Below are 109,212 nucleotides of genomic sequence, written 5' to 3'. Positions count from 1 at the left end.
TGAGGCTCGCCACCGGCAAGGAGCGCGAGCGCACGACGCATGCCATGCGCTCCGCCTACGAGCAGGCGACGCATGAGATGCAGGCGCTGTTCCGCGAGGCTGCCGAGCGTTTCGAGACTCTGACGACGGGCATGAAGGCGATGAGTTCGGAGATCCAGCGCGAACTCGCCGAAACCCGCGACCAGCTGTCGCGCGGCATGGTCGAGATCCCGAAGGAGACCCAGGAGAACGCAGCGGCCATGCGCCGTGTCGTCGCCGAGCAGATCAAGGCGCTCGCCGAACTGAACGACATCGTCGCCAAGTCGGGCCGCGCCTTCGACGTGACGGAGCCCTCCCCCGCGGTCACCCGCCGGCCAGCCCGCGAGGAGCCGCCGGTGCCGCTGCGCAGCGCCGTCGCCGAACTGCCGCGGGCCGAGGCAAGGCCCGAGCCGGTGCGCGAGGCGCCGCCCCGTCCGCGCGCACCCGAGCCGCGCGCCGCGGAACCGCGTCAAGCGGAACCGCGGGCCGTCGAACCGCGCCGCGAAGCGCCCACCCGGGCCGAAGGGCCGAAGACTGCCGACCGCTCCGGCGGCTGGCTGTCGGACCTTCTCGCCCGCGCCTCCACAGAAGAGCAGACCGGCCAGCCGCTGCGTCCGGCCCAGCGCCGCGCCCCGGCGCCGGCTGCGCTCGACAATCTCGATGCGCTGTCCTCGGACATCGCCCGGATGGTCGATCACGAGGCCGTGGCCGACCTGTGGGACCGCTGGCGCCGCGGCGAGCGCAACGTCTTCTCGCGCCGCCTCTACACCGCCCAGGGCCAGCAGACCTTCGACGAACTGCGTCGCCGCTACCGCCGCGACACGGAGTTCCGCGACACCGTCGACCGCTATGTCGACGAGTTCCAGCGGCTGCTGGCCGATGTCGATCGGAACGATCGCGACGGATCGCTGTCGAGGTCCTACCTCACCTCGGAAACCGGCAAGGTCTTCACCCTGCTCGCGCATGCGAGCGGCCGGTTCGACTGACCTGGTTCACGAGGCAAAACATGACAAAGGGCGCCGCGAGGCGCCCTTTTCTTTCGGCCGGACCCAGGGAGACCCGCGGGCTTCGCCGCCCCTAGACCTGGGCGGTGGCCCAGAGCACGATCTCGCGCAGCATCGCCTGCACGGCCGTGTTGAAGGCGACAGCGACATTGGCCGCGTCGATGCCCGCGACCGGCGCGCGCGCGGAAAAGATCCGGCCGGCGAGGATACGGCCCGACCGGTCGTTGACCAGCTTGACCGACATGTCCACCACCACCTCGGTGGTCCCGGTCGCGACAACCTCGAAGGCGCGGATGTCGGCCAGCAACTGCCAGTCCGAGGCGAGACGGTCACCGGGTCGGCCCACGGACCGCAGCCGGCTGGCGTTCTCGAAGGCCTGGATGATGCGGGCCTGCAGCAGCTTCGGCAGGCGGTCGGCCCAGGCGCCGTCGGACAGATAGGAATAGGCGCCGCCCTGCCCGCGCACAGCGATGCGCTCGGTGTCGAGGCTGGCGATGGCCTTCGGCTCGACCACCAGCAACTGGCCGCGCACCGCGCCTGCCCGCACCGGGAAGGTCGAGGGCGCGACGATGTCATAGGCGCGCGGCGTGCTGCTCGTCGAGGCGCAGCCGGCCAGGGTCAGCGACGCTCCCAGAATCGCGAACGTCGCCTGACGCCTCGTCTGTGCCGATCGCGATCCCGAATGATTGTCCTGCACGCCCGAACCTTCACTTCCGCCCTAGCGGCGATTGTATTCGGGCACGCCCGATCCGCCGAAGATGAACCTCTGCGGATTGCGTTCCAGTGAACGCAACGTCCGTTCCAGTTCCGACAGCGTACGCCGGCCGTCGGCCGACAGGGACTGAATATCGCGGATCGTCCGATCCGTGAAGCCGGAGATGGAGGTCGTCAGTTGCGCCGTGCGGGTGTCGAGCCGCTCGGCGAGAGTCCGCACGGACCGCGCCGTCGCAGTAAACTCGGCGAACATGTTGTTCGTTCCGTCGCCGGCAAAGCCCTTCAGGAGATTGTCGAGACGGTCCGCCATGGTGTTCAGCTTGCCGGAGACCTCGCTGGCGTTCTTCAGCAGCAGGTCGACATTGGCGGAATTCTCACCCAGCGCCTGAGTGAAGCGGTCGATGTTGGCCATGGCCCGGCCGATCCGCTCGCTGTCGAGCGCCTGGATCACCCGATCGGCGCCGGCCAGAGTTCGGTTGAGGGCGCGCACGTCGAAGGTCGTCGCCACTTCGTTGACCGTTCCCAGCGTCTGGGTCAGCGAGGTCGCAGCCTGACGCGCGTCTCGAATGAGGTCGGCGAAGTTCTGGTTCTGAGCGTTCAGGCCGCCGCTCAGTTCGTCGATATTTTTCAGGATGGAGCTGATCCGGCCCGGCTGGGATCCCTCCATCATCGATTCGACCTGGGTGGTGACGCGATCGAGACGCTGCGCCAGGGCGGCGATCTGTTTGGCCGCCTCGCCGGTCTCGCTGAGGAAGCTGCGCACGTTGTCGGTGTTGTCGCCGAGAGCGGCGGTGAACTTCTCGACGTTCTCGAGGCTGCGCTGGAACGAGCCGGAGCCGTTGGCGATGACCTCGTCGAGGCGCTGCACGAGCCCATTCAGCGTGTTCATGGTCTGCTGCGCGCCGGACATGATGTCGGAGCCGCCGGGCACGTCGGGCCCGATCTGCGGCGGCGGCGCTCCGGCCGAGCGGGTCAGCGGCTGGGCCGGATCGGGGCCGTTGACGAGACCGACCGAGGCGATGCCGGAGAGAAGCTGGACGTTCAGATTGGCGCGGGTGGCGCTCGACACCGGCGTACCCTGCTGCAGGGAGACGACGGCGACCACCTTGCGCGGATCGGCCGGATCGATGCCGATATTGCGGACCTCGCCCTTGCGGATACCGTTGAAGAAAACGGCCGAGCCGGTGCGAAGCCCGCCGACCGGGCCGGTGAAGACGATGCGGTAGTCCTCGCGGTTGGTGCTGTCGCCGACGCGCAGGAACCACCACAGGAACAGGCCGAACGCCGCCAGGACCCCCAGCGTGAACAGACCGATCAGCGTGGTATTGGCTTTGGTCTCCATGCGCTTCGGCTCACATCCTCACGCTTTGACCCCGGCGGCGCGAGCGCGCTCGCCTCCGAAATATTTCCGCAGCCAGGGATGCGGATGACGGAGCATGTCCGCCATCGTTCCCGACGCGATGACCTTGCCGTCGGCGAGCGCTGCGATTCGATCGCAGATTCGCGCCAGACTATCGAGGTCGTGGGTGACCATATACACGGTCAACCCCAGCGTGTCGCGCAGGGTGCGGATCAGCGTGTCGAACTCCTCGGCGCCGATCGGATCGAGCCCGGAGGTCGGCTCGTCGAGGAAGACGATTTCCGGATCGAGCGCCAGCGCCCGGGCCAGCGCCGCGCGCTTGATCATGCCGCCCGACAGTTCGGACGGGTACTTTTCGGCGGCATCCGGCGACAGTCCCACCATAGCGATCTTCAGCCGGGCGATCTCTTCCATCAGCGGTTCCGACAGGCCCAGGTATTCGCGCAGAGGCACCTGGATGTTCTGCTTCACCGTCAGCGAGGAGAACAGCGCGCCGTGCTGGAACAGGACGCCCCAGCGGCGCTCGATCGCCTTGTGCTCGGCCGGCGAGATGGCGTCGAGATCCTGGTCGAAGACGATGATCTTGCCGCGGCGTTTCGGCACCAGGCCGAGGATGCAGCGGGTCAGAACCGACTTGCCGGTGCCCGAGCCGCCGACGACGCCGAGGATCTCGCCGGCATGGACGTCGAGGTCGAGCCCGTCGATGACGAGACGTTCGCCGAAACCGATGGCGACGTCCCGCACGCTGATGATCACCTCGCCCGCCGCATAGCCCGCCACGCCCGTCTCCCCGCCGTCAGTAGCCCAGAGACGCGAAGAAGATGGCGAAAAGGCCATCGACCACGATCACGAGGAAGATCGCCTTGACCACGGAGGCCGTGGTCTGCTGGCCGAGGCTTTCCGCCGAACCCTTCACCCGCATGCCCTCGATGCAGGCGACGAGACCGATGATCAGCGCCATGAAGGGCGCCTTGGCGAGGCCAACCCAGATGTGGCGCTGGGAGACCTCTTCCTGCATGCGGGTGAAGAAGATGTCGATGGGGATCTGGCCGTAGAACTGCGCCACCATCGCGCCACCCGTGATCGCCGCAATGTCGCCGACGAAGGTGAGCAGAGGCAGGCCGATGATCAGCGCGATGAGGCGCGGCAGGACCAGCACCTCGACCGGGTTGAGCCCCATCACCTTCAGCGCGTCGATCTCCTCGCGCATCTTCATCGATCCGATCTCGGCCGTGAAGGCCGAGCCCGTGCGCCCCGCCACCATGATGGAGACGATCAGCACGCCGATCTCGCGCAGGGTCAGGATCGAGACGAGGTCGACGACATAGGTGTCGGCGCCGAAATCGCGGAAGAAGAAGATGCCCTGCTGGGCGATGATGCCGCCGATCAGGAAGGTGATGAGCGCCATGATCGGCACCGCGCGGAAGGCGACGTGATCGAGCTGGTTCACGATGGCGGCGAGGCGAAGGCGGCCACGGCCGCTGAAGACCAATCCGGCCGCCGCCACGACCTCGCCGAAGAAGGAGACGAGAGCCACCAGGTCGCGCCAGGCCTCCAGCGCCTGACTGCCGACCGCGTCGAGGCCCTGGATGATGGCAGGCTTCGCCTTCGGCGGCGGCGGAGCGGGCGCCGCGAGCCCTTCGACGATCTCCGCGTAGATGGCGGCGGATACGGGCGACAGTCCGGCGCGCTCGACCGGCACCCCGCGCGCGCCAAAGGCCATCTCGATGCCGCGCACCAGCGTGCCGCCGAGGGTGTCGAGGCGCTCGACGCGCGAGAAATCGAGAAGGACCGCCGCCGGAGAACCGCCTTCGGCAATCAGGCGCGCGACCTCGGGCTCGATGGCGCCTGCGGTCTCCGCCGTCCAGTTGCCGGCAAGCGCGACCGTCAGCCGGCTGCCGTCCACTCTGCTCGCCAACTGGGCTTCAGGCACGAGGCTCTTCCCGCTCACGGCGCGAATTTCGATAAGACGCATGCGCCGGCCCGGCTTGGCACGCGCGCTCGCTCTCTCCATAAAGGAGCCGCCCGGCGCCGTCGAGGTCGCCGCACCTCTTCCCTTTCCGATACAGGCCGTCACATGGAACTCGCCAAGCCCTATCTCCTCTTCCTCGGGGACGTCCACGACCAGCTCGCCGCCAAGACGGCGCAGGGCATCGTCGACTGGCGCCGCGACTGGTGCGTCGGGCAGGTGCGCCTGGACGGCTGCAAGGCCGATACCGGCCTGAAGGACCTGTCGATCGCCCAGGGCGCCAAAGCCGGTGCGAAGACGCTGGTGGTCGGCGTCGTCAACGCCGGCGGCGTGCTGCCGGACCACTGGATCACCAGCATCGTCGAGGCGATCGAGGCCGGCATGGACATCGCGACCGGCCTGCACGCGAAACTGTCGGACATTCCGAAGATCGCGGCCGCCGCCAAGAAGCACGGGTGCCAGCTCCACGACGTGCGCCACCCGACGCAGACCTTCGCCACCGGCAAGGGCGGCCTGAGGTCCGGCAAGCGCCTGCTGATGGTCGGCACCGACTGCTCCGTGGGCAAGAAATACACGGCGCTGGCCATGGAAAAGGGCATGCGCGATCGCGGCTTCGACGCCGATTTCCGGGCCACCGGCCAGACCGGCATCTTCATCTCCGGCCGCGGCGTCGCCGTCGACGCGGTGGTCGCCGACTTCATCGCGGGTGCCGCCGAATGGCTCACCCCGGCTGCCGATCCGCTGCACTGGGACGTGGTGGAGGGCCAGGGCTCGCTGTTCCACCCCTCCTTCGCCGGCGTGACGCTCGGCCTCCTGCACGGCGCCCAGCCGGACGCCTTCATCGTCTGCCACGAGCCGACGCGGCGCACGATGCGTGGCGTGCACACGCCCCTGCCGTCCATCGACGAGGTGATCGAGCAGACGGTCAATCTCGGCCGCCTGACCAACCCGGCGATCATCTGCACCGGCCTGTCGATCAACACCGAGCACCTCTCCGAGGACCAGGCCTTCACCTATCTCGACCGCCTGTCGCGGGAATACGAGCTGCCGGCGACCGATCCCGTGCGCTTCGGCGTCGAGCCTCTGGTGGACGCTCTCGCCGAGCTCTACGGCGAGCCGGAGCCGAAGCCGAAGAAGGCCAAGGCCTCCCGGAAAGTGAACTGAGGACGCCCGAACCATGCCGTCGCGCGAGCTCACCGTCCGCACCGAACGCTGGCCCATCGCCGGCACCTTCACCATCTCCCGGGGTTCACGGACCGAGGCGGTGGTGGTGGTGTGCGAAATCCGCGAGGGGGCGGCGATCGGCCGTGCCGAATGCGTGCCCTACCCGCGCTACGGCGAATCTGTCGATGGAGTCGCCGCCGACATCGAGGCCATGGTGGAGGCGCTCGGCACCGGCCTCGACCGCCAGGGCCTGCTGACCGCCATGAAGGCGGGCGCGGCGCGCAACGCGGTCGACTGCGCGCTGTGGGACCTCGAGGCGAAGCGTACCGGCAAGCGGGCGTGGGAACTCGCCGGTCTGCCGGCGCCGAAGCCGCTCACGACGGTCTATACGATCTCGCTGTCCTCGCCGGAGGAGATGGCGGAACAGGCGAAGAGCTGCGGCCGTCCGCACCTCAAGATCAAGCTCGGCGGCGACGGCGACGCCGACCGGCTTGCGGCGATTCGCGCCGCGGTTCCCGAGGCGACGCTGGTGATCGACGCCAACGAGGGCTGGACGCCGGCCAATCTCGAGGCGAACCTCGCGGTCTGCGAGCGGTTCCGCATCGCCCTGGTCGAGCAGCCCCTGCCTGCCTCTGACGACGAGGCCCTGCGCCGTGTGCGCCGGCCGATCCCGATCTGCGCCGACGAGAGCGTCCACGACCGCCCCTCGCTGGCGAAGCTGGCCGGCAAGTACGACGCGATCAACGTCAAGCTCGACAAGACCGGCGGCCTGACCGAGGCGTTCCTTCTCGTCGCCGAGGCGGAGAAGCTCGGCCTGAAGATCATGACCGGCTGCATGCTCGGCACGTCGCTGTCGATGGCGCCGGCCACCCTGATCGCGCAGAAGGCCTTCCTCGTCGATCTCGACGGACCGCTGCTTCTGCGCGAGGACCGGCCCGAGGGCCTGCGCTACGACGGGGCCACCGTCTATCCGCCGACGCCCTCGCTCTGGGGCTGAGCGGGGACGGCGGGGCGTCAGGTGTTATGAAGACCATGGCCTCCACCAGGACGCCGGTACAGCGTTCTGGTGAAAGGGCTGGGCCACAGCCGAAACAGAGATCAGTCCTCCATCCTGATAAGCAACAAAGAGAACTGTGGTTAGGTCACCTTCGCCAATCTGAGAAACGGCTCCTTCCAGCGAACAACTCAACTGATCGGTCTTCGACGCCACGAGATACCATGGAAGGGCTGTGCCCCAAAGGACCTCTGATTGCTGCATCATATTGGCGATATCATCGATGCTTGCAGGCTCTGGCGCATCGACCCCGGATACAGATTGCCGCCAGACCTTGAGATTCTGGGCACCAAGGGCGCTGCAAATTGCCGAGAAATCGCGGTGGTAATAGACGAAGGTCATCCACTCCTCCACAATCTGCTATGGCCGCAGTCATCGCTCGCCGAGGCGCCACCGTCTATCCGCCGACGCCCTCGCTCTGGGGCTGAGCAGGGACGGCCGGCCGCGGCACCGGCATGGAGCGCGCCACCGCGGTGACGACGAGCCCGGCGCCGCAGAGCGCCGCCATGGCAAGGAAGGCGGAGACACCGACGCGGGCATAGAGATAGCCGGCGATCAGCGTCGACAGCGCCATGGCGCCGCCGATGGCGACAGACACCGTGCCCTGGCCGCTGGCGCGCTGGTGGGCGGGAAGTCGCGCGGCGAGATAGGACATGGTGCCGAGGTGGACGAGGCCGAAGCCTGCGGCATGGAGAAGCTGCAGCGGTCCGTTGATCCACAGCGGCGGATCGAGCGCCATCAGAAGCCAGCGCAGGAGGCCACCCGCGCCGCCGATCAGCAGGAAGGTCGTCGGCCGCCAGTCGCGGGTGAAGCGGGTCGCGACCCAGAACATGACGATCTCGGCCAGCACCGCGATGGCCCAGAGCATGCCGACCGTGAAGCCGGAATAGCCGATCGCCTTCCAGTGGATGGAGGCGAAGCCGTAATAGACCGCGTGGCTCGCCTGCAGCAGCGCCGCGGCGATCATGATCAGCACGAAGCGCCTGTTGAAGAAGCCCGGCCCCGAGGGGGCGACCGATCTGTCGGCGCGGTCGTGGACGAGCATGACCGAGGCGATGGCAAGCGGAACGAGGCTCGCCCAGATCATCCAGACGATGTAGTCGGGCGCGATGACGGTGAGGACGATGCCGCCGACGATGTTGGCGGCCATGAAGGCCACCGAGCCCCAGACCCGGATGCGCCCGTAGTCGAGGGTGCGCCTGGCGACCCCTGCGAGCCCGTAGGCATCGACCAGCGGCACCAGCGGGCTCCATACGAGGCCGGTGATGACGACGCCGATGAGGATCATCGTGAAGCTGTTCGCGAGCCCGACGCCGATGAAGGCGATGGCCGTGGCGAAGCAGCAGATGACGATGGCGTAGGACAGGATGCCGGCCCGGTCGGCGAGATAGGTCACCACTGGTGTCGCCACGAGGCGGATCAACTGGCCACCCGCCAGGATCGCGCCGACCTGACCGTCGCTGAGCCCCTTGGCCTTCAGCCAGACCGGAAAGAATGGCTGATGCAGCCCGAAACCGATGAACAGGGCCGCGTAGAACAGCGCGAGCCGTGTTGCGAACAGCTTGGAATCATCCGATTTGGTGGAAGGGTGACGAACCATTAAGATTTCGGGGGAGAATCGCCTGCCGCTCCTTCTTCTAGACGGTGGCGATCCATCCTGCGAGAGCGGACTGACGGATGACCGACGACATCACGCCCCCGTCACGGCTGACGCCCGTGTCCCTCGCCGATGCCGACTATGGCGCCATCGAGCAGGCCGTGATGGAAACGGCGCGCGGGCGCTGGTTCCTGGCGGAATATGCGCGGCGCAACCGCCACGCCGACACCGTGACGGTGCTCGACGCGATCGGGCGTCTGGAAAGCGCGGTCGCCGCGCCGCGCACCTCTCCGGACATCGAGCGCGTGCGGATGGACATCCGCGAGATGGCGCTGGCCATCGCCCGGACGAAGGCGGAGATCGCCGCGATCAAGCCGGAAGGCGCCGATGCGGGGTCAGGCCATTTCGAGGATGCCTCCGTCGAGCTCGACGCCATCGTGCAGGCCACCGCGACGGCGACCGGCGACATCCTGAGCGCGGCGGAGACCATCCAGGAGATCGCCTGGACGCTGCGCGAGATGGGCGCCGAGGGCGAGGTCTGCGACCTCATCGACACCAAGACAACCGACATCTACACGGCCTGCTCGTTCCAGGACATTACCGGCCAGCGGACGCGCAAGGTCATCGGCGTGCTGCGCTTCCTCGAGGACCGCATCGATTCGATGATGGCGATCTGGGGCGAGTCCGGCGTCGCTGCGGCCCCGCCGCCGGTCGCCGAGAAGCCCGAGGCCTCGCTGCTCAACGGTCCGGCGAAGCCCGGCGAGGGGCTGGTGCAGGACGACGTCGACATGATGCTGGACGATGGCCTCTTCGCCGATGCCGCGCCGGCGGCGGTTGAGGACGAGGCCGTCCTGGTGGAGCCCGAGCCGCTGCCGCCGGTCATCCACAGGTTGGTCGAAGACGTGCCGGTCACCGCCCGGGCGACCGCCGCGGCCGCGCTGTCGACAGCCGAGACGCCGCTCGCAGAGACGCCGCGCCGGCCGCGGGATGCGGGCGCGCCGCTTGCCCCCACCCATCCCGGAATCGAGGATATCGAGAAGCTGAGCTTCGTGGAGAAGGTGGCGCTGACGAGTTGAGCGTCAGCGCCTCCTGAAGGCCGCTCTGTCTGGCGTTCAGGCGATCAGTTCGGCGAAGAGCGCCGGATCGACATTGCCGCCCGAGATCAGCGCCGCCACGACCTGCCCTTTCACGTCGAGCTTGCCGGCCAGCAGCGCGGCCAGCGGCACCGCCCCCGACGGCTCGACCACCAGCTTGAGCTCGCGGAAGGCGAAGGCCACCGCCCGCTTAACCTCGTCCTCGGTGACCACCAGTCCACCGGCGACATGCGGCTTGTTCACCGCGAAGGTCAGTTCGCCGGGCATGGCGGCCAGCAGCCCGTCGCAGAGCGAGCCGGCGCGGCGGTCGTTGGCAACCCGCTCGCCGGTGGCGAAGGACCGGGCGTGATCGTCGAAACCCTCCGGCTCCACCGAATAGATCTTCGCCGCGGGCGCCTTCTCGTGGACGGCCAGCGCGACGCCGGCGAGGAGCCCGCCACCCGAGCAGCAGACGAGGACGGTGTCGGGGGCAAGCCCCTTCGCGCCGAGGTCTTCCATGATCTCGCGGCCGGCCGTGCCCTGCCCCGCCATGATGTGGAAATCGTCATAGGGCGGCACGACGATGGCCCCGCGCTCCTCGGCAATGGACTTCGCCATGGCCTCGCGGTCGTCCTTCTCGCGGTCGAACAGCACCAGCTCGGCGCCGGCGGCCGCCGTGCGCTCGCGCTTCAGCACGGGGGAGTCCTTCGGCATCAGGATGGTGGCGCGGATGCCGAGCAACTGGGCGGCGGTGGCGACGCCCTGCGCATGGTTGCCCGACGACATCGCCACGACGCCGATGGCCTTGCGGTCCTCGGGGATTCGCGCCAGCCGGTTGTAGGCGCCGCGGAACTTGAACGAGCCGGTCCGCTGCAGCGATTCCGCCTTCAGGAAGACGCGGGCCCCGGTCAGCGCGTCGAGCTCGTGCGAGGTGAGCAGCGGCGTACGGCGCGCAACCCCCGCGATCAGGCTTGCGGCATCGGCGACGTCGGCGGCGGTCGGCAGCACGGGCATGGGGGTCTCCTCGCGGGATCGGGTCGTCCCGTCTTATGCGTGACGGCGGGGCGGCCGGGCAAGACAGGCTTTGTCAGCCCAGCGATCACGCGGGTTGATGGGTGTTGTCGGCAGGAGCGGCAATCCGTCCGCCTCGCCATCGGCGCTGCGGCAGGCTAGACAGCCGGGTGGAGACCGCAAGATTGACCGCATCAGCGCAGAGCACCAGCCCCTCGTCGCATACCGCCTCCGCCCCGCCGCTGCACGTTCTCGTCCTGATGAGCCGCACCGGCGGCGGGCATCTGGCGAGCGCCCGGGCGCTGGAGGCGGAGTTTCAGGCGCAGCGGCCGGGATGCCGCGTCACCATCGTCGACCTGCTCACCGATCACATCGCCTTCCCGTTTTCGCGCATGCCGCACGGCTACGACGCCCTCGTGGGGCGAACCCCCCGGCTCTGGCACGCCATGTGGCGCGTGACCACGTTCGCGCCGGTCGCGCGCTCGTCCGCGGCGATCGTCCGGCGCCTGTCGCGCTCAAAGATCGAGGCGCTTCTCAGGGCAACCCGGCCCGATCTGGTCGTGTCGGTCCATCCGCTGGTCAACCACCTCGTGATCCCCGTGCTCGAACGGGTGGCTCCGCGCACCCGCTATGTCACGGTGGTCACCGATCTCGGCGGCATCCATCCCCTCTGGCTGCACCCGCGCAACGCGGCGATCTACCTGCCGACGGAGCGGGCGGTGGAACTCGCCGCGGCGCGTGGCCTGCCGCGCCAGCGTCTTCATGCCCATGGCCTGCCGATCCGTGCCGATTTCGCCCGCGCGGCGGCCGGGCGCGACGACACCCGCCGGACCTTCGGTCTCGACCCGGACCTGCCCGCCGTTCTCGTCATGGGCGGCGGCGGCGGGATCGGCCCAATGGAGGCGATCGTCTCGGCGACGGCGACAGCGCTCGCCGCGGCCTCGCCCGGCCGACCCGCCGCGCAGATCGTGGCGGTCTGCGCCAGCAACGCGAGGCTGAAGGCGCGGCTCGAGGCGGCGTCCTGGCCGATCCCAGTGACGGCGCTCGGCTATGTCGACCGCATGAGCGACCTCATGCAGGCCAGCGACCTGCTGGTGACCAAGGCCGGCCCGGGCACGATCGCCGAAGCCAGCGTCCGCGGTCTGCCGATGCTGCTCTACGGGTTCATTCCCGGGCAGGAGGGCGCCAACGTCGATCACGTGGTGGATGCCGGCGCGGGCCTGTTCGAGCCGCGGGTCGAGGCTCTGGCAACCGCGGTCGCCGGGTTGCTAACAAGCGACCGCGACCGGCTCGCCGCCATGGCGGACAAGGCGCGAAGCCTCGGCCGGGCCCGCGCCACCCACGACATCGTCGCCTCGATCCTTGCCGACGAGACCGGTCGCTAGCGGCGAAGCGCCGGGCCAAGCCCCGTTCGGGGAAACAGCGTCACGGACGCCCGTCCATCACGGCCGGCTCAGCGTGCCGGGCCGAGCCCCTCGATGCGTGAGCGGCGTTTCGCGATCTCCGTGCCGACGTGGTCCATGAAGACCCGCACGCGGGCCGTGGAGCGCAGGTCCGGGTGGGTGAGAATCCACAGGGCTCCCGGAATGTCCGGGATCGGCCCCGACAGCGGCACGAGATTGGGGAATGTCTGGGCGATGAAGCACGGCAGCAGGCCGACCCCCGCCCCTTCCGCGACCGCCTCGGCCAGCCCCAGGACCGTGTTGATGCGCCAGCCGATCCTGTCCTCGCCGACATGCTGGATCAGCCAGCGTCCGGGCTTCAGGGTGGCCAGATTGTCACCGAGCCCGATCCAGGCATAGGCACGGTAGTCGACCGGGTCGAGAGAGGTCAGGCCTAGGCTCTCGGCAGCATAGATCGCCCAGGGAATGACGGCGAGGCGCCGGCCCACAAGGGTCTCCGGCGGGTCAGCGGTGGCGCGGATGGCGACGTCGGCGTCGCGCTTCGACAGGTTGAGCGACTGGTTGCCAACGACCACGTCCAGGGTGATCTCCGGATAGGCCTTGCGGAAGGAGGCGAAGATCGGGGTCAGGAGGTGGACGACGAGCGTGTCGTTGGTGGTCACGCGCACCTCCCCCTGGGGGCGCAGGTCCTGCCCGGTCAGTCGCCGCTCGAAGTCGACGATGTCCTCGGCCATGCGCTCGGCGAGCCTGACCATCTCCTCGCCCGCAGCGGTCAGGGAATAGCCGGTGCGGCTGCGCTCGAAGAGCCGCGCGCCGAGGCGCTCCTCCATCGCCCCGAGGCGCCGGAAGACGGTCGACTGGTTGACGGCGAGCAGCTCGGCGGCCCCCGCCAGGGACCGCGCCGACGAGACGGCGAGAACCGTGCGGTAGTCGTCCCAGGAAACGAGGGGCGGGGTCATGAGCGTCTGGCCTCCGTTGATTGCGATCATGCAAGCAAATCATTGCGCCGACGTCAATTTACTTGCGTTCAATGAGCGCCCATCTTCCGGACCGACGGCGATGCCGCCCCGACATCGCCCGCCCGGATCCCTCCCCCGCTTTCATGAGATGTCCCCCATGTCCCACACCGACACGTCCCCCTATGGCCTCTTCGCCCTGCGCGCCGCTCTCGGCGCCATGTGGATCGCCCACGGCCTGCTCAAGGTCCTCGTCTTTGGCGTCGCCGGATTTTCCGGCTTCCTCGGCTCCCTCGGCCTGCCGACCGCCCTTGCCCTGCCCATCATCGCGGCGGAGATCGGCGGTGGCGTCCTCATCCTGCTCGGCATCTACGGGCGGCAGGTCTCGCTGCTCCTCGTCCCGGTCATGGCCGGCGCGCTGATGGTCCACCTGCCGAACGGCTGGCTCTTCTCGGCGCCGAACGGCGGCTGGGAATATCCGGCCTTCCTTATCGTCGCCTCCATCGCCCATGCCCTGGCCGGCGACGGCGCTCTCGCGCTGCGCTCGGCGCCGCTCGCCTTCTGGCGCCCGGCCGAGACCGCCCGTCCCCGCCTCGCCTGACGATCGCCTCGCGCGCCGGTCACACCGGCGCGCGTCCTCCCCCGAAACATTCGGAGCCACACCATGGCCAAAGTGCTGTTCATCGAGGCGAGCCCCCGCAAGGGCCGTTCCTATTCGACCCAGGCCGCCGCCCATTTCATCAAGGCCTACAAGACCGCCCATCCCGGCGATACCATTGAGGTCCTCGACCTGTGGAAGGCCGATCTCCCCGCCTTCGACGGCGCGACGCTGGACGCGAAATATGCCGTCATGGGCGGCAAGGACTTCACCGCCGAGCAGGCCCAGGCCTGGGCGAAGGTCGTCGCGGCCGCCGATCACTTCAAGGCGGCCGACAAGATCGTCATCGCGACGCCGATGTGGAATTTCTCGGTGCCTTACGTGCTGAAGCACTACATCGACGTGATCGCCCAGCCGGGCCAGACCTTCGGCTGGTCGCCGGACCAGGGGTATTTCGGCCTCGTGAAGGGAAAGCCGGCGCTCGTCATCACGGCATCCATGGGTGCCTACGGCCCAGGCAGCGGCGCCGAGGCCATCGACTTCCAGAAGCCCTATGTGGAGTGGATGCTGAAGTTCTTCGGCTTTGAGACCATCCATTCGCTGCAGGTCGTCAACACCGGCATGCCGGAGTCCGCCGAGGCCTCTCTCGCTGAGGCGAAGGCAGCCGCCGAGGCGCTGGCGAAAACGTTCTGATCCGGCGGGACCGGTTCCATGACCCGACGGGCGCCCGTGCGGCGCCCGTTTCTATTGCGCCCGGCCTGTTGAGCCGCGCACCACCAGCGTCGGCGGGATGATGATGCGGGCTGGCGGCAAGGCCGGATTGACAGTGCGGACCAGCACACGCTCGCAGGCCCTGCGTCCCTGCTCGCTCGGATGGGTGGAGACGCTGGTCAGGCCCGGCGCCCACATGGCGGCTTCGCGCACGTCGTCGGCGCCGACCACCGAGAAATCGCGCCCGGCCTCGCGTCCGCGATGGCGCAGCCCCATCATCACGCCAAAGGCGATGAGGTCGTTCATGCAGACCGCCGCCGTCGGCGGCTCGGCGAGGTCGAGCAGCGCCTGGATACCGGTGAAGCCCGTGTCGCGTGTGCCGAGCCCGGTCACCATCAGCGCCGGATCGAAGGGAAGGCCCTTTTCGGAGAGCCAGGTACGGTAGGTGGTGCGCCGGTTGCGGCCTGTCGACATGGTGTCATTGCCGCCGACGACAGCGATGCGGCGATGGCCAAGATCATGCAGGTGATCGAGTGCGAGGCGCGCGGCCACACCGTCATCGGAGGCGACGACGTCGAGGCCGACCCCCTCGATCTCGCGGGTGATCTGCACCACCGGGATGCCTGCCGCCGCGATCATCGTCAGGGCCTCGCCCGTGGAGCCATTGGCGGGACAGAGGATCATGCCGTCGGGCCGGTATTCCTTCAGCGTCTCCAGAACGCGATCCTGCTTGGCCGGATCGTCCGAATAGGTACCAAGGAGAACCGTGTGGCCGGACCCCGCCAGGGTTTCCTCGATGGCCGCGAGAATCTCGCCGAAATAGGGGTTCACCACGTCGTTGACGCCGACCGCGATCATGTTGGTGCGGGCGGTGCGCAGGCTCGCGGCGGAACGGTTGTAGACATAGCCGAGGGCGCGGGCGAGATCCTGTACCTTCTGCCGCGTCGCCTCGGCCACCAGCGGGCTCGACCGAAGCGCCAGCGAGACGGTGGCCGTCGACACGCCGAGACGCTCGGCGATCTGCTGCAGCGTGACCCGGCCGGGCCGCGCCAGTTCGCTCGTCATGTCGTTCATCCCAGCCTCCGCAAAACCCAAGACTAAATATTCATTTCAAGTTTTGAAAGCGCAATTCAATCGTTTTACCCCTCGTCCATCCGAGGGAGTGAGGTTAGGCTCCCGTCCAAACAAGCATGATCGGGAGGATCACATGACCAAGGCACGGATCGGGTTCGTCGGCGTCGGGCTGATGGGCCACGGCATGGCGAAGAACATCGTCGAGAAGGGCTACCCGCTCACCATCGTCGCCAATCGCAATCGCGAACCGGTCGAGGACCTGGTCAAGCGCGGCGCGGCTGAAGCGCAGAGCATCCGCGCCGTCGCCGAGGCCAGCGACGTCGTCTTCATCTGCGTGACCGGTTCGACGCAGGTGGACGCCGTCGTGAACGGACCCGACGGCTTGCGCGCGGGCGCCCGCAAGGGCCTGACGATCGTCGACTGCTCCACCTCCGAACCCACCCTCACCCGCCGCCTTGCCGCGGAGCTCGCGGAGATCGGCGTGACCTTCCTCGACGCGCCGCTGTCGCGCACACCGAAGGAAGCCTGGGAGGGCAAGCTCGACGTCATGACGGGAGGCGCCGCGGCCGACCTCGCCAGGGTCCACGACGTCATCACCTGCTTCGCCGGTCGCATCGTCCATGTCGGCCCGGTCGGGGCCGGCCACACCATGAAGATCGTCAACAACTTCGTCTCGATGGGCTATGCGGCGCTCTATGCCGAGGCTCTCTCGGTCGCCAGGGCGAACGGGGTGGCGCCGAAGGCGATGAACGCTGTGCTGTCGGGCGGCCGCATGGATTGCGGCTTCTACCAGACCTTCTTTAAGTATGTCATTGAACGCGATGAAAACGCTCATAAATTCACGCTTGCCAATGCCCACAAGGACATGCGCTACTGCGCCGCCATGGCGGAGGCCTCCGGCATCGCCAACCCGATGGGCAATGCGGTGAAGAACTACTTCGCGATGGCGGAAGCCCAGGGCAACGGCGGGAAATACGTGCCGATGCTCTCCGACGAGGTGGCGCGCTGGAACGGCGTGAACCTTCTCGACTGACGGTGCGACGAAGGGAGCCCGCGCCGACGGCACGGCCTCCTTCACCCCCCGTCCGAGCGTTCGTTCCGACCATGACAAGAGCCGTCGCCCGCCTCGCCCTCGGCAAGACCCGCCCGCTCCGCAACGTGGAGAAGCACCTGAGGGCCGTCGATGACTGGGCGGCGGAGTTCGCCGGCTTCTTTCCGCCGCTGGGCGACGCGTTCAGGCCGTGTGCCCACTGGCACGTGCCGGTGGACCAGAGGCTCGTCGATCCGCCAGACGCCCGCCCCGAGCACCAGCGCCGCGTCCTGCAGGCGATGATCGATGCGGCAGCGCATCTGGCTGCGGCACGGCCGGCGGAACGCGCCGGGGACAAGGTCTATGTCCTGACGCACTGGCCAGCCCCGTTCATGGCGGAGGTCGGCGTCTTCCTCGATCCCGCCTATGGCCGCGACTTCGAACGCCGAACCCATCGCTCCCAGACATGGGCGCTGATGGATCCGCGGGAGCGAAGCCTGGTCCGTGATCTCGGCCTCGTTCTTCCTGACGGCCTGGTCGAGCGAGGCTATCGCGAGCGGCAGGAGCATCCGGACGACGAGGCGCCGGGCGGCGTCAGGGTCTTCGAGAGCGAGGTGTGGATGCTCCGCGAGCCGATCGGCGGGAATTGACCGTCGATCGCTCCCCGGCGTCGGCGCAAGACTTGCCCCGCAGGCTCAAATTCCCTATCTCGGACGAAACTCAGGGATTTGCCAGTGGTCACCTATATCGAGGCCAGTTCGGCGCAGATGCGCAAGAATGGCCAGATCAAGCTCTATGGCGAGGACGCCTTCGCCGGCATGCGCAAGGCCGGCCGCCTCGTCGCGGAATGCCTCGACATGCTGGTCGACGAAGTCAGAGAAGGCGTGCCGACCGAGCACATCGACCACCTCGTCTTCGAGTTCGGCATGGATCACGGCGCCTATCCCGCGACGCTGATGTATCGCGGCTACGAGCATTCCTGCTGCACCTCGATCAACCATGTCGTCTGCCACGGCATTCCCAACGAGAAGCCATTCCGCGCCGGCGACATCGTCAATGTCGACGTCACCTTCGTGCTTGACGGCTGGCATGGCGACGCCTCGCGCATGTACGCGGTCGGCGACATCCCGCGCCGCGCCGAGCGGCTGATCGACGTCACCTATGAGTCGCTGCTGCGCGGGGTCGCGGCAGTGAAGCCGGGCAATACCGTCGGCGACATCGGCCACGCTATCCAGAGCTATGTCGAGCCGCAGCACATGAGCGTGGTGCGCGACTTCTGCGGCCATGGCGTGGGCAAGCTGTTCCACGACGAGCCGAACATCGTCCACCTCGGCAAGCCGGGCGAAGGAAGCCTGCTGAAACCGGGCATGATCTTCACCATCGAGCCGATGGTGAATCTCGGCCGCCCGCATGTGAAGGTGCTCTCCGACGGCTGGACCGCGGTGACGCGCGACCGCTCCCTCTCCGCCCAGTTCGAGCACACCGTGGGCGTCACGAAGGACGGCGTCGAGGTGTTCACGCTCTCGCCGAAAGGCCTCGACAAGCCGCCGGTCGTGCGCGCCGAGTGAAGCAGCGTCGCGCCGCGCCTACAGGCGACGCTCCGGCAGCGGATTCTGCTCGCTCTCGCGAATCATGCCGCGCAGCCGCCGCCAGATGCGCTCGGCCAGGCTCAGGGCGCGGTCGACCTCGGCATCGCTCGGCAGGTTGAGGCTCGGATCGCCGCCGGGCTGGGCCGGACGGGCGGCCAGCGCGCCGGAGCGCTTCAGCGTGTCGAGTTCCGCTTTCAGCCGCTCGATCTCCTGTTCCAGCGCCACCTTGTCGTCCGGCACGAGGCGGCAGGTGAAGCTCCCCGAGGCCCGTGAGCACAGCGACATGTGGCCGGTGCGGGTGTCCATGCGCAGCAGTCCGTCGGGCGTCTCGCGCAGGACGAAACGGCCGAGGGTGTCTCCGCCGGGGGCGGCGGGAATGGCCCCTGGCGTCTGGGCGAGGGCCGGCAGCGCTCCGGTGAGAGGAGCAAGGACGACGGCGAGCAGTGCGAGGCGGGCGCGCATGGCGGAAACTCCCTGAGCTTGAACCTCCCATCCTAGCGACCATCATGTCGTGACGATGGCCCGCAGATGAACGCCGACCGAACGGTCAGCCGACACGATGGTCATGGGCCGCGTGATCATGACGGCCGTCGCCATGATCGTGGCCATGGCCCATGAGGGCGCCCAGATCCTCGCCGCTGCGCCACTCGCGTACCGCCTGATGCAGGATGAGGAAGGCCGAATGGAGGAAGAGCCCGGCCATGATGAAGGCGACGACGAGATCCGGCCAGGGGCTCGCCAGCCACCAGACGAGGCCGGCGGCGATCATCACCACCACATTGCCGATGGCATCGTTGCGCGAGCAGAGCCAGACGGAGCGGACATTGGCGTCGCCGTCCTTGTAGCGCGCCAGGAGGATCACGCTCGCGAGGTTGGCCGCCAACGCCAGCAGACCGATGGCCCCCATGAACTCGGCCCGCGGCAGGCCGAAGACGAGCACCTGCCAGACGGTGGAGCCGAAGACCCAAAGGCCCATCAGGAGAAGGCTGACGCCCTTGAACAGGGCTGCGGAAGACCGGACGCGCAGGCTGCGGCCGATCACCGCCAGCGACAGGCCGTAGGTGAGGGTGTCGCCGAGGAAGTCGAGCGCGTCGGCCTGAAGCGCCTGCGACCCGGCGAGGCGGCCGGCGAGCGTCTCGATGAGGAACATCGCCGCGTTGATGGCGATGACGATCCACAGGACGCGGCGATAGCGCGGATCGGTGCCGTCGAAGCCGGCGGCGCCAGGCTCCGCGTTTCCACTACTCGATGACATCGCTGCGTCCTTTCAGGCCTCACGCATGCCCAACGGGTTGCATGCTTCGGCATCGGACCTACATCCTCTAGCGACTAGAGGATCAAGAGGTCTTTTCAATGCCCGCCAAGTCCACCGCGACGGCCGAACGCCCCGGCCTTCCCATCGGCGTTCTCGCGCGCCGCGCCGGGGTCAAGGTGCCCACCATCCGCTACTACGAGCAGATCGGGCTGATGCCCCCCGCCCCGCGCTCGGGTTCGAATCGGCGTCTCTATGGCCCGGAGGATGTGCAGCGGCTCGCCTTCATCCGGCATGGCCGCGACCTCGGCTTCGAGATCGAGGAAATTCGCCAGCTCATCGCGCTCGCTGGCGAGCCGGGCCAGCCCTGCGACGGGGCTGACGCGATCGCCCGGCGGCACCTGGCCGACATCGACGCCAAGATCGCCCGCCTGACCGCGATGCGCGGCGAGATCGCGCGCATGGTCGACCACGGCTCGCACGGCGCCATCGGCACGTGCCGGGTCATCGAAGTGCTGGCCGACCACGACCAGTGCCTGCAGGAGCGGCACTGAACGGCCACTGTCTGGAGAACCTACCGGAACGTTGCACGAAGCCGCAGCAGCGCGTCGCCGGCAAGGGCGCGAGCCTGCCGCGCCCAGAGCACGAAGGGCAGCAGCACCAGCTTCACGGGATCGGTGTCCGGAATGCCGTCGCGCTCGGCGCCCATCGGCTCGGCACAGCTGTCGTGCCGGTAGTAGGTTCCGAACATCAGGTCGAAAAGCGGAATCATGTTCGCGAGGTTCTTGCCATAGGCCTCGGGCGCATCGGCATGATGCCAGCGATGGAAGCGCGGCGAGGCGATCAGCCAGTTGAGCGGACCATGGTCGATGTCGAGTTCGAGATGGACATAGGCCGTGTGCAGCGAGGCAACGACATAGGCCGCGACGATCAGGCCCGTCGGGATGCCGATCCAGGTCAGCAGAACGATGTAGAAGACCTTCATCGTCACGACCTCGAGCAGATGCACCCGGAAGGCGGTGAAGCCGTTCACATGGGTGTCCGAGTGATGGACCGCGTGAATGGGCCAGCCGATGCGCGTGTGGAGGGCGCGGTGGCACCAGTAGTCGGCGAAATCCTTGGCGACGATGCCGACGACGGCAACGACCAGCCAGGGCATGCTCTGCCAGAAACTCTGAGGAATCGCCGGGATGCCGAACTGACCGTAGATCCGCGCTACGAGGTCGGACAGGACATAGACCACCGGCGCCATGATGATGTTGAAGGCGAGAACCGCGAGCGAGGCGAGGCTGTTGCGCACGGCGGACGGCGACAGCACCCGCGACGTCATTCCCGCAACGACGCCGACGGCGATGAAGGCTGTCACGAACCCCAGGACCCACAGCATGCCGGGGCTCAGCAGGTACGAGCGGTAGATCATCAGCAGTGTGGTGGTCGCGTCGGCGCCCATGGACGGCTCCCAGGCGCGCGGCGCCATCCTGTTCTTCTAGACCCCCATGCTTGCCGAATGATTGATGGCGGAGGTCCCTCGAACGGCCGGCATGCGGCCTCTTGATGGCCCGGCCCGGATCGGGTGCAGTTGCGGTCCGGCGGGCTCCTGCGGGTCCGCTTCCTTTCTCCCCCGGGCCAGACATGCCATCGTCCGACCACACCGACCGCAGCGTTGCCCAACCCGTGCCGCATGCGGAGCTGTCGACGCACCGTCCTTCGTGGACCGCGACCCTGGGCACACGCCTCCGGCGCGAGCCCCACTATGGCGACCGGGTCGTCGCCTGCTTTGCCGAGCGCCCGGCAAGCCTCCCGGCCCTCCTCGACGAAGCCGTGGCCTGCAACAGCGACGGCGAGGCGCTCGTCTGCGGCGACACGCGCCTGACCTATGCCGGGCTTGACCGCGCCGTTCGCCGGCTGGCGGCCGCGCTGTCTGCGGAAGGCGTTGCGGCCGGCGACCGCGTCGCCATGCTGATCGGCAACCGACCGGAGTTCGTGACCGTCCTCTTCGCCCTCGCCCGCATCGGTGCCGTGGCGGTTCCGATGGGCCTCAGGCTCCAGGCGCCGGAGATCGCCCATGTGCTGAACGACTGCGGCGCCCACCTGCTGATCCACGAGGCAGAGCTTGCCGACCGCATCCCGGTCGCCGCCGAGACCCCCGCCCTGTCGCAGCGCTGGACGGTCGGCGGAGCTGCCGCCGGAACACGCGCCCTCGCGGATGTCCTCGCCGCCCATGCCGCGGCGCCAGAGCCAACCTGCGCCGCCGTGGCAGAGGAGGATACCGCCGTCATCCTCTATACCTCCGGCACGACCGGCCTGCCGAAAGGCGCCATGCTGACCCATCTCGGCATCGTCCATTCCTCGATGGTCTTCGAGCAATGCATGGGCCTGACGGCCGCGGACAGGTCCCTCGCCGCCGTGCCGCTGAGCCATGTCACCGGCCTGATTGCCAACATCACCACCATCGTGCGCGCGGCCGGCACGCTCATCATCATGCCGGCGTTCCGCGCCGCGGACTTTCTCGCCCTTGCGGCCCGGGAGCGGATGACGCAGTCCGTACTGGTGCCGGCCATGTACAATCTCTGCCTGCTGCAGCCGGATTTCGACACCTACGACCTCTCGGCCTGGCGGATCGGCGGCTACGGCGGCGCGCCCATGCCGACGCCGACCATCGAGGCGCTCGCGGCCCGCTGTCCGGGCCTTGCGCTGGTCAACGCCTATGGCGCCACCGAGACCTCCTCGCCGACGACGATCATGCCGCCGCGCTTCACCACCACCCATGGGCACAGCGTCGGCATCGCCGTGCCAGGCGCCGAGATCATGATCGTCGACGATGCCGGCCGCGAACTGCCGCCCGGCGACGTCGGCGAAATCTGGATCGGCGGGCCGCACGTCGTGAAGGGCTACTGGAACAACCCGAAGGCGACGGCCGAGGGATTCACCGCCGGCTTCTGGCGCTCCGGCGACATCGGCAGCGTCGACGCGGACGGCTTCGTGCAGGTGCTCGACCGCAAGAAGGACATGATCAACCGCGGCGGCTACAAGATCTTCACCGCCGAGGTCGAGACCGTGCTGGTGGCCTGTCCCGGCATCGTCGAATGCGCCGTGGTGGCGGCGCCCTGCCCGGTTCTCGGCGAGCGCGTGCATGCGGTCGTGGTGACCGATGCGAGCGAACCTCCAGAGGAAGCGATCCGCGCCTGGTGCGCCGAGAGGCTCTCCGACTACAAGGTGCCCGAGACGCTGACGATCCAGACGGAACCGCTGCCGCGCAACGCCAACGGCAAGGTCATGAAGCGCATCCTGCGCCAGAAGCTGGGACGCCCCATCACCACCTGACCAGCACGCAGGGATGATCGCGGCGCACGGATCGCACGACCAAACCTTCTCGCCGGCCCACCTTAGATCGCCATTTTATCCCGCGTAACTTGACTTGGCAGAACGCATTTTTTCTTTGATCGCCCGATATTGCCATTTGAGAGAATTTATTTTCATATCGGGCATCATTTCTGCGCACGCGCTCGTCCGACCGCTCGCCGCACTGCGACAAAGGGCCCCCATCCATGTCCACCCTCCTTCCCCGCCGTACTGTTCTCGCGGCGGCCGCCGCGGCGCTCGCCGCACCGGCGCTGACGCCCTCGCCTGCGCGCGCGCAGGCTGTAGCCGCCCGTGTCGGCGTCATCCCGATCATCGGCGCCTCGCCGATCTTCGTCGTCGACAAGGAGGGCTGGGCCCGCGATGCGGGGTTGAACCTCGCCTTCACCACCTTCGAGTCCGGTCCGAACATGATCCAGGCCCTGGCTTCGGGCACCATCGACATCTACGTCGCAGGCGTCGCGCCGCTCGGAGTCGCGCGCGCCCGCGGCGTCGACGTGAAGGTCGTCGCCTCGACGGCGACCGGCGAGAATGTCTTCGTCGCCACGCCGCGGCTCGCCGCCTTCTTCAAGCCGGGCGTGTCGCACGCCGATGCGCTCAAGGCCTACCGCGCCCAGACCGGCAAGGCGGCGCGCCTTGCCACCCAACCGCCCGGCTCGGTGCCGAACACGACGCTGCAATTCTGGCTCTGGGAGCAGATCAAGGCCGACCGCGCCGACGTCGAGATCGTCGCCATGGGCATCGATGCGACGCAGCAGGCGATCCTCGCCGACGCCGTGGAAGGCGCGACCATCCGCGAGCCGGCGCTGACCATCGTGCAGAAGCGCAATCCGGCCATCAAGCTGATCGCGGTCGGCGACGAGTTGTTCCCGGGACAGCCGGGTACGGTCGTCGCCGTCTCGGGCGCCTTCCTGGCCAGGAACGAGGACAAGGTGCAGGGCCTCGTCAACGGTCTCGTGAAGGCCGGCCACCTGCTGACGCGCGACCCCGACAAGGCCGCCCCGCATGTCGCCGCCAATCTCGCCAAGGGCATCGTCGACCTCGCCACCATCCAGGCGGCGCTGAAATCGCCGGCGAGCAAGTTCAGCATCGACCCGCGGGCCATCATCGAGCCGACCAAGGCCATGCAGGCCTATCAGGTGAAGCTCGGCTCGCTGCGCGAGGCAGTCTCGCTCGACGGCCTGTTCGATACCCGCTTCTTCGAGAAGGCGCCCTCGGCAAGCTGAGGCCGGTCCGCATCATGTCGCAGCCGCCGATCGTGACCGACGCGTCCGTCCCCGCCGCCACGCCTGCGATGCCCGCAGGGTCTTCCTTCAGCCCGTCGCTCGACGGGCTGAGGAGCCTCGGGCTTGCGGCGGCCGGTCTCGTAATCTTCATCCTGATCTGGGAGGCGCTGCCGCGTCTTGGCCTGTTCAACCCGATGCTCCTGCCGGGCCCGAGTGCGATCCCCGCCGCCTTCTGGAGCGAACTCACGTCGGGCGCCTGGACCTCTGCGGTCAAGGCGAGCCTCGGCCACTATACGATCGGCCTCGTCGTCGGATCGGTTCTCGGCCTTGTCTGCGGCGTCGCCACCGGTATGTCGCGCCTCGCCGAGGACATGACGTCCTGGGTGGTGCGCGTGCTGCGGCCGATACCGGGGCTCGCCTGGGTTCCCTTCGCCATCATCTGGTTCGGGGTAAGCCAGTCCTCGGCGGTCTTCATCATCGCCATCGGCGTGTTCTGGATCGTCTTCTTCGCCGCCCACGGCGCGATCCGCGGCGTCGACCGCGACCTCATCGAGGTGGCGGATGCCTTCGGCTTCCGCTCCGCCCATGAACGCCTGTTCAAGATCCTGCTGCCCGCCGCCATGCCCGGCATCCTCGTCGGCATGAGGACGGCCCTCGGGCAGGCGTGGATGGCGGTGGTGGCGGCCGAGATCTTCGGCGTACCGGGCCTCGGACAGCGCATGATCCAGGCCTCGAGCCTTCTGGCGACGGAAATCGTCGTCGTCTACATGCTGACCATGGCCGCCCTCTATGGCGTGCTCGATACCCTCTTCGTCGCGGTTCAGGGACGGGTGTTGCGATGGAAAGCGTGATCGATATTTCCGGCCTGTCGCTCACCTTCGAGCGCGACGGCCAGAGGAACGAGGTCCTGCGCGGCCTCGACCTGTCGGTGCCGCGCGGCGCCTTCATCGCCATCGTCGGTTCGTCCGGGGTCGGAAAGTCGACGCTGCTGCGCGTGCTGATCGGGCTCGCCACCGCCAGTTCCGGGACGGTGGAGATCGCCACGCGCTCCGGCCAGCGCCAGCCGCTCGCCCTCGTCTTCCAGGATTCACGCCTGCTGCCCTGGCGCTCGGTGGTCGACAATGTCGCCTTCGGCCTCGAGGGCAGCGATCTTGGCAAGGCGGCGCGGCGCCAGAAGGCCCGCGCGGCGCTGGAAATCGTCGGGCTCGCCCACCTCGCCGAACGCTGGCCGCACCAGCTCTCCGGAGGCCAGCGCCAGCGGGTGTCGCTTGCCCGGGCGCTGGCGGTCGAGCCGGAAGTGCTGCTGATGGACGAGCCCTTCTCGGCGCTCGACGCGATCACCCGGGAGGGTCTGCAGGACGAACTCGTCCGCATCTGGCAGGTGACCGGCAAGACCATCCTGTTCGTCACCCATGACATCGAGGAGGCGACCTATCTCGCCGATCGTGTCGTGGTGCTGGCCGGGTCGCCGGGCCGGGTGGTGGCCGACCAGACCATCGACGCGCCAAGGCCGCGCCAGCGCAGCCAGTCGCGCGAGCCCGCGCTGGTGGCCGGCATCCGCCAGCACATCGGCGGCGAGGCCCTCATCGACGGGACGGGGATCTAGCAAGGCCCGGGCACGGCGGAGCGCCCGGCGCGGCGCGCCCTAGTCGTGGCCCTCGTCGATCAACCGGTCGAGCAGGGCGAGTTCGGCCAGCGCGGCCGGCGTGGAGCAGGTGATGGCGCGGCCGACCACCTTCACCCCGTAACGCTCGAGCGCCAGAAAGCTGCGCGACAGGGTTTCCGGCGTCATGCCGAGATAGCTCGCCAGTTTCGATTTCTCGCAGGGAATATGCGCGATGAGCGCGCCGCCCTGCTCCCGGCCGTTCCGCAGGACCCAGGCGGCGAGCCGCTCGCCGCCGGTCCTTACCTTCTGGTCCTTGAGCTGCCGGACGATGCCGCGGTAGCGCTCCGCCATCTCCCTGACGACGGCGCTGGCGAAGGAGACGTCGCGTTCGAAGACTTCACGGATCGCGGCAGCCGGAATCATCAGGATGCGGGAGGCCTCCAGCGTGCGCGCCGACTGGAGATAGACCTTGTCGACGAGCACCGCCGCCAGGATGAAGGTGGTCACGGGTGCCAGGAAGCCGATGGTGCTCTCGCGGCCGTCGTGGCTGGCGAACATCTCCACCAGTCCCTCCACGACGATGTGGAGGAAATCGGCATGGTCGCCCTCGTGGATGAGCTGGGTCTGCGACGGAAAGCGCTGCAGGAATGCCGCCTTCATCAGCGCATCGAACTCGCCGTCGCCCATTCCGGCGAACAGGGGCAGTTCGCGGACCGTCTGGATGTCTGAAGCGCGCACCGGATGGACCCTCCGCAGGTCATCCTGATTGCATTTTGACAAATGTCAATTCCTCGGCCTCACTACAGCAATTCAACATCTTACTTTCCGCCGCGCAGCATTCAATAATAGTCAATTATTTAAAGAATGCTGCGCCGCATGATCTACCTTTGATTTCAATCAATACATTTTGTGCCGTTCCGGACTTTTGTTGCGACGTTCCTTGCGGCCTCTTCGCCGTATTCGCCAGCCAAGGCCACTGCCATGACGCCCGACGATGCTGCTGCGACAATCGTGACGGTTATCTCCTTCACTCCGCCACTTCTCACTGACGCGACTTCTCCCGGAAGGATGGCGCTGGCGCAGGACACGTGCCTGCAGCGGGAACAGCGCGGCCGCCATCACTGAGATCTTGACCAGGGGCTGGACAGCTGATGGGCCGCGCGTCTCGTCAGAGAACCGATCCAGCCGCATCGCTCCGGCGCCGCCAGAGAGGGGACACCACTCATGCACATTATGCTGGCCTACGATCACTCCCGAAACGCGCGCATCGCTCTCGATACGATGATGCGCCTGTTCGCTGACACCAAGGCCGAGGTCACGCTGATCAGCGTGATCGAGGACCCGGGTAGCGCCACCGCCGCATCCGATGACATGTTTCAGGAGCAGTTCTCCGAGCAGAAGGCGGCAGCCGATGCCGCCGCTGCGGAACTGATTGCCGCGGGCTTTGCCGCCAAGGTCCTGCTGGCAGAAGGCGATGCGCGCAAGATGATCCTGCGCGCCACCGAAGAGCGGAAGCCTGACCTCCTGATCCTGGCCCGCCACAGCCACAAGCCGGATCGTGGCTTCATCGGCCGGCGGATCGACGCCCTGGTCGAGGAATTCGACCACATGACCTTCGGCTCGGTGAGCGCCTTCCTCGCACGCCGCGCGCAGGTTCCCCTCCTGATCGTTCCCGCGCCGTGACCATCCACGTAAGGCCCTCAGCTCGCGGACCCCGGGTCCCGGCGCAACTTCGAGCCTCACCATGAAAACCAGCGATCTCTTCATCATCAAGAACCGCGAGATCAGAGCGCTCCACCTGACGTGGATCGCCTTCTTCATCTGCTTCTACGTCTGGTTCAACATGGCGCCGCTGGCGTCGTCCATGCTCCGCGCCGCCAACTGGCTGACGCGAGACGACTTGCGGCTGTTCGCCATCGCCAACGTTGCCCTGACCATCCCGGCCCGCATTCTGGTCGGCATGGCCCTCGACAAATGGGGTCCGAGGCGGGTGTTTTCCCTCCTCATGGTCGTGATGGCGATCCCGGGCCTTGTCTTCGCCTTTGGCGAGACCCGCGAGCAACTGTTCATCTCGCGCCTCGTGCTCAGCTCGGTCGGTGCAAGCTTCGTCGTCGGCATCCACATGACGGCCATGTGGTTCAAGCCCCGCGACATCGGCTTCGCCGAAGGCTTCTATGCCGGATGGGGCAATTTCGGCTCCGCCGCCGCGGCCATGACCCTGCCGACGATCGCCCTGACGATATTCGGCGGAGAACATGGCTGGCGCTATTCGCTGGCGATCTCGGCCATCGTCATGGGGGCCTACGGGGTCTTCTACTGGTTCGCTATCACCGACGGCCCGACCGGCACCGTCCATCGCAAGCCGCGCAAGGCGGCCGCCCTCGAGGTGAGCAGTTGGGGCGATCTCGTCCTGCTGATGATCTTCACGGTGCCGATGGTCGGCATTCTGTCGATCCTCGTCTGGCGCATGCAGAACATGAACTACCTCGACGCGATGACGGCGGGATTCATCTACTTCGCCCTCGTTGTGATCGTCCTTTACCAGCTCTGGCAGGCCTGGCGGGTCAACGCGCCGATCCTGCGGGAGGGAATCCCCGAGGACGACCGCTACCCGTTCACGAGCGTCGCCGCACTGAATACGACCTACTTCGCCAACTTCGGCGCCGAACTGGCCGTCGTCTCGATGCTGCCGATGTTCTTCGAGGAGACCTGGGGACTCAACGCGGCGATGGCCGGCCTGATCGCCTCGTCCTTCGCCTTTGTCAACCTCTTCGCCCGTCCCATGGGCGGCCTCGTTTCGGACCGGTTCGGCAATCGCCGCTTCGTGATGATGGCCTACATGTTCGGCATCGGCGTCGGCTTCCTGCTCATGGGGCTGATGGACTCGCGCTGGCCTCTCGTCATCGCCGTGGCCATCACCATCGGCTGCTCTTTCTTCGTGCAGGGGGCCGAGGGAGCCACCTTCGGCATCATTCCCTCGATCAAGCGGCGCGTGACCGGGCAGATCTCGGGCATGGCCGGCGCCTACGGCAATGTCGGCGCGGTCTTCTATCTCTTCATCCTGACCTATGTCACCGCGTCGCAGTTCTTCCTGATCATCTCGGCCGGTGCCTTCATCAGCTGGCTGGTCTGCTACATCTGGCTGAAGGAGCCCGAGGGCGGCTTTGGTGATGAATACATCATCAGCTCCGTCGACGAAGCGATCGCCGCCGAGGGCGCGCACAAGCGCGAGGCCGAGGCAGAACTCGCCAGGCTGCTCGGCAGCAAGGTCGATCTGATCGACAAGGGCGCCGGCCTGCAACTGACCGCCCGGTTCAACAGCCTCGAGGACCTGCGCAGCGTACTGCGCAAGCTCAACCCGCAAAGCCAATCACAACCGTGAACCAGGCGAGGCACCCGTCATCACGACGGGTGGCCGCACCTTCGAGAAGGGACATGCCATGACGGCCCAGAACAGCCAAGCCGCTTCCGCCCCCGGCGGAACCTGGCTCCAGAAATGGGAACCGGAAAACCAGGCCTTCTGGGACGGCGGCGGCAGCCGCCTGGCCTGGCGGACGCTCTGGATCACCACCGCAAACCTGATGATGGCCTTCATCGTCTGGTTCCTGGTCTCCGCACTCGTGGTCCGGCTGCCGCAGATCGGTTTCAAGTTCACGCCGACCCAGCTCTTCTGGCTGGCGGCCATGCCAGGGCTTGCCGGCGGCTCGCTGCGACTGATTCACATGTTCCTGACGCCGATGTACGGGACCCGGCACGTGGTCAGCCTGTCGACCCTATCACTGCTGATCCCGCTCGTCGGCTGGTTCTATGCGGTCCAGGATCCGACCACGCCCTACTGGTGGTTGATGGTGCTGGCCTTCCTCGCCGGCCTCGGCGGAGGCAACTTCTCGTCCTTCATGCCCTCCACCAGCATGTTCTTCCCGAAGCGCCTGCAGGGCACCGCGCTCGCCATCCAGGCAGGCATCGGCAATTTCGGCGTCTCCGTCGTGCAGTTCATCACGCCATGGGTCATCGGTTTCGCCCTGATCGGCGGCATGGGCTTCATGGGCGAGTCCCAGACCATGACGCGCGCCGGTGTGCAGAGCCAGATCTGGCTGCAGAACGCGCCCGCCGTCATGATCCCCTTCGTCGCCGTCTTCGGCATCAGCGGATGGCTGCTGCTCAAGTCCGTGCCGATCAAGGCGAACTTCCGTGAGCAGTTCGACATCTTCAAGTCGAAGCACACCTGGTCCATGACCTCGCTCTACATCATGACCTTCGGTGGCTTCTCGGGACTGTCGGCGACCTTTCCGCTACTCATCCGCCAAGTCTATGGCAGCTTCGAGGGCGCTCCCGATCCACTGACCTATGCCTTCTACGGCCCGCTGGTCGGCTCGGCCTCGCGCGTTCTCGCCGGCCCGCTCTGCGACAAGATCGGCGGCGCCAAGATCACGCACTGGGCCGGCATCGGCATGGTCGTGTGCGCCATTCTCGTTGCCATCAACACCCAGCCGACCGCGCTTTCGAGCTTCCCCGTTTTCGTGGCGGCCATGCTGGCGCTGTTCTTCTTCGCAGGCGTCGGCAACGCCTCGACCTTCAAGCAGATGCCGATGCTGTTCGAACCACGCCAGGGCGGCGGCGTCATCGGCTTCACCGCGGCGATCGCGGCCTACGGTCCCTTCATCTTCGGCATGCTGTTCGCCTGGTCGTTCGCGACCTTCAAGGTCGCCACGCCGGTCTTCTACGGGCTCGCCGTGTTCTTCGCCCTCAACGTCGCGATGAACTGGTGGATGTACGCCCGTCGTGGCGCCGCCAATCCCTGCTGACACCCGCAATCCCGTCCTCACCGGAGCGACAAGACGATGAGCCATTTTCTCGATCGCCTGACCTTCTTCAACCGGACCACGGGCGACTTCGCCGACGGTCACGGGATCACCACCACCGAGGACCGCAGCTGGGAGGACAGCTACCGGAGGCGCTGGCAGTCGGACAAGATCGTCCGCTCCACGCACGGCGCCAACTGCACCGGCTCCTGCTCCTGGAAGATCTACGTCAAGGGCGGGATCGTCACCTGGGAGACGCAGCAGACAGATTATCCGCGCACGCGGCCGGACCTGCCGAACCACGAGCCCCGCGGCTGCTCCCGCGGCGCCTCCTATTCCTGGTACCTCTATTCCGGCAACCGGGTGAAGTACCCGATGGTCCGCTCGCGGCTGGCCAAGCTCTGGCGCGAGGCACGCGCCACCATGACGCCGGTGGCGGCCTGGGCCTCGATCGTCGAGAACCCCGAGAAGCGGGCGAGCTACACCTCCAAGCGCGGCCACGGCGGCTTCGTGCGCTCGAGCTGGGACGAGACCAACGAGATCGTCGCCGCGGCCAACGCCTACACGGCCAAGACCTACGGCCCGGACCGCATCTACGGCTTCTCGCCGATCCCGGCCATGTCGATGGTCTCCTACGCGGCCGGCTCGCGCTACCTGTCGCTGCTCGGCGGCGTCTGCATGTCCTTCTACGACTGGTACTGCGACCTGCCGCCCGCCTCGCCGCAGACCTGGGGCGAGCAGACCGACGTGCCGGAATCGGCCGACTGGTACAATTCGGGCTTCCTCATCCTGTGGGGTTCGAACGTGCCGCAGACGCGCACGCCGGATGCCCATTTCTACACCGAGGCGCGCTATCGCGGCGCCAAGTCGGTGGTTATCTGCCCCGACTATTCGGAAGCCTCGAAGTTCGCCGATCTCTGGATCTCGGTGAAGCAGGGCACCGACGCGGCGCTGGCCATGGCCATGGGCCACGTCATCCTCAAGGAGTTCTACGTCGACCGCCAGGCGACCTATTTCCACGACTACGTGCGCCAGTACTCGGACATGCCGATGCTGGTTCGCCTGGTCGAGCAGGACGGCCGCCTGGTGCCCGAACGCCAGCTCCGCGCCTCTGACTTCAAGGGCGGCCTCGGCGAGACCAACAATCCCGACTGGAAGACGGTCGCCATCGACGAGACCACCGGCGAGATCTGCGTGCCGCACGGCTCGGTCGGCTTCCGCTGGGGCGAGAAGGGCAAGTGGAACCTGGAGGAAAAGGATACCAGCGGCCACCCGACGAAGCTGGCCCTGTCGCTCGCCGGCGGCGAACTCGCCGACGTCGCCTTCCCCTACTTCGGCAATATCGCGCACGAGCACTTCGCCTCGACGACGGACGAATCCATCCTCACCCGCAAGGTGCCGGTGAAGCGGGTCGCGCTCGCAGACGGCCAGGCGCTGGTCGCCACGGTTCATGACCTCATGCTCGCCAACTACGGCGTCGACCGCGGCTTCGCCGGCGACACCGTGGCGAAGACCTATGACGAGACCGGCCCCTACACGCCGGCCTGGGCAGAGAGCATCACCGGCGTGCCGCGCGACCAGATCATCACGGTCGCGCGCGAATTCGCTCGCAACGCCGAGAAGACCAGGGGCCGCTCGATGGTGATCATCGGCGCCGCCATGAACCACTGGTACCACTCGGACATGAATTACCGCGGCGTGATCAACATGCTGGTCATGTGCGGCTGCATCGGCCAGTCGGGCGGCGGCTGGTCGCACTATGTCGGCCAGGAGAAGCTGCGCCCGCAGTCGGGCTGGGCGCCGCTGGCCTTCGCGCTCGACTGGTCGCGGCCGCCGCGCCAGCAGAACTCAACCTCGGCCTTCTACGTGAACACCGACCAGTGGCGCTACGAGACGGTCACGCCGGAGGAAATCCTCTCGCCGACCGCACCGAAGGGTGACTGGGACGGATCGATCATCGACTACAACATCCGCGCCGTGCGCATGGGCTGGCTGCCGGCCTATCCGACCCTGCAGGAGAACTCGCTGGAGATCGCCGGCAAGGCGGCCGCCGCGGGGCTCGAGGTGAAGGACTATGTCGCGGCGGCGGTGAAATCCGGCGAGCTCAACTTTGCCTGGGAGGATCCCGACAACCGGAAGAACTGGCCACGCAACCTGTTCGTCTGGCGCTCCAATTTGCTGGGGTCGTCCGGCAAGGGCCACGAGTACTTCCTGAAGCACCTGCTCGGCACCACCCACGGCGTGCTCGGCAAGGACCTCGGCAGCACCGGCGGCGTCAAGCCGAAGGAGGTCAAGTGGCGGGACGATGTTCCGGAGGGCAAGCTCGACCTGCTGGTGACGCTCGACTTCCGCATGTCCACGACCTGCGTCTATTCGGACATCGTGCTGCCGACGGCCACCTGGTACGAGAAGAACGACCTCAACACCTCCGACATGCACCCCTTCATCCACCCGCTGACGGCGGCCGTGGACCCGGTGTGGGAATCGAAGTCGGACTGGGAGATCTACAAGGGCATAGCCAAGGCCTTCTCGCAGGTCGCGCCAGAGGTCCTCGGCGTCGAGAAGGACGTCGTGCTGACCCCGATCATGCACGACACCCCCGGCGAGATCGCCCAACCCTTCGACGTCAAGGACTGGAAGAAGGGCGAGATCGAGCCCATCCCCGGCAAGACCATGCCGACGGTGACGGTGGTCGAGCGCGACTATCCCAATCTCTACGCCCGCTTCACCTCCCTCGGCCCGCTCATGGCCAAGGTCGGCAATGGCGGCAAGGGCATGGCCTGGAACACCGAGCACGAGGTCGACCTGCTGAAGGCCCTCAACGGCGAGCATCGTGACGGGGCGAACAAGGGCCTCGCAAAGATCGAGACCGACATCGACGCCGCGGAGGTCATCCTGATGATGGCGCCGGAGACCAACGGCGAGGTCGCGGTGAAAGCCTGGAAGTCGCTCGGCGGCTTCACCGGCCTCGATCACACCCACCTCGCCATCCCCAAGGAGGACGAGAAGATCCGCTTCCGCGACGTGGTCGCCCAGCCGCGCAAGATCATCTCGTCGCCGATCTGGTCGGGTCTGGAGAGCGAGAAGGTCTGCTACAACGCCGGCTACACCAACGTCCACGAACTGATCCCCTGGCGCACGCTCTCCGGGCGCCAGCAGCTCTACCAGGATCACCTGTGGATGCGGGCCTTCGGCGAGGCGCTCTGCGTCTATCGCCCGCCGGTCGATCTCAAGACGACCAAACCGGTCATCGGCCTGAAGCCCAACGGCAACAAGCAGGTGGTGCTGAACTTCATCACGCCGCACCAGAAGTGGGGCATCCACTCAACCTACACCGACAACCTGATGATGCTGACGCTGTCCCGCGGCGGGCCGATCGTCTGGCTGTCGGAGGTGGATGCGGCGGCAGCCGGCCTCGTCGACAACGACTGGGTCGAGGCGTTCAACAGCAACGGCGCCCTCGTCGCCCGCGCCGTCGTCTCCCAGCGCATGAAGACCGGCACGGTGTTCATGTACCACGCCCAGGAGAAGATCGTGAACGTGCCGGGTTCGGAGACCACCGGCAACCGCGGCGGCATCCACAACTCGGTCACCCGCGCGGTGCTGAAGCCGACACACATGATCGGCGGCTACGCCCAGCTCGCCTACGGCTTCAACTACTACGGCACCATCGGCACCAACCGCGACGAGTTCGTCATCGTCCGCAAGCTCGCGAACGTCGACTGGCTCGAACGCCCCTTCGACGAGGCCAAGGCGCGCCACGGCGCGGCCCCGGCCGTCGCGGCAGAGTGAACAGGAGAACAGAGATGAAGATCCGCGCTCAGATCGCGATGGTGCTGAACCTCGACAAGTGCATCGGCTGTCACACCTGTTCGGTGACCTGCAAGAACGTCTGGACGAACCGCGAAGGCGTCGAATACGCCTGGTTCAACAATGTCGAGACCAAGCCCGGCATCGGCTATCCGAAGGACTGGGAGAACCAGGACCGCTGGAAAGGCGGCTGGAAGCGCAAGTCGAATGGCAAGATCCAGCCGCGCATCGGCTCCAAGTGGCGGGTTCTGGCGAACATCTTCGCCAACCCCGACCTGCCGGAGATCGACGACTACTACGAGCCCTTCACCTTCGACTACGAGCACCTGCAGAAGGCGCCGGAGCTGGAAGCCTTCCCGACGGCGCGGCCGCGTTCGCTGATCACCGGCGAACGGATGGAGAAGATCGAGTGGGGGCCGAACTGGGAGGAAATCCTCGGTGGCGAGTTCGCCAAGCGTTCGCAGGACAAGAATTTCGACGGCATCCAGAAGGACATCTACGGCCAGTTCGAAAACACCTTCATGATGTATCTGCCGAGGCTGTGCGAGCACTGCCTCAACCCGACCTGCGTCGCCGCCTGTCCCTCGGGCGCCATCTACAAGCGCGACGAGGACGGCATCGTCCTGATCGACCAGGACAAGTGCCGCGGCTGGCGCATGTGCGTCTCGGGCTGCCCCTACAAGAAGATCTACTTCAACTGGAGCTCGGGCAAATCGGAGAAGTGCATCTTCTGCTATCCGCGCATCGAGGCCGGCCAGCCGACGGTGTGTTCGGAGACCTGCGTCGGCCGCATCCGCTATCTCGGCGTGGTGCTCTATGATGCCGACGGTATCGAGAAGGCCGCCTCGACCAAGAACGAGCAGGATCTCTACGAGGAACAGCTGAAGCTCTTCCTCGATCCGAACGATCCGACCGTGATCGAGGAGGCCCGCCGCCAGGGAATCCCTGAAAACTGGCTGGAGGCCGCCAAGCGTTCGCCAGTGTGGAAGATGGCGATGGAGTGGAAGATCGCCTTCCCGCTCCATCCCGAATACCGCACCATGCCGATGGTCTGGTACGTGCCGCCGCTCTCGCCGATCCAGTCGGCGGCGGAGGCCGGCAAGATCGGCATCGACGGCGAGATGCCCGACGTGAAGTCGCTGCGCATCCCGGTCAAGTACCTCGCCAATCTCCTGACCGCCGGCAAGGAACAGCCGATCGTCACGGGGCTGGAGCGGATGCTGGCCATGCGTGCCTACATGCGCGCCAAGACCATCGACGGAGTCATCGACGACACCATCGCCCGGCGCGTCGGCATGACCGGTGCGGCGATCGAGGACATGTACCACGTGATGGCGATCGCCAATTACGAGGACCGCTTCGTCATCCCGACCAGCCACCGCGAATGGACGGAGGACGCCTACGAGCTGCGTGGCTCGTGCGGCTTCTCCTTCGGCAACGGCTGCTCGGACGGCGATTCGAAGCCGAGCCTGTTCGGCAAACCCAAGGCCAAGAACCCGATGGAGATCGTGTGATGAAGACCTTCAAGGTTCTCTCGGCGCTCGCCGCCTATCCGAGCGCGGCGATGGTCGCGGCCATCCCCGCCATGCGCCAGGTGCTGGAGGCGGAAGGCCTCCTCGGCTCACCCGCCCGGCGGCTCATGGAACCCCTGCTCGCGGATCTCGCGGGCGGTGACCTCATGGACCTGCAGGAGCGCTACGTATTCCTGTTCGACCGGACCCGCTCGCTGTCGCTGCACCTGTTCGAACATGTGCACGGCGAGAGCCGGGACCGCGGTCAGGCCATGGTCGATCTGAAGCAGCTCTATGAGGCGGCCGGCTTCGAACTGAACACCTCGGAGCTGCCGGACTACATCCCGGCCTTCCTGGAATACCTGTCGCTCAGGCCGGCAGACGAAGCCGTCTCCTTCCTCGGCGAAACCGTGCACATCCTGATCACGCTGGCGGCGCGGCTGGAGAAGCGTTCCTCGCCCTATGCCGGCCTGTTCCGGGCCATGGTCGCGCTCTCCAAGGCCAAGCCGAAGCCGGAGGACATGGCCGCCATCGTCGCAGACGACGGCATCCAGCCGGACGATCTCGAGGCCCTCGACGCCGTCTGGCAGGAGGAGGAGGTCACGTTCGGCCCCGGCGCGGCGGCGGCCGCCTGCGGCAAGGACACGCTCGGCGCCAAACTGCGCGCCGCCAACCGACCGGCCGAGGGCATGACGCCCCCTGCCCCCGCCGGCGTGCGCACCGTCGTCACGCACAACCGCCTCCCCATTGCCTGAAGGAGCCCGCGTCATGGCCGCCACGCTCAATCACATCGTCTTCGGATGGTATCCCTACTTCGCCCTCACCGTGTTCCTCGCCGGCAGCCTCATCCGCTTCGACCGCGAGCAGTACACGTGGAAGGCCTCGTCCTCGCAGATGCTCCGCACGGGCCAGCTGCGCTGGGGGTCGAACCTCTTCCACATCGGCATCCTCGCGATCTTCGCGGGGCATCTGGTCGGCCTGCTGACGCCGATCCAGGTCTTCGACGCTGTTGGCATCTCGCACGGCGCCAAGCAGGTGCTGGCGATCGTGGCAGGCGGCATCGCCGGCATCGCCTGCTTCATCGGCCTTGTGCTGCTGCTGCACCGGCGGCTGTTCGACGCGCGCATCCGCGCCACGTCGTCCTTCGCCGACACGGCGATCCTGGTGATCCTCTTCGTGCAGCTCTGCCTCGGGCTCCTCACCATTCCCTTGTCGCTCGGTCACCTCGACGGCCACGAGATGGTGAAGTTCATGACCTGGGCGCAGGGCATCGCCTACCTGCAGCCGGGCGCCTCGCAGGCCATCGCCGATGTGAACCTCATCTTCAAGGCGCACATCTTTCTCGGCCTGACGATCTTCCTGATCTTCCCCTTCACCCGGCTCGTCCACGTCTGGTCGGCGCCGGTCTGGTACCTCGGTCGCCGCGGCTACCAGATCGTCCGGACCCGCGACGGACGGCGCGTCGCCCCGGCGACCAAGTGAACCGGCCCCGACGGCTGACCCCACACACAAGGATCGTGTCATGAGCGCGACTGCCCCCGTCCGCACCCTCATCGCCAAGCCGCCGCGCCAGCGCGTCAGCGTCAACGGCATCGCCATCGCCGGCCAGGACATCCTGCGCGAGGCCCGCAATCACGCCAACGAGCGCCCCGCCGACGCGTGGAACGCGGCGGCGACGGCTCTGGTCGTGAAGGAACTGCTTGTCCAGGAGGCCCGCCGGCTCGGCGTCGCCGGCACTCCCGCCAGCGACGGCGAGGGCCGGATGGAAACCGACGAGGAGGCGGCCATCCGCACCCTCGTCGAACGCGCGGTGACCGTGCCGCAGGCCTCGGCCGAGGAATGCCGGCGCTACTACGAGAACCACCGGGCGCGCTTCCGCTCGGCAACGCTGACGGAAGCCGCGCATATCCTGCTGGCGGCAGCGCCGGAAGACCTTGAGGCACGGCAGGCCGCGGCCGCCACGGCCCAGAGCCTATGCGACCGGCTCGCCGCCGATCCGGATGCCTTCGCGGACCTCGCCCGCGCGCATTCGCAATGCCCGTCCGCCGGACAGGGCGGATCGCTCGGCCAGTTGCTGCCGGGAAGCACGGTGCCCGAGTTCGAGACAGGGCTGGCGAACCTCGCGCCCGGCGAGATCTCGCGCCAGCCGGTGGAGACCCGCTTCGGCTATCACGTCGTGCGCGTCGAGCGGCGGATCGAGGGACGCGACCTGCCCTTCGAGCTCGTCCATGACCGCATCGCGGCCTATCTGCACGAAGCAGCGGGGCATCGCGCTCAGGCCCAGTACATCGCCCGCCTCGTGTCGGCCGCCGACATCAAGGGGTTCGACATGGCCGGCGCCGCCGACCACCGCGTTCACTGAGGAGGACAGGATGCTGCTCGGTGACCTTCTCGCCCGCTTCAACGACCCGCTCGTCGCCGAACAGGCCCTGGCGGGCCTCGACGACCTGACGCTCGTCACCGCCGTCACGGTGAAGGCCGATGCCGCGGGCCTGTCGACAGGGCTCTATGCGGCCGAATGCGTCGAGACCTATGCCGATACGGCCACCGACGAGGAGTGGGCGACACTGATCGGACAGATGGCGCGATCGGACGACCCCGGCGGCATCCTGCTGAAGCGGGCGCTGTCCGCTTCGTGCAGCGGCGGGGGAACCTGCGGCTGCGGGGGAACCCACGCATGAACGCCCTCACCCCGCCACGCGACACCGGACCCAGCGCGGCCTCGTCCCGCCGGGCGGGATCGGCGTTGCACCCGACGCTGGTGGACTCCTTCGGCCGGGCGATCACCTATCTCAGGCTGTCGGTGACCGACCGCTGCGACCTCCGCTGCTTCTACTGCATGTCGGAGCGGCCGGAGTTCCTGCCCAAGCGCGACCTCCTGACCCTGGAAGAACTCGACCGCCTCGCCTCCGCCTTCATCGCGCGCGGCGTCCGCAAGCTCAGGATCACCGGCGGCGAGCCCCTTGTCCGGCGCGGCGTGGTCGACCTGATGCACGAACTCGGGAGGCACCTCGCCACGGGCGCGCTCGACGAGCTGACGCTCACCACCAATGGCAGCCAGCTCGTCCACCATGCGGCGGCGCTCGCCCGCGCCGGCGTGCGGCGTGTCAACGTCTCGCTCGACACGCTGAACGCCGACCGGTTTGTGGCCATCACCCGACGCGGACGCCTCACGGACACGCTCGCGGGTATCGAGGCGGCCCGGGACGCTGGCCTCGCGGTCAAGATCAATGCCGTGGCGCTCGCCGGCGTCAACGACGACGAATTCCACCGCCTGGTGGAGTTCGGCCACGGGCGCGGCATGGACGTTACCTTCATCGAGGTCATGCCCATCGGCGAGACGGGGTTCGGCCGGGCCGATCACTTCATCCCGCTCGCCCAGGTGCGCGAGAGGCTGGAACGCCACTTCACTCTGACGCCCAGCCTTCACCGCAGCGGCGGCCCGGCTCGCTATTGGCAGATAGCCGAGACGGGCCGTCGTGTCGGCTTCATCGCGGCCACCACCTGCAATTTCTGCGCGGCCTGCAACCGGGTCCGCGTCACCGCCACCGGCCAGTTGGAAGCCTGCCTCGGCCGCGAGGAGGGCACAGACCTCAAGGCGGCCCTCAGGTCCGATCCGGGAGACGAGGCCCTGCACCGCGCGATCGATGCTGCCATCGCCGCCAAACCCGCCGGTCACGCCTTCTCCGACGGATGGAGCGCGCCGGCGACGCGCCGCGGCATGCACGTCACGGGAGGCTGACGCCGTGATCCTCGACCCCCTGTTCGACCGCAACGTCGCCTGGGCGCAGCGCAAGACGCGCGACGATCCCACCTATTTCGTCCGCATGGCCGAGCAGCAGTCGCCCAACTACATGTGGATCGGCTGCTCCGACAGCTGCGTCACCGCCAACGACGTGCTCGGCCTCGATCCCGGCGAGGTCTTCGTCCAGCGCAACATCGCCAACATGGTCCACACCAGCGACATGAACCTGCTCGCGGTGCTGGAGTTCGCCATCGAGACGCTCAAGGTCGGCCATGTGATCGTCTGCGGCCACTACGGCTGCGGCGGGGTCAGGCGGGCGCTCGGCGACGACCGGTCGGCCCTGGTCGACCACTGGCTCCAGCCGCTGGTCATGTAATACCGTAAGCACCAGCCGCTGTTTGCGCAGATCGGCGACGAGCGCCGTCGGCTCGACCGCATGTGCGAGCTCAACGTGCGGATGCAGTTCCACCGCGTCGCCCAGACGCCGATCATCGAGGCGGCCTGGGCGCGCGGGCAGCCGCTGCATGTCCATGGCTGGATCTACGGTGTCGAGGACGGGCTGTTGCGCGAAGAGGAACCGCCGATCACCTCGCTGGAGGAGCGCGACCGGCTCTCGAACATCGACCAGTGCGCCACCAGCACCAGCGAGCCCGCCAGCGCCATGCGCCGCCATGCCGTGGAGGCCTTCACGGCCATTCCGGCAGACGGAGGCGCTGTCCCGCCCTGCTGTCAGGCAGGACACGGGATGACGGATGCGAGGGCCCCTGATGCCTCGCGCCTGGGCTGCGCCGCCGCCATTTCCGTCAAGCTGAGTTCGCAGTTTGCCTGGCTGAATCGTCAGTGGGTGAGCATCGCCTTGAGCAAGGCTATGACGGCGATCGACAAGGCGAGCAGCACACCTGCGAAGAACGGCCATGGCGACACAGGCTCCCGCGCAACCCACGCCGCGACGGGACCAAGGAACGACAGCCGCAGGAGCGTCGCGCCGATCGCGATGGTCCAGGCGAACCCTCCTTCAACCCATCCGAGCCACGCAGCAACAAGGACGACGGTTGGAACAATCGTGGACGTGACGATCGGCACCGCGTCCCGCAGATCATGTTTGAATGTTGCATACAATCCGCTGCCGTCGGGATGACGCAGGAGGTGCGCGAAGAGATCCGCGCCCACGTGGGCAACGAATGTCGAAAGCCCTACCCCCAGGACGTACAGGAACGCCTTGGTGCTTTGCAGGCTGTCCGGCGACAGAGGAACCAAGGCCGACAGAACGAGGATGTTCCCGTAAATGAACGCTGATATGCGCCTGACAGGAATGTCTGTCCTTGGTTGAGGGCGATCTGGAGTGATGATGGACATTGGAAGCCCTGCGATGGTGGGGACATTCATCCCTCTTGATGCCAGGCGGCTTCCAGGTTTCACGTCGGTTCAGGCGGCGCTTGAAGCAGCGTGGGCTGCGAACCAAGCACCGCCTGATCTTGTCCGATGTGATCGCGTACGAGACTGATCTCAGGCCGCGAGTGCTTCCTTGGTCAGTTCCCAGGCCTGACTGAGCTTCTTCGAGCGCACGTCCAGTTCCGCGTTGACGTCAGCAATGCGCTTTTCGATCCGTGCCTTCGCAAGGCCGGTCGCAGTCTGCGCCTGATCCTGAAGCGTCTTGATCCGGGCATCGGCTTCCGCCTTGGCCTGATCGAGCCGTGCCTTGGCCTGCTCCTGGGTCGCCTTGATCTGCGACTTCACCAGTTCGATGTCCTTCTGAATGGCGGCGCGGTTCTCGGCCACGGCATGCTCGAGCTCATCGTTGAGCGCTTTCAGATCGGCCTTGAGAGCAGCGCCCTCGCGCGCCAGCTGGTCGCCGACCACTTCGCCGCGCAGCCGTCTGAACACCATGCCGCCGAGCTTGTTCAGGCTCGTATCGACCGGAGCAGTCCAGCTCTCCTCGATTTCGGCGAGAACGGCGACCTTGCCGGACGTGAGGGTCTTCGAGACATCGTCGAGGAACGTCACATCGACGCCGCTCTTGTTCAGGTCGAAGACAAAGCCTGCCAGGCCGCCGAGAGAGGCACCGATGGCCATTCCGGCCGGCCCGCCAAGGATCCCGACCATGCTGCCGGTGAGCAGTCCCACCGCGGTGCCGACCGGCCCCGTCTCGACGGCCTGCCTGAGTTCGATCTTTCCGGTGTTGTCCTTGGCGATCACCGCCGACGAGTAGAGACAGATATCTCCATTCCGGTGCAGATCCTTCAGGGCGCTGAGCCCTTCGAAGGCCGTGGCTTCGCGGTCGAAAACCGCAACGATCATCTTGTTCATGGGTATGGTTCCTTCTGTTAGGGTTGTTGGGTCGTGAGGTGGGTGGATTTTCCCCCTGTCGGCGGCCGCGCGCCTGTCGGCTGACGGGACTGGTCCCCCCCCCCCGTCGCGACCGCAGATGATCGCGACGTCAGTTCGGTCGAATTCACGGGCTGTCCGGCACCGAGCGGTTAAGGGGAACTGGCCTGCCCATCGGCGACCCCGACAGGAAACGATCCGCCAGTTGGCCGAACGATGAGCCACCGCCTATTGAGCGGGACTGATCGCTCGCTTGAACGCCTCACGCGCGGCTTGATTGGCGCGATCGAACGTGGCGCGTGTTTCAGACAGCGCGGAGTTGAGGGCCGACCAGGATTCCGTTCCCGCCCGGGCGAGGTCCTGGAGCTTGGTCTCGGCAGTCGCGGCGTCGGTCTTCATGCGCGAGACGGTCGCATCGATTTCCCGCCGGCGCTCGACGGCGAACTCCTTCGCGGCGGCCTGCAGCTTGTCCGCCGTGTCGCGCCACGCATTCAGCTGAGCGGTGACCTGGCTCTGAAAAACAGCCTGTTGCTGCTCGAATCCGGCGCCGAATGTCTCAAGGTATTTCCTGGTCTCTCCCTCGAAGGTCTTCCATTCGGTCTCGAGCCTTGCCTTGGCGCCCTCGGCCGTGGCCTCCCCCGCTTCAGCCAGCTTCGTCACGGCGGCTTCGAATTCGTCCCGCTTCTTCTTCAACTCGGCAATGAACTGGTCGGCCTTGACGCGGGTATCCACCTGCATCTGCGCGGACTTGTTTTCGAGCGAGGTCAAGGTGGCATCCATCTCGTCAATCCGCTCTTTGGCCCAGCTGAGAAAGAAGTGAGCGCTGCTGGTTTGGGTGGGCATCGGACTGGTCCTCTCGATGTGAAGATTAACTGTCTTGGAGTTTGCCCGCCCAAGGTCCGGAGTTCTGTCCGATTTCGGACATCCGCGTCGAAAAGGAGCCGATCGATTGACCTCGATCAATGAGAGACCCGCGCGACTACCCGTTTTCTCAATGCCTCGCGCTCCTGCAGGGGCGCTGGTCCACCGGGGCCCGCTCGATATGATATGGTGGCCGATGCCTGCCAGCCTTGGGCTTCAGGCGTCGAAGCCTGTTCCACAACCTTCCGTTGTTCAGTCCGTCAGAGGTATGCCGCCATGCATGTGACCTCTAACGTTTCGGCCGCACCGCCCCATGACCGGAGGGGCATCAACAATCGCCTGCTGCTTGCGTTGCCTCCCGCGACGCTGGACCGGATACTGCGGCTTTCCGAACCCGTGAGCCTGGTCCAGGGGCAGAGACTCGATACCTCTGGCCGGCCGATCACGCACATCCATTTCATCAACCGAGGCCTCGTTTGTATTGCCAAGACGATGGAAGACGGAAAAACGGTGGAGATTGGCGCCGTCGGCATTGAAGGCGTCGCCAATCTGCTGCCGCTGGTTGGTGTCGACAGGACGATCCTTGACGTGGTCGTGCAAATTCCGGGAACGGCCCTTCGCATGGGGTGTGATGCCATGCGACGCGAGCTCGCCAATGATGACGCACTTCGCCAGGTCGTTCAGAATTACGTCCGCTTCGGGCTGAGCGAACTTGCGCGGCACATCGCCTGCAACCGTTTGCACCATATCGAGCAACGCTGCTGTCGCTGGCTGCTGATCGCGCAGGACCATGCCCTGTCAGACGAATTTCCCCTGACGCACGAATCTCTTGCGATGATGCTGGGCTATCAGCGCGCCGGAGTTTCGACTGCTATGCACGCGCTGGTGAAAGCCGGGTTCATCAGGCACAAGCGAGGGTCGGTGATCGTCGTGGACCGGCCGGGCCTCAAGGCTGCAGCATGTGGCTGTTATCGCGAGATGCAGGACGAACTCGACGAATTCCTCCCGCGAAGCAAGCCGGCGTGAGGATGTGATCCAGGCAAAGGGAGTGTTCGCCGTCACCTGGCTCTCCATAGGCGAGAACGCATGTGCACGGCCATGTGTGCCACCGAACCAGCAAGCCCGCCAGCGCCATGCGCCGCCACGCCGTGGAGGCCTTCACGGCCATTCCGATCGATGGGGGCTCAGACGTGTCTTGCTGCCAGCCTGGGAACGCGCCGGCCGATACAGGGGACCAATGAAGCTCAGGGCCGGCGGAAGAAGCCATGGGCCGACGTCGGAGACCTGAGACGAACCGCAGCGCCCTGCCGGCCGTAGATGGTACGATGTCCTGCCGGCGAGGGTCGACCATGCAGCCCGACGAAAAGCCGACCGTCTTCTACGACGGTTCCTGCCCGCTCTGCCGGGCCGAGATCGACCTCTATCGTCGCCAGGATGGCGAGGGACGGGTGTGCTTCGTGGACGTGTCCGCGCTGGATGCGCCGCTGGACCCGCGCCTGACCCCGTCGACGGCGATGGCGCGTTTTCATGTGCGCGACGCGGATGGAGCCATGCAGTCGGGCGCGGCGGCCTTCGTGACGCTCTGGTCGGCGATTCCCGCCTGGCGCCTTGCCGCGCGGATCGCGCGTCTTCCGGGAGTCACGCCCTTGCTGGAGCTCGGCTACCGGGCCTTCCTGCCGGTCCGCCCCTTCCTGTCGCGCGCCTTCGGTCGATGGAAGCGGCGCAGCAGCCTCAGGGCCTGATGCGCCCGGCCACGGCCCAGTCGCCGCCCCGGCGCTGGAGCACGATGCCCTCGCCCGACGCAGGAAAGATGCCCGTCAGGGCGGTGATGTTCACCTGATGCGTCACTACGACCAGCGCGCCCGGCCCGTTCCAGGCCGCCAGGATCCGACGCGCCGCAAGGGTCTGAGCCTCACCCCGGCTGCGCGCCGAGAAGAACGAATTGAAGGCGGGTTCCTCGCTGGCACGGCCCGGAAAGGCCAGCTCCGCCGTCTCGCGGGTCCGGCACCACTGCGACGCGAGCACCGCGCCGACCCGGACAGACCGCTGTGCGAAGGCGCCACCAATCCTGGCGGCCTGCGCCCGTCCTGCGTCATCGAGATTGCGCTGGCTGGCACAGTCGCCGATCCGCATGTCCGGGGGATCGCCTCCGCCCGGCGCATTGGCGTGACGGAACAGGACGACGCCGCCCGAGGCGAGAACCTGCCAGGCCCGCTGCTCCGCGTCCTGCGCTGCGAGCGGGGCGGCAGAAGCCACCAGTCCGCCTAACGCAGCCAGCAGCATCAAGCGGCGTCCCAGCCCGTCGAGAATTCGTCCCATCGTGCCTTCCTGACGGCCTACATACGCGGCGCAGGCTACGGCGGATCGCCGATCGTGAGAGGCCTCATTGCGCGCATCGAGCCAAGACGGCCGCCGGCCGCACGCGGGACTCCGCTCATGCCTCTCGCCTGGCGCATGCTGTCCGCGGTGGCGGGATGGACGGAATGGTGGGGGAAGCAGGACTCGAACCTGCGAAGGCGTAGCCAGCGGATTTACAGTCCGCCCCCTTTGCCGCTCGGGACATTCCCCCGTCCCAGTCCCGTGGGGCCGAAGCCCTTGGGGTGTGGCGCGCTTGATAGGGACGCCCCCCCGCCCTGTCAACCGGCAAAGCAAAACGGCGGCGCCGCACCATTGCGAAGGCGGCCTCCGCATGGGAAGAGGGCGCATGACGACATCTCCTCCCAAGGGGCCCAAGAAGCCCTTCCGTCCCTTCTCCAAGCCCGGCAAGCCCTTCAAGGGGCGTGGCGGACGCGTGCTGCGCGAGCCTGCTCCCGAGTTCGAGACGGGCACGGTGCTGCTCTATGGCTGGCACACGGTGTCGGAGGCCCTGCGCAACAAGAACCGCCGGATCCGCCTGCTGCTCGCCACCGAGAACGGCGCCAAGCGCCTCGACGAGGAAGGTATCGCGCACGAGGCGACGATCGTGCCGGTGCGCGACATCGACAAGCGGCTCGCAGCGACGCCCGATGCGGTGCATCAGGGCCTGTTCGCCGAGGCGGACGCTCTCGATGCACCCTATATCGATACGATGCCCGCCGAGGGCGTGCTGCTGCTGCTCGACCAGATCACCGATCCGCACAATGTCGGGGCCATCGTGCGCTCGGCCGCGGCCTTTGGCGTCAAGGCCATCGTCACCACCAACCGGCATTCACCGGAAGCCACGGGCGTGCTCGCCAAGAGCGCCTCGGGCGGCCTTGAGCACGTGCCCTTCGTCACCGTGCAGAACCTCTCCCGTGCCATAACGGAACTGAAGGAGCGCGGCTTCCAGATCATCGGGCTCGACAGCGAGGGCGAGGACGACCTCGACGCTGTGAAGCTGCGCGAGCCGGTGGCCCTCGTGCTCGGCGCGGAGGGCAAGGGATTGCGGCAGCTGACGCGCGAGACCTGCGACACGCTGGCGCGCATCGACATGCCCGGCGTGATCAAGAGCCTGAACGTCTCCAATGCCGCCGCGCTCGCCCTCTACGCGGTGACGACCCGGCTCGGCCTCAGGCGCTGATCATCGGCGCGGCCGGCGCTGCTGGCGCGGCTGCTGCAACCGCTGACCGTCGAGGGTGATGACGCGCGCTTCGGAGCCGCTGGGATAATAGGGCTGGCGTGGCCCCATGGCGGGGCGCGCCGGCGCGCCGGTGACCGCATAGGGGCCCGATCGCGGCCTGAGCGGATAGACCGGCACCACGTGGTGCGGATGGGTGTGGACGGGCGGCTGGTAGATCGGCAGCGCCTGGCCATAGTCGACGACCGGCGGCCTCTGGCGCCAGACCCCGGCGCGGGCGCGGCGGACCGGGCAGCCGCCGCAATCATAGGCGTGGCGGGTGACGATCTCGCCGCCCCTGCCCCGTTCGTCGGTGATGGAGACGCTGCGGGTCTGGGCGACCGCCGCCGTCGCGAATGTGATGAACATCGGCAGCGCCAACGCCACCGGCATGCGAGACCAACCGCTCATGGCCGGACCTTTCGTCGTCGGGCGCCACACCCAGCTTAAATCTAGCGCCACCGGGGCCGCGCCGGAAGTCGGGGGATGCATCGCCGCAGCCAGCAATTCGAAACGTGATGAACGGTGCGGGCAGGCCGGATCAGCCATTCACAAGAAGGCTGGCCAGCAGCGCGCCGACGAGCAGGATCGCGGCGATGGTCGCGGCCATATGGGCGAAGCGGTAGAAGGCCTCGACGCGGGCCCCGGCGATGGCCGCCTGGGCGAAGGCCGCCATCGGCCTGTCCACCTCATCCAGCAGCAGCCAGACCTCGGTATCGCGGAACGGCTTGCGGGGCGCATGCCACGCCTTGAGCACGAGGATCGCCGCCGAGAGCAGAAAGGCCACGCCGCCGATCTTCAGCGCCAGCACCGGTTCGGAGACGAAGCCGATCATCGCGGTGACAATGGCGAGCGCCGCGAACCCGCATCCGCGTGCGGTGGAGAAAAGAGCTGCGCGCCTGATCTCGGGCGACATGGAAGCTCGCGGCAACGATGAGGAACGCTCCAGCGTAACATGCGGGGCCGGACACAGAAGGGGATTGTGCCACTCTCACGCGCTGTTGATTTTCGCCGCGATCCGTCGTCCGGCGTCAGATCACGCCAAACAGTCTGCCGAAGGCGGGCAGCGCGAGGATGCCGGTCCCCGCGAGCCAGATGCTCAGCGACGTCGGATCGCTCTGCGTGCGTCCCGTCGCGCGCTCAAAGAGGGCGGCAGGGATGCCGGCGAGCAGCACCGAGCCGACCGCCAGCAGCAGCGAGGACAGGTAGAACTGGATCACCGGCGAGGTGATGAAGAGGGTCGCCAGGATCGGCCGCAGCAGCACGAAGGCGCCGTCGTAGAGCGGCGAGAAATGCATGCCGTTGACGAGGCCGAGCGTCGCGATGCCGAGAAGGTAGCCGTCCTGCCGGAGGGCCTGTTCGCGCTCGTCCATGTCAGCCTCCGACCTTCGGCAGGAAGCCGAACATGGCGGCGATCAGCAGCCAGAGCATACGCAGGATGACCAGCCAGAAGATCGTCGCGATCATGACGAGACCGTTCGGGACGATGGCCGGCGTGATCGTGCGGACGGACCGCAGCACCGGGTCGGTCACCTGGGCGAAGACCCGCCAGATCACCTTGTCGCTGTCCGGCTTGAAGAGCAGCGACAGGATGTAGCGGCCCACCAGCGTGTAGAGCAGCGCGGCGAGGAGGAGATTGGGGCCGTGGTAGAGCCAGTCGGCAGCGGACAGGGTCATGATCACTCTCGCCTAGCGCGAAGCGGCGCCCGGGTAAAGAACGGGCGGGGGACAACAATCCCCCGCCCGCCTGTTTGTGTGGTGCGACAGAAGAGCGCCGTCAGGTGGTCTTCTCCTCCATCAGCGTCTTGCCTCGCGGACGACGGCAGGCATCGATGAAGTCCTGCATCTCCTTGGACGGCTCCGGCGTCATCAGCGACACCACATACATCACCAGGAACCCGACGGGCAGACCGAAGAGAGCCGCCGAGATGTTGTTGATGTTGAACCAGCCGACCTTCGAGGCCATGGGATGCGAGGCGACGACCCATCCGTCCATGGCATTCGGAGCCGCCATGGCCGTGGTGAGGTCGACGATCGGCGCCCAGGTGATCGGATTGAGAAGCGCCGACATGCCCAGATACTTCACGCCGAAGCCCGGGAAATAGCGCGTCACGATCAGGTACATCATGCAGACGCCGAAGCCCGCGAGCATACCCCAGAAGGCGCCCTGCTTTGTCGTCCTCTTCCACCAGACGCCGAGGACGAGGGCCGGGAACAGGCCTGCCGCAGCGATGGAGAAGGCCCAGGCGACCATCGACAGGATGTCTGCCGGTCTCTGGGACGCGGTCCAGGCCGCCGCGATAGCGACGACGACCAGGAAGACGCGGGACACGACGAGCCGGCGCGCGGTGGGCGCGTTCGGATCGATCATCTTGTAGTAGATGTCGTGCGACAGGGCGTTGGCGATAGCCAGCAGCAGACCGTCGGCGGTCGACAGCGCGGCGGCGAGGCCACCGGCGGCGACGAGGCCGGCGATCACATAGGGCAGGCCGGCGATCTCAGGCGTCGACAGCACCACCACGTCGGTGTTGATGGCGAAGTCCTGCCAGCGGAGAATGCCGGCATGGCCGGAAATCGCGCTACAGGCCTCGCGTATTGCCTCCGCGGAGGCCGCAGCCTTGCCGCAGATCGTCACCAGACCGAGCGAACCCCAGTTGTAGACCCACTGCGGCATGTCCGTGAGGTTCTTGCCGATCAGGGTCGAATAGACCTCGAGCTTGGAGAACGCCGCATAGGCCGGAGCGGTGAAGTAGAGCAGGAAGATGAACAGCAGCGACCAGGCCACCGAGATGCGGGCTTCCTTGACGCTGGGCGTCGTGAAATAGCGCATCAGAACGTGCGGCAGCGAGGCGGTGCCGACCATCAGGCAGAGGATCAGCGCGAAGTAGTTCGCCGGCGAATAGCTGGTGAACGGAGCCACGTGCTGCTTCATGCCAGCCGGTGCGAGCCCCTGCTGGATGAAGCTCTGCTCGAGCGAGGAGATCTGGCTGATCGCCTGGCCGTAGGTGAGCTGCGGGATCGGGATGCCGAACTTCTTCGCCGACAGGATGACCACCGGGATGAGGTAGGCGACGATCAGCACGATGTACTGGGCCACCTGGGTCCAGGTCACGGCGCGCATGCCGCCGAGCATCGAGCAGACGAGGATGCCGAGGAGGCCGACATAGACGGCGACCACGAAGTCCATGCCGAGGAAGCGCTGGGCGATGATGCCGGTCGCGAAGATCTGCGCCACCACATAGGTGAAGGAGCAGCACATTAGCACGATGACGCCCATCAGGCGGGCGGCGTTGCCCTCGTAACGGGCCGCCAGGAAGTCGGGCACCGTGTAGGCGCCGAACTTGCGCAGGAACGGCGCGACGAGGATGGCCACCAGCACGTAGCCGCCGGTCCAGCCGAGCACGAAGGCGAGGCCGTCGTAGCCGAGCAGGAAGAGCGAGCCGGCCATGCCGACGAAGGAGGCGCCCGACATCCAGTCGGCACCCGTCGCCATGCCGTTGTAGAAGGCCGGCACGCGCCGCCCCGCCACGTAATATTCGGACACCTGCATGGTGCGCGAGATGATTCCGATGAAGGCATAGACCAGGATCGTGAAGCCAACGAACATGTAGCCCAGCACCCGGTTGGGCACGCCGAGCTGCTCAAGGATCGCGATCAGAACGATGAATGCAGCAAAGCCTCCGGTGTAGATACCGTAGACCCTGCCGAGATTGTTGAGAAAGTCGCCGCTGCCGGTGGATTCTTGCGTAGCCATGTTCGCCCCCTTATTCCTCTTCCGCCACGCCTTCTTCGACGTCGATCTTGTCCTGCGCCCTTGCGAACACGAACAGCATGACGACGAAGGCGATCAACGAGCCCTGGGCGGCCATGTAGAAGCCGAGCGGGAACCCGAGAATCACGATCTTGTTGAGCGGAACGACGAAGATGTGGACGAAGAAGCTGAAGAAGAACCATAGCCCCAGCATGATATACATGAGGGTACTGGTTTTGGCCCAATAGGAGTCGTGTTTATCTGGCATCCGATCATCCTCCCTGATCTTGGTGCGCCTCTGCGGGCGCTTGGGGCCGAAACTGCCCAATAACGACAAACGGACGGCCGACCGGAATCGTGCCGCATCCGATGAAACGGTAAGTGTTCGACGCCGCGACGTCGCTTGAACTTTAGGCTAACCCTGTTTTCGCCACATTTCGAACCCGGCTTTGCTGCATCGCAGCATGATCTTCTGCGGCGTTTCTTGGCCGGCTTCCCGATGCTCCTGCAGGACGGGAATTCCCCGTATTGCACCGCCGCATGGCCTGTCCGGCGAGGTGTGCGGCCGGACCCAGCGGAGACCTGACCCGCCGTGAGGCGGATTGAAAGGGAGGGACACGAAGCGCGATACTGCACCGAAGGTCTAATCCCAGAAGGCCAGTCGGAGGATCGCCCATGCAGAGTCTCACGCCCGACGACCTCGCCCGCATGGTGCCCGATGGCGCCAGGCTCGCCCTGCCGGTGGACTATGCCGGCGTGTCGATGGTGATGACGCGCCCGCTGATCGCCCGCGGGCTGCGCAACCTCCACGTCGTCTGCCTGCCGACCGGCGGCATGCAACCGGATATGCTCATCGGCGCAGGCTGCGTCGCAACCATCGAGACCAGCGCGATGACGCTCGGCGAGGCCGGCGGGGCGCCATGCTTCAGCCGCGCCGTGCGCGAGGGCTCCATCAAGGTCATGGACGCCACCTGCCCGGCCGTCCATGCCGGCTTTCTTGCCGCCCAGAAGGGCGTGCCCTTCGCCACCCTGCGCGGCATGATCGGCACCGACGTGCTCGCCAACCGGCCCGACTGGAAGGTGATCCAGAACCCCTTCTCCGACGAGCCGGATCCGATCGTCGCCATTCCCGCCATCCGGCCGGACGTGACGATCTTCCACTGCCCGATGGCGGACCGCGACGGCAATGTCTGGATCGGACGTCGACGCGAACTCGCAAGCCTCGCCTATGCCTCCGAACGCACGCTCGTCACCGTCGAGCGCATCGTCGATACGAGCCTGCTGTCGGACGAGGTGATGGCCGCGGGGGTTCTCCCCGCGCTCTATGTCGAGGCGGTCGCGGTGGCGCCGCAGGGGGCCGCCCCCATCGGCCTGTGGGGCGAATATCCCGCCGACATGGCGGAGATCAGCCGCTATGCCCGCGAGGCGCGCACGCCGGAAGGTTTCCGCGCTTTCCTCGACGGCGCCGACCGCGCGCTGGAGGCGGTGTGAGCATGTCGCCTGCCGATGCCCCCGTCCTGCCGCGCGAGCGGCTGATCGTCACCATTGCCCGGCTGCTGGAGGGTGTGCGCCATGTCGCCGTCGGCGCCTCCTCCCCCATTCCCGCCGCCGGCGCCATGCTACTCAGGGCGCTCGCCGAGCGCGGCGGCAAGCCGAAGGTGCGCATCTCCATCCTCGGCTCGCGCGAGCACAACTTCTTCACCAACGGCTCGGCGGAGCTCTTCGACTGCGCCGGACAGGGGCGCATCGATGCCTTCTTCCTCGGCGGCGGCCAGATCGACGGCGAGGCCAACATCAACCTCGTCGGGACCGGCGACTATCCGCAGACGCCGGTGCGCTGGCCGGGCTCCTTCGGCTCCAGCTATCTCTATTTCGTCGTGCCGCGCGTCATCCTGTTCCGCGAGGAGCACACGCCGCGCGTCTTCGTCGAGAAGGTGGATTTCGTCTCCGCGCCGGGGACGAGCCCCGAGGGCGTGCATCGCTCCGGCGGGCCGCATGCGCTGCTGACCAGCCTCGGCGTCTTTTCCTTCGACAAGGCGCGGAAGCGGTTCCGGCTCGAAAGCGTCCACCCCGGGCACACGCTCGCCGAGATCAGGGCCGCGACGGGATTTGCCTTCGATCACGACGCCGATCCGGCGGAGACCGCTGATCCCGACGCGGCGACCCTCTCGCTGCTGCGCGGCCGCGTGCTCACCGAGCTCGGCGAGACCTATCCGGAATTCGCCCGGCAGCTCGCAACGACCATCGCCGCTGCGGAGACCCGGCTGGGACAGCCCTCGTAACTCCCTCAGCGCTCAGGTCGGCGCGACGGCCGCTGTCTCCGCCCGCGCGATCCGCCGCGAGCGCCTGAGGTTGATGGCCATCAGCACGATGAACACCGAGATGGCGACCCAGTTGGCGATCTCGCCGAAGGGCACGATCAGGACGAAACCGGCGACGCCCATCAGGACGCGCTCGACGATCTTCATCGGCGCCTCGGCAAAACCTTCGATCGCCGCCGACATGCCGTAGATGCCCGGCAGGGCGAAGGCGGCGATGTAGAGCTGGACGAAGATGTTGCTCGACAGGAAGGGCTGGTAAGCCATCATCAGGGGCACGAAATAGAGCGCCTTCGACAACCGCCAGGCGACCATTGCGGAGGGTATGGGCTTCGCCTCCGCGATGGAGGCGGCCGCATAGGCGGGGATGCAGACCGGCGGCGTGACGTTGCTGTCCTGGCTGAGCCAGAAGATGATCATGTGGGAGGACAGCAGCGCCAGCGTCGCCGCGCCCGGCGTCAGCAGAGACTCGAAGACCTGGCTGCGCATCTCGATGGGGATCGCCGCAAGGAGGCGTGCTGCGTCCGCCTTTGCCATGGCCGTCCCCCCGGGCGGGATCGCCAGGTCCGGGGCCGCCAGCTGGCCGATCATCCGGACCATGTCGGGGATGTTGCCGGCGACGAGCGAGGCGGTCGCCGTCTGGCTGAGGATCATGTCGGTCAGCGCGGGCGCCGAGAGCGTCGCCAGCACCACATAGGAGGCGGTGACGGGCAGCGCCGCGCCGAGGATGAGGGACGCCAGCGCGATCAGCACCAGGGCGATGGCGAGGTTCCCGGCCGCCCAGCGCTCCACCATGATCGAGAAGGTGCTGCCGATACCAGTGGTGGCGACCGCCGAGATCATGATGCCGATGCCGACGAGCAGCACCGCCGTCGGCGCCATGCTCTTCGCTCCAACCGCCAGAGCCTCGATGATGCGTCGCGGGCCCATCGGCGTGTCCGAGATCCAGGAGACCACGACGACTGCGGCAATGGCGGCTCCCGCCGCATAGGCCGGGCCAATGCCGGTGAAGAGCAGGTAGAGAAGAAGCGTGAAGGGGACGAGGAACGGCAGGCCGCGCCGACGGACCGTCTCCCACATGGGCGGTGCTTCCTCGTCGACGAAGCGCAGGTCGTGGCGCTTGGCGTGGATGCGCACGCCCATGGCGACGCCGAAGAAATAGACGAGGGCCGGAATCGCCGCGACCGCCGCGATGGTGAGATAGGGGATCGACGTCATCGAGGCCATGATGAAGGCCCCTGCCCCCATGATCGGCGGCAGGATGCCGCCACCGGTGGAGGCGGCCGTCTCGACGCCGGCGGCGAAATGCGGCTTGAAGCCGGCCTTCTTCATCAGGGGAATCGTGACGACACCCGTCGAGGTGACATTGGCGACGGCCGAGCCGGAAATGGTGCCGGAGAGCGCCGAGGCGATGACGGCGACGAAGCCCGGACCGCCGAGCATCCGGCGGGCGAGCGCGCGGCCGATGTCGAGAACGAACCTGTCTGCTCCGGACACCTGCAGGAAGGCGCCGAAGATGATGAACATCGCGACGAGGTTCCACGAGATCTGCGCGATGTTTCCGAACATGCCGTCGTCCGAATAGAAGACTCGGAACAGTGCGATCTCGAGGCTGAGGCCGGCAAAGCGGAAGGCGCCCGGCACCCAGGGGCCGAGCACCGTCATGTAGAGGGAGGCGATGATGCAGAGGATCGGCACGACCCAGCCCGTCGTCCGGCGGATCAGTTCCAGCGCAATCAGCGGCGCGGCTATGGTGAAGACCCAATCATACCAGCGGAAGGTGCTGGAGCGGGCGTAGAAGCTCTCCTCGCCGAGGAACAGATAGAAGACGCAACCGACCGCCAGAAGGCAGATGATGATGTCGGCGAAAAGCGCAAGGGCGCCGCGGCGGCCGCCGCCGGAGAGCAGGGGCCAGCTCAGCGCGCCGATCACGGCGAAGCCGGCAAAATGGATGGTGCTGGCGCGCAGTTCGCTCAACACCCCGAAGGTGTTCAGCCAGATGTGCCAGGCCGCCAGCAGCGCGCCCCCCCAATAGACGAAATGCGCGACGAGGCTTCCCTCGCCGCGCGGATTGCGGTCGTCCCGCAGACCGACAGTGTCGCTCACGGATCAGGCCGGGCGAATACGCTCGGGGATCGTGACCCCCTTCTCGCGATAGTAGAGCGCCGCGCCCGGATGGACCGGATTGACGATGCCGGCGAGAGCCGTCTGGATGTTGATCTCCTTGGTTGCCGCGTGGATCCCGTTGAGGAACGGCAGGTTCTCGAAGATCGCCTTGGTGACCTCGTAGACGTCGGCTTCCGGGACGGTGTCGTTCACGGCGAGGAAGTTGGGCTGAACGATGGTCTGCAGCGGCTGCGGCTGGTTCGGATAGGAGTTGGCCGGAATCGTGAAGGGCACGTAGAGGCCGTTGTCGCCATCGGCCTTCTTCGCCTGCTCCGGCGTGAACTGCAGCAGCTTGAAGTCCGACGCGTTGCGGGCGAAGAGCTGGGTGATCGCCGCCACCGGCACGCCGCCGCCCGGATTGGAGCCGTCGATCTGGCCGTTGAGCATGGCCTCCGTCGAGGGGCCGAAGCCGAGGAACACCAGGTCGAAGATGTTCGGGTCGATGCCCATGTTGGCGAAGATGAAACGGTTCGAGAATTCGGTGCCCGAATTGCGCGCCGACATGGAGAAGCGCTTGCCGCGCAGGTTCATGATGTCGTCGATGGTGCCGGTGGGCGCATAGCGGGCGCGAACGACGAAGTGCTCGACATTGCCCCAGAGCGCGCAGATGGAGCGCACGTTGGGCTGCTTTCCGGCCTGGGCGATGGGGCCGGATCCGTCGCGGGCATAGACGCCGAACAGGCCCTGGAGAATGGCGAACTGGGCCTGGTTCTCGCGCATCAGGCGGATGTTCTCGCCCGAACCGGCGGAAGAGATGGCCGACATGTCGATCTGCTTGGCGCTCTGCAGGCGCAGCTTGGCGAGGGTCGCGAGGGCGACGCCTACGGGATAGTAGGTGCCCCCGAGGGTGGCGGTCGCGAGAATGTAGTTGCGCGCCTGAGCGCGGGCGATGGACGGCGCTGCGATCAGCCCCGCGGTACCGATAATGAATTGGCGACGATCGGGCATTTGGTTGTTCCCCCTTGGTGGATGTTCGTTGTCGGACAAACTAGGGCGAACGCGGCGGAAGGCAAACTTCAAATTTGACGCACCCCACCACCGGCACCGGGGACGACACAGCCGGCGGTCCGGACAGCCTCAGGCCTCGGCCTGCACCGCGCCTGCGGCGATGAGGCCGTCGATGTCGGCTTCGGAGAGCCCGGCCTCCCGCAGCAGTTCCACCGTATGCTCGCCAAGCCGCGGGGCCGGGCGATGCGGCTCCGGCTGCGTCGCCGACCAGGTGCCGGCCGGTTGGATCTTGCGGATCGCCCCCTCGCTCGGATGATCGACGACTGGCATGAAATTGACCGCCTTCAGATGCGGGTCCTCCATGATCGTCGCGAAATCATGAACCGGCACGAAGGGAATGTCGGCCTTTTCCAGGAGCGCCATCCACTCCACCGTGGTGCGCGAGAGGAAATCGGCCGCGACCTCGGCGTAGAGCGCATCGATATTCTCGGTGCGCGTCTTGATCGAGGCGAGGCGCGGATCGGCATCGTGCGCCGCGGCGCGGCCGGTGGCGGCGTAGAAGCTCTTCCACTGCTTGTCGTTGTAGACGAGCGCGCAGATGTAGCCGTCCTTCGTCCGGTAGGGCCGGCGCTCCGGGGAGAGGAGCCGCTGGTATCCGCCCTCGCCGATCGGCGGATCGAAGGTGAGGCCGCCGAGATGGTCGCCGAGCGTCAGGCCGACCATGGTCTCGAACATGGGCACGTCGACGCGCTGCCCCTGCCCCGTCCTCTGGCGATGAAACAGAGCAGCGTTGACGGCCCCGACGGCGGCGAGGCCGACGATGCGGTCGGCGATGGCCGCCGGCACGTAGCGCGGCGTGCCGTCGCCGGCGCGGGCGATGAGGTGCGGCAGCAGCGCCGCGCCCTGGATCAGATCGTCATAGGCCGGGCGGGCGGCATAGGGGCCGTCCTGGCCATAGCCGAACATGCCGGCATAGATGATGTCCGGCTTCACGGCGCGGACATCCTCGTAGCCGAGGCCGAGCCGCGACATCGCCTGCGGGCGGATGTTGTAGGCGAGGACGTCGGCGCCCTCGCAGAGCGTCAGGAGGGCGCGGCGACCGCCCTCGCTTTTCAGGTCCATGACGATGGAGCGCTTGGAGCCGTTGGCGTTGAGGAAGAGCGCCGCCATGCCGTGGTGCCGCGCCGGACCGATGTAGCGGACGGGATCGCCGCCCGGCGCCTCGACCTTGACGACGTCGGCACCCATCTCGGCGAGCACCTGCGTCGCCGAAGGGCCCATCATGACGGTGGTCAGGTCGAGGATGCGGATGCCGGCCAGGGGTCCCACTGTGCGGCGCCCGGCTCAGGATTTCGGCGCGTAGTCGCGGCCCTTGACGAGGCGCGTCGGGCTGTAGGTCATCACGCACTCACCGCGCTGGTTGATGACGCGGTTCACCGTCTTCACGATGCCGCGGCCGGGCTTCTTCGTTGCGCGGCTCTCCAGCACTTCGCATTCGACATGCAGTGTGTCGCCCGAGAAGGTTGGTCCCTCGACGTTGAGGTCCATGCCGAGGAAGGACAGGCCGACACCCTGCACGACGGACTGCATCAGAAGACCCTCGGCGAAGGAATAGACCAGCGCGCCGGGGCAGAGGCGCTTGCCGGCGAAGAGCGATTCCTCCTCAAGATACTCGAGGTTGGTGAACAGCACCTCGACCATGCCGGTGACACCGACGAATAGGGTGATGTCGGCATCGGTGACGGTGCGGCCGATGGTGCGGAACTTCATCCCGACCGGCGTGTCTTCCCAGCGCAGGCCGAGGCCCACCGTCTTCATTTCGTCCGCCATGGCTTCCTCCGGTTCTTTCGCAGCCTTGGCCGCGGTGCTAGATGACAGGCTCGAATTCGTCAATACGATTAAGTTTATCGCATATGCGATAATAAGGAGACGGCCTGATGCCTGACGTCATCACTGTCGAGCGCCGCGGTCCGGCCGCGATCCTGACCTTCAACCGACCCGACGCGCTCAATGCGTGGAACGGCGCGATGCGCGAGGCAATCGTCGCGGCGCTCGCCGATCTCGACCGCGATCCCGAGACCCGGGCGGTCATCGTCACGGGCGCCGGCGACCGGGCCTTCGGCGCCGGCCAGGACCGCGACGAACCATCGCCGTCCGACGACCAGATCGACGCCTGGGTGGAGGGGTGGGGCCGCTTCTTCGGCGCCTTCCGGACCCTTTCCAAACCCACCATCGCGGCGCTCAACGGCGTTGCCGCCGGCTCGGCCTTCCAGGTGGCGCTGCTCTGCGACTTCCGTGTCGGCCATGCCGGGGTGCGCATGGGCCAGCCGGAGATCCGCGCCGGCATCGCGTCCGCGTCCGGGCCCTGGATCATCGGCGCGGCGCTCGGCCGGATGGTCGCGACCGACCTCTGCCTCACCGGGCGGATGTTGGATGCAGAGGAGTGCCGCCGTCTCGGCCTGTTCTCGCGCGAGGCCGAACCGGGAGCGGTGGTCGAGGCCGCCCTCGCCCTCGCCGCAGATCTTTCCAGGCTCGAACCGGCCGCGATGGCGCTCACCAGGATGCGCCTGAGGCGTTTCGGCGATGATGATTTCGCCGAAACGCTTGCGCTGTGGCCGGCCATGCTGCGGGGTGTCCGCAAGGCCGGCGCCTGATCCGGGCGGGCGGGCCCCGCTCAGTTCATGGTGATGCCGTTCTCCTTCACCACCTTGTCCCAGCGGGCGATCTCCGCGAGGATGTACTTGCCGTACTCCTCCGGCGTGCTGCCGAGCGGCGTCGTCTGCTGCACTTCCAGCCGCGAGAGGAACTCCGGGTTCTTCAGCGCGGTCATCATCGACGCATTGACCTTGTCCACCACCGGGCGCGGCGTGCCGGCCGGCGCGACGATGCCCTGCCAGGCGCCGATCTCGAGGTCCTGAAGGCCGAGTTCGGTCAGCGTCGGCGTGTCGGGAAGGGCCGCGAGGCGCCGCGTGCTGGTGACGGCCAGCGGCTTCAGGCGGCCGTCCTTGATGAAGGGCAGCGACGAGTTGATCGTATCGGTCATGAAGTGGACGCGGCCGCCGGCGAGGTCCACGAGCGCCGGGGCGCTGCCGCGATAGGGCACGTGCGTCACCTTGGCGCCGATGCGGCCGAGCAGCAGGGCCGTCCCCAGATGGGTGATCGAGCCGTTGCCGGTGGAGGCATAGGACAGCTTGTCGGCATTGGCCTTCACGTAGTCGATGAACTCCTTGACGTTGCTCACCGGCATCTCGTTGTGGACCTCGAGGACCATCGGCACCGTCGCCGACAGCCCGATGGGCGTGAAGGCCTTGGCGTCATAGCCGAGGCGCGGATAGAGCGCCGGGCTGATGGTGATGGCCGAGGTGTTGTAGAAAAGGTTGTAGCCGTCCGGCGTGGCCGAGGCGATTTCCTGCGCAGCGATGTTGCCGTTGGCGCCGCCGCGGTTCTCGATGATGATCGGCTGGCCGAAGGACTCGGCCATGTACTGGGCGAGCTGGCGGGCGACGATGTCGGTCGGGCCGCCGGCTGCAAAGCCGACGAGCATGCGGACCGGCCGTACCGGATAGGTGGCCTGCGCCCGGCCGATGGCCGGTGCGGCAAGCGAAAGGCCCAGGGCTGTGGTGCCCAGGGCAAAGCTGCGACGATCGATCATGAAATTCCTCCCTTTGAAACGTTGGATAGCGGCGCGCCCGTTGCGGTGATCGCCGCGTCGGGCGCGATGGAAGACGGCAAGGACGTGCGGGGCAAGCCCTGCCGGTCGGGGGACGCCATGTCGTGGACGCGGCCATCGACATAGGCGATCTTGTGCCGCTGGACCTTCTCGGTCTCGGTCTTGGGAACCGCAGCGGCAAATTCGATGTAGCGGGGCATCATGAAACCCGGAACGCGGCCCGCGAGATAGGCGAGGACGGCCTGCGGCGCGGGTGGGGCGCCGTCCGGAACGACGAGCACCTTGATCTCCTGCCCCAGCACCGCGTCCTCGACTCCGACGACGGCGCAGTCCGCCACACCGGGCATCTTGCGCAGCACCGTCTCGATCTCGACGGGCGAGACCATCTCGCCGCCGCGGCGGATGAGTTCCTTGATGCGGCCATGGAAGACAACATAGCCGTCGGCGTCGATATGGCCTCGGTCGCCGGTGTGGAACCACAGGTTGCGCGAGGCCTCGACCATCTTGTCGGGCTGGCGCCAGTAGCCGGTGAGGATAACACCCGGCTTCAGTGGGCGAACGACGATCTCGCCCTGCTCGCCGGAGGGGAGCTCATTGTCGTCGGCATCAACGATCCGGACATCCATGTCCGGGCGGATGCGGCCACAGGAACCGATGCGGGTGGCGCTTTCCGTGTTGATGCAGACGAAACCGCCGATCTCGGTCATGCCGTAGAGTTCGCGCACCTTCACGCCGAAGCGCTGCTCGACCTCGCGCCAGACCTTTTCCGGCGCGCCGCCCCCGGTGCAGAAGCGCAAGGCATGGTCGCGATCCTCGCCATGGCGGGCGACCAGGATCGACAGGATCGTGCCGACATAAGTGAAGCAGGTGGCGCGGAAGCGCCGGGCGTCATCAAAGAACGCAGAGGCCGAGAACTTCTCGCGCAGGATCAGCGCATAACCGGCCTGAAGCGCCGACATCACCGCATACATCTGCGGATTGGCGTGGAACAGCGGCAGGACGACCATGCAGCGGTCGTCGGCGCGGAACCCGAGGGCCGCGACGATCTCCGCGCCCGCAGCCAGATAGGCCGCGTGGCTGTTGATGACGCCCTTCGGCAGACCTGTGGTGCCGGAGGTGTACATCATCGTGGCGGGGGCGAGCGGCCCGAGGCGCACCGGCCGCTGCGTCCCGTCTTCGCCGCCCGGCGTCATCAGTGCGGCATCGGCGGCGAGTTCCATGAGCGGAATGCCGAGGAACGCGCCCTGCCCGGCCGCGCCCTGCGACGCGAGGAAGGTGCGGTCGGCGACGACCAGCTTCGCCTCGGACTGGGTGACGACATAGGCGAGCCCGTCGCCGACGAGTTGGGTGTTGATCGTGACCGCGACCGCGCCTGCCAGATTGATGCCGAACCAGGCGATCAGGAATCCGGCGCTGTTGCCGGCGATCAGCGCCACGTGGTCGCCCGGGGCGATGCCGCGCGCCTGCAGCGCGGCGCCGAAGCGCCGGGCCGCCGCATCGACCGCGCCGAACGACCACTCGCCCTCGTCCGTGACCACGAAGGTGCGGTCGGGATGGGCGGCGGCGTTGCGGGCGAGGAGGTCGGTGATCATGAGGCGGCGAGATGACGCATCAGGTATTTGCCGAGCGTGTTCTTGAGGATCTCGGCCGAGCCGCCGGCGATCTCATAGGCCTTGGCGTCGCGCAGAAAGCGGCCGAACGGGGCGTTCTCCATGACGCCGTAGGCGCCGCAGACCTGAACGGCGAGCGCCGCGACGTCGGTCGCGACCTTCGCCGCCTTCAGCTTGGCGGCGCTGGCGTAGCGGTCCTGGTCGACGCCGTCATCGAGCGCCCGGGCGGCGCGATAGACGAGAAGGCGCGCCGCCTCGATCTCGCTCATCATGTCGGCGAAATACCACTGTATCCCCTGGAACTCGATGACGCGCTGATCGAAGGCCTTGCGCTTGCCGACGAAGTCGAGGGCGGCGTCGAAGGCGGCGCGGGCGATGCCGATGCTGATGGCGCCGGCCAGCGTGCGCGAATAGTTGAGCGTGCCGACCGCCTGCCGCACCCCCTTGCCCTCGACGCCGATGAGCGCGTGGTCCGGCAGGCGCACGTCCTTCAGCACGAGGTTGACGTGCGGCCCGTTGCGCAGGCCGAAGGTCGCCGAATTGGTGCCGACATAGGAGGACAGCCCCTCCAGCCCCATCGGCACCGCGAAGGTCGACACCCCGACCGGCGTTTCGGCGAGGATGATGAAGAACTCGGCGGCCGAGCCTGAGGTGATGAAGGACTTCTCGCCGTTCAGCAGCCAGCCCTGGCCGTCGCGCACCGCCTTGGTGTCGAGGCTGCGGATATCGCTGCCGTGGTTGGCCTCGGTCAGGGCGTAGGAGGACAGCAGCCCCTGACCGAACTGCGGCAGGTATGTCGCCTTCAGCGTGTCGTTGCCGAAGGTCTTCAGGATGGTCTGGGCCTGGAAGATGGTGATGAGGGAAATGCCCACCGCGCCGCTGGCATAGGACACCTCCTCGAACACCGCGGCGGCGTGGCTGTGCGTCAGGCCCGCGCCTCCCTGCTCCCTCGGCAAGGTCACCGCGTTGTAGCCGGCCTTCGCCATGGCCTTGAGGATGTCGCGCGGATAGACGTCGCGGCGGTCGATGTCATCGGCGTGGGGGACGATCTCCCGCCGTGCGAACTCCCGGACGCCCGCGACATAGTCCGCGTCGATACAGGCCGGCCAGAGTTCCATCCGTGATCCGTTTCCTATTTTCCCTGCCGCAGATGTGGCAGGCGGCAGAATATTCGTCAATTTGATTTTGATTATCACATATGCGATTCAATGGTCAGAGGTGCCCATGCCGCGTCCACGCAAGTCCTTCGATACCGCCGGGGTGAAGTCCGCCACCCGCGTGCTCGCTCTTCTGGAACTGTTCGACCGGCTGGAACGGCCGGCGAGCGTGACGGAGATCGCGCGCGAGATGGGCATTCCGCAATCCAGCACGTCGATGCTGGTCAACAGCCTGATCGACCGCGGCTATCTGACCGCCCTGCCCGACCGGCGGGTGCAGCCGACCCCGCGCGTCTCCATGCTCGGCCGCTGGGTGGACGAGCGCATCACCGACGGGCGGGTCACCCGGCTGATGCGGGACCTCGGCGAGGAGACCGGCGAGACGATCCTGCTCGGCATCGCCAGCGACATTCACGTCCTCTACATCGCCGTGATCCCGGCGACGCGGGCCATGCGCCTGCACATTCCCGCCGGGACGCGCCGGCCGATCGCCGATTCCGGCATGGGACTGATGCTGCTTTCGGCCATGGACGACACCGAGATTGCCAGGCGTATCGCCCGCGCCGCGCAGGCGCGCGAGCCCGACGCCGCGCCGCTGGCGGCTGACGACATCATGGCGGAAATTGCCGCAATCCGCGCGACGGGCCACGCCCTCTCCGCCAGTCGCATCGTTCCCGGCGCGGGCATCGTCTGCACGCTGCTGCCGACCGCCGACCGCTCGCAGCCCATGGCCATCGGCATTGGCGGCCAGGCTTTCGAGGTGGTCGAAAAGGAAGACGCCTTCGCTGCCCTGCTGAAGACCAGGATCGCTCGCTATTTCCGGCAGGACGCTGCGACCTGAGCGACGGTTCGCCGGACGTGCGATCTCGAGCCTTCGACGAGATCGGAGACTGGCTCGGGCTGATCAACCGATCCCGATCGGGGGAAATGGTGCCGGCGGAGAGGATCGAACTCCCGACCTTCGGTTTACAAAACCGCTGCACTACCGCTGTGCTACGCCGGCATGACGGCGCAAACGCCTAGCAACGACGGCCCGGCAAGGCAAGTTCGGCGGAGGCGCCGGCCGACACGGCGGCGTAATTCCGCGCTCCGATTCACGGGCGGTTAACCAGCGTCGCGCCTTATGAATGCCAAAGTCTGTTGGCTTCTGCACGTGGTCAGCCTTGGATGGCGAGTCGCATGCAGCGCCCCCCCGCTGGCTGCGAGCAGGTCTCGATGGCATGATATGGGGGACGAATGCCGAAGCATGTCGAGGCTGCCGCGTATGCGTAGATCGTCCGTCGAGCCCGGTTCCCGCCACCCTCGCCCGGTGACTGCCCTGCGTTTTCAATGGATGGCGGTCTTCGCCCTGTCGGCAGGTCTGGCGGGCCTTGCCACCTATGCCCTGCGCGACAAGGCGGTGACGCCGGCTCATGCCGCCATCGGCGAGCGGACGTCGGCGATGCCGGCCTTCCAGACCGACGGCTTCGCGACCGCCCGCCTCGTCGCCCCGCAATCCGATCTTGCCTATCTGCTGGGCCCCGTTCCGACGGCCCTGTCCGGCGCGCGCTTCGCCGGCGTCGAGCGCGCCCCCGAGCCGACGGCCCCGATCACCATGGCCAGCCTTCCCGACCCGGCGCTGGTCGAGCTGCCGGTGACGCCCTCGATCCTGCCCGCTCCCCTGCCGCTGTCGCGCCCGGCCGAGCCCTCCGCCGACGGCCCCGATACGACGATGGTGGCGCCCCTGCCCCTGCGCCGTCCCGCCGACGCGCCGGCCGCCTCCGGTCCGACGACGCCCGAGCGCCCGCGGATCGCGTCGCGCCGCAACGGCCGCGACACCGCCGCGGCCGCGACGCCCGCCGCGCAGCCCGACGGCCGCACCTTCTTCGAACGCCTGTTCGCCGCTCGCACCGAGCCGTCCGGCCCGCAACTCGCCTACGCCCCCTCGGGGAGTGGCGCCAGCGACGCCAGCACCGGCTCCGGCGCGGGCTCGTTCGGCGCCCGCCTCGGTCTTAGCTTTCCCGGCCTTGTGGCGCCGAAGCCGCCGACGGGCGTCGCCATCTACGACATCGGCTCGCGCATGGTGTATCTGCCCAACGGCGAGCAGCTTGAGGCGCAGTCAGGCCTCGGCGAGATGCGCAACGACGTCCGCTATGCCCATGTCCGCATGCGTGGACCGACGCCGCCGCACACCTATGACCTGGTCGAGCGCGAGGCGCTGTTCCATGGCGTCCGCGCCATCCGCCTCAACCCGGTTGGCGGCAGCCAGGCCATCCACGGCCGCGCCGGCCTGCTCGCCCACACCTACCTGCTCGGCCCAAGCGGCGATTCCAACGGCTGCATCTCGATCAAGGACTACAACCGTTTCCTGCAGGCCTATCTGCGCGGCGAGATCCGCCAGTTGATCGTGGTGCGCGACCGCAACGAGGCGGTGGCGGCGGTGGCCCGCGCCACGACACGGATGGCCCAGCGGTAACATTCATGTGACAAGGGGTGGACGCCCCTGTCATTCCGGCAATGTATTCGTTTGCGCATGATGGCTGCCACGGCCGTCGGTCGCCTGCTGCCGGAGAGACACCAATGACCACGATCAATCGTCGCCATGCCATGGCCGCGGGCGCAGCCGCCCTCGCCGCCCCCGCTTTCCTCACCGCCTCGAACGCCCCGGTCTTCGCCCAGGCCGCCGCCGCGGCCACCCAGGCGCCCGGCTTCTACAAGTACAAGGTCGGCGACATCACCGTCACCGCCATCAATGACGGCTTCTTCAACAGGCCGCTCGAGGGCTTCATCCGCAACGCCGAGCTTCCGGCCGTGCAGGCCGCGATGAGCGCCGCCTTCCTGCCGACCAATGCGGTGCCGATCCCCTTCAACACGCTGGTCGTCGAGACCGGCGGCAAGGTCGTCCTGCTCGACACCGGCAACGGCAATGTCGGCGCGCCGACCTCCGGCACCTGGATGACCAACTTCAAGGCCGCCGGCTTCGACCCGGCGAGGGTCGACAGCGTCGTCATCAGCCACTTCCACGGCGACCACATCAACGGCTTGCGTCTGCGCGACGGCTCGGCGGTGTTCGCCAACGCCGAAATCCAGGTCCCCACGCCCGAATGGGCCTTCTGGATGTCCGACGAGCGGATGAATGCGGCGCCCGAGGCCATGCGCGGCGGCTTCCAGAACGCGCGCCGCGTCTTCGCTCCGATCGCCGCCAATGTGAAGCGCTTCGAGCCCGGCGCCGAGGTTGCCGCCGGCGTCACGTCCATGGCGGCCTTCGGCCACTCGCCCGGCCACACGGTGTTCGTGATCTCGTCGGGCAACGCCAAGCTCACCTACATGGCGGATGTCACCAACCATCCGGCACTGTTCGTGCGCAATCCCGACTGGTCGGCGATCTTCGACATGGACGCCGACGTGGCGCGGGCCACGCGCCGCCGCCTGCTCGACATGGCGGCAGCCGAGAAGACCCGCGTGCATTTCTATCATGCGCCCTTCCCGTCCAACGGCTTCATCGCCAAGGACGGCAACGGCTTCCAGCTCGTCCCCGCGCAGTGGACCCCGTCGATCTGACATCTCCCGCCGTGCTCCCGAAGGCCCGCCCCCGCGGCGGGCCTTTTCGTAGGGGGCCACCTGTCCGGCGGATTGACTCATGGCGGGCCACGGGAGCATGAGTCACGCTTCGCGACGGCGGCTGCTTCCTCACTGGGAGGCGGCCACGGGAATGCGGTGAGGAAGCGGCCTCTGGTCGCGTCTGATTCCGCGGCTGCCCCCGCAACTGTGAGCGGCGAGCCCTCCTCCACATGCCACTGAGGCCATCGGCTTCGGGAAGGCGGGGACGGGCGACGACCCGCGAGCCAGGAGACCGGCCGGCGCGACGTCACTGTCCGTCCGTGCGGGAGGCGCGGTCGGGAGCGGTTGTTTCCGCTTGATCCGTGACACCGAATGTCGCGGTTCCCTTCCAACTCCTCCGGGACTGGCAGCTCCGCGACCCACGTGGTCCCGAGCGGAGTTCCGCCATGCCTGTTCACGCCCGACGTCCGTCCCGCCAGCACCTTCTGGCCGGGTTCCTTCTTGCCGCGAGCCCCTTGGCCCTCATCTTCCCCGCAACAGCGCAGCAGCAGCCGGCCGTGCTACCCGAGATCACCGTTCTCGGCGCCAGCAACGTGCCGCTGGAAGCTCCTAGGGTCGGCTCGTCGGTCTCCGTCGTGACGGCGGAGGACATCACCAACCAGGGCGCGACGAGCGTCCCGGACGTGCTGCGCCTCCTTCCGGGTGTCGCGGTCAACCAGTCCGGCGGGCGCGGCGGCCTCACCCAGATTCGCGTCCGCGGCGCCGAAGCCAACCAGGTGCTCGTCGTCGTCGATGGCATTCCGATCAATGACGTCAATTCCGGCGACGCCGACCTCGCCAACATCCCGGTCGACAACATCGCCCGCATCGAGGTCATCCGCGGACCGCAGTCCGGCATCTGGGGACCGAACGCCCAGGCCGGCGTCATCCTCATCACCACCAAGTCCGGGCGCGGCCTGACGAAGCCGGAAGTGACCGCGCGCGTCGAGGGCGGTTCCTTCGGCACGCTGCTCGGATCGGCCACGGTGCGCGGCGCGCAGGGGCCGTTCCATGCCGCCCTGTCGATCTCCGGCCTGCGCTCCGGCGGCTTCGTCGTGGCCCCCGGCACGACGCGACCGAACGGCTCGGAGATGGGCGCCATCAGCGCCAAGATCGGGGCCGAGTTCAACGAATGGTTCAGCGTCGAGGCGGTGGGCCGCATGGTCAGCCGCACCGGCTTCTACAATCCCGGCAACACCGCCTACGGCCCCGGCTTCGTGCCCGACCCGAACTACGGCTTCCTCGCCGACGGCACGGGACGCGGTACCGCCAACGACATGCAGGGGCGCATCACCGGCACGCTGAAGCTGCTGGAAGGCGCCTGGACGCACCGGTTGTCGGCCGATGCCTCGCAGCAGTCGACCAATTCGCGCGACAGCTACTTGTCGGCCTTCGGCTTCCTCGAATCCCAAGGCTTCTGGTCGCGCACCCAGCGCAGCCGCGTCGACTACCGCACGGCCTATACCTTCGAGACGCCGGGCCTGCCCGGCGCCCGTCACACCATCGTCGGCGGCGCCGACATCACCCGCGAGCATTTCCGCTACTACTACGAGAGCGACGGCTTCTTCGGTCCCTTCGTCAATGACAGCTATGCCGCCGACGGCCGCGGTCGCGAGCGCAAGGGCCTCTACGGCGAATATCTCGTCAGCCTGCCGAGCGGCTTCTCGCTCTCGGCGGCGCTCCGGCAGGACTGGAACTCGTCCTTCCGCAACGCCTTCACATGGCGCCTGACCGCCGCCCAGACCTTCGCCACCGGCACGCGCCTGCACGGCTCGGTCGGCAAGGGCGTGACCAACCCGACCTTCTTCGAGCAGTTCGGCTTCTTCGCCAACTTCACCGGCAATCCGACGCTCAGGCCGGAGCACTCCATCGGCTGGGACGCCGGCATCGAGCAGCGCTGGTTCGGCGGTCGGCTCGTCACCGACGTGACCGTGTTCCGCGCCAGCATCATGGACGCCATCGTGATGTCGGGAGGCACGGCCATCAACCTGCCGTTCCAGACGACGCGCCAGGGCGTCGAGGTGCAGGTCACCGCGCGCCCCACCGACTGGCTGTCGATCACCGGCTCCTACACCTACACGGACACGCAATCGGCCGAACTGGTCGGCGGCGTCTATGTCGGCAAGGAGGCGCTGCGCCGGCCCCGCCATGCCGCCAGCCTCTCGGCAGTGGCGACCCTGCCCGACGACAAGACCAAGGTGACGCTGACCGTGGCCCACAACGGCAACATGCGGGATTCGTTCTTCGGCCCCTTCGGCTCGAACGACGTGCGCCTCGCCGCCTATACGTTGATCGGCGCGCAGGTCTCGCACGACCTGACCAGGTCCGCGACCGTCTATGTGCGCGGCGAGAACGTCTTCGGCCAGCGCTACCAGAACGTCTTCGGCTACCAGGGGGCCGGCGCGGCGGTCTATGCCGGCATGCGGGTGCGGCTCGGCGAGTAGTCTGGCCCCGCCCATTTAAACCGTTTCGCATCGCTGCCTTGCCACGCGCCGGTCGACAGGCGCGTGGCTTTGGGCCAGTCTCCGACCCAATGAGCGGGCCGGAGCGCCCGACGCATCGGGAGGACCACATGTCACAGCGGATTGCCGTCGTTACGGGCGCGGGATCGGGTATCGGGCGCGCCTCGGCCCTGGCGCTGGCCAAGGCCGGCTACGCGGTGGTCGTCGCCGGCCGCCGCAAGGACGAACTCGACAAGACGGTGGCCACGGCCGGCGGCGCGACCGTCGTCGCGGTGCCGACGGACGTCGCCGACGAAGCGTCCGTCGCAGCCCTGTTCAAGGCGGTGAAGGACCGCTTCGGCCGCATCGATGTTCTCTTCAACAATGCCGGCATGGGTGCGCCGGCCGTGCCGCTCGACGAGCTTCCGGTCGAGAAGTGGAAGCAGGTGGTCGACGTCAACCTCACCGGCTCCTTCCTCTGCGCCCGCGAAGCCATGAAGATGATGCGCGCGCAGGACCCGAAGGGCGGCCGCATCATCAACAACGGCTCGATCTCCGCCTATGCGCCCCGCCCCTATTCGGCACCCTATACCGCGACCAAACACGCCATCCTCGGCCTCACCAAGTCCATCTCGCTGGACGGGCGGGCCGACCGCATCTCCTGCTCGCAGATCGACGTCGGCAATGCCGCCACCGAGATGACCGAGCGCATGACCGCGGGCGTCCTGCAGGCCGATTTTTCAGTGAAGGTCGAGCCGCGCATGGACGTCAGGCACGTCGCCGAGGCGGTGGTCCATGTCGCCAACCTGCCACTCGACGTCAACATCCTGACCATGACCGTCATGGCCAACGACATGCCCTTCGTCGGGCGCGGCTGAGGCGTCAGGCGACCTGCCCGCGTAGCCAGGCGAGGTAGTCGGCGTCCCCGTCGGGGACGCCGATGACCAGGAAGGCGGGCGTGTCGTAGGAATGCGCTTCGCGGAACCGCAGTCGGGCCGGCTCCAGCAGGCGGCGCACAGTCTTGACGATCATCACCACCTCGTCGGCGCGCTCGACGCTACCTTGCCAGCGGTAGATCGACCGCATCCCCGGCAGGATGTTGACGCAGGCGGCAAGGTGGCGCTCCACCAGGTCGGCGCCGATCGTCTCCGCCTCGACAAGGCTTGCGGCGGTCGTATAGACCAGAACCACGTCATCCGGCGTTTCGGCTCGCGTCACTGTGTCCTCCCCCTTCCCGATCGGTCGCCCCGTCATGCCGGATCTGCGTCCCGACCCCAAGAAGATCGCCTTCGTCGCCTCGCCGGCGCCGGAAGCACAGGAGGCCTGCCAGCGCCTGTCAGCGTTCTACGGCAGCGTTTCCGGCGACGAGGCGGAGGTGGTCGTGGCCCTCGGCGGCGACGGCCTGATGCTGCAGACGCTGCACAAGTACATCGCCACGGGCAAGCCGATCTACGGTATGAACCGCGGCTCGGTCGGCTTCCTGATGAACGAATATGCCGAGGACGGCCTGGTCGAGCGCATCTGGAACTCCGAGCGTTCGGTGATCCACCCGCTCGCCATGACGACCATCGACATCCATGGCGAGCGGCAGGACGCGCTCGCCATCAACGAGGTGTCGCTGCTGCGCCAGACCTCGCAGGTGGCCAAGCTGCGTATCAGCGTCGACGGCCATCCACGCATGGACGAGCTCATCGCCGATGGCGTGCTGATCGCCACCCCGGCCGGCTCGACCGCCTACAATCTCTCCGCCAACGGGCCGATCCTGCCGCTGAACGCGACGCTTCTCGCCCTCACCCCGATCTCGCCGTTCCGCCCGCGCCGCTGGCGTGGTGCGTTGCTTCCCGACCGGGTGGCCCTCACCATCGAGGTGATGGAATCGGCCAAGCGCCCGGTCAGCGCCACCGCCGACCACCACGAGGTGCGCGACGTCGCCACCGTCTCGGTGGAGATGGACCGGACGAAGTCCATGGTCCTGCTGCACGACCCCGGTCACTCGCTGGACGAGCGCATCCTGCGCGAACAATTCGGCGCCTGAAGCGCACCGGAAGCATCAGACTTAACGCTTCGCTAATGGCCGCACGCTAAAGTGGCGGTGATGATCCGCATCGATTTTAACCGGCTGCGCTTTCTGGTGATCGACGACAACGCGCACATGCGCCGCATCGTCCGCACCCTGCTGCACGGCTTCGGCGCGCGCGAGGTGTACGAGGCGGAAGATGGCGCGGCAGGGCTCGAGGCGTTCACGCACTACATGCCGGATATCGTCATCACGGACTGGTCGATGCCCATCTTCGACGGGCTGGAGCTTACCAGCATGATCCGCCAGCCCGGCGCCAATGCGAACCCCTATGTGGCCATCATCATGCTGACCGGCCACTCGGAGAAGAAGCGCGTGCTGGAATCGCGCGATGCCGGCGTCACCGAATTTCTCGCCAAGCCGATTTCGGCCAAGGCGCTCTACCAGCGCATCCTGAACGTCGTCGTCAATCCGCGGCCGTTCGTGAAGACCAAGACCTTCTTCGGCCCCGACCGCCGCCGCAACCACGGCACGAGCTATGTCGGTCCGGAACGCCGCAAGGGCGAAAAGGCGGAAATGATCAAGGTCCAGCCCTTGCTGGACAAGACCAAGACCAGCATGTGACGGGGCGCGTGATGGCCAAACCACCAGCAACCAAGCCGGCGATCTCGAAGGCCGGCAAGAAGGGCGGGCTCGACGAGGCCTCCATCGCGGCCTTTCACGACCACGAGATCGTCACCCCGAAGCGCAACCTGAAGGGCTTCGGCCGCAAGGCCAATATCAAGGTCGACGAATTCGGCTTCGACATGGAGGCGATCGAACGCGCCGAGGCGGCGCTCGCCGAGCTTTCCAGCGAATTCGACGACTGGATGGAGAAAGAGGTCGAGCGCCTGACGAAAGCCCGCGACGCCGTCGCCGGCCAGGGCATCGACGCCGACACGCGCGCCAGCGTCTATACGGCCTCGCACGACATCAAGGGCGAAGGCGCCACCTTCGGCTATCCGCTCGCCGCGCGCGTCGCCGAAAGCCTCTGCCATCTGCTCGACGGCATCGCCGACGACGACCGCGTGCCCGCCGACCTCGTCATCCAGCATGCCGACGCCATCCGCGCCATCGTGCGCGAGAACGCCAAGGGTCCGGACCATCCGGTGGCGATCGCCCTGTCGCAGCGCCTGACCGAGGCCACCACCGAGGTGCTGATCGCCATCAACGGCTCGCCGTCGATCGCGCCCTGAGGCTCTCCCGTTTCGCCTGATGGCCCTGAGGCTGTCCCGTTCCGCCTGATCGCAGCAAGGGCCGTAGCCCTGCATGACCGACATGCGTCCTTCGAGGCTCGCCTCCGGACGATGCAGGCCGGCGCCCTCTTCATTTCGAAAAGACGGCCTTCGATCCCGCCGACTCAGGCCGCCGCCACCATCGGGAAGGCCACCGCCTCGTCGTCCAGCGCCTCGTTGCCGGCGATGAGATCGCGGGTGAAGGCGCGGGCCTCGTCGCGGGCGGCCTCGGCGGCAAAGCGGCGGAGCTGGGCCAGCAACTGGTCGAGGTCTCCGTCGGCGAGCGGTGCATAGGCGGTCAGCACGCGCTCCACCATGCGGCGGCGCAGATGGGCATCCCCTCCCCGCTGGCCGAAGGCGCCATCCTCGTGCCAGGCCTCAAGGGCGGCGCGGAAGGCCGGATAGGTCGAGGCCGGCAGGCCGGCGCGGTCGTAGAGGGCGCGGAAGCCGGCGCCGCGGCGATCGTGAACGAGGCCCGAGGCCTGGCGCAGCGACAGGCCCGCCAGTTCCGCCAGCGCCTCCTCGAAGAGCCGCACATGGCCAGAGAGCAGCGCGCGGAGCACGAGACCCGTGGAGAGTTGCCCCGACTGGCGCAGATGACGAACAAGCGGGCTCAGCCCCTCGCCGCGGCAGGCGGCGGCGATGGCGACGGTCGCCTTGTCGGAAGCCTCGCGGACGATGCGGGCGGCGCGGTCCTCGGGAAGCCAGGCGCGGCCGGCGACGAAGCTGGACAGGGCCGTGGACAGTTTCACCACCAGCGCCTGGCGGGCGCCGGGCGACAGGTCTTTGCGGGCGAAGAGCGCCTCGCGGATGTCGGGATCCTCGCCGAAGCGCTCGATGATGCGGTCGATGGAGAAGGCCGGCACGGCCGCAGTGTCGACCGACACAACGGCGAGGCAGGACTCGAGGCAGCCGACCTCGGCGATGGCGGCCGCCACGGGGGCCGGCACATGCTCGCGGCGGGAGACGGCATATTGCACCAGCGGCTCGCCGGCGCCGACGAGGTCGACGAGTTCCGCATCGAGCAGCAGCGGCGAATGGCGGGCGACGATGGAGGCGATTTCCGCCTGGTCCTGCAGGAGGCCGACAACGACGGTGTGGGGGGCATCCTCCGACGCGGCCAGCGCCTCGGCCAGCGCCCGGCGCACGAGGGGCGAAGGATCGTCGAGCAGCATGACCATGGCCGCTTCCGCCGCCGCCCGGTCCTCGATGCCGAGATCGGAGTGCAGATAGGCGCGGGCGAGCGCCGAGGTCGCATCCGCCCTGTCGCCGGCCGGGGCGGTCTGGATCCACCGCAAGAAGTGACGAACGATCATTGCATACGCCTGAACGGAGGCCGGAACGGGTGCCGGGGCGATGCTCCCCCTGCTGCCATCAGGCTAAGGTGCGGCGCTTAACAAAGCGTTCACCATGCCCGTTAGGCGCCTGTTCACCATGAGCATCAGCGGCGGATGTCGGGGCGCAGGAAGCTCGACAGGTCCATCGGCTGGTTCGACGGGCGGCGGACCGTCTCGACGCGCACCGGATAGAAGGGCCCGCCGACCGCCGGAGCGGACGTGGCCGGGCTCGTCGCGGGTGACGACAGGGCCGTCGCCAGATTGACCTGCCGGGCGGCGGTCGCCGCATCGCGGCCGATCGACGTCCAGGTCGCGGCGACGAAGGCATTGATAGGGCCGCCGCCGCCAGCGAACAGCGAGTGGAAGGGGCGTGTCGGATCGACGTTGATCCTCGGCACGGCCGACCAGCCGCTGGCCTCCTCCTGCGCGGCGGTCGCGGCCGCAACGGTCTGCGCCGCCGGGGTCGTGCCTGTCGTGGCCGCGACCGTCGTCGACTGGCCGGAGGAGAGGACCTGATAGACCTCGGCGATGGTGCGCGGCCGTCCCTGGTCGAAGAAGATGCGGCGGTTGGCGCCGGCCGCATCCGGGAACAGCCGGGCGGCGGTCGCCTGCGGATTGGACTGGTTGGCGTTGATCAGACGCGCGGCGCCCCCCGACCCGAGGAAATGCGCCATGTAGAGTTCGCCCTCGGTCGGGTTGCGACCGGTGGCCGAGCGCAGTTCCGCGGCGTTGCGGTTGGTGAAGGCGCCGGCCATCAGGGCCGAGACGGCGGGATCGTCGCGCAGGGCGAGGATCTGCTGGCGGGCGGCGGGATCGGAGACCGTCGGCCGGCCGCTGGCGTCGCGGCCGATCTGCTCGGCGAAGCGCCCGAGGCCGAGGTTGCGGCCCTCCTCGCGCACCATGGTGAGCCAGGTGGAATCAATGAACTGATAGAGCCCGCGGGCGCTGGAGGTCGGCGCCTGGGCCGTCGGCTGCAGGCTCGATTCGCGCCGCGCCGTGCGCAGCAGGTAGTCGAAGCCCGTGCCGGTCTTCTGCGCGGCGGCCTGGATGGCCGACATGACACGGGCAACGCCCGCTTCGGCCGCCGTGGTCGGGCGGCTCTGCGGTTCGGCGGATGAGCGGAAGAGAAACATCTCGGCTATGTCCCCAGCGACGAGGCCTTGGCCGCCAAGGTGCGGCAATATGGTAAATGAAATCGTAACGACCTGACCTAACGGGAGCCGATCATGACGGCGACGACCCTGATCACCGACGACAAGCGCCACCCGCGCGGCGGCATCTATTTCGACGATTTCGCCGTCGGCCAGTTGATCAAGCACCGCATCACGCGCTCCGTGACGCAGATGGACAATGTGCTGTTCTCCACCCTGACGATGAATCCGCAGCCGCTGCATATCGACCGGCAGTTCTCCGAGGCCTCCGAATGGGGTCAGCCGCTGATGAACTCGCTGTTCACGCTCGGCCTGCTCATCGGCATTTCCGTTCCCGACACCACCAACGGCACGCTGTTCGCCAATCTCGGCATGACCGACGTCAAGTTCCCCCACCCGCTGTTCGAGAACGACACGGTGCACTGCGAGAGCACCGTCACGTCGACGCGCGAATCGAAATCACGCCCGACCATGGGCGTCGTCGAGTTTCACCACCGGGCCTATAACCAGCACGACAAGCTGGTCGCCGAATGCACCCGGCAGTCGCTCGTCCTCAAGCGTGGAGCCTGAGACCATGCGCTCGATGCTGTTCGTGCCGGCCGATTCGGAGAAGAAGCTGGCGAAGGGGCTGGAGAGCGGCGCCGACGCGCTGATCCTCGATATCGAGGACTCGGTCTCGGCGGCCAACAAGGCCCTTGCCCGCGCGACGGCGCGCGCCTTCCTCGCGCAGCACGGACCGGCAACCAACCGCCCGCTGCTGATGGTGCGCGTCAACGCGCTCGATACCGGCCTGACGGATCAGGACCTGGAGGCCGTGGTCGCCGCCCGCCCCGATGCCATCATGCTGCCGAAGAGTGAGTCGGGCCGCGACGTGACCCATCTCGACGCCAAGCTGACCGCGCTGGAGGCCATCGCCGGCATCGACGAGGGCATGATTCGCATCGTTGTGGTGGCGACGGAGACGGCGAAGGCCATCTTCACGCTCGGCACCTATCAGGGGTCGAGCCCCCGCCTGTCGGGGCTGACCTGGGGCGCCGAGGACCTTTCCGCCGACATCGGCGCCGAAACCAACCGCGCGCCCGACGGGCGTCATACCGAACCCTTCCGTCTCGCGCGCGGGCTCTGCCTCATGGGGGCGGTGGCGGCCGGCGTGCAGCCGATCGACACCGTCTTCCCGGCCTTCCGCGATACGGAGGGCCTGAGGCGCGAGTGCGAGGAGGCACGGCGCGACGGCTTCACCGCCAAGATGGCGATCCATCCGGCACAGGTGCCGGTGATCAACGCGGTGTTCACGCCGACGGCCGAGGCCATCGCCGGGGCCGAGGCGGTGGTCGCCGCCTTCGCCGCGCAGCCGACGGCCGGCGTCGTCAACATCGGCGGCGAGATGTTCGACCGGCCGCACCTGACGCGGGCCGAACGGCTGCTGAAGCGCGCGGGGCGGTAGGACGACAGGCGGTGGCCGCAGGAGTTGGTGACCCGCAAGACCCAAGTGCGTCCTTCGAGGCTCGGCTGCCGCCTCGCACCTCAGGATGAGGAGGGCAGTGGATTGCACGTCGGAGGATGAGCGTAGCGGTCGAGCGTCCGTCGGCGCTGATGCAGTTCATCAACCCGCCTCATCCTGAGGTGCGAGCTGCCGACGATGCGCCGGCATCGTCCGGAGGCGAGCCTCGAAGGACGCACTTCGGTTGTGCAGGACATGCCGACGGGATGGAGACGCCCACTACTCCGCCGCGAGCACGAGGTCGTCGCGGTGGATCATCTCCTTGCGGCCCTTGTAGCCGAGGACGGTTTCGATCGCCTTGGAGTTCTTGCCCATGATCTGCACCGCCGCCACCGCATCATAGGCGACGAGGCCGCGGCCGATCTCGGCGCCGTCGGGGCCCCGCACGACGACGCAGTCGCCCCGCTCGAAGGCGCCGTCGACCTTGGCGACGCCGGCCGGCAGCAGGCTCTTGCCGTGACGCACGGCTTCGACGGCGCCGGCATCGAGCCAGATGACGCCGCGCGGCTCCAGCGAGCCGGCGATCCACTTCTTGCGGCTGGTCACCGGATGGGTCGGGGTCAGGAACCACGTGCAGGGTCCGCCCGCCTCGATCCGCGCCAGCGGCGCGTCGTACTTGCCGGAGGCGATCACCATGGTGGTGCCGGCGGTCGTCGCGATCTTGCCGGCCTCGACCTTGGTCGTCATGCCGCCGCGGGAGAGTTCCGACGCCGCACCGCCTGCCATGGCCTCGATCTCCGGCGTGATACGCGGCACGACCGGGATGAGCGTCGCAGCGGGGTCCTTCTGCGGCGGCGCCGTATAGAGCCCGTCGATGTCGGAGAGCAGCACGAGGCAGTCCGCACCGACCATGGTCGCGACGCGGGCGGCGAGGCGGTCGTTGTCGCCATAGCGGATCTCGTCGGTCGCCACCGTGTCGTTCTCGTTGACGACGGGCACGGCACGCACGGCGAACAGCGTCTCCATGGTGTTGCGGGCGTTGAGGTAGCGGCGTCTTTCCTCGGTATCGTGCAGCGTAACGAGGATCTGCCCGGCGACGATGCCGTGGCGGCCGAGAACCTCCGACCAGGCGCGGGCGAGCGCGATCTGGCCGACAGAGGCTGCCGCCTGGCTCTGCTCCAGTTCCAGCGGCCCCTTCGGCAGCCTGAGGATCGTGCGGCCGAGGGCAATGGCGCCGGAAGACACCACGAGCACGTCCGCGCCGCGCGCGGCATGGCGGGCGATGTCGGCGCCGAGAGTCTCCAGCCAGACCTGCTTGAGCGCGCCCTTGTCGCCGTCGACGAGCAGCGAGGAGCCGACCTTCACGACGATGCGGCGGAAGGCGGCGAGCGCGGGCGTTTGGGCGGGAGCGGACATCGGAGCCGGAGACGCAAAGCCCGCCGCAGGGTGCGGCGGGCGTCATTGGCAGGGATTTAGACGATCGCCGTCGCGCAATGCAACGCCGTCAGTTGGCGCTCGGCACCCGGTCCTCGATGCCGCGGACATAGAAGTTCATGCTCAGGATTTGCTCGTCCGCCAGAACGCCGTTGCCCTTGCACTCGACGGTTGTTCCGTCCTGCCGGACGATGGGGCAGCGGAAGGGATGCAGCGTGCCGGCCTTGATGGCGGCCTCCGTCGCCTCAGCCTGGGCCTTCACCTCGGCCGGCATGTTCGTATAGGGCGCCATGTGGACGAGGCCGGTGTTCAGCCCGCCCCAGGTGTCGCCGGAAGCCCACTTGCCGTCGAGCATCGCCTGCACCCGCTGGAGGTAATAGGGCGCCCAGTCGTTGACGATCGAGGTCAGCTGCGCCTTCGGGCCGAAGCGCAGCATGTCGGAGTCCTGCCCGAAGGCGAGGATGCCGCGCTGCTCGGCGACCTGCATGGCGGCGGGCGAATCGGTGTGCTGGGCGAGGATGTCGGCGCCCTGGTCGGCCAGCGCCTTGGCGGCGTCGGCCTCCTTGCCGGGGTCGTACCAGGTGTTGACCCAGACGATCCTGATCTTCAGGTCGGGGCGCACCGACTGGGCGCCGAGCATGAAGGCGTTGATGCCGGAGACGACCTCGGGGATGGCGAAGGAGCCGATATAGCCGACCGTCCCGGTCTTCGACATGCGCGCGGCGATCTGGCCGAGGATGTAGCGGCCCTCGTAGAACCGCCCGGCATAGGTCGCAAGGTTCGCCGAACGCTTGAAACCGGTGGCGTGCTCGAAGCGCACGTTGGGATGCCGGCGGGCGACGCGCTCGGTCGGGTCCATGAAGCCGAAGGACGTGGTGAAGATCAGCCGGTGGCCGGTGCGGGCGAGCTGCTCGATGACGCGCTCGGCGTCCGGGCCTTCTGCCACCTTCTCGACGAAGGTCGTCTCGACGCGGCTGCCGAACTGGCGCTCCACCGCCTGACGGCCGATGTCGTGCTGGAAGGTCCAGCCATGGTCGCCGACGGGACCGACATAGACGAAGCCGATCTTCAGCTTCTCCTGCGCGAGAGCATAGCCGACGCCGACGGTCGCTCCGACCACGGCCAGGGCGGCGGCGAACAGGGTCCTTCGATTCATGGATGCGCTCCCGTCAGGACTGGCCCGCGCGGGCCCTCCGGCGGATGGTGGCGCGCCCGGTTGCAGGGATCAAGCCTTTCGGGCGAGAACAGGCGACAAGGCTCCGGGACCACCCATGACGTCGTCTTCACCTCACGCCGAACAGTTCCAGCCCGCCCCGCTCAAGGAGCGCGTGCGCGAACTCTACGAGGCCGAGACCGAGCGGGCCGAACGTTTCCGCTACGGGCTGCTCGCCTTCGACCTTGTCACCATCTCCTTCGTCGTCGCGACGTCCTTCATGCAGCGCCGCCTGGCATTCGAGATCATCGATTTCCTCATCGGCCTCGTCGCCCTGACGGACTTCCTGGCGCGGATGTGGATCGCGCGACGGCCGTGGCGCGAACTGTCACACCCGCTGACCTGGGCCGACATCATCGCCATCATCTCGTTCCTGGCGCCGATCACCGGCGAGGGCGCGGGTTTCTTCCGGGTTCTGCGGACCCTGCGGCTGATGCGGACCTATCAGCTCGTCAAGCAGTTGCGCGGCGACAGCGCCTTCTTCCGCAAGAACCAGGAGATCATCTTCGCGGCGACGAACCTCTGCGTCTTCATCTTCATCATGACGGGCATCGTCTATGCGACGCAGCACCAAACAAATCCCGGCATCGCCAACTATGTCGATGCGCTCTATTTCACCGTCACGTCCCTGACGACCACCGGCTACGGCGACATCACCCTTCCCGGCACGCCCGGACGGCTGATTTCCGTCACCATCATGATTTTTGGCGTGACGCTGTTCCTGCGTCTCGCGCAGGTGCTGTTCCGGCCGACCAAGGTGCGCCACCCCTGCCCGACCTGCGGCCTGCAGCGCCACGAGCCCGACGCCGTCCACTGCAAGGCCTGCGGCACGGTGCTCAACATTCCGAACGAGGGCTGAGGGAGCCGGAGCGGGTTGAACCTTCTGGCCGCCGCGAGCCACTCACCGGCATGACCGACGCCATGTCGCACTCCCCGCCCCCACCACGCCACCGCGCGACGGCGATGCTCGCCGGCGGGGGCGCCGTGATCGCCTTTGCCACCGTCCTGCTCTGCGGCAGCGCCGCGGAGCCGCTGCTGTCGCTCGGCCTGCTGGGATGGAACCTGGCGCCCCTGGCGCTCCTCGCCTGGCTGGCGCGGCGCTTCATCGCCACGCCCGCGGCATACCGGCTCACCGTCGCGACGCTGGCGATCGTCGTGCTGGTCGAGGCGGCATTCCTGGCGGCGACGGTCGCCCAGGTCCTCGTCCAGTTTCACGGATGGACGATACCCGGGGTGAGGCCCGAAAGCCTCTACGGTCTCGTGGCCCTGCTCATCCCCCTCCCCGTCGGCGGCATCGGCCTTGTCGGGCTTGCCGCCGCTCTTCTCGTCCAGCGCCGCGAGCGCGCGCGGATCAGCGCCGCTCGTTGAAGTTGCCGCCGCCGGGCGGGCGGGTCATCCTGAACATCTGTTCGCTGCCCACATGGAAATACTGGTCGTAGCCGCCGCGCATGACCGGGTGCATGCGACCCGTATCGACGATGCCGTTGTCGATGAAATCGTCGTTGATGTAGATGCCGACGACCTGGCCGATGACGAGATGGTAGCTGGTCACGCCCTCCAGCGAGGTCAGCGGCACGGTTTGCAGCCACTTGCACTCGAGGGCCGCGGGCGAAGCCTTCACCCGCGGCGGCTTCACGAATTTCGACGGCGCGGCCTCGAGGCCGGCGAACTCCATCTCGTTCTCGCCGCGCGGCAGCGGCGCCGAGGTGACGTTCATCGCGTCCCGCAGGTCCCAGGAGACGACGGAACAGGTGAACTCGCCCGTCTCCTCGGCAAAGGCCAGGGCATCCTTCCGGCCGCCAGACCCGAAGCAGACCATGTGCGGCTTGTCTGAAATGGCGTTGAAGAAGGAATAGGGCGAGCAGTTGATGCGCCCGTCCTTGTCGATCGAGGTGATCCAGCCGATCGGGCGCGGCGAGACGATGGCCTTGAACGGGTCGTGGGGAAGGCCGTGGTCGGCCGCCGTAACGTTGTAATGCATGGGTGTTTCAGCCTTCAGAGACGGGTGACGATGGCGGCCATGTCGGGGCGCTGGCGGTCGTCCGCCTTCGCGCCCGGGGTGCCGATGTGGACGAAGCCGGCGATCTTCTCCTCCGCCGCAAGCCCGAGGCGGTCGAGGACGCGGCGGTCATAGGCGGGCCATTCGGTGACCCAGTTGCCGCCGAAGCCGTAGGCGGCCGCGGCATGGAGCAGGTTGAGGCAGACGGCCCCCGCGGAGAGCAGTTGTTCCCATTCGGGGATCTTCACGTGCGGGGCCGCCCGCGACACCACGGCGACGCAGACCGGCGCGCGGGTGAAGCGGGTGCGGTCGATCTCCAGCCTTTTCGGATCAACCGCGGCGTCATCGGCCCGCGCGAGTTCCTCCAGCGCGGCCCCGAGGCGCTCGCCGGCGGCATGGTCGATGACGATGAAGCGCCAGGGGGCGAGCTTGCCGTGGTCCGGCACGCGCGCGGCGATCGCCAGCATCGCGTCCAGCGTCGCCGCGTCCGGCCCAGGAGCCTGCATCAGCGGAAAGGGCGTCGAGCGGCGGGTCCGCAGATGGTCGATCAGGCGGTTGTCGGACGTCATGACGATTCCTGCATCAGATGATCGTTCAACTAGGCAACTTCACTCCCGTCGCCAAGGGTCTGGCGCGGGACTTGCGCCCGAAGGGCTTGCCCGCAGGGCTGGCACGCACCAAAAAGGGCCATAATCCGACGCGAGATGATGGACGCATGACCTCCGGCCTCCGATACGCCCTCGCCACCCTGGCGCTCGCAGCCCTCTCGGGTCTGCCCGAGGGCGGCAACGCGGCCATGGCACAGGGCTTCGAGCGCCCGCCCCTGCCGCGCATCTCGGCATCGCCGCACGCCGACCTGCCGCCCATCGCCGTCGAGCCGCAGAGACGGCGGCGCCACATGCCGGGCGGCGCGGCAACGCCCTTCTTCACCCTGCCGGACGGCGCGACCCCGTTCACGCCGCAGATGGGCACCTCGCCCACCATGATCCCCTCGCTGCCGGGCAGCCCCTCCCTGCCGCCCCAGTTCGCCGACGGGACGGAGGTGACGCTCGATGCGCGCTTCCGCACCGGCGGGCAGCATGTGCGCGAGGGCCTGCACTGGCGCGTTTTCGGCGACCAGCCGGAGCCGAACGGCGCCTTCGCGCTCGTCGCGGAAACGCGCAATGCGCAGGCGCTGCTGCGGCTGCGACCCGGCACCTACATCCTGCACGTCGCCTTCGGCACCGTCTCGCAGGCCAAGCGCATCCGCATCGGCGCCGAGCCCTACCGCGAGACCCTCATCCTGAACGCCGGCGCGGTGCGTCTCGTCGGCAAGGTCGGCGACAGCGACATCCACAACGTGCAGCTCTCCTTCGACATCTTCGCCGGCGGGCTGTTCGACGGCGGCGAGCCGCGCCTGGTGCGGCGGCAGGCGCCGGCCGGAGACCTGATCGCGCTCGGCGAGGGCACCTATCACGTCGTCTCGACCTATGGCGACGCCAACGCCACGATCCGCGCCGACATCCGCATCCGTGCCGGCCAGGTCACCGATGCGACCATCCACCATCGCGCCGCCGCCATCAGCCTGAAGCTGGTTCAGCAGCGCGAGGGCGGCGCGGCCATCGGCAACGCCGCCTGGACGGTGCTGACCCCCGGCGGCGACGTCATCAAGGAATCGATCGGCGCCTTTCCGTCCATGGTGCTGCAGGAGGGCGAGTATCTCGCCATCGCCCGCCACGAGGGCCGCGTGTTCAACAAGCGTTTCACCGTGGAAGCCGGCAAGAACCAGGACATAGAGGTCGTGGCCCGCTAATCTGGGGCCATCGGGGGGCAGCAGGCCGTCGACGGACGACCTGCGACCACCCTTCTTCTGCCGACTGCCTACTGGCGGCTACGCCGCACGTCCGGCGGCGTTGCCTCATCGACGAGCTGCGCCACCAGCGCCTCAAGGCCCTGCGTCTCCTGCGCCTGGCTGCCGAAGCGGCGGACCGAGACGGTGCGCTCGGCCGCTTCCTTCCTGCCGACGGCGAGGATGACCGGGATCTTCTGCAGCGAGTGCTCGCGCACCTTGTAGGAGATCTTCTCGTTCCGGAGGTCAGCATCGACCCTCAGCCCCGCCTTGCGGCAGGCGGCGAGTACCTCCCTTGCGTAGTCGTCGGCCTCCGAGGTGATCGGGCAGACGACGACCTGCTTCGGCGCGAACCAGAAGGGGAAGCTGCCCGCATAGTTCTCGATGAGAATGCCAATGAAGCGCTCCATCGAGCCGCAGATGGCGCGATGGACCATGACCGGCGGGGTCTTCTCGCCGTCGGGACCGATGTAGAAGGCGCCGAAGCGCTCCGGCAGGTTGAAGTCGACCTGCGTCGTGCCGCACTGCCAGTCGCGGCCGATGGCGTCGCGCAGCACATATTCGAACTTCGGGCCGTAGAAGGCGCCCTCGCCCGGGTTGATGGCGGTCTTGATCCGGCCGCCGGACTGGGCCGCGATCTTCTCCAGCACCTTGCCCATGACGCTTTCGGCGCGATCCCACAGCGCGTCGGCGCCGACCCTCTTCTCGGGCCGGGTGGAGAGCTTCACGACAATCTCGTCAAAGCCGAAATCGGCATAGGTGGTGAGGATCAGGTCGTTGATGCGGATGCACTCGGCCTCCAGCTGCTCGTCGGTGCAGAAGACGTGGGCGTCGTCCTGGGTAAAGCCGCGCACGCGCATCAGCCCGTGCAGGGCGCCCGACGGCTCATAGCGATGGACGACACCAAATTCTGCAAGTTTCATAGGTAGATCGCGGTATGATTTCAACCCATGCTTGAAGATCTGCACGTGGCCCGGGCAGTTCATCGGCTTGATGGCGAACCAGCGCTTGTCCTCGGCCTCGTCGCCGGCGGACTGGGCCGCGAACATGTTCTCGCGGTACCAGCCCCAGTGGCCCGAGGTCTCCCACAGCGACTTGTCGAGGAGCTGCGGCGCGTTGACCTCGTCATAGCCATGCTCGGCGAGGCGGCGGCGCATGTAGGCGACGAGGGTCTGGAAGATGGACCAGCCCTTTGGGTGCCAGAAGACGACGCCCGGCCCCTCCTCCTGGAAATGAAAGAGGTCCATCTCGCGCCCCAGGCGGCGATGGTCGCGCTTCTCCGCCTCCTCCAGCATGTGGAGATAGGCCTTCAGTTCCTCGTCGGTGCGGAAGGCGGTGGCGTAGATGCGGGTCAGCATCGGATTGTTGGAATCGCCGCGCCAGTAGGCGCCGGCCACCTTCATCAGCTTGAAGGAATTGCCGATCTGGCCGGTGGAGGCCATGTGGGGGCCGCGGCAGAGGTCGAACCAGCCGCCCTGGTCGTAGAGCTTGATCTGCTGGTCTGCGGGGATCGCCTCGACCAGCTCGACCTTGAAGGCCTCGCCCTTGTCGCGGAAGATCTGCATGGCCTCGTCGCGCGAGACGACGCGCTTGGTGAAGGGCTTGTTGGCGGCGATGATCTTGCGCATCTCCGCCTCGATCGCCGCGAAGTCCTCGGGCGTGAACGGCTCGTTGCGGAAGAAGTCGTAGTAGAAGCCGTTCTCGATCACCGGGCCGATGGTCACCTGGGTTCCCGGCCAGAGCTTCTGCACGGCCTCGGCCATGACATGGGCCGCGTCGTGGCGGATCAGTTCGAGAGCCTCGGGGCTGTCGCGGGTGACGAACTCGATCTTCGCATCGCCGCCGATCGGGTCGGAAAGGTCCGCCACCACGCCGTCGAGCTTGACCGCGATAGACCTCTTGGCGAGCGAGGGGGCGATGGCCTTTGCGACATCGAGGCCGGTCACGCCGGCATCGTAGGAACGCTCAGCGCCATCGGGGAAGGTCAGGACAGGCATGGGTCTCTCCGCTCACTCCTGCCGACAAAGCAGGTAAGGGGTGGGTCATCGGGATCGAGGCATCCCCCGACGGAGTTGCTGCTCACATGGCGGCATCCGGCGCGGGACGAAGCGGGAATAGCCGAGCCGCGGAGCAAGGGCAATGCGCTCGCGACTTGCCGGGGGCGGCAGGGCCGCTAGCCTCGCCGCATGCAAACCCTCCGCCGACTCATCCCTGTCCTCCTCATGCTCGCCGCCGGTGCGCTGCCGGCCCATGGCGAAGACCCCATGCCGGGCAGGCCGCAGGTTGCCGCCATGGCCTTCACGCTGACGCAGGGCGAGACGGACGCCTGCGGGCCGGGCTGCTCGCGCTGGATTGCGGCCGAGGGCGCCATTCTCGCGGCGACGCCCCTCGCCTTCCTCGAAGCTGTGCAGGCGCTTGGGAGCGGGAAGCCGCCCGTTCTGATCCATTCGGACGGCGGAGTCGTCGAGGCCGCCATGGCGCTCGGCCGCCTCATGCGTCGCGCCGGGCTCGCCACCGTCGTCGCACGAACCGACCGTTCGGGCCTGGTGCCGGCACCGGGCCTCGACGGCGCCTGCCACGGCGCCTGCCTCTACCTGCTGCTCGCCGGCACCGAGCGGGCGGTCGCCCCCGGCGCGGTCGTCTCCATCCAGCCGCTGGCCTTTCCGGGGCCGGCCGCCGAGCCCTTTCCCGACGCGATGCGGGCGCGGCTCACATCCGCCGCCCTCGTCCGGGTGCGCGCCTATCTCGGCGAGATGGGCATCGAGCCGACGCTCGCGGACTTCCTCGACGGCGAGCGCTACGCGCCCTTCTACCCGGACCGTGGCTTCCTTGAGATGCACGGGATTGTTACCCGCGATCAGCCCTGGTGAGGCTCCACCGCCTCGCAGACCGGCCTGCCGCGCCGCCAGCGCCAGCTTCCGAAGCGCCAGGGCAGGTACCACCGCGCGCCGGCCGGTCGCTCCAGCGGCGGGTTGTCGATGCCGGAGGTGCCGTAGGGGTGGCAGCGGCAGAGCCGGGCGAGGCCCATCCAGCCGCCGGCCCACAGACCATGGCGCATCACCGCCTCGTCCATGTAGGCCGAGCAGGTCGGCATGTGCCGGCACCAGCGGCCGACGAGCATGGAGATGGTCAGCTGGTAGGTGCGCAGCAGGCCATGGCCGGCGAGCCGCGGCCACCGCCGCGGCCTCCAGTCGTCGAACAGGCGGTCGAGATCGCGGTCGGCGCCCATCAGGCCGGGGCCGCAGCCCTTGTCGCGCCGGATCTGGCCGCCTCGACCTTCCCGAGGGCATCGACCACCGCGTCGAAGGTCAGGAGCGTCGAGGCGTGACGCGCCTTGAAGTCGCGCACCGGCTCCAGCACGGCGATGTCGGCCCAGCGGCCTCCCGGCGCCGGCCCGTTGTCCTTCAGCATGCGCCTGACATCATCGCGCAGCGCCCGGAGTTCTGCGGCGGTCGCGCCGACGATATGGCTTGCCATGATGGCGGACGACGCCTGGCCGAGGGCGCAGGCCTTCACGTCATGGGCGAAATCGGCGACCACGTCGCCGTCCATGGCGATGTCGACGGTGACCGTCGAGCCGCAGAGTTTCGAATGGGCCGTGGCGGTGGCATCCGGCGCGGCGAGGCGCCCGAGACGCGGAATCGTCGCCGCCAGTTCCAGAATGCGCTTGTTATAGACGTCGTCGAGCAAAGGCTTCGCTCCATCGGCCAAGATGAACGTTCGTTCATGGCGCGTTCAGGCCCGACCATCATATATGCGTCTCAGGAAGGCGTTAAAGCCCGGCGGAAGATCGGGTTCTGGAGGGAGCGACGACGGACTGTGGCAACTTGTCGCACATTTCTGCTGTGCGCCAAACCCGATCCGGAACGTTCTCATCAGGCGTAACAGGAAACGTTCCACACGGAGTTGAGTGCCATGGATGCCGTCGTGACGACCCTTCCCCTCCAGAAGGTCGCGGATGCTCCGCGCCGTCGCCGCCCGAGCCGCGAAGAGGCCGAAGCCGCCGTCCGCACCCTCATCGAATGGGTCGGCGACAATCCGGACCGCGAGGGTCTCGTCGACACGCCGCGCCGCATGGTGAAGGCCTGGGAGGATCTCTTCCGCGGCTATGGCCTGTCGGCCGCCAAGGAACTCGGCACGGTCTTCGAGGAGGTCGGCGGCTACGGCGACGTCGTGCTCGTCCGCGACATCCCGTTCTTCTCGCATTGCGAGCACCATATCGTGCCGATCAGCGGCCGGGCGCACATCGCCTATTACCCCCGCGAGGGCGTGGTGGGCCTGTCCAAGCTCGCCAAGGTCGTCGATATCTACGCCCGCCGCCTGCAGACGCAGGAGAACATGACGGCCGAGATCGTCGGCGCCATCGAGGAGAGCCTGAGGCCCCGCGGCCTCGCGGTCCTGGTCGAGGCCGAGCACATGTGCATGTCGATGCGCGGCGTGCAGAAGCAGGGCGTCTCGACCATCACCACCGGCTTCACCGGCCTGTTCAAGGACGATCCGTCTGAACAGGCGCGGTTCATGCAGATGATCCGCGGCTTCCGCTGACCTCCGGCGCATTGCCGGAAGCTGCAACGCCCGCCCCTCAGGCGGGCGTTGTGCATTGATGGACTCAGAGTTCGACGGTCCCGCCCAATTTCGGCACCGCCACCTTCGTCTTCGAGCCCAACCCCGCTAAGCCACATCCATGGCCGAGATTGTTACCTGTCCAACCAGGTTCGACTTGGAAAGCAATCTCTCGGCAATGAACGCCGCACGTTTCGCAACGGTCAGAGATGTCGCTGTGAACGACAGTCGATCGCGCACCTTGTCAATGTCATCGAATGATATCGACACCCTTGGCTCCTCTCGAAACTCGTCCCAAAGCGCCTCACCATAATATAATATGAGGGGTTCAAGCTTCGGACGGGGCGCCTGCGTCAAATCGAAGACAATGCTGACCGTGATTTGCGGTTTCCGCACCATAAGGTCGGCCTCAGCGGTTGTATCTGCTGCTGGCGAACTGATCAGAGCTCCACCGTTCCGCCGGACTTCGGCACCGCCACCTTCGTCTTCGAGCCCGCCATGCCGGCCACGAACTTGTCGGCGGTCGGGTCGAGCAGGCCGAAGGTCGCATAGTGGCACGGGATCACCGTGTCGAAGGTGAAGAACTTGCGGCAGGCGAAGGCGGCGGCATCGCCGCCCATGGTGAAGCGGTCGCCGATCGGCACCAGCGCGTGGGTCGGCCTGTGGTACTCGGCGATGAGGCCCATGTCCGGCATCATGTCGGTGTCGCCCATCGCATAGAGCGCCACGCCGCCCTTCTGCTTGATGATGAGGCCGTTCGGGTTGCCCAGCGCATGGCTGACCCCGTCGTGGAAATCGGCGGAGGAATGCAGCGCATTGGTCAGCGTCACCGTGAAGTCTCCCTGGTCGGTGGTGCCGCCCGTGTTCATCGGATCGAAGGCCTTGAGGCCCTTGTGCGCCAGATACATGCACAGGTCGTAGTTGGTGACGACCTTGGCGCCGGTCTCGGCGGCGATCGCCAGCGTGTCGCCGACATGGTCCGAATGGCCGTGGGTCAGCAGCACGTGGGTGGCGCCTGCAATGGCCTCGGCGCGGTTGCCGGTGAAGGACGGGTTGCCGGTCAGGAAGGGGTCGATCAGCACGACCGACGCGCCGAAATCGAGACGGAAGGCCGAATGGCCGAACCAGGTGAGCTTCATGGGGTTCCTCCTGCGGAGACCGGATGGGAGTGGCGGTCGAAGCGGAGTATAGGCTGCCGCGTGACGCCCTCAATGCAGCGACAAGGATTCGGGACCGGGAATGGCCATCGTCGAACCCAGGGACCTTCGCGACGCGGTCGCCCCCGGCCGCCGGCTGCTGGGCCTCGACCTCGGCACCAAGACCATCGGCCTCGCACTCTCCGACGTCATGTGGACCATCGCCACGCCGCTGGAGACGATCAGGCGGGTGAAGTTCACGCCCGACGTCGTCGCCCTGCTCGGCCTTGCGGCCAGGCACGATGCCGGCGCGCTCGTCATCGGCCTGCCGAAGAACATGGACGGCACCGAGGGGCCGCGCGCCCAGTCGACACGCGCCTTCGTGCGCAATCTCGTGCCGAAGACCGACCTGCCGATCGTCTTCTGGGACGAGCGCATGTCGACCGCCGCCGTCACCCGCACGCTGCTGGAGGCCGACGCCTCGCGCGCCCGCCGCGCCGAGCTCGTGGACAAGATGGCCGCCGCCTACATTCTGCAGGGCTTTCTCGACCGGCTGGGCTACGGGGAGTTTGAAGGGCGGTAGGTCAAATGGACGCCCGCTTGCATGGCCGAAGTACGTCCTTCGAGGCTCGCTTCCGCACGATGCTGGCGCATCGCTGTCGCTCGCACCTCAGGATGAGGACGGGCGTGACTGGCATCAGCGAAGACCAGGCGCAAGGTCTTGCGCATTCCGCCGACTTCCATGCAGTCCACCGCCCTCCTCATCCTGAGGTGCGAGCGACAGCGAGCCTCGAAGGACGCTCTGCCTCTGTGCCAGCGTCAGCCAGCCCAACGCACCCGTCTCAGCCCTTGTCGGCGAAATCCAGCGTCCAGTTCTGCCCGACGAGGTCGACGCCGAAGGAATGATGCTTCTCCTCGGCGGCCAGCACGAAGCCCTCGTCCACATAGATGCGCCGGGCGGCGACGAGGCAGTCATTCGTCCACAGCGTCATGCCGGAATAGCCGGCTCCCATCGCGAAGGTGATGCACTCCCTGACCAGCCGGCGGCCGAGGCCGCTGCCGCGCATGGAGGCATCGACATAGAGCATGCGCAGCTTGGCGATGCCCGCGCCGCCGTCGACGCAGAACACCGAGCCCACCACCTCGCCGGCGCGCTCCGCGATGAAGGCGCGCTCCCTCGCCGGGTCGTTGTCCTTCAGGAAGGCTGCGCCAATTTCGGCGACAAGCGCCTCGAAATCGTCGTTCCAGCCATATTCCCGCGCATAGACCCGCGCCTGTCCGGCGACGATCGCGCCGATATCGCCGGGCTGGTGGCGACGGATGACGACTTCCGCCTTTTCCCCCGCGACCAGACCGCGCACGGTCGCCATGGCGCCGACGAGACGATCGCGATCGCCGGGCCCAAGCCGCGCCAGCATGGCCGCCACCTCCTCGCGGGAGGCGCGGTCATAGGGCGCGAAGGTCTGCCGGCCGGCCTCGGTCAGCGCCAGCACCTGACGGCGGGCGTCTTCCCTCGATGGCGTGCGGCCGAGCAGCCCATCCGCCTCGAAGCGCTTCAGGATGCGGGAGAGATAGCCGGCGTCGAGGCCGAGCTCTTCGCCGAGCTCGCTGGCGGACAGCCCCTCGCGCGTGAACAGCTCGTAGAGGACGCGCGCCTCAGTCAGCGACCAGGACCCGCCGAGGTAGCGGCCGAGCAGCCCGATGGCGCGGGTGTAGGAGCGGTTGAAGCCGCGCACCGCGGCGATCTGGGAATCGAGGTCGACAGCCATCACATGAAGCCTCCGGACAACCGGAGACTTCACCTGTTACTTGACGGAGTCAACTATCAGCGCAGTTCGAGCGGGCGCGGCAGCATCTCGGTGATCTGCACGCCGATGCGGTTGCCGTTGATGACCACCTGCCCGCGGGCGATCGGCATGTCGTTGGCGAGGATTTGCACCTCGTCATCCTCCGTGGCATCGAGTTCGATGATGGCGCCGCGGGCCATGCGGAGCATCTGGTGGATCGGCATGACCGTCGTGCCGAGGACCACGGAGATATCGAGAGAGACGGTTTCGAGCTGGGCCATGTCGCCTTATGCCAAATGCACTTCACGGGGTTCAGGGACACCCTGACGAAACATGGTGAACGAGTGGTAAACGACCGTGCCAATCTGGTGCTGCAACTCGCCGCGCCCGCCGATGCCCCGCCGGTGGAATGGGTGATCAGCGACGCGCCGGTCCCTTACGAGGAGGCGCTGGCGGCGATGGAGGCCCATGTCGCGGCGATTGCCGCCGGCACGGCCAGAGAGCGCGTCTGGCTCCTCGAGCACCCGCCGCTCTACACCTCCGGCACCTCGGCGAAAGCGGATGGCGTCATCGACGCGCGGTTCCCGGTGTTCGAGGCCGGCCGCGGCGGCCAGATGACCTATCACGGCCCCGGCCAGCGCGTGGCCTATGTCATGCTCGACCTCAACCGCCGCAGGCGGGATCTAAGGGTCTTCGTGGCGGCTCTTGAGGACTGGATCATCGGCACGCTCGCCGCCTTCAACATCCGCGGCGAGCGGCGCGAGGACCGCGTCGGCGTCTGGGTCGGCCGCCCGGACAAGGGCAATGATTTCGAGGACAAGATCGCCGCCATCGGCATCCGCGTGAAGCGCTGGGTGACGCTGCACGGCATCTCGCTCAACGTCGAGCCCGACCTCTCCCATTTCGACGGCATCGTGCCCTGCGGCATCGCCGATCCGCGCTATGGCGTCAGCAGCCTCGTCGATCTCGGCCTGCCGGTGACCATGCCGGAGGTTGATGCCATCCTGCGAACCGCTTTCGAGGATCGTTTCGGACCGACGATGGACGCCCGCGAGAGCGCCTCCGCCGCCTGACAGGAGGACCCGCCATGCCCGCCTCGAACGTGCAGACCTTCCGCGCCATGGCTTACAACAACGCCTGGGCCAACCACCGCCTGCTGACGGCCTGCGCGGCGCTGACGCCCGAGGCGTTCGCCGCGACCCGCACCAGCTTCTTCCCGAGCCTCGCGGCGACGCTGAACCACAACCTGACCATCGACTGGTTCTATGTCGACGCGCTGGAGGGCGGCGATCTCGGGCCAAGGGCCTGGGAGGTCGAGATCCCCTGCCCCCTTCTCGCCGATCTGAAGCGCGAACAGGCCGCCGTCGACCGCCGGCTCGTCGCCGTCTGCGAGGCACTGACCGAAGCCTCCCTCGGCGAGGACGTGCATGTGAACCGCATCAGGCGCGTCCAGGTGGAGCGGCGCGACCGCCTGCTCATGCACCTCTTCCAGCACCAGGTGCACCATCGCGGTCAGGCCCATGCCATGCTGGCGGGAACGGCGGTGAAGCCGCCGCAGCTCGACGAGTTCTTCTCGATCGGCGAGGCGCCGCTGCGGGCGGTGGAGTTTTCGGAGCTGGGGTTCAGCGAAGAGGCGATCTGGGGGCCGGAGGGACACTGACACCGCACGGCCGCTGATGCGGAGACATGCTGTTGCAGCGGGAATGCCTTGCGCCAGCCAAGTGCGTCCTTCGAGGCTCGCTGCCGGACGATGCTGACGCATCGCCGGGCGCTCACACCTCAGGATGAGGGTGGCAGTGACCTGCATCCGTGTCGCATTTGGCGGCCCCGCCTCATGCGTCCGAAGTGCCATGCACAACCCTCCTCATCCTGAGGTGCGAGCGGCAGCGAGCCTCGAAGGACGCCCTTCTGGCTTGCAGGTCCGGAGCCCCCGACTCGAGGCCGGAGGCCTCACACCGTCGGCCGGATCTCGAAGCCGTCGACCTGCTCGCGTTCGGGATGGCTGAAGGTGATCGCCTTCTCGTCGATGGCATCCACCTTGGCACCCGCCGGGCCGTTCATCGCGTCACGGAGGAGCTGCTCGCGGACCTCGTCGCCCGCAAAGATCAGCGCCTCGACCGTGTCGTCGCTGCGGTTGCGCACCCAGCCGGTGATACCAAGCGCGTCGGCCCGGCGCTTGAACCACTGGCGATAGCCGACGCCCTGGACGCGGCCTGATATGGTCAGGTGGATCGCCACGGCAGCACGGCCTCCTGTCCCTTCAGCGCCTGTTCCCGCTCGGTGATGAAGTCGCGCGTCACCGGCACAGCGTCGCGCCTCTCGGAGAGGAGGAGCTGGTAGACCATGTTGGAGCCATCGCGGAAGCCGAGTTCGACGGCGGCGAGGTAGAACTCCCACATGCGGGCAAAGCGCTCTCCCTGCATGGCGACGACCTGATCCCGGACGCCCTCGAAATTCTCCCGCCAGGCCTTGATGGTCCAGTAGTAGTGGAGGCGCAGCACCTCGCAGTCGTCCACCCACAAGCCGCAGCGCTCGGTGGAGGCGAAGACCTCGGAGAGCGCCGGCACGTAGCCGCCGGGGAAGATGTATTTGCGGATGAAGGGCGCCGTGGTGCCGGGCGGCGACATGCGGCCGATGGCATGGATCATCGCATAGCCGTCGCGGCCGCAGAGCCGCTTCACGGTGGAAAAGTAGTCGTCGAAGTGGTTGACGCCGACATGCTCCATCATGCCGACCGAGACGACGCGGTCGAAGGTGCCGGTGAGTTCGCGATAGTCCTTCTCGAAAAAGGTGACGCGGTCGGCGACGCCCGCCTTGTTAACGCGGTCCTTCGAGGCGGCGAGCTGGTCCGGCGAGACGTTGATGGCCGTCACCTTCGCCCCGCAGACGGCGGCGAGATAGGTCGCAAGCCCGCCCCAGCCCGAGCCGATCTCGGCGACCGTCATGCCCGGCTCGATGGCGAGCTTGGCCGCGATGTGGCGCATCTTGGCGATCTGCGCGTCCTTCAGCGCCATGTCGGGGCGCTCGAAGTAGGCGCAGGAATAGCTCATCGTTTCGTCGAGCCAGAGCTCGTAGAAGGCCCGCGGGTGGTCGTAGTGGCTCGACACATTGGCCGCCGCCTGCCCCACCTTGTTCGACTGGTGGCGCCGCTTCAGCGCCCGCCACACCTTGCGCAGCGCCTGCTGGACCGGGTGGGAACCGAGGCCGGCGCGGTTCACCGAAAACAGCGTCAGCAGGTCGAGCACCTTGGCCCCGCCCTCGATGGTCAGGCGGCCATCCATGTAGGCCTCGGCCGAGGCGAGCTCCGGATTGAAGAACAGCTCGCGCTGCACCCGCGCATCATGCAGCTTCACTGTCACGTCGGGGCCGTTCTCGCCGGAGCCGAAGCTCTCGGTCGCGCCATCGTGGTGGATGACCGTCAGCCGGCCATTCCTGACGAAACGCGAGAGCAGATGGGCAAGCATGCTCATGGGGGGTCAGCCTCGAAAGCCGTGCCGCGCGAAACGGCCGAAGCCCGCGGTATAGCGGGCCGGAAGGTTCCAGGCGAGCGCCGAGCCGACGACCGCCTCGTGGAAATAGCGCCGCCGCGGCCTCAGGCCCTCGCTGACATCGCCGCCGTGATAGACGAGGCAGGAGACTGTGCCGGCCGCCATGCGGACCGGGACCACCCGCTTCACGTACCAGCCCTCGTCGACGCCCTCGTAGCGGTCGAGGACGGCGACGTCGCGCGCCTCGATGCGCCAGACCACGCCCCAGACATGCGCCCCGCGCCGGTCGCGTACGGCGGCGTAGCCATCGGAAGTGAAGAAAATGCGGTGATGGTCCAGACGGCCAATGCCGACCGGCCGGGCGCGGGGCGCGCGCCGGGCCATCTGGGGGACATGCATGTTGGAGCCGTAGGCGAAGTAGAGCATGGGGTGGTCCTAGAGGTTGGCGGCATCCGCCTCAACCGGGATGGATCAGGTCGATTGCAAAATATACGGCTACGCCGTATAGTCGAGATATGCATGGCGTGCTGGCCACACCGACGTTTGAGAACGATGCAAAGCGCGCCGGCCTCACGGAGGAGGAACTGCAGCACATTGCCACCGTCATTGCGGCCGATCCGCTGGGTGGCGATCTCATTCCGGGGTCCGGGGGCGCACGCAAGATGCGCTTCGCCCGCCCCCGGGTCGGGAAAGAGCGGCGGAGACCGGACCATCCACTACTTCGGCGGGGATGACGTGCCGGTCTTCCTTCTCGCGATCTACGGCAAGGGCGAGAAGGCCAACCTTTCGAAGGCCGAACGCAACGAACTCGCGAGCATCCTGCCCACGATCGCGGCGAGCTACAAAGCACGACCGGCAAGGAGATAGGTCGATATGTCGAAACTCGGATCGCGACTTGTCCAGAGCGCAACGGAAGCTCTTGCGATCGCCCGCGGCGAAATGACTCCTGGCAGGCGCTACGAGGCCGAGGACATCGATGTCGCAGCCATTCGCAAGCGGCTCAAGCTGTCCCAGGACAAATTCGCCAAGCGCTTCGGGCTGTCGGCGGCGACCGTGAGGGACTGGGAACAGAAGCGGCGCCGGCCCGACCGCATCGCGGTCAATCTGCTCAGGGTCATCGACCACGCCCCTGAGACGGTCGAGCGGGCGCTGGCCGACCAGGGCAGCCGCTGAGGCAGACAGGCGCCGACGAGCGCCTTGCGCGCGACTGGCCTTCGGCAGGAACCCTCCCGCAACGCGCCGCTCCGTGCTTTGGTGCGATTCCAGGAGAGGACAAAAACCATGGCGAAAAGCCCGACCAGCAGATCCAAGGCGCCGCGCGGCATGCGCAAGGGGCTCACCGCCTATGGCGACCCCGGCTTCTCGCTGTTCCTGCGCAAGGCCTTCATCAAGGCGGCGGGCTTCTCGGACGATGCGCTCGACCGGCCGATCATCGGCATCACCGACACCTATTCCGACTACAATCCCTGCCACGGCAACGTCCGGCAACTGGTCGAGGCGGTGAAGCGCGGCGTCATGCTGTCGGGCGGCCTGCCCTTCGCCTTCCCGACCGTCTCGATCCACGAGAGCTTCTCCAACCCGACCTCGATGTTCCTCAGGAACCTCATGGCCATCGACACCGAGGAGATGATCCGGGCCCAGCCGATGGACGCGGTGGTGCTGATCGGCGGCTGCGACAAGACCGTGCCGGCGCAGCTGATGGGCGCCGCCTCCGCCGACGTGCCGGCGATCCAGCTCATCACAGGGCCCATGCTGGTCGGCCACTACAAGGGCGAGGTGCTCGGCGCCTGCACCGACTGCCGCCGCCTCTGGGCCATGCACCGCGCCGGCACGATCGACGCGGCCGAGATCGAGGCGGTCTCGGGGCGCCTCGCGCCCACCGTCGGCACCTGCATGGTCATGGGCACGGCCTCCACCATGGGCTGCCTCACCGAGGCGCTCGGCATGGCCCTGCCCCATACCGGCACCATTCCCGCCACCCACGCCGACCGCATCCGCGCGGCGGAGGCCTCCGGCCGCGAGGCCGTGAAGATGGCGGCCGCCGGCCGCAAGCCGCGCGACGTGATGACCCAGGCGTCCCTCCGCAACGCCATGGTGGTGCTGCAAGCCATCGGCGGCTCGACCAATGCGATCGTCCATCTCGCCGCCATCGCCGGCCGGCTCGGCCTGACGTGGGATCTGGATGAACTCGACCGGCTCGGCCGCGAGGTGCCGGTGCTGCTCGACCTGAAGCCCGCCGGCTCCAACTACATGGAGCATTTCCACTGGTCGGGGGGCATGCCGCGGCTTCTGCAGGAACTGAAGGACCATCTCGACCTCGACGCTCCCACGGTGACCGGCGAAAGGCTCGGCGACTGGGTGGACCGCGCCGAGCAGGTGCCGGGACAGACGATCATCCGCTCGCTCGGCCAGCCCCTGAAGAAGACCGGCGCGCACGCCGTGCTTCGGGGTTCGCTGGCGCCCGGCGGGGCGGTGATCAAGGCGGCGGCGGCGACGCCGAAGCTGATGGTCCATACTGGCCGCGCCGTGGTCTTCGAGGACGTCGAGGACATGACCAACCGCATCGACGATCCCGACCTCGACGTCACCGCCGACGACATCCTCGTCATGCGCAATGCCGGGCCGAAGGGCCATCCCGGCATGCCGGAAGCGGGGCTGCTGCCGATCCCGAAGAAGCTGGCGCAACAGGGCGTCACCGACATGATCCGCATCTCGGATGCGCGCATGTCCGGCACCGCCTATGGCACCATCGTTCTCCATGTCACGCCCGAGGCCGCCGAAGGCTCGCCGCTCGCTCTTGTGCGCTCCGGCGACCGCATCAGCCTCGACGTGCCGAACCGGCGTGTCGACCTGCTCGTGTCGGAGGAGGAACTGGCGCTGCGCCGCAAGGCGTGGCGGAAGCCGAAGCACATGCGCGAGCGCCAGCGCGGCTACAAGAAGCTCTATCTCGACCACGTGACCCAGGCCGACAAAGGCTGCGACTTCGACTTCCTGGAGAAGTGAGGGGGCGGGCGCCCTGCACAATCCAAGTGCGTCCTTCGAGGCTCGCCGCCGGACGATGCTGATGCATCGCCGGGGCTCGCACCTCAGGATGAGGAGTGGCGCGGGTTGCACCGATCGAACGCAGCCTTGCCCGCTGTGCCGCTTCGGCGTCGCTGCATGGCACCAGCCTCCTCATCCTGAGATGCGAGGGCCCTGGCCCGAGCCTCGAAGGACGCACCGTCCGGATGCCGGGCGCCGTGTTCCGGACAGGACGACGGAGCCGGCGCACCCCTCATGCATCCGGCACGGTTGCGCGCCGGGCCGCATCGTGATGCAAGACGCCTCCCCCGCCGCCGGTTCCGCCATGTTCCCCATCATCGCCAGCCTCACCCCGGTCTTCCTCATCATCGTGCTTGGCGCCTGGCTGAAGGCGATGCCGCTGATGGAGGAGGCCGGCTGGCGCGGGCTCGAACGCGCCACCTACTACGTCTTCTTCCCGGCCATGATCATCATGACCATGGCGAAGGCGGACCTGCGTAGCGTGCCGGTCGTCGCCATGGGATTCGCGCTGATCGCCGGCATCCTCTGCATGACGGTGATCCTTCTGGCGCTCCGCCCGCTGCTGGCGCGCACGCTCGGCATGGACGGCCCGGCCTTCACCTCGGTGTTCCAGGGCGCGACGCGGTGGAACTCCTTCGTCGCCATCGCCACGGCCGGCGCGCTCTACGGCCAGGTCGGGTTGACGCTGACCGCCATCTCGGTGGCGGCGATGATCCCGCTGCTCAACGTGCTCGCCGTCGTCATGCTGCAGCACTATGCGCAGGACAAGCCGATCGTGCTCGGTCCGACGCTCAAGGCCATCATCACCAATCCCTTCGTCTGGTCGTCGGGGATCGGCATCATCATCAACATGATCGGCATTCCGTTGCCGGTCATCGCCATGCGCTTCGGCGACATCCTCGGCGCGGCGGCGCTGGGCACCGGCCTGCTGCTGGTCGGCGCAGGCCTCGACGTGAAGGCCGCCCTGAAGCCGCGCGCCATCACCTGGATCACCACCGCCCTGAAGCTGGCGTTGATGCCCGCCATGGCTGGCGGCATCGCCATGCTTCTCGGCGTCTCCGGTGTTGCGCTGCAGGTAGCCATCCTGTCGGCCGCCATGCCGACTGCCTCCGGGTCCTATATCCTCGCCCGCCAGATGGGCGGCGACGCGCCGCTGATGGCGGAGATCCTGACCGTGCAGACGCTGATCGCGGTCCTGACCATCCCGCTGGTGCTGACGCTGGCCGGCTGACACGAAAACGGCCCCCGCGAGGGGGCCGTCGTCATCTCGGGAACCGGCGTTCCGCGATCACTGATATTCGCGGAACGTGTGGGGGTAGCGGTCATCCACCGCCGGACCACGGCGGTAGGCCCGACGCGGCGCCTCGTAATAGACGCGCGGCGGCGCCTCGTAATAGTAGCCCGGACGGCCGTAATAGCCGTAACCCGGACCGTAGTAGTCATCATAGGCCTGGCGACGCTGGTCGGCGGCAATCGCCGCCGCGCCGAGACCGATGACGCCGAGCGCGATGCCCGCGCCAATGGCGGCACCGCGGTCGCCACGATGGCGGCGATACTGGGCCTCGGCGGGAGCGGCGACGGCTGCGACACTGGCGGCGACGACGAACGCCGCGACAGTGGCCTTGAACTTATTGGAAAGCATGACAATGCCCCTTTCCGTTTGCCTGGGAGCCCGTGGCGCGACGCGCCTCGACCTCAAGCTTCCCCTATCAAACGTTGAGGGACCCTAGAAGTTCCGTGCTGAACCCGCTCTGAATGAACGGTGACGCAGCTATGGCGGGCCGATGAACGTCGGTTCATCGGGCAGCTCACGGCATCGGGCGCGCCTCGAGGATGACGAAGGCCTGCGCCATAGGAAAGTCGTCGGTGATCGTCAGGTGGATCACCACCTCGTGGCCGGCCGGCGTGATGGCCTTCAGCCGCTCCAGCGCGCCGCCGGTGAGGATCATGGTCGGCTGGCCCGAGGGCATATTGGCGACCCCCATGTCCTTCCAGAACACGCCGCGCCAGATGCCGGTGCCGAGCGCCTTGGAGCAGGCCTCCTTGGCGGCGAAGCGCTTGGCGTAGGTCGCCGCGGGCTGCGCCCGGCCCTCCGCCCGCGCCCGCTCGACATCGGTGAACAGGCGGCGCGTGAAGCGCTCGCCATGCCGTTCCAGCGACTTCTCGATGCGGTGGATGTCGCAGAGGTCGGAGCCGATGCCGATGATCACGCGGGCGCCCTCCGGGCGGCGATCCAGGTCAGGGCGAGGCCGCCGAGGGTCAGGAGGAGGCCGAGCAGGATCAGCGGCAGCCGCTCGCGCGGGAAATCGTCGAGGACGACGATGTCGTCGCAGCGCGCGCCCGCCACGACGCGCAGCGTCTCACGGACAGGCTTGCCGCCCGGCGCATGGCGGTACTGGACCAGCGGCACGCGGCACTCCTGCAGCATCGGGCCGATGCGCCGCTCGAAGACGAAGACCGGCACGCCCACCGTGTCGCGCGACGAGGTGGCCGTCTCCGAGGTCACCCAGCGGGCGGTGACCGCCTCGCCGCCGCTCGCCTGCCAGTGCCGCAGCACCGGCCAGGCGTTGGGGGCGAGGACCACGAGGCCGACCACGATGACGAAGAGCCCGACGAGGAGGCGCGTCCGCGAGGGCGGGAGCTCGTCCGTCGGCGCGGGCGCGCTCACGCCGTCGCCCCCTGGATGCCGCGCGAACCCGGCTTCACGGCGGGCAGGCTGCTGAGCTCCGGCGGCAGGGCGTCGGGGGCGTAGTCCGGCACGTACCAGGAGAGCAGCGAGACCAGCGGCACGCCGACATCGACCTTGCCGCCGGAGCGGTCGACCAGCACCGCCGCGCCCACCGTCTCGCCGGGATGGCCGGCGATGGCGGCGAGGCACTCGCGCGTCGACAGTCCCGTGGTGACGATGTCCTCGACCACCAGCACGCGGGCGCCGGCCGGGATCTCGAAGCCGCGGCGCAGCCTGAACTCGCCGTTCTCGCGCTCGACGAAGATCGCCTTGGCGCCGAGCTGGCGGGCGGTCTCGTAGCCCGGCACGATGCCGCCGACGGCGGGCGAGACGACGTAGTCGATGCGGCCGAAGCGCTCCTTCACCTTGGCGGCGAGCGCGGCGCAGAGTCGCGCGGTGCGCTCCGGGTCCATGAAGACGAACATCTTCTGCAGGAAGACCGGCGAACGCCGTCCCGAGGACAGGATGAAATGGCCTTCGAGCAGGGCGCCCGCGGCGCGGAATTCGGCGAGCACGTCGTCAGGGGTCATGGGTCAGGCGTCCGTCGTGGTTCGAGGGGGAGAGACGATGAAAGGGGTGGGCGAGTCAATGAGGCTGTGGGGGCCGGCGTCGCGGATGGGCCTTGGCAGTTGCCGTTGACCTGTTAGGAACGGCGGAACCCCACGTGTCGCCCATCCTGGAAGTCCGCGTATCGCCGCCATGCACAGCCCGAGCCCTCCGGCGCCGCACGCGACCGCCCGCCTCGATCCGGCGGACGACATCAACGCGCCGGTGGAATCGCGGCTGCTGCGCTCCGCGCCGTGGATCGCGCTCGGCGTCTCGCTCGCCATCCTCACAGGCTATCTCGTCACCGGCGTGCAACTCTTCGCCGATGGCGGGTTCTTCGCCGTCGCCTTCCTGACGGGCGATCCCTGGGGCGCGCATTTCGCCAACATCCCGGCGCGCGCCACCGCCTTCTTCGTCACCATCGTGCCGCCCTGGCTGTGGGCGCGGGTGGGCGATCCGTCCGATGCGATCCGCCTCTACGGCCTGATCTTCGGGCTGCTGCCACTGGCCGGGCTCGCCGCCACCTGGGCGATCGCCGGTAACCGGCGCATCCTGCTGTTCTGCGCGCTGTCGACAATCATCGTCCTGCCCGCCTCGGTGTTCTTTCCGTCCGAGACGCTGGTGACCCACGCGCTGTTCTGGCCGCTCTTCGCCTATCTGTGCGTGAACCGCGCGCCGGCGTTCCTTCCCACCGTGCTGCTCATGCTGGCCCTCGCCTTCTCCCACGAGGGCGGCATGGGGCTGCTCGTGCTGCTGGTCGCCTTCCTCGCCGCGGGCGGGCGCGCCGGGCGGACGGTGGTCGCAGCCGGCCTCGCCGTGCTCCTCGCCTGGCTGGCGACCAAGCTCCTCGTCCAGCCGGTCCATGGCGCGACGCGCGACATCCTCTTTGACAACATGCTGGGCGTGGTGAACCCGGTCGGGATCATCCGGCCGCTGAGCATGGCGATCCTCGCCGGCGTCGCGACGGTCTGGTGGCTCCTGCGGCGGGAAGCGGCGGATGAGCCGCCGGTGCCCCGGCTCCTCGCTCTCGCGGGCCTTGCCCTGATCCCCTCCGCGTCCATCCTGATCGCCGCCGATCTCGCCTTCGTCGGGCGGCATGACAACCTGCTGGTCGGCCGCTACAATTTCCGCACGCTGCTGCTCGGGAGCCTGGCGCTCGTCCTCGTCGTGCTGACCGTCCTGTCGCTGCCGGAGGCGCGGCGACCGGCCCCGGTCCGGCGTCTCGTCGGGTGGGCGACGGCCCGGTCCCGCCGCGCGCCGGCCCTGATCTTCGCGACCATGCTGATCGCCACCGCCTGCCACGCCATGGACGGCGCGAACTTCCTCCTGTCGTGGCGCGCCTATGCGCAGGAGATCCGCGCCATCGCCCGCGGAGGGACCGCGCTCCTGCCCGCCTATGCTGAAATCCTGTCGCGGGACCCGCGCGCGGCGCCCGAGAGACTGCAGCGCCCCGGCCGGGCCTGGGCCATGAGCTGGGATTGGACCGACCCGTTCCTCTCCGTGGTCCTCGCCCTGCCGCAGCCGGCGCGGGTGCTGGTCTATCGCCCGAGCGACACCTATGCGCCACTCTCCTGCGCCATGATGCGGGACGCCGACAGGACGGCCGTCAGGCTGCCGGCGGAGAGCTATGGGTTGCTGGTCGCCTACATGTGCGAGCACCGAGGCGGAAGGGAGTAGGCGCGGAGCGGTGGGGCAGTCCGGCCTGAAGCTCCACCCCCCTACTCGAACACCCTCCCCGCCTCCGCCGTGATCGGCAATCCCTTGATCCCCGCGATGATGGCGTTGAGGTGCTTGAGGTCCCAGACCTCGAGGTCGATGACGACGTCGGTGTAGTCGGCGGCCGAGCGCTGCATCCTGAGGTTGTCGATGTTGCCGTCATTGTCGGCGATGACCTGGGTGACGCCGGCGAGCGAGCCCGGGGCGTTGCGCGATTTCACCGCGATGCGGGCGGGATAGCGGGCGCGCTTGCCCTCGTCGACATCCCAGCGCACGTCGAGCCAGCGCTCCGGCTCGTTGTCATAGGCGGCGAGCGCCGGCGACTGGATGGGATAGATGGTGATGCCCTCGCCCGGCGTCATGATGCCGACGATGCGGTCGCCCGGCACCGCCCCGCCCTCGCGGGCGAAATGCACCGGCAGGTCGAAGTTGATGCCGCGGATGGGGATGGCGCCCTCCGATTCCGGCACCTGGAACTTCAGCGCCGTCTCGCCGCCGACGCCGAACCATTCGGCGGTGGGCTTGGGCCCGAGGGGGATGTCCGCCCTGAAGTCGGGATGGACCGACTTCAGCACGTCCTCGGCGGGGATCTCGTCGCGGCCGACCGCGGAGAAGACGTCCTCGACACCGGCACGAGCGAGGCGCTTCAGGCCCTGCCGGATGATGTCGTCGGAGAAAGGCTTGCCGGCGCGGGTGAACAGCGTCTGCACGATGCGCCGGCCGAGCTCCAGATATTGCGCGCGCGTCGCCATGCGGGTGGCCCTGCGGATCGCCGAGCGGGCGCGACCGGTGACGACGATGTTCTCCCAGGCCGCCGAGGGCGTCGCCTTCGGGTCGGTGATGATCTCGACCTCGTCGCCGTTCTGCAACTCGGTGACCAGCGGCCGCTCGACGCCGTTGATGCGGGCGCGGGAGCACTGATTACCGATGTCGGTGTGGACCGCATAGGCAAAGTCGATGCAGTTGGCCTTGCGTGGCAGCGCGATGAGGCGGCCCTTGGGCGTGAAGCAATAGACCTGGTCGGAGAACAGCTCGAGCTTGGTGTGCTCGAGGAACTCCTCGGGGTTGTCGCCATGCGCCAGCATGTCCACCGTGTGGCGCAGCCAGGCATAGGCGCTGCTCTCCGAGGAGGCGCTGTCGGCGGCGCCATCCTTGTAGAGCGCGTGGGCGGCGATGCCGTATTCGGCAATGTCGTGCATCTGGCGGGTGCGGATCTGCATCTCCACGCGCTGGCTCTCGGGGCCGATGACGGTCGTGTGGATGGAGCGGTAGTCGTTGCCCTTGGGCGTCGAGATGTAGTCCTTGAAGCGCAGCGGCACCGCCGGCCAGGTGGTGTGGATGATGCCGATCGCGCGGTAGCAGTCGGCAATCGTGTCGACGAGGATGCGGAAGGCGACGATGTCGGAGAGCTGCTCGAAGGAGACCGACTTGCGCTCCATCTTGCGGTAGATCGAATAGGGCTTCTTCTGCCGCCCGGTGACCTCGGCGCTGATGCCCTCGCCGGCGAGCTTGCGGGCCAGCTGAGTCTCGATCTCCTCGATGACCTTGCCCATGGCGTCGCGCTGGCGGGCGAGCCGGCTGACGAGCGCCTCATAGGCCTCCGGGTTGATCTGGCGGAAGGCCAGGTCCTCCAGTTCCTCGCGCATGTCGTGCATGCCCATGCGGCCGGCGAGCGGCGCATAGATGTCGAGGGTCTCCTGGGCGACGCGGTCGCGCTTGGCCGGCGGCACGTAGTGCAGCGTGCGCATGTTGTGCAGCCGGTCGGCGAGCTTCACCAGCAGCACCCGCACGTCGGAGGTGATGGCGAGCAGCAGCTTCCTGAGGTTCTCCGCCTGCACCGCCTGCTTGGAGACGAGATCGAGCTTCTTCAGCTTCGTCAGGCCGTCGACAAGTTCGGCGATATTGGCGCCGAACTTGTCGCGGATGTCGTCCTTGGTGGCGTCGGTGTCCTCGATCGTGTCGTGCAGCAGGGCGGCGACGATGGTGGCGTCGTCCAGCTTCAGGTCGGTGAGGATGGCCGCGACTTCCAGCGGATGGGAGAAATAGGGATCGCCCGAGGCGCGCGTCTGGCTGCCGTGGGCCAGCATGGCATACACATAGGCACGGTCGAGCAGGGCCTCGTCGGCCTTCGGGTTGTAGCGCTTGACGCGCTCCACCAGCTCATATTGCCGCATCATGGGGTGTCGGGCCGCCGTCGCAAATTCGGTCGAAGGGTCATCAGGATAGCATTGCGCCGGGCCACCGCGGCAAGCGCCCTGGTGGTCTAGACCCTATGCCTCGTGCCTTCATGCCACGAAAAAGGGCGGCCGCTGGGGCCGCCCTGAAGCGATGCGATCGGAGAGGGGCTCAGAGGCCCTCGTCGTCGTCGGTGTCCTCCGGCGGCTTCAGCCCCTCGAGGCCGCGCAGCAGGTCTTCCTCGCTCATGCGGTCCATGGACACGTCGGCGTCGTCGGCGGAGGAGCCCGCCGAGGCGATCATCGGCACGGCATCCGGCTCCGGCTCGTCCACCTCGACATATTTCTGCAGCGAATGGATCAGGTCCTCGCGCAGGTCGTCGGGGGCAACGGTGGCGTCGGCGATCTCACGAAGGGCCACGACGGGGTTCTTGTCGCGGTCGCGATCGATGGTGATGGGAGAGCCCGCGGCGAGCATGCGCGCGCGGTGGCTGGCGACGAGCACGAGCTCGAAGCGGTTATCGACCTTGTCGATGCAATCCTCGACGGTGACGCGAGCCATCGGTTGTCCTTGAACGTGGAGGTGCCGGGTGTGGCAAATGTCCGGAAAGTCGGGCTGTATAGCCATCTTGGGCCGCCGAGACAAGGCTCTTGCGGCCCCAGGCCCCAGCGCCGCCCGCCGCGGCGGCTTCTCCGACGAAAGGCGCAACGCATTTTACCGACAGTTCCCGCGCAATGGCCTTGCCATATGCCGGGCCACCTATGTTAGGACTATTCCAGAGTGGGCGTCTTGCCATCGTCTTGAAACACCCGATTTGACCCTTACGGCCGATTTCAGAACTCCCCTGCCTCCCAATCACTTTGTCGACGCTTCCAGGACCTTACGTCATGTCAAACGGCACCGAGCGCATTGCCCTCTTCATCGACGGCGCTAATCTTTACGCGACCGCCAAAACACTTGGCTTCGACATCGACTACAAGCGGCTGCTGGGGGAGTTCCGCGCCCGCGGCTATCTGCTGCGCGCCTACTACTACACGGCCCTGGTGGAGGATCAGGAATACTCCTCCATCCGCCCGCTGATCGACTGGCTCGACTACAACGGCTTCACGGTGGTCACCAAGGCGGCGAAGGAATTCACCGATTCGACGGGCCGCCGGAAGATCAAGGGCAACATGGACATCGAGCTGGCGGTCGACGCCATGGAGCTCGCCCCGCGCGTCGACCACATCGTGCTGTTCTCCGGTGACGGCGACTTCCGCTACCTCGTGGAGGCGCTGCAGCGCCGCGGCGTCAAGGTCTCGGTGGTCTCGACGGTCTCGGTCCAGCCGCCGATGATCGCCGACGATCTGCGCCGCCAGGCCGACGAGTTCATCGACCTTGCCCATCTGTCCCAGCGCGTCGGCCGCGACCCCTCCGAGCGGCCCATGCGCCAGGCTGGATTGGAGGCGCCCGCCTTCGTCCGCGACCGGCCGCGGCCGCCCCGCCCCATCGTCCCGACCGCGCCGCTGGCCGGCGACGACTTCGCCGACCGCTGATCCCCCATGACGTCTTCTTGCGAGCCGGGTTCTTGCGAGCCGGGGCGCGACTGCCCCCTGTGCCCGCGCCTCGTCGCCTTCCGGGAGCGGCAGCGCGCGGCCCATGACGACTGGCACAATGCGCCGGTCCCCTCCTTCGGCGGCGCCGATGCGCGCCTGCTCATCGTCGGCCTCGCCCCCGGCCTGCAGGGCGCCAACCGCACGGGCCGGCCGTTCACCGGCGACTGGGCCGGCGATCTCCTCTACGAGACGCTGATCGGCTTCGGCTTCGCCCGCGGCACCTACGACGAACGGCCCGACGACGGGCTGGCGCTCGTCGATACCCGCATCACCAATGCGGTGCGCTGCGTGCCGCCGGAGAACAAGCCGACGACGGAGGAGATCCACACCTGCCGGGGTTTCCTTGCCGCCACCATCGCCGCCATGCCGCGCCTGACGGCCATCGTCACGCTCGGCCGGATCGGCCATGACAGCGCCGTGCGCGCGCTCGGCGAGAAGCCCTCGCGCCTGCCCTTCAGCCATGGCGGCCGGCACGAGGCCGCCGGCGTCACGGTGTTCTCCAGCTACCATTGCTCCCGCTACAACACGAACACGGGCGTGCTGACGCCGCAGATGTTCCGGGACGTCTTCGCCGCCGTGCGCGGCCATCTCGACGCGGCGCCGCCGCCAGCGTGAACCTTTCCCGTCGCCGGTGCGACCAACGGGCCGGTCCACCCGGTCGATGACGCTCCGGGCCTGTCGGGGACCCGGAAAGTGCATCGACCATGTCGCCCCTCGCCCGCCGCCTCGCGCGCCTCATCACCGTGACCACGGTCGCCGCCGGCACCCTCTTCTGGCTCGTGATGGTCGCCCGCGCCCTTGCCGTGCCGCCGGGCGCCCGCGACGGGCTTGCGGCCATGGCCGCGGTCTTCTCGACCCTCTACCTCCTGACGCTGGTGCTGCCGGCCTTCGTCCTGTGGCTGCTCGACCGCTGGCCCCTCGCCGCCGCCCTGCTCGGCACCGCAGCCGCCGGTATCGCCGCCGCGGCACTTCTCGGCTGAGGACACGGCTCACGACTTCGTGACCACGCCTTCGCATCCATTGGTCGCGCCCCAGGTGTTTCCCTCAAGACCGCCCTCCGAAGCAGGTCCGCAATCTCGGGAGAGAGAACCATGAACCGACGCCATGCCCTCAAGCTGTTCGGCACCGCCGCCGCCATCGGCGCCACCATGTCGATCCCGGCGAGCCACAGGGTCTTCGCCCAGGCCGCCAGCGGCCCCTTCACCCTGCCGCCGCTCGGCTATGCCTATGACGCGCTCGAGCCGCACATCGACAAGATGACGATGGAGATCCACCACACGCGGCACCACGCCGCCTTCCTCGGCGGCCTCAACAACGCCTCGCAGACCTATCGCGAACTGACCCCCGCCAACACCGAGAAGGTCCTGCGCAACCTATCGGACGTGCCGGAGAACCTGCGGACCGGCGTGCGCAATCAGCTGGGCGGTCACTGGAACCACGTCCATTTCTGGGAGATCATGACGCCCGGCGGCGCCAAGGCTCCCTCCGGCCCGCTCCTGCAGGCCATCAACGCGACCTTCGGCGACGTCGACAAGATGCGCCAGCAGTTCAACCAGGCCTCCGTCGGCCGCTTCGGCTCGGGCTGGGGCTGGCTGGTGGTCGGCCGCGACGGCAAGCTCGCCGTCGTCTCGACGCCGAACCAGGACAACCCGCTGATGGACGGCGTCAAGGGCGTGGTGATGGGCATCGACGTGTGGGAGCACGCCTATTACCTGAAGTACCAGAACCGCCGCCCCGACTACGTCACCACCTGGTGGAACGTCGTCAACTGGGACAAGGCCGCCGCCAACTTCCAGAAGGCATCGGCCTGATCGCCGGCGGACCGCGCAGGGCCGGCCGCCGTGCCCCCCACTGGCCGGCCCTGACGCCGATCGCCCCGGTCGAGACCCCGGTCGCGTCGTGCGGCCGGGGTTTTCTCGTTCCCGCTACATGGCGTGATAGCTGAGGAACTCAAGGAGCGAGCCGTCGGGATCGCGGAAATAGACCGATGTCGCCGGTCCGCGTACGCCGTTGGTGGCAATGGGCCCGAGTTCGACCGCGACGCCCTTCGCGGCGAGATGCGCCGCCGCCGCCGCGATCGGCCCCTCCCATTCGAAGCAGATGTCGGAATTGCCGGGCATGACCGGCAGGCGCGCCACGGCGTTGACGGGACCGATACCCGGGCCGTGGCAGTTCAGGCGGATGTCGCCGATCCTGTAGGCGAAACCGGCGCCGCGCGGCACCACCTCCGCCCCAAGCACATCGCGATAGAAGGCGTTGGACTTCTCCCAGTCGCTGACGTGGATGACGACATGGTCGAGCTTGAAGGCCATCCGTTCCTCCCTTGCCGCGACCCCTACCCCCGGTCGCGCATGATCCGCGCCTGGTCGCGCTGCCAGTCGCGCTTTTTCTCGGCGTCGCGCTTGTCGTGCTGCTTCTTGCCGCGGGCGAGTGCCAGTTGCAGCTTCGCCCGGCCCTGCTCGTTGAAGTAGAGCTTCAGCGGCACGACGGTGAGGCCGTCGCGCTGCACGGACCCCGTCAGCTTGGCGATCTCGCGCTTGTGCAGCAGGAGCCGTCGCGGCCGCTTCGGCTCGTGGTTGAAGCGGTTGGCCTGCAGATATTCCGGGATGTTGCAGTTGAAGAGGAAGAACTCCTCGCCCGACGGCCCGGCATAGCTCTCGCCGATCGTCGCCTTGGCGGCGCGCAGCGACTTCACCTCGGTGCCGGTCAGCTGGATGCCAGCCTCGAAGGTGTCGAGGATTTCGTAGTCGAAGCGTCCGCGCCGGTTCTCGGCGATGACCTTGATCTTGGGGTCCGGCTTTGCCGCCATGGCGTTTGCGAACGATCCCCCGTCAGTTCATCAGGCCGGCGTGGACGAGGGCCTTCTTCAGCGTCTCGCGGGTGGCGGCCGAGGCCGGCACCATGGGCAGGCGCACCTCGTCCGACATGCGGCCGAGCAGGCTGAGCGCCGCCTTGGACGGGGCCGGGTTCGGCTCCACGAACAGGGCCTGATGCAGCGGGAACAGCTGGTCCTGAAGCTCCAGTGCCTTGGCATAGTTGCCGGCGAGGCAGGCGTTCTGGAACTCGGCGCAGAGGCGCGGCGCGACATTGGCCGTCACCGAGATGCAGCCATGGCCGCCATGGGCCATGTGGGCGAGCGCCGTGCCGTCCTCGCCGGAGAGCTGGATGAAGTCCTTGCCGCAGGCCTGGCGCTGGGCCGAGACGCGGTCGAGCTTCATCGTCGCGTCCTTGACGCCGACAATGTTCGGGATCTCGGCAAGCCGCGCCATGGTCTCCACGCTCATCTCCACCACCGAGCGCGGCGGGATATTGTAGATGAAGATCGGCAGCGAGGTGGATTCCGCGATCGCCTTGAAGTGCCGGTAGAGGCCTTCCTGGCTCGGCTTGTTGTAATAGGGCGTGACGTGCAGCAGCCCCTGCGCGCCGGCCTTCTCGGCGTGCTGCGAGAAGTCGATGGCCTCGGCCGTGTTGTTGGACCCCGCGCCGGCCATGACCGGCACGCGGCCCGCCGCCTCCTCGATGGCCCACTCGACGACGCGCTTGTGCTCGTCATGGGTCAGCGTCGGGCTCTCGCCGGTGGTGCCGACCGGCACGATGCCGTGCGAGCCCTCGGCAATCACCCAGTTCACGTGGGCGCGGAAGGCCTTCTCGTCGACCTTGCCGTCCTTGAACGGGGTGACGAGGGCGGGCAGCGATCCCTTGAACAGGCTGGACATGGAGCGATCTCCAAAGACGGGCGAGATGGGCGGCGTGCGACCGCCGCGAAAGGCCGGCCACAAAGCCTCGCAATAGGGGCAACGTCAAGGGTGCAGCGCATGAAGGATGGCTCCGGCTGCGATGCTCCCCGTTCCGGCGATGGGTCGCTCCTCAGGCCGCCCCGTCCATATAGGCGGCCGCATCCGCCATCAGGGTCGCGCCCATCGGGGTCATCCGGGCATGGCGGAGGAGCGTGGCATGGCCGTCCGCAAAGGCGGAGCGGCAGCGCTCAAGGCTGGCGCGGGCACGCCCAACCTCTTCGGCATCGAGCAGGCCGGAGGCCATGACCCGGCTGTGGGCATAGTGCATGCGCGCGGTGACGAAGGTGGCGTGAAAAATGCCGTCGAGAGGGCGCAGGTCGCTCCGCAGCGGTGAGGCATGGCGCTCGTCCGGCGGGTTCTCCACCAGGGGATGGCCGAGCGTATGGCCGAAGAGCAGGGCATGGGCGGACTCGTGGGCAAGGCCATCGATCGCCTCGATCCGGTCGGCATGCTCGTCGGCATTGAGAAAGAGCGCGCCCCAGTTGGCAAAGGCGGTGGCGCCGTCAAAGCGGCTGTTGTCATTGACGCCGCCCACCACCAGCACAATCTCGCCGATGAGGGCGCGAATCTCGGCTGCAATCTCGGGCGCGGCCGCATCGAGCAGTTCCAGCGCCGCCATCAGTGCCTGTTCGGCCCGATGAAATGCCTCGGGGGACGGTGCAGAAAGGCTGACGCGCGTCGTCGGATCGACATTGATCTGGCGGTCGAAGAGGCTGGCCTCGTCGGGGTCGAGATCGGCCCAGTTCCGCAGGAAGGCCCTCGGCGGTTGTGCCAGAGCAGCGTGGACGCGGCGCAAGGCCTCGCGGGCGCCGTCGGGATCGTCGGCGATCACGGCTTCAAGCAGGTCGAAATAGCTTGCAAAGGCGCGCACTGAGGGACGCCGCGCCAGCCCCGCTTGCGGCCGGGGC

Annotated in this window: 114 protein-coding genes, 2 tRNA genes, 1 pseudogene and 1 riboswitch (2 of these 118 only partly in view); of the genes and pseudogenes, 58 read left to right on the top strand and 59 right to left on the bottom strand. The window is 67.7% G+C overall.

The features are described 5' to 3' along the window. A protein-coding gene (locus ACJ4V0_RS09825) for an apolipoprotein A-IV repeat region-like domain-containing protein (RefSeq protein ID WP_448299399.1) crosses the window boundary here: on the top strand, nt 1-1,004 show its end. 5,059 nt of this gene lie to the left of the window's left edge; the window shows 1,004 of its 6,063 coding nt (coding positions 5,060-6,063); the start codon falls outside the window, past its left edge; the stop codon is at nt 1,002-1,004. A 91-nt stretch (nt 1,005-1,095) separates the two neighbouring features. Here ACJ4V0_RS09825 and ACJ4V0_RS09820 read toward each other — a convergent pair whose 3' ends face one another. Genes ACJ4V0_RS09820 through ACJ4V0_RS09805 form a run of 4 tightly spaced genes read right to left on the bottom strand, consistent with a single transcriptional unit; the run spans nt 1,096 to nt 5,047 of the window. Then, nucleotides 1,096-1,719, bottom strand: a complete 624-nt coding sequence (locus ACJ4V0_RS09820) for an ABC-type transport auxiliary lipoprotein family protein (protein ID WP_448299398.1) — start codon at nt 1,717-1,719, stop codon at nt 1,096-1,098. Nucleotides 1,720-1,740: 21 nt separating this feature from the next. Further along, nucleotides 1,741-3,078: an MCE family protein gene (locus ACJ4V0_RS09815; RefSeq protein ID WP_448299397.1), complete on the bottom strand. Its 1,338-nt coding sequence runs from the start codon at nt 3,076-3,078 to the stop codon at nt 1,741-1,743. A gap of 18 nt (nt 3,079-3,096) precedes the next feature. Further along, complete coding sequence (locus ACJ4V0_RS09810) at nt 3,097-3,876, bottom strand: ABC transporter ATP-binding protein (RefSeq protein WP_448299396.1); 780 nt, start codon at nt 3,874-3,876, stop codon at nt 3,097-3,099. A 16-nt stretch (nt 3,877-3,892) separates the two neighbouring features. Further along, nucleotides 3,893-5,047 carry an MlaE family lipid ABC transporter permease subunit gene (locus ACJ4V0_RS09805; protein WP_448299395.1) on the bottom strand — a complete coding sequence of 385 codons (1,155 nt, stop codon included), beginning with the start codon at nt 5,045-5,047 and terminating at the stop codon, nt 3,893-3,895. 126 nt (nt 5,048-5,173) lie between these two features. Here ACJ4V0_RS09805 and dgcN point away from each other — a divergent pair, with 126 nt between their 5' ends. Both dgcN and dgcA read left to right on the top strand, forming a co-directional pair. Further along, the gene (dgcN, locus tag ACJ4V0_RS09800) at nt 5,174-6,229 is read left to right on the top strand and encodes an N-acetyltransferase DgcN (RefSeq protein ID WP_448299394.1); all 1,056 of its coding nucleotides are present in this window, start codon (nt 5,174-5,176) and stop codon (nt 6,227-6,229) included. 13 nt (nt 6,230-6,242) lie between these two features. Continuing rightward, complete coding sequence (gene dgcA / locus ACJ4V0_RS09795; RefSeq protein ID WP_448299393.1) at nt 6,243-7,226, top strand: N-acetyl-D-Glu racemase DgcA; 984 nt, start codon at nt 6,243-6,245, stop codon at nt 7,224-7,226. A gap of 24 nt (nt 7,227-7,250) precedes the next feature. On the opposite strand, the gene ACJ4V0_RS09790 is transcribed toward dgcA, so the two are convergent. After that, nucleotides 7,251-7,625, bottom strand: coding sequence for a hypothetical protein (locus tag ACJ4V0_RS09790; protein WP_448299392.1), 375 nt, complete (start codon nt 7,623-7,625; stop codon nt 7,251-7,253). 55 nt (nt 7,626-7,680) lie between these two features. Beyond that, nucleotides 7,681-8,883: an MFS transporter gene (locus ACJ4V0_RS09785; protein ID WP_448299391.1), complete on the bottom strand. Its 1,203-nt coding sequence runs from the start codon at nt 8,881-8,883 to the stop codon at nt 7,681-7,683. A 77-nt stretch (nt 8,884-8,960) separates the two neighbouring features. Between ACJ4V0_RS09785 and ACJ4V0_RS09780 the strand changes: the two genes are divergently transcribed. Continuing rightward, complete coding sequence (locus ACJ4V0_RS09780; protein ID WP_448299390.1) at nt 8,961-9,956, top strand: hypothetical protein; 996 nt, start codon at nt 8,961-8,963, stop codon at nt 9,954-9,956. Nucleotides 9,957-9,992: 36 nt separating this feature from the next. Here ACJ4V0_RS09780 and ACJ4V0_RS09775 read toward each other — a convergent pair whose 3' ends face one another. Further along, the gene (locus ACJ4V0_RS09775) at nt 9,993-10,967 is read right to left on the bottom strand and encodes a threonine ammonia-lyase (protein ID WP_448299389.1); all 975 of its coding nucleotides are present in this window, start codon (nt 10,965-10,967) and stop codon (nt 9,993-9,995) included. Between the two features lie 182 nt (nt 10,968-11,149). On the opposite strand from ACJ4V0_RS09775, the gene ACJ4V0_RS09770 reads away from it, so the two are divergent. After that, nucleotides 11,150-12,349: an MGDG synthase family glycosyltransferase gene (locus ACJ4V0_RS09770; protein WP_448299388.1), complete on the top strand. Its 1,200-nt coding sequence runs from the start codon at nt 11,150-11,152 to the stop codon at nt 12,347-12,349. 68 nt (nt 12,350-12,417) lie between these two features. Here the strand turns inward: ACJ4V0_RS09770 and ACJ4V0_RS09765 are convergent, their stop codons facing one another. Beyond that, nucleotides 12,418-13,326: a LysR family transcriptional regulator gene (locus tag ACJ4V0_RS09765; protein WP_448299387.1), complete on the bottom strand. Its 909-nt coding sequence runs from the start codon at nt 13,324-13,326 to the stop codon at nt 12,418-12,420. Between the two features lie 157 nt (nt 13,327-13,483). Between ACJ4V0_RS09765 and ACJ4V0_RS09760 the strand changes: the two genes are divergently transcribed. Next, the gene (locus tag ACJ4V0_RS09760; RefSeq protein WP_448299386.1) at nt 13,484-13,924 is read left to right on the top strand and encodes a DoxX family protein; all 441 of its coding nucleotides are present in this window, start codon (nt 13,484-13,486) and stop codon (nt 13,922-13,924) included. 63 nt (nt 13,925-13,987) lie between these two features. Then, entirely contained in the window at nt 13,988-14,614 is a 627-nt protein-coding gene (locus ACJ4V0_RS09755) for an FMN-dependent NADH-azoreductase (protein WP_448299385.1), read from the top strand. Between the two features lie 51 nt (nt 14,615-14,665). Here the strand turns inward: ACJ4V0_RS09755 and ACJ4V0_RS09750 are convergent, their stop codons facing one another. Beyond that, complete coding sequence (locus ACJ4V0_RS09750) at nt 14,666-15,706, bottom strand: LacI family DNA-binding transcriptional regulator (protein ID WP_448299384.1); 1,041 nt, start codon at nt 15,704-15,706, stop codon at nt 14,666-14,668. A gap of 133 nt (nt 15,707-15,839) precedes the next feature. Between ACJ4V0_RS09750 and ACJ4V0_RS09745 the strand changes: the two genes are divergently transcribed. From ACJ4V0_RS09745 to map, 3 genes are all read left to right on the top strand, one after another. Then, a complete protein-coding gene (locus tag ACJ4V0_RS09745) occupies nt 15,840-16,739 on the top strand; it encodes an NAD(P)-dependent oxidoreductase (protein WP_448299383.1) in 900 nt (299 codons plus the stop codon). A gap of 71 nt (nt 16,740-16,810) precedes the next feature. Further along, nucleotides 16,811-17,386 carry a DUF3916 domain-containing protein gene (locus ACJ4V0_RS09740; RefSeq protein WP_448299382.1) on the top strand — a complete coding sequence of 192 codons (576 nt, stop codon included), beginning with the start codon at nt 16,811-16,813 and terminating at the stop codon, nt 17,384-17,386. 117 nt (nt 17,387-17,503) lie between these two features. Beyond that, nucleotides 17,504-18,304, top strand: coding sequence for a type I methionyl aminopeptidase (gene map, locus ACJ4V0_RS09735; protein WP_448299521.1), 801 nt, complete (start codon nt 17,504-17,506; stop codon nt 18,302-18,304). An 18-nt stretch (nt 18,305-18,322) separates the two neighbouring features. Here map and ACJ4V0_RS09730 read toward each other — a convergent pair whose 3' ends face one another. Both ACJ4V0_RS09730 and ACJ4V0_RS09725 read right to left on the bottom strand, forming a co-directional pair. Further along, nucleotides 18,323-18,787: a hypothetical protein gene (locus ACJ4V0_RS09730; protein ID WP_448299381.1), complete on the bottom strand. Its 465-nt coding sequence runs from the start codon at nt 18,785-18,787 to the stop codon at nt 18,323-18,325. An 85-nt stretch (nt 18,788-18,872) separates the two neighbouring features. After that, entirely contained in the window at nt 18,873-19,580 is a 708-nt protein-coding gene (locus tag ACJ4V0_RS09725; protein ID WP_448299380.1) for a cation efflux transmembrane domain-containing protein, read from the bottom strand. A 98-nt stretch (nt 19,581-19,678) separates the two neighbouring features. On the opposite strand from ACJ4V0_RS09725, the gene ACJ4V0_RS09720 reads away from it, so the two are divergent. Beyond that, on the top strand, nt 19,679-20,131 hold the full coding sequence (locus ACJ4V0_RS09720; protein WP_448299379.1) for a MerR family transcriptional regulator: 453 nt from the start codon (nt 19,679-19,681) through the stop codon (nt 20,129-20,131). A 20-nt stretch (nt 20,132-20,151) separates the two neighbouring features. Here the strand turns inward: ACJ4V0_RS09720 and ACJ4V0_RS09715 are convergent, their stop codons facing one another. Next, nucleotides 20,152-21,054, bottom strand: a complete 903-nt coding sequence (locus ACJ4V0_RS09715; protein WP_448299378.1) for a sterol desaturase family protein — start codon at nt 21,052-21,054, stop codon at nt 20,152-20,154. Between the two features lie 155 nt (nt 21,055-21,209). Here ACJ4V0_RS09715 and ACJ4V0_RS09710 point away from each other — a divergent pair, with 155 nt between their 5' ends. From ACJ4V0_RS09710 to ACJ4V0_RS09695, 4 genes are all read left to right on the top strand, one after another. Further along, nucleotides 21,210-22,901 (top strand): class I adenylate-forming enzyme family protein, encoded by a 1,692-nt coding sequence (locus ACJ4V0_RS09710; RefSeq protein WP_448299377.1) that lies wholly within the window; start codon nt 21,210-21,212, stop codon nt 22,899-22,901. Nucleotides 22,902-23,125: 224 nt separating this feature from the next. Further along, nucleotides 23,126-24,163, top strand: coding sequence for an ABC transporter substrate-binding protein (locus ACJ4V0_RS09705; protein WP_448299376.1), 1,038 nt, complete (start codon nt 23,126-23,128; stop codon nt 24,161-24,163). Between the two features lie 68 nt (nt 24,164-24,231). Beyond that, nucleotides 24,232-25,014, top strand: coding sequence for an ABC transporter permease (locus ACJ4V0_RS09700; protein WP_448299520.1), 783 nt, complete (start codon nt 24,232-24,234; stop codon nt 25,012-25,014). Then, a complete protein-coding gene (locus ACJ4V0_RS09695) occupies nt 25,002-25,769 on the top strand; it encodes an ABC transporter ATP-binding protein (RefSeq protein WP_448299375.1) in 768 nt (255 codons plus the stop codon). Before ACJ4V0_RS09700 ends, ACJ4V0_RS09695 begins: the two co-directional genes overlap by 13 nt. Before the next feature lie 39 nt (nt 25,770-25,808). On the opposite strand, the gene ACJ4V0_RS09690 is transcribed toward ACJ4V0_RS09695, so the two are convergent. Beyond that, nucleotides 25,809-26,507, bottom strand: coding sequence for a cyclic nucleotide-binding domain-containing protein (locus ACJ4V0_RS09690; RefSeq protein WP_448299374.1), 699 nt, complete (start codon nt 26,505-26,507; stop codon nt 25,809-25,811). Between the two features lie 486 nt (nt 26,508-26,993). Here ACJ4V0_RS09690 and ACJ4V0_RS09685 point away from each other — a divergent pair, with 486 nt between their 5' ends. The 11 genes and pseudogenes from ACJ4V0_RS09685 to ACJ4V0_RS09635 all read left to right on the top strand — a co-directional run. After that, nucleotides 26,994-27,452 (top strand): universal stress protein, encoded by a 459-nt coding sequence (locus tag ACJ4V0_RS09685; protein WP_448299373.1) that lies wholly within the window; start codon nt 26,994-26,996, stop codon nt 27,450-27,452. Between the two features lie 61 nt (nt 27,453-27,513). Beyond that, on the top strand, nt 27,514-29,151 hold the full coding sequence (locus ACJ4V0_RS09680; protein ID WP_448299372.1) for an MFS transporter: 1,638 nt from the start codon (nt 27,514-27,516) through the stop codon (nt 29,149-29,151). A gap of 58 nt (nt 29,152-29,209) precedes the next feature. Then, the gene (locus ACJ4V0_RS09675; protein WP_448299371.1) at nt 29,210-30,574 is read left to right on the top strand and encodes an MFS transporter; all 1,365 of its coding nucleotides are present in this window, start codon (nt 29,210-29,212) and stop codon (nt 30,572-30,574) included. 36 nt (nt 30,575-30,610) lie between these two features. Beyond that, nucleotides 30,611-34,363: a nitrate reductase subunit alpha gene (locus ACJ4V0_RS09670; protein WP_448299370.1), complete on the top strand. Its 3,753-nt coding sequence runs from the start codon at nt 30,611-30,613 to the stop codon at nt 34,361-34,363. 14 nt (nt 34,364-34,377) lie between these two features. Beyond that, nucleotides 34,378-35,895 (top strand): nitrate reductase subunit beta, encoded by a 1,518-nt coding sequence (gene narH / locus ACJ4V0_RS09665; protein WP_448299369.1) that lies wholly within the window; start codon nt 34,378-34,380, stop codon nt 35,893-35,895. Next, complete coding sequence (narJ, locus tag ACJ4V0_RS09660; protein WP_448299368.1) at nt 35,895-36,647, top strand: nitrate reductase molybdenum cofactor assembly chaperone; 753 nt, start codon at nt 35,895-35,897, stop codon at nt 36,645-36,647. Before narH ends, narJ begins: the two co-directional genes overlap by 1 nt. 13 nt (nt 36,648-36,660) lie before the next feature. Beyond that, nucleotides 36,661-37,374 carry a respiratory nitrate reductase subunit gamma gene (gene narI, locus ACJ4V0_RS09655; RefSeq protein WP_448299367.1) on the top strand — a complete coding sequence of 238 codons (714 nt, stop codon included), beginning with the start codon at nt 36,661-36,663 and terminating at the stop codon, nt 37,372-37,374. A 40-nt stretch (nt 37,375-37,414) separates the two neighbouring features. Then, nucleotides 37,415-38,254: a peptidylprolyl isomerase gene (locus tag ACJ4V0_RS09650; RefSeq protein WP_448299366.1), complete on the top strand. Its 840-nt coding sequence runs from the start codon at nt 37,415-37,417 to the stop codon at nt 38,252-38,254. A gap of 10 nt (nt 38,255-38,264) precedes the next feature. Then, entirely contained in the window at nt 38,265-38,573 is a 309-nt protein-coding gene (locus tag ACJ4V0_RS09645; protein ID WP_448299365.1) for a hypothetical protein, read from the top strand. Beyond that, nucleotides 38,570-39,634 (top strand): GTP 3',8-cyclase MoaA, encoded by a 1,065-nt coding sequence (gene moaA, locus ACJ4V0_RS09640; RefSeq protein ID WP_448299364.1) that lies wholly within the window; start codon nt 38,570-38,572, stop codon nt 39,632-39,634. The genes ACJ4V0_RS09645 and moaA overlap by 4 nt, the downstream gene beginning before the upstream one ends. Then, nucleotides 39,540-40,139, top strand: a pseudogene (locus tag ACJ4V0_RS09635) (carbonic anhydrase); the annotation flags it as partial. The gene moaA and the pseudogene ACJ4V0_RS09635, both read left to right, overlap by 95 nt. Before the next feature lie 38 nt (nt 40,140-40,177). On the opposite strand, the gene ACJ4V0_RS09630 reads toward ACJ4V0_RS09635, so the two are convergent. From ACJ4V0_RS09630 to ACJ4V0_RS09615, 4 genes are all read right to left on the bottom strand, one after another. Next, the gene (locus ACJ4V0_RS09630) at nt 40,178-40,327 is read right to left on the bottom strand and encodes a hypothetical protein (protein ID WP_448299530.1); all 150 of its coding nucleotides are present in this window, start codon (nt 40,325-40,327) and stop codon (nt 40,178-40,180) included. A gap of 147 nt (nt 40,328-40,474) precedes the next feature. Further along, the gene (locus tag ACJ4V0_RS09625; protein ID WP_448299529.1) at nt 40,475-40,993 is read right to left on the bottom strand and encodes a hypothetical protein; all 519 of its coding nucleotides are present in this window, start codon (nt 40,991-40,993) and stop codon (nt 40,475-40,477) included. 150 nt (nt 40,994-41,143) lie between these two features. Continuing rightward, nucleotides 41,144-41,944 (bottom strand): DUF1269 domain-containing protein, encoded by an 801-nt coding sequence (locus ACJ4V0_RS09620; RefSeq protein WP_448299363.1) that lies wholly within the window; start codon nt 41,942-41,944, stop codon nt 41,144-41,146. Between the two features lie 246 nt (nt 41,945-42,190). Next, nucleotides 42,191-42,805: a sll1863 family stress response protein gene (locus tag ACJ4V0_RS09615; protein ID WP_448299362.1), complete on the bottom strand. Its 615-nt coding sequence runs from the start codon at nt 42,803-42,805 to the stop codon at nt 42,191-42,193. A gap of 294 nt (nt 42,806-43,099) precedes the next feature. Here ACJ4V0_RS09615 and ACJ4V0_RS09610 point away from each other — a divergent pair, with 294 nt between their 5' ends. After that, nucleotides 43,100-43,849 carry a Crp/Fnr family transcriptional regulator gene (locus ACJ4V0_RS09610; protein ID WP_448299361.1) on the top strand — a complete coding sequence of 250 codons (750 nt, stop codon included), beginning with the start codon at nt 43,100-43,102 and terminating at the stop codon, nt 43,847-43,849. A 323-nt stretch (nt 43,850-44,172) separates the two neighbouring features. Next, entirely contained in the window at nt 44,173-44,565 is a 393-nt protein-coding gene (locus ACJ4V0_RS09605; protein ID WP_448299360.1) for a thiol-disulfide oxidoreductase DCC family protein, read from the top strand. Here the strand turns inward: ACJ4V0_RS09605 and ACJ4V0_RS09600 are convergent. Both ACJ4V0_RS09600 and ACJ4V0_RS09595 read right to left on the bottom strand, forming a co-directional pair. Next, entirely contained in the window at nt 44,555-45,142 is a 588-nt protein-coding gene (locus tag ACJ4V0_RS09600; RefSeq protein ID WP_448299359.1) for a histidine phosphatase family protein, read from the bottom strand. The genes ACJ4V0_RS09605 and ACJ4V0_RS09600 overlap by 11 nt on opposite strands. Before the next feature lie 165 nt (nt 45,143-45,307). After that, nucleotides 45,308-45,392, bottom strand: a tRNA-Tyr gene (locus ACJ4V0_RS09595). 135 nt (nt 45,393-45,527) lie between these two features. Here ACJ4V0_RS09595 and rlmB point away from each other — a divergent pair. Continuing rightward, nucleotides 45,528-46,361, top strand: coding sequence for a 23S rRNA (guanosine(2251)-2'-O)-methyltransferase RlmB (gene rlmB / locus ACJ4V0_RS09590; RefSeq protein ID WP_448299358.1), 834 nt, complete (start codon nt 45,528-45,530; stop codon nt 46,359-46,361). On the opposite strand, the gene ACJ4V0_RS09585 is transcribed toward rlmB, so the two are convergent. The 6 genes from ACJ4V0_RS09585 to ACJ4V0_RS09560 form a co-directional block, all read right to left on the bottom strand. After that, a complete protein-coding gene (locus ACJ4V0_RS09585) occupies nt 46,362-46,808 on the bottom strand; it encodes a hypothetical protein (RefSeq protein WP_448299357.1) in 447 nt (148 codons plus the stop codon). 130 nt (nt 46,809-46,938) lie between these two features. Beyond that, the gene (locus tag ACJ4V0_RS09580; RefSeq protein WP_448299356.1) at nt 46,939-47,313 is read right to left on the bottom strand and encodes a hypothetical protein; all 375 of its coding nucleotides are present in this window, start codon (nt 47,311-47,313) and stop codon (nt 46,939-46,941) included. A 115-nt stretch (nt 47,314-47,428) separates the two neighbouring features. After that, on the bottom strand, nt 47,429-47,770 hold the full coding sequence (locus tag ACJ4V0_RS09575; protein ID WP_448299355.1) for a hypothetical protein: 342 nt from the start codon (nt 47,768-47,770) through the stop codon (nt 47,429-47,431). A gap of 1 nt (nt 47,771) precedes the next feature. Beyond that, nucleotides 47,772-48,074: a YggT family protein gene (locus ACJ4V0_RS09570; RefSeq protein ID WP_448299354.1), complete on the bottom strand. Its 303-nt coding sequence runs from the start codon at nt 48,072-48,074 to the stop codon at nt 47,772-47,774. A 100-nt stretch (nt 48,075-48,174) separates the two neighbouring features. Beyond that, nucleotides 48,175-50,151 carry a sodium:solute symporter family protein gene (locus tag ACJ4V0_RS09565; RefSeq protein ID WP_448299353.1) on the bottom strand — a complete coding sequence of 659 codons (1,977 nt, stop codon included), beginning with the start codon at nt 50,149-50,151 and terminating at the stop codon, nt 48,175-48,177. A 10-nt stretch (nt 50,152-50,161) separates the two neighbouring features. Further along, on the bottom strand, nt 50,162-50,416 hold the full coding sequence (locus tag ACJ4V0_RS09560; RefSeq protein WP_448299352.1) for a DUF4212 domain-containing protein: 255 nt from the start codon (nt 50,414-50,416) through the stop codon (nt 50,162-50,164). A 407-nt stretch (nt 50,417-50,823) separates the two neighbouring features. Here ACJ4V0_RS09560 and ACJ4V0_RS09555 point away from each other — a divergent pair, with 407 nt between their 5' ends. After that, nucleotides 50,824-51,639, top strand: coding sequence for a CoA transferase subunit A (locus ACJ4V0_RS09555; RefSeq protein ID WP_448299351.1), 816 nt, complete (start codon nt 50,824-50,826; stop codon nt 51,637-51,639). 2 nt (nt 51,640-51,641) lie between these two features. After that, a complete protein-coding gene (locus ACJ4V0_RS09550; protein WP_448299350.1) occupies nt 51,642-52,430 on the top strand; it encodes a CoA-transferase in 789 nt (262 codons plus the stop codon). 12 nt (nt 52,431-52,442) lie between these two features. On the opposite strand, the gene ACJ4V0_RS09545 is transcribed toward ACJ4V0_RS09550, so the two are convergent. From ACJ4V0_RS09545 to ACJ4V0_RS09530, 4 genes are all read right to left on the bottom strand, one after another. Continuing rightward, a complete protein-coding gene (locus ACJ4V0_RS09545) occupies nt 52,443-54,572 on the bottom strand; it encodes a TRAP transporter permease (RefSeq protein WP_448299349.1) in 2,130 nt (709 codons plus the stop codon). Nucleotides 54,573-54,575: 3 nt separating this feature from the next. Further along, complete coding sequence (locus ACJ4V0_RS09540) at nt 54,576-55,580, bottom strand: TAXI family TRAP transporter solute-binding subunit (RefSeq protein ID WP_448299348.1); 1,005 nt, start codon at nt 55,578-55,580, stop codon at nt 54,576-54,578. A gap of 129 nt (nt 55,581-55,709) precedes the next feature. Then, the gene (locus ACJ4V0_RS09535) at nt 55,710-56,909 is read right to left on the bottom strand and encodes a CaiB/BaiF CoA transferase family protein (RefSeq protein WP_448299347.1); all 1,200 of its coding nucleotides are present in this window, start codon (nt 56,907-56,909) and stop codon (nt 55,710-55,712) included. 15 nt (nt 56,910-56,924) lie between these two features. Then, complete coding sequence (locus ACJ4V0_RS09530; protein WP_448299346.1) at nt 56,925-57,410, bottom strand: MaoC/PaaZ C-terminal domain-containing protein; 486 nt, start codon at nt 57,408-57,410, stop codon at nt 56,925-56,927. Between the two features lie 107 nt (nt 57,411-57,517). On the opposite strand from ACJ4V0_RS09530, the gene ACJ4V0_RS09525 reads away from it, so the two are divergent. After that, the gene (locus ACJ4V0_RS09525) at nt 57,518-58,234 is read left to right on the top strand and encodes an enoyl-CoA hydratase/isomerase family protein (RefSeq protein WP_448299345.1); all 717 of its coding nucleotides are present in this window, start codon (nt 57,518-57,520) and stop codon (nt 58,232-58,234) included. Between the two features lie 20 nt (nt 58,235-58,254). Here the strand turns inward: ACJ4V0_RS09525 and ACJ4V0_RS09520 are convergent, their stop codons facing one another. From ACJ4V0_RS09520 to ACJ4V0_RS09510, 3 genes are read right to left on the bottom strand one after another with little or no spacing between them, the layout of a single operon-like run. After that, entirely contained in the window at nt 58,255-59,232 is a 978-nt protein-coding gene (locus ACJ4V0_RS09520) for a Bug family tripartite tricarboxylate transporter substrate binding protein (protein ID WP_448299344.1), read from the bottom strand. Further along, nucleotides 59,229-60,842 carry a class I adenylate-forming enzyme family protein gene (locus ACJ4V0_RS09515; RefSeq protein ID WP_448299343.1) on the bottom strand — a complete coding sequence of 538 codons (1,614 nt, stop codon included), beginning with the start codon at nt 60,840-60,842 and terminating at the stop codon, nt 59,229-59,231. The genes ACJ4V0_RS09520 and ACJ4V0_RS09515 overlap by 4 nt, the downstream gene beginning before the upstream one ends. Beyond that, nucleotides 60,839-61,978 (bottom strand): acyl-CoA dehydrogenase family protein, encoded by a 1,140-nt coding sequence (locus tag ACJ4V0_RS09510; RefSeq protein ID WP_448299342.1) that lies wholly within the window; start codon nt 61,976-61,978, stop codon nt 60,839-60,841. The genes ACJ4V0_RS09515 and ACJ4V0_RS09510 overlap by 4 nt, the downstream gene beginning before the upstream one ends. Nucleotides 61,979-62,084: 106 nt before the next feature. Here ACJ4V0_RS09510 and ACJ4V0_RS09505 point away from each other — a divergent pair, with 106 nt between their 5' ends. Beyond that, entirely contained in the window at nt 62,085-62,858 is a 774-nt protein-coding gene (locus ACJ4V0_RS09505) for an IclR family transcriptional regulator (RefSeq protein ID WP_448299341.1), read from the top strand. 87 nt (nt 62,859-62,945) lie between these two features. Here ACJ4V0_RS09505 and ACJ4V0_RS09500 read toward each other — a convergent pair. Then, a tRNA-Thr gene (locus ACJ4V0_RS09500) sits at nt 62,946-63,020 on the bottom strand. A 330-nt stretch (nt 63,021-63,350) separates the two neighbouring features. Here ACJ4V0_RS09500 and ACJ4V0_RS09495 point away from each other — a divergent pair. The 4 genes from ACJ4V0_RS09495 to ACJ4V0_RS09480 all read left to right on the top strand — a co-directional run bounded on the left by ACJ4V0_RS09495 (nt 63,351) and on the right by ACJ4V0_RS09480 (nt 68,915). Beyond that, the gene (locus ACJ4V0_RS09495; RefSeq protein WP_448299340.1) at nt 63,351-64,472 is read left to right on the top strand and encodes a DUF2778 domain-containing protein; all 1,122 of its coding nucleotides are present in this window, start codon (nt 63,351-63,353) and stop codon (nt 64,470-64,472) included. A gap of 104 nt (nt 64,473-64,576) precedes the next feature. Further along, nucleotides 64,577-65,557 carry an MBL fold metallo-hydrolase gene (locus ACJ4V0_RS09490; protein ID WP_448299339.1) on the top strand — a complete coding sequence of 327 codons (981 nt, stop codon included), beginning with the start codon at nt 64,577-64,579 and terminating at the stop codon, nt 65,555-65,557. A gap of 98 nt (nt 65,558-65,655) precedes the next feature. Then, nucleotides 65,656-65,872, top strand: a riboswitch (cobalamin riboswitch). Between the two features lie 131 nt (nt 65,873-66,003). Continuing rightward, nucleotides 66,004-68,040 (top strand): TonB-dependent receptor plug domain-containing protein, encoded by a 2,037-nt coding sequence (locus ACJ4V0_RS09485; protein WP_448299338.1) that lies wholly within the window; start codon nt 66,004-66,006, stop codon nt 68,038-68,040. A gap of 128 nt (nt 68,041-68,168) precedes the next feature. After that, a complete protein-coding gene (locus ACJ4V0_RS09480) occupies nt 68,169-68,915 on the top strand; it encodes an SDR family oxidoreductase (protein WP_448299337.1) in 747 nt (248 codons plus the stop codon). Between the two features lie 4 nt (nt 68,916-68,919). Here the strand turns inward: ACJ4V0_RS09480 and cutA are convergent, their stop codons facing one another. Then, complete coding sequence (gene cutA / locus ACJ4V0_RS09475) at nt 68,920-69,255, bottom strand: divalent-cation tolerance protein CutA (RefSeq protein ID WP_448299336.1); 336 nt, start codon at nt 69,253-69,255, stop codon at nt 68,920-68,922. Between the two features lie 34 nt (nt 69,256-69,289). Here cutA and ACJ4V0_RS09470 point away from each other — a divergent pair, with 34 nt between their 5' ends. The 3 genes from ACJ4V0_RS09470 to ACJ4V0_RS09460 are packed head-to-tail and all read left to right on the top strand — an operon-like array spanning nt 69,290 to nt 71,289. After that, a complete protein-coding gene (locus ACJ4V0_RS09470; protein ID WP_448299335.1) occupies nt 69,290-70,072 on the top strand; it encodes an NAD kinase in 783 nt (260 codons plus the stop codon). Nucleotides 70,073-70,132: 60 nt separating this feature from the next. Next, nucleotides 70,133-70,678, top strand: a complete 546-nt coding sequence (locus tag ACJ4V0_RS09465) for a response regulator (RefSeq protein WP_448299334.1) — start codon at nt 70,133-70,135, stop codon at nt 70,676-70,678. Nucleotides 70,679-70,689: 11 nt separating this feature from the next. Further along, on the top strand, nt 70,690-71,289 hold the full coding sequence (locus tag ACJ4V0_RS09460; protein ID WP_448299333.1) for an Hpt domain-containing protein: 600 nt from the start codon (nt 70,690-70,692) through the stop codon (nt 71,287-71,289). Between the two features lie 164 nt (nt 71,290-71,453). On the opposite strand, the gene ACJ4V0_RS09455 is transcribed toward ACJ4V0_RS09460, so the two are convergent. After that, nucleotides 71,454-72,644: a DUF2336 domain-containing protein gene (locus ACJ4V0_RS09455; RefSeq protein WP_448299332.1), complete on the bottom strand. Its 1,191-nt coding sequence runs from the start codon at nt 72,642-72,644 to the stop codon at nt 71,454-71,456. 125 nt (nt 72,645-72,769) lie between these two features. Next, entirely contained in the window at nt 72,770-73,798 is a 1,029-nt protein-coding gene (locus ACJ4V0_RS09450; RefSeq protein ID WP_448299331.1) for a lytic transglycosylase domain-containing protein, read from the bottom strand. A gap of 93 nt (nt 73,799-73,891) precedes the next feature. On the opposite strand from ACJ4V0_RS09450, the gene ACJ4V0_RS09445 reads away from it, so the two are divergent. Both ACJ4V0_RS09445 and ACJ4V0_RS09440 read left to right on the top strand, forming a co-directional pair. Next, nucleotides 73,892-74,386: a MaoC family dehydratase gene (locus ACJ4V0_RS09445; RefSeq protein ID WP_448299330.1), complete on the top strand. Its 495-nt coding sequence runs from the start codon at nt 73,892-73,894 to the stop codon at nt 74,384-74,386. Between the two features lie 4 nt (nt 74,387-74,390). After that, nucleotides 74,391-75,260 (top strand): HpcH/HpaI aldolase/citrate lyase family protein, encoded by an 870-nt coding sequence (locus tag ACJ4V0_RS09440; protein ID WP_448299329.1) that lies wholly within the window; start codon nt 74,391-74,393, stop codon nt 75,258-75,260. A 276-nt stretch (nt 75,261-75,536) separates the two neighbouring features. Here the strand turns inward: ACJ4V0_RS09440 and proB are convergent, their stop codons facing one another. Beyond that, the gene (gene proB, locus ACJ4V0_RS09435; protein WP_448299328.1) at nt 75,537-76,673 is read right to left on the bottom strand and encodes a glutamate 5-kinase; all 1,137 of its coding nucleotides are present in this window, start codon (nt 76,671-76,673) and stop codon (nt 75,537-75,539) included. Nucleotides 76,674-76,761: 88 nt separating this feature from the next. Beyond that, entirely contained in the window at nt 76,762-77,847 is a 1,086-nt protein-coding gene (locus ACJ4V0_RS09430; RefSeq protein ID WP_448299327.1) for a BMP family ABC transporter substrate-binding protein, read from the bottom strand. A gap of 115 nt (nt 77,848-77,962) precedes the next feature. On the opposite strand from ACJ4V0_RS09430, the gene ACJ4V0_RS09425 reads away from it, so the two are divergent. After that, complete coding sequence (locus tag ACJ4V0_RS09425; RefSeq protein ID WP_448299326.1) at nt 77,963-78,763, top strand: ion transporter; 801 nt, start codon at nt 77,963-77,965, stop codon at nt 78,761-78,763. Nucleotides 78,764-78,825: 62 nt separating this feature from the next. Continuing rightward, nucleotides 78,826-79,272 carry a hypothetical protein gene (locus tag ACJ4V0_RS09420; RefSeq protein WP_448299325.1) on the top strand — a complete coding sequence of 149 codons (447 nt, stop codon included), beginning with the start codon at nt 78,826-78,828 and terminating at the stop codon, nt 79,270-79,272. On the opposite strand, the gene ACJ4V0_RS09415 is transcribed toward ACJ4V0_RS09420, so the two are convergent. Both ACJ4V0_RS09415 and ACJ4V0_RS09410 read right to left on the bottom strand, forming a co-directional pair. Beyond that, nucleotides 79,256-79,885, bottom strand: a complete 630-nt coding sequence (locus tag ACJ4V0_RS09415) for a flavin reductase family protein (RefSeq protein ID WP_448299324.1) — start codon at nt 79,883-79,885, stop codon at nt 79,256-79,258. The two genes, ACJ4V0_RS09420 and ACJ4V0_RS09415, sit on opposite strands and share 17 nt — an antisense overlap. Before the next feature lie 14 nt (nt 79,886-79,899). Next, a complete protein-coding gene (locus ACJ4V0_RS09410) occupies nt 79,900-80,472 on the bottom strand; it encodes a nitroreductase family protein (RefSeq protein ID WP_448299323.1) in 573 nt (190 codons plus the stop codon). 146 nt (nt 80,473-80,618) lie between these two features. Between ACJ4V0_RS09410 and ACJ4V0_RS09405 the strand changes: the two genes are divergently transcribed. Further along, nucleotides 80,619-81,695, top strand: coding sequence for an RgsD C-terminal domain-containing protein (locus ACJ4V0_RS09405; protein WP_448299322.1), 1,077 nt, complete (start codon nt 80,619-80,621; stop codon nt 81,693-81,695). A 68-nt stretch (nt 81,696-81,763) separates the two neighbouring features. Here ACJ4V0_RS09405 and thrS read toward each other — a convergent pair whose 3' ends face one another. After that, complete coding sequence (gene thrS, locus ACJ4V0_RS09400) at nt 81,764-83,728, bottom strand: threonine--tRNA ligase (RefSeq protein WP_448299321.1); 1,965 nt, start codon at nt 83,726-83,728, stop codon at nt 81,764-81,766. 189 nt (nt 83,729-83,917) lie between these two features. Between thrS and ACJ4V0_RS09395 the strand changes: the two genes are divergently transcribed. After that, a complete protein-coding gene (locus tag ACJ4V0_RS09395; protein ID WP_448299320.1) occupies nt 83,918-84,601 on the top strand; it encodes a COG3904 family protein in 684 nt (227 codons plus the stop codon). Here ACJ4V0_RS09395 and yidD read toward each other — a convergent pair. Beyond that, nucleotides 84,589-84,960 (bottom strand): membrane protein insertion efficiency factor YidD, encoded by a 372-nt coding sequence (gene yidD, locus ACJ4V0_RS09390; protein ID WP_448299319.1) that lies wholly within the window; start codon nt 84,958-84,960, stop codon nt 84,589-84,591. The two genes, ACJ4V0_RS09395 and yidD, sit on opposite strands and share 13 nt — an antisense overlap. Then, entirely contained in the window at nt 84,960-85,421 is a 462-nt protein-coding gene (locus ACJ4V0_RS09385; RefSeq protein ID WP_448299519.1) for an iron-sulfur cluster assembly scaffold protein, read from the bottom strand. Before ACJ4V0_RS09385 ends, yidD begins: the two co-directional genes overlap by 1 nt. 225 nt (nt 85,422-85,646) lie before the next feature. Between ACJ4V0_RS09385 and folE the strand changes: the two genes are divergently transcribed. Further along, nucleotides 85,647-86,276, top strand: a complete 630-nt coding sequence (folE, locus tag ACJ4V0_RS09380) for a GTP cyclohydrolase I FolE (RefSeq protein ID WP_448299318.1) — start codon at nt 85,647-85,649, stop codon at nt 86,274-86,276. A 458-nt stretch (nt 86,277-86,734) separates the two neighbouring features. Here the strand turns inward: folE and ACJ4V0_RS09375 are convergent, their stop codons facing one another. Continuing rightward, nucleotides 86,735-87,433 carry a metal-dependent hydrolase gene (locus ACJ4V0_RS09375; protein WP_448299317.1) on the bottom strand — a complete coding sequence of 233 codons (699 nt, stop codon included), beginning with the start codon at nt 87,431-87,433 and terminating at the stop codon, nt 86,735-86,737. 100 nt (nt 87,434-87,533) lie between these two features. On the opposite strand from ACJ4V0_RS09375, the gene ruvX reads away from it, so the two are divergent. Further along, nucleotides 87,534-88,013, top strand: a complete 480-nt coding sequence (ruvX, locus tag ACJ4V0_RS09370) for a Holliday junction resolvase RuvX (RefSeq protein WP_448299316.1) — start codon at nt 87,534-87,536, stop codon at nt 88,011-88,013. Between the two features lie 259 nt (nt 88,014-88,272). Here the strand turns inward: ruvX and ACJ4V0_RS09365 are convergent, their stop codons facing one another. Then, the gene (locus ACJ4V0_RS09365; RefSeq protein ID WP_448299315.1) at nt 88,273-89,199 is read right to left on the bottom strand and encodes a bifunctional helix-turn-helix transcriptional regulator/GNAT family N-acetyltransferase; all 927 of its coding nucleotides are present in this window, start codon (nt 89,197-89,199) and stop codon (nt 88,273-88,275) included. A 56-nt stretch (nt 89,200-89,255) separates the two neighbouring features. Then, nucleotides 89,256-89,498 carry a FliM/FliN family flagellar motor switch protein gene (locus tag ACJ4V0_RS09360; protein WP_448299314.1) on the bottom strand — a complete coding sequence of 81 codons (243 nt, stop codon included), beginning with the start codon at nt 89,496-89,498 and terminating at the stop codon, nt 89,256-89,258. Between the two features lie 15 nt (nt 89,499-89,513). Between ACJ4V0_RS09360 and lipB the strand changes: the two genes are divergently transcribed. Together lipB and ACJ4V0_RS09350 are read left to right on the top strand one after the other, a co-directional pair. Next, nucleotides 89,514-90,290 carry a lipoyl(octanoyl) transferase LipB gene (lipB, locus tag ACJ4V0_RS09355; RefSeq protein ID WP_448299313.1) on the top strand — a complete coding sequence of 259 codons (777 nt, stop codon included), beginning with the start codon at nt 89,514-89,516 and terminating at the stop codon, nt 90,288-90,290. A gap of 14 nt (nt 90,291-90,304) precedes the next feature. Then, the gene (locus ACJ4V0_RS09350; protein WP_448299312.1) at nt 90,305-90,877 is read left to right on the top strand and encodes a DinB family protein; all 573 of its coding nucleotides are present in this window, start codon (nt 90,305-90,307) and stop codon (nt 90,875-90,877) included. A gap of 290 nt (nt 90,878-91,167) precedes the next feature. On the opposite strand, the gene ACJ4V0_RS09345 is transcribed toward ACJ4V0_RS09350, so the two are convergent. Genes ACJ4V0_RS09345 through ACJ4V0_RS09335 form a run of 3 tightly spaced genes read right to left on the bottom strand, consistent with a single transcriptional unit; the run spans nt 91,168 to nt 93,131 of the window. Then, entirely contained in the window at nt 91,168-91,455 is a 288-nt protein-coding gene (locus tag ACJ4V0_RS09345; protein ID WP_448299311.1) for an acylphosphatase, read from the bottom strand. Next, complete coding sequence (locus tag ACJ4V0_RS09340) at nt 91,440-92,687, bottom strand: class I SAM-dependent methyltransferase (protein WP_448299310.1); 1,248 nt, start codon at nt 92,685-92,687, stop codon at nt 91,440-91,442. The genes ACJ4V0_RS09345 and ACJ4V0_RS09340 overlap by 16 nt, the downstream gene beginning before the upstream one ends. A gap of 6 nt (nt 92,688-92,693) precedes the next feature. Continuing rightward, nucleotides 92,694-93,131: a gamma-glutamylcyclotransferase family protein gene (locus ACJ4V0_RS09335; RefSeq protein ID WP_448299309.1), complete on the bottom strand. Its 438-nt coding sequence runs from the start codon at nt 93,129-93,131 to the stop codon at nt 92,694-92,696. 447 nt (nt 93,132-93,578) lie between these two features. Here ACJ4V0_RS09335 and relB point away from each other — a divergent pair, with 447 nt between their 5' ends. From relB to ACJ4V0_RS09320, 3 genes are all read left to right on the top strand, one after another. After that, a complete protein-coding gene (gene relB / locus ACJ4V0_RS09330; RefSeq protein ID WP_448299308.1) occupies nt 93,579-93,878 on the top strand; it encodes a type II toxin-antitoxin system RelB family anti-toxin transcriptional regulator in 300 nt (99 codons plus the stop codon). A gap of 108 nt (nt 93,879-93,986) precedes the next feature. Further along, nucleotides 93,987-95,708, top strand: coding sequence for an IlvD/Edd family dehydratase (locus ACJ4V0_RS09325; RefSeq protein ID WP_448299307.1), 1,722 nt, complete (start codon nt 93,987-93,989; stop codon nt 95,706-95,708). A gap of 343 nt (nt 95,709-96,051) precedes the next feature. After that, nucleotides 96,052-96,978 (top strand): AEC family transporter, encoded by a 927-nt coding sequence (locus tag ACJ4V0_RS09320; RefSeq protein WP_448299306.1) that lies wholly within the window; start codon nt 96,052-96,054, stop codon nt 96,976-96,978. A gap of 57 nt (nt 96,979-97,035) precedes the next feature. Here ACJ4V0_RS09320 and ACJ4V0_RS09315 read toward each other — a convergent pair whose 3' ends face one another. The 4 genes from ACJ4V0_RS09315 to pyrE form a co-directional block, all read right to left on the bottom strand. Continuing rightward, nucleotides 97,036-97,389, bottom strand: coding sequence for a hypothetical protein (locus ACJ4V0_RS09315; protein ID WP_448299305.1), 354 nt, complete (start codon nt 97,387-97,389; stop codon nt 97,036-97,038). Between the two features lie 166 nt (nt 97,390-97,555). Further along, a complete protein-coding gene (gene acpS / locus ACJ4V0_RS09310) occupies nt 97,556-97,957 on the bottom strand; it encodes a holo-ACP synthase (RefSeq protein WP_448299304.1) in 402 nt (133 codons plus the stop codon). Further along, nucleotides 97,954-98,415 carry a hypothetical protein gene (locus tag ACJ4V0_RS09305; RefSeq protein ID WP_448299303.1) on the bottom strand — a complete coding sequence of 154 codons (462 nt, stop codon included), beginning with the start codon at nt 98,413-98,415 and terminating at the stop codon, nt 97,954-97,956. Before ACJ4V0_RS09305 ends, acpS begins: the two co-directional genes overlap by 4 nt. Next, on the bottom strand, nt 98,412-99,005 hold the full coding sequence (pyrE, locus tag ACJ4V0_RS09300) for an orotate phosphoribosyltransferase (protein WP_448299302.1): 594 nt from the start codon (nt 99,003-99,005) through the stop codon (nt 98,412-98,414). Before pyrE ends, ACJ4V0_RS09305 begins: the two co-directional genes overlap by 4 nt. 169 nt (nt 99,006-99,174) lie before the next feature. Between pyrE and ACJ4V0_RS09295 the strand changes: the two genes are divergently transcribed. Continuing rightward, nucleotides 99,175-100,698: a phosphatidylglycerol lysyltransferase domain-containing protein gene (locus tag ACJ4V0_RS09295; protein WP_448299301.1), complete on the top strand. Its 1,524-nt coding sequence runs from the start codon at nt 99,175-99,177 to the stop codon at nt 100,696-100,698. Nucleotides 100,699-100,739: 41 nt separating this feature from the next. Here ACJ4V0_RS09295 and ACJ4V0_RS09290 read toward each other — a convergent pair whose 3' ends face one another. Both ACJ4V0_RS09290 and rpoZ read right to left on the bottom strand, forming a co-directional pair. Continuing rightward, complete coding sequence (locus tag ACJ4V0_RS09290; protein WP_448299300.1) at nt 100,740-102,914, bottom strand: RelA/SpoT family protein; 2,175 nt, start codon at nt 102,912-102,914, stop codon at nt 100,740-100,742. A gap of 169 nt (nt 102,915-103,083) precedes the next feature. Further along, nucleotides 103,084-103,473, bottom strand: a complete 390-nt coding sequence (rpoZ, locus tag ACJ4V0_RS09285; protein ID WP_448299299.1) for a DNA-directed RNA polymerase subunit omega — start codon at nt 103,471-103,473, stop codon at nt 103,084-103,086. Between the two features lie 326 nt (nt 103,474-103,799). Between rpoZ and ACJ4V0_RS09280 the strand changes: the two genes are divergently transcribed. From ACJ4V0_RS09280 to ACJ4V0_RS09265, 4 genes are all read left to right on the top strand, one after another. Then, nucleotides 103,800-104,447 (top strand): LabA-like NYN domain-containing protein, encoded by a 648-nt coding sequence (locus ACJ4V0_RS09280; RefSeq protein ID WP_448299298.1) that lies wholly within the window; start codon nt 103,800-103,802, stop codon nt 104,445-104,447. 6 nt (nt 104,448-104,453) lie between these two features. Continuing rightward, nucleotides 104,454-105,122: a uracil-DNA glycosylase gene (locus ACJ4V0_RS09275; RefSeq protein WP_448299297.1), complete on the top strand. Its 669-nt coding sequence runs from the start codon at nt 104,454-104,456 to the stop codon at nt 105,120-105,122. Nucleotides 105,123-105,211: 89 nt separating this feature from the next. Further along, nucleotides 105,212-105,487, top strand: a complete 276-nt coding sequence (locus ACJ4V0_RS09270) for a hypothetical protein (RefSeq protein WP_448299296.1) — start codon at nt 105,212-105,214, stop codon at nt 105,485-105,487. Between the two features lie 111 nt (nt 105,488-105,598). Beyond that, the gene (locus ACJ4V0_RS09265) at nt 105,599-106,318 is read left to right on the top strand and encodes a superoxide dismutase (RefSeq protein WP_448299295.1); all 720 of its coding nucleotides are present in this window, start codon (nt 105,599-105,601) and stop codon (nt 106,316-106,318) included. Between the two features lie 114 nt (nt 106,319-106,432). Here ACJ4V0_RS09265 and ACJ4V0_RS09260 read toward each other — a convergent pair whose 3' ends face one another. The 4 genes from ACJ4V0_RS09260 to ACJ4V0_RS09245 all read right to left on the bottom strand — a co-directional run. Next, nucleotides 106,433-106,819, bottom strand: a complete 387-nt coding sequence (locus tag ACJ4V0_RS09260) for a VOC family protein (protein ID WP_448299294.1) — start codon at nt 106,817-106,819, stop codon at nt 106,433-106,435. A gap of 23 nt (nt 106,820-106,842) precedes the next feature. After that, complete coding sequence (smpB, locus tag ACJ4V0_RS09255; protein WP_448299293.1) at nt 106,843-107,316, bottom strand: SsrA-binding protein SmpB; 474 nt, start codon at nt 107,314-107,316, stop codon at nt 106,843-106,845. Between the two features lie 22 nt (nt 107,317-107,338). Then, nucleotides 107,339-108,223 (bottom strand): 4-hydroxy-tetrahydrodipicolinate synthase, encoded by an 885-nt coding sequence (gene dapA / locus ACJ4V0_RS09250; RefSeq protein WP_448299292.1) that lies wholly within the window; start codon nt 108,221-108,223, stop codon nt 107,339-107,341. Between the two features lie 151 nt (nt 108,224-108,374). Continuing rightward, nucleotides 108,375-109,212, bottom strand: partial view of an aKG-HExxH-type peptide beta-hydroxylase gene (locus ACJ4V0_RS09245; RefSeq protein ID WP_448299291.1) — the 3' portion only. It continues 119 nt past the right edge of the window; only the last 838 of its 957 coding nucleotides appear in the window; the start codon falls outside the window, past its right edge; the stop codon is at nt 108,375-108,377.

The organism is Phreatobacter aquiterrae (genome assembly GCF_053471285.1).
This window is presented reverse-complemented; position numbering and strand designations above follow the sequence as displayed.

Excerpts from the sequence above, each read along its gene's own strand:
- ACJ4V0_RS09815 (WP_448299397.1), bottom strand. The coding sequence starts at position 3,078 with ATGGAGACCAAAGCCAATACCACGCTGATCGGTCTGTTCACGCTGGGG.
- dgcN (WP_448299394.1), top strand. The coding sequence starts at position 5,174 with ATGGAACTCGCCAAGCCCTATCTCCTCTTCCTCGGGGACGTCCACGAC.
- dgcA (WP_448299393.1), top strand. The coding sequence starts at position 6,243 with ATGCCGTCGCGCGAGCTCACCGTCCGCACCGAACGCTGGCCCATCGCC.
- ACJ4V0_RS09790 (WP_448299392.1), bottom strand. The coding sequence starts at position 7,625 with ATGACCTTCGTCTATTACCACCGCGATTTCTCGGCAATTTGCAGCGCC.
- ACJ4V0_RS09785 (WP_448299391.1), bottom strand. The coding sequence starts at position 8,883 with ATGGTTCGTCACCCTTCCACCAAATCGGATGATTCCAAGCTGTTCGCA.
- ACJ4V0_RS09780 (WP_448299390.1), top strand. The coding sequence starts at position 8,961 with ATGACCGACGACATCACGCCCCCGTCACGGCTGACGCCCGTGTCCCTC.
- ACJ4V0_RS09775 (WP_448299389.1), bottom strand. The coding sequence starts at position 10,967 with ATGCCCGTGCTGCCGACCGCCGCCGACGTCGCCGATGCCGCAAGCCTG.
- ACJ4V0_RS09765 (WP_448299387.1), bottom strand. The coding sequence starts at position 13,326 with ATGACCCCGCCCCTCGTTTCCTGGGACGACTACCGCACGGTTCTCGCC.
- ACJ4V0_RS09760 (WP_448299386.1), top strand. The coding sequence starts at position 13,484 with ATGTCCCACACCGACACGTCCCCCTATGGCCTCTTCGCCCTGCGCGCC.
- ACJ4V0_RS09755 (WP_448299385.1), top strand. The coding sequence starts at position 13,988 with ATGGCCAAAGTGCTGTTCATCGAGGCGAGCCCCCGCAAGGGCCGTTCC.
- ACJ4V0_RS09750 (WP_448299384.1), bottom strand. The coding sequence starts at position 15,706 with ATGAACGACATGACGAGCGAACTGGCGCGGCCCGGCCGGGTCACGCTG.
- ACJ4V0_RS09745 (WP_448299383.1), top strand. The coding sequence starts at position 15,840 with ATGACCAAGGCACGGATCGGGTTCGTCGGCGTCGGGCTGATGGGCCAC.
- ACJ4V0_RS09740 (WP_448299382.1), top strand. The coding sequence starts at position 16,811 with ATGACAAGAGCCGTCGCCCGCCTCGCCCTCGGCAAGACCCGCCCGCTC.
- map (WP_448299521.1), top strand. The coding sequence starts at position 17,504 with ATGCGCAAGAATGGCCAGATCAAGCTCTATGGCGAGGACGCCTTCGCC.
- ACJ4V0_RS09730 (WP_448299381.1), bottom strand. The coding sequence starts at position 18,787 with ATGCGCGCCCGCCTCGCACTGCTCGCCGTCGTCCTTGCTCCTCTCACC.
- ACJ4V0_RS09725 (WP_448299380.1), bottom strand. The coding sequence starts at position 19,580 with ATGTCATCGAGTAGTGGAAACGCGGAGCCTGGCGCCGCCGGCTTCGAC.
- ACJ4V0_RS09720 (WP_448299379.1), top strand. The coding sequence starts at position 19,679 with ATGCCCGCCAAGTCCACCGCGACGGCCGAACGCCCCGGCCTTCCCATC.
- ACJ4V0_RS09715 (WP_448299378.1), bottom strand. The coding sequence starts at position 21,054 with ATGGCGCCGCGCGCCTGGGAGCCGTCCATGGGCGCCGACGCGACCACC.
- ACJ4V0_RS09710 (WP_448299377.1), top strand. The coding sequence starts at position 21,210 with ATGCCATCGTCCGACCACACCGACCGCAGCGTTGCCCAACCCGTGCCG.
- ACJ4V0_RS09705 (WP_448299376.1), top strand. The coding sequence starts at position 23,126 with ATGTCCACCCTCCTTCCCCGCCGTACTGTTCTCGCGGCGGCCGCCGCG.
- ACJ4V0_RS09700 (WP_448299520.1), top strand. The coding sequence starts at position 24,232 with ATGCCCGCAGGGTCTTCCTTCAGCCCGTCGCTCGACGGGCTGAGGAGC.
- ACJ4V0_RS09695 (WP_448299375.1), top strand. The coding sequence starts at position 25,002 with ATGGAAAGCGTGATCGATATTTCCGGCCTGTCGCTCACCTTCGAGCGC.
- ACJ4V0_RS09685 (WP_448299373.1), top strand. The coding sequence starts at position 26,994 with ATGCACATTATGCTGGCCTACGATCACTCCCGAAACGCGCGCATCGCT.
- ACJ4V0_RS09680 (WP_448299372.1), top strand. The coding sequence starts at position 27,514 with ATGAAAACCAGCGATCTCTTCATCATCAAGAACCGCGAGATCAGAGCG.
- ACJ4V0_RS09675 (WP_448299371.1), top strand. The coding sequence starts at position 29,210 with ATGACGGCCCAGAACAGCCAAGCCGCTTCCGCCCCCGGCGGAACCTGG.
- ACJ4V0_RS09670 (WP_448299370.1), top strand. The coding sequence starts at position 30,611 with ATGAGCCATTTTCTCGATCGCCTGACCTTCTTCAACCGGACCACGGGC.
- narH (WP_448299369.1), top strand. The coding sequence starts at position 34,378 with ATGAAGATCCGCGCTCAGATCGCGATGGTGCTGAACCTCGACAAGTGC.
- narJ (WP_448299368.1), top strand. The coding sequence starts at position 35,895 with ATGAAGACCTTCAAGGTTCTCTCGGCGCTCGCCGCCTATCCGAGCGCG.
- narI (WP_448299367.1), top strand. The coding sequence starts at position 36,661 with ATGGCCGCCACGCTCAATCACATCGTCTTCGGATGGTATCCCTACTTC.
- ACJ4V0_RS09650 (WP_448299366.1), top strand. The coding sequence starts at position 37,415 with ATGAGCGCGACTGCCCCCGTCCGCACCCTCATCGCCAAGCCGCCGCGC.
- ACJ4V0_RS09645 (WP_448299365.1), top strand. The coding sequence starts at position 38,265 with ATGCTGCTCGGTGACCTTCTCGCCCGCTTCAACGACCCGCTCGTCGCC.
- moaA (WP_448299364.1), top strand. The coding sequence starts at position 38,570 with ATGAACGCCCTCACCCCGCCACGCGACACCGGACCCAGCGCGGCCTCG.
- ACJ4V0_RS09625 (WP_448299529.1), bottom strand. The coding sequence starts at position 40,993 with ATGTCCATCATCACTCCAGATCGCCCTCAACCAAGGACAGACATTCCT.
- ACJ4V0_RS09620 (WP_448299363.1), bottom strand. The coding sequence starts at position 41,944 with ATGAACAAGATGATCGTTGCGGTTTTCGACCGCGAAGCCACGGCCTTC.
- ACJ4V0_RS09615 (WP_448299362.1), bottom strand. The coding sequence starts at position 42,805 with ATGCCCACCCAAACCAGCAGCGCTCACTTCTTTCTCAGCTGGGCCAAA.
- ACJ4V0_RS09610 (WP_448299361.1), top strand. The coding sequence starts at position 43,100 with ATGCATGTGACCTCTAACGTTTCGGCCGCACCGCCCCATGACCGGAGG.
- ACJ4V0_RS09605 (WP_448299360.1), top strand. The coding sequence starts at position 44,173 with ATGCAGCCCGACGAAAAGCCGACCGTCTTCTACGACGGTTCCTGCCCG.
- ACJ4V0_RS09600 (WP_448299359.1), bottom strand. The coding sequence starts at position 45,142 with ATGGGACGAATTCTCGACGGGCTGGGACGCCGCTTGATGCTGCTGGCT.
- rlmB (WP_448299358.1), top strand. The coding sequence starts at position 45,528 with ATGACGACATCTCCTCCCAAGGGGCCCAAGAAGCCCTTCCGTCCCTTC.
- ACJ4V0_RS09585 (WP_448299357.1), bottom strand. The coding sequence starts at position 46,808 with ATGAGCGGTTGGTCTCGCATGCCGGTGGCGTTGGCGCTGCCGATGTTC.
- ACJ4V0_RS09580 (WP_448299356.1), bottom strand. The coding sequence starts at position 47,313 with ATGTCGCCCGAGATCAGGCGCGCAGCTCTTTTCTCCACCGCACGCGGA.
- ACJ4V0_RS09575 (WP_448299355.1), bottom strand. The coding sequence starts at position 47,770 with ATGGACGAGCGCGAACAGGCCCTCCGGCAGGACGGCTACCTTCTCGGC.
- ACJ4V0_RS09570 (WP_448299354.1), bottom strand. The coding sequence starts at position 48,074 with ATGACCCTGTCCGCTGCCGACTGGCTCTACCACGGCCCCAATCTCCTC.
- ACJ4V0_RS09565 (WP_448299353.1), bottom strand. The coding sequence starts at position 50,151 with ATGGCTACGCAAGAATCCACCGGCAGCGGCGACTTTCTCAACAATCTC.
- ACJ4V0_RS09560 (WP_448299352.1), bottom strand. The coding sequence starts at position 50,416 with ATGCCAGATAAACACGACTCCTATTGGGCCAAAACCAGTACCCTCATG.
- ACJ4V0_RS09555 (WP_448299351.1), top strand. The coding sequence starts at position 50,824 with ATGCAGAGTCTCACGCCCGACGACCTCGCCCGCATGGTGCCCGATGGC.
- ACJ4V0_RS09550 (WP_448299350.1), top strand. The coding sequence starts at position 51,642 with ATGTCGCCTGCCGATGCCCCCGTCCTGCCGCGCGAGCGGCTGATCGTC.
- ACJ4V0_RS09540 (WP_448299348.1), bottom strand. The coding sequence starts at position 55,580 with ATGCCCGATCGTCGCCAATTCATTATCGGTACCGCGGGGCTGATCGCA.
- ACJ4V0_RS09530 (WP_448299346.1), bottom strand. The coding sequence starts at position 57,410 with ATGGCGGACGAAATGAAGACGGTGGGCCTCGGCCTGCGCTGGGAAGAC.
- ACJ4V0_RS09525 (WP_448299345.1), top strand. The coding sequence starts at position 57,518 with ATGCCTGACGTCATCACTGTCGAGCGCCGCGGTCCGGCCGCGATCCTG.
- ACJ4V0_RS09520 (WP_448299344.1), bottom strand. The coding sequence starts at position 59,232 with ATGATCGATCGTCGCAGCTTTGCCCTGGGCACCACAGCCCTGGGCCTT.
- ACJ4V0_RS09515 (WP_448299343.1), bottom strand. The coding sequence starts at position 60,842 with ATGATCACCGACCTCCTCGCCCGCAACGCCGCCGCCCATCCCGACCGC.
- ACJ4V0_RS09510 (WP_448299342.1), bottom strand. The coding sequence starts at position 61,978 with ATGGAACTCTGGCCGGCCTGTATCGACGCGGACTATGTCGCGGGCGTC.
- ACJ4V0_RS09505 (WP_448299341.1), top strand. The coding sequence starts at position 62,085 with ATGCCGCGTCCACGCAAGTCCTTCGATACCGCCGGGGTGAAGTCCGCC.
- ACJ4V0_RS09495 (WP_448299340.1), top strand. The coding sequence starts at position 63,351 with ATGGCGGTCTTCGCCCTGTCGGCAGGTCTGGCGGGCCTTGCCACCTAT.
- ACJ4V0_RS09490 (WP_448299339.1), top strand. The coding sequence starts at position 64,577 with ATGACCACGATCAATCGTCGCCATGCCATGGCCGCGGGCGCAGCCGCC.
- ACJ4V0_RS09485 (WP_448299338.1), top strand. The coding sequence starts at position 66,004 with ATGCCTGTTCACGCCCGACGTCCGTCCCGCCAGCACCTTCTGGCCGGG.
- ACJ4V0_RS09480 (WP_448299337.1), top strand. The coding sequence starts at position 68,169 with ATGTCACAGCGGATTGCCGTCGTTACGGGCGCGGGATCGGGTATCGGG.
- ACJ4V0_RS09470 (WP_448299335.1), top strand. The coding sequence starts at position 69,290 with ATGCCGGATCTGCGTCCCGACCCCAAGAAGATCGCCTTCGTCGCCTCG.
- ACJ4V0_RS09465 (WP_448299334.1), top strand. The coding sequence starts at position 70,133 with ATGATCCGCATCGATTTTAACCGGCTGCGCTTTCTGGTGATCGACGAC.
- ACJ4V0_RS09460 (WP_448299333.1), top strand. The coding sequence starts at position 70,690 with ATGGCCAAACCACCAGCAACCAAGCCGGCGATCTCGAAGGCCGGCAAG.
- ACJ4V0_RS09455 (WP_448299332.1), bottom strand. The coding sequence starts at position 72,644 with ATGATCGTTCGTCACTTCTTGCGGTGGATCCAGACCGCCCCGGCCGGC.
- ACJ4V0_RS09450 (WP_448299331.1), bottom strand. The coding sequence starts at position 73,798 with ATGTTTCTCTTCCGCTCATCCGCCGAACCGCAGAGCCGCCCGACCACG.
- ACJ4V0_RS09445 (WP_448299330.1), top strand. The coding sequence starts at position 73,892 with ATGACGGCGACGACCCTGATCACCGACGACAAGCGCCACCCGCGCGGC.
- ACJ4V0_RS09440 (WP_448299329.1), top strand. The coding sequence starts at position 74,391 with ATGCGCTCGATGCTGTTCGTGCCGGCCGATTCGGAGAAGAAGCTGGCG.
- proB (WP_448299328.1), bottom strand. The coding sequence starts at position 76,673 with ATGTCCGCTCCCGCCCAAACGCCCGCGCTCGCCGCCTTCCGCCGCATC.
- ACJ4V0_RS09430 (WP_448299327.1), bottom strand. The coding sequence starts at position 77,847 with ATGAATCGAAGGACCCTGTTCGCCGCCGCCCTGGCCGTGGTCGGAGCG.
- ACJ4V0_RS09425 (WP_448299326.1), top strand. The coding sequence starts at position 77,963 with ATGACGTCGTCTTCACCTCACGCCGAACAGTTCCAGCCCGCCCCGCTC.
- ACJ4V0_RS09420 (WP_448299325.1), top strand. The coding sequence starts at position 78,826 with ATGTCGCACTCCCCGCCCCCACCACGCCACCGCGCGACGGCGATGCTC.
- ACJ4V0_RS09415 (WP_448299324.1), bottom strand. The coding sequence starts at position 79,885 with ATGCATTACAACGTTACGGCGGCCGACCACGGCCTTCCCCACGACCCG.
- ACJ4V0_RS09410 (WP_448299323.1), bottom strand. The coding sequence starts at position 80,472 with ATGACGTCCGACAACCGCCTGATCGACCATCTGCGGACCCGCCGCTCG.
- ACJ4V0_RS09405 (WP_448299322.1), top strand. The coding sequence starts at position 80,619 with ATGACCTCCGGCCTCCGATACGCCCTCGCCACCCTGGCGCTCGCAGCC.
- thrS (WP_448299321.1), bottom strand. The coding sequence starts at position 83,728 with ATGCCTGTCCTGACCTTCCCCGATGGCGCTGAGCGTTCCTACGATGCC.
- ACJ4V0_RS09395 (WP_448299320.1), top strand. The coding sequence starts at position 83,918 with ATGCAAACCCTCCGCCGACTCATCCCTGTCCTCCTCATGCTCGCCGCC.
- yidD (WP_448299319.1), bottom strand. The coding sequence starts at position 84,960 with ATGGGCGCCGACCGCGATCTCGACCGCCTGTTCGACGACTGGAGGCCG.
- folE (WP_448299318.1), top strand. The coding sequence starts at position 85,647 with ATGGATGCCGTCGTGACGACCCTTCCCCTCCAGAAGGTCGCGGATGCT.
- ACJ4V0_RS09375 (WP_448299317.1), bottom strand. The coding sequence starts at position 87,433 with ATGAAGCTCACCTGGTTCGGCCATTCGGCCTTCCGTCTCGATTTCGGC.
- ruvX (WP_448299316.1), top strand. The coding sequence starts at position 87,534 with ATGGCCATCGTCGAACCCAGGGACCTTCGCGACGCGGTCGCCCCCGGC.
- ACJ4V0_RS09365 (WP_448299315.1), bottom strand. The coding sequence starts at position 89,199 with ATGGCTGTCGACCTCGATTCCCAGATCGCCGCGGTGCGCGGCTTCAAC.
- ACJ4V0_RS09360 (WP_448299314.1), bottom strand. The coding sequence starts at position 89,498 with ATGGCCCAGCTCGAAACCGTCTCTCTCGATATCTCCGTGGTCCTCGGC.
- lipB (WP_448299313.1), top strand. The coding sequence starts at position 89,514 with ATGCACTTCACGGGGTTCAGGGACACCCTGACGAAACATGGTGAACGA.
- ACJ4V0_RS09350 (WP_448299312.1), top strand. The coding sequence starts at position 90,305 with ATGCCCGCCTCGAACGTGCAGACCTTCCGCGCCATGGCTTACAACAAC.
- ACJ4V0_RS09340 (WP_448299310.1), bottom strand. The coding sequence starts at position 92,687 with ATGAGCATGCTTGCCCATCTGCTCTCGCGTTTCGTCAGGAATGGCCGG.
- ACJ4V0_RS09335 (WP_448299309.1), bottom strand. The coding sequence starts at position 93,131 with ATGCTCTACTTCGCCTACGGCTCCAACATGCATGTCCCCCAGATGGCC.
- relB (WP_448299308.1), top strand. The coding sequence starts at position 93,579 with ATGTCGAAACTCGGATCGCGACTTGTCCAGAGCGCAACGGAAGCTCTT.
- ACJ4V0_RS09325 (WP_448299307.1), top strand. The coding sequence starts at position 93,987 with ATGGCGAAAAGCCCGACCAGCAGATCCAAGGCGCCGCGCGGCATGCGC.
- ACJ4V0_RS09320 (WP_448299306.1), top strand. The coding sequence starts at position 96,052 with ATGTTCCCCATCATCGCCAGCCTCACCCCGGTCTTCCTCATCATCGTG.
- ACJ4V0_RS09315 (WP_448299305.1), bottom strand. The coding sequence starts at position 97,389 with ATGCTTTCCAATAAGTTCAAGGCCACTGTCGCGGCGTTCGTCGTCGCC.
- pyrE (WP_448299302.1), bottom strand. The coding sequence starts at position 99,005 with ATGACCCCTGACGACGTGCTCGCCGAATTCCGCGCCGCGGGCGCCCTG.
- ACJ4V0_RS09295 (WP_448299301.1), top strand. The coding sequence starts at position 99,175 with ATGCACAGCCCGAGCCCTCCGGCGCCGCACGCGACCGCCCGCCTCGAT.
- ACJ4V0_RS09290 (WP_448299300.1), bottom strand. The coding sequence starts at position 102,914 with ATGATGCGGCAATATGAGCTGGTGGAGCGCGTCAAGCGCTACAACCCG.
- rpoZ (WP_448299299.1), bottom strand. The coding sequence starts at position 103,473 with ATGGCTCGCGTCACCGTCGAGGATTGCATCGACAAGGTCGATAACCGC.
- ACJ4V0_RS09280 (WP_448299298.1), top strand. The coding sequence starts at position 103,800 with ATGTCAAACGGCACCGAGCGCATTGCCCTCTTCATCGACGGCGCTAAT.
- ACJ4V0_RS09275 (WP_448299297.1), top strand. The coding sequence starts at position 104,454 with ATGACGTCTTCTTGCGAGCCGGGTTCTTGCGAGCCGGGGCGCGACTGC.
- ACJ4V0_RS09270 (WP_448299296.1), top strand. The coding sequence starts at position 105,212 with ATGTCGCCCCTCGCCCGCCGCCTCGCGCGCCTCATCACCGTGACCACG.
- ACJ4V0_RS09265 (WP_448299295.1), top strand. The coding sequence starts at position 105,599 with ATGAACCGACGCCATGCCCTCAAGCTGTTCGGCACCGCCGCCGCCATC.
- ACJ4V0_RS09260 (WP_448299294.1), bottom strand. The coding sequence starts at position 106,819 with ATGGCCTTCAAGCTCGACCATGTCGTCATCCACGTCAGCGACTGGGAG.
- smpB (WP_448299293.1), bottom strand. The coding sequence starts at position 107,316 with ATGGCGGCAAAGCCGGACCCCAAGATCAAGGTCATCGCCGAGAACCGG.
- dapA (WP_448299292.1), bottom strand. The coding sequence starts at position 108,223 with ATGTCCAGCCTGTTCAAGGGATCGCTGCCCGCCCTCGTCACCCCGTTC.